The 110,035-nt window shown below is 66.1% G+C and carries 107 protein-coding genes and 6 tRNA genes (2 of these 113 only partly in view); 71 read left to right on the top strand and 42 right to left on the bottom strand.

Annotation, left to right across the window (positions count from 1 at the left end):
• The 4 genes in view from C0V75_RS08380 to C0V75_RS24045 are tightly spaced (at most 53 nt apart) and all read left to right on the top strand, a layout consistent with a single transcriptional unit that may run on beyond the window.
• Positions 1-34 carry the final stretch of a response regulator transcription factor gene (locus tag C0V75_RS08380; RefSeq protein WP_101920426.1) on the top strand. 335 nt of this gene lie to the left of the window's left edge, so only the last 34 of its 369 coding nucleotides appear in the window; its start codon lies beyond the left edge, outside the window; the stop codon is at positions 32-34.
• A complete protein-coding gene (locus C0V75_RS08375; RefSeq protein WP_101920425.1) occupies positions 31-297 on the top strand; it encodes a hypothetical protein in 267 nt (88 codons plus the stop codon). Before C0V75_RS08380 ends, C0V75_RS08375 begins: the two co-directional genes overlap by 4 nt.
• A gap of 3 nt (positions 298-300) precedes the next feature.
• Entirely contained in the window at positions 301-2,988 is a 2,688-nt protein-coding gene (locus C0V75_RS08370; RefSeq protein WP_101920424.1) for an ATP-binding protein, read from the top strand.
• A 53-nt stretch (positions 2,989-3,041) separates the two neighbouring features.
• On the top strand, positions 3,042-3,962 hold the full coding sequence (locus tag C0V75_RS24045) for a FliM/FliN family flagellar motor switch protein (RefSeq protein ID WP_101920423.1): 921 nt from the start codon (positions 3,042-3,044) through the stop codon (positions 3,960-3,962).
• Between the two features lie 159 nt (positions 3,963-4,121).
• Here the strand turns inward: C0V75_RS24045 and C0V75_RS08360 are convergent, their stop codons facing one another.
• Genes C0V75_RS08360 through C0V75_RS08350 form a run of 3 tightly spaced genes read right to left on the bottom strand, consistent with a single transcriptional unit; the run spans position 4,122 to position 5,444 of the window.
• A complete protein-coding gene (locus tag C0V75_RS08360; RefSeq protein WP_101920422.1) occupies positions 4,122-4,547 on the bottom strand; it encodes a TIGR01244 family sulfur transferase in 426 nt (141 codons plus the stop codon).
• A 27-nt stretch (positions 4,548-4,574) separates the two neighbouring features.
• Complete coding sequence (locus C0V75_RS08355) at positions 4,575-5,012, bottom strand: DUF6691 family protein (protein ID WP_101920421.1); 438 nt, start codon at positions 5,010-5,012, stop codon at positions 4,575-4,577.
• Between the two features lie 3 nt (positions 5,013-5,015).
• On the bottom strand, positions 5,016-5,444 hold the full coding sequence (locus C0V75_RS08350) for a YeeE/YedE family protein (protein ID WP_371410676.1): 429 nt from the start codon (positions 5,442-5,444) through the stop codon (positions 5,016-5,018).
• A gap of 235 nt (positions 5,445-5,679) precedes the next feature.
• On the opposite strand from C0V75_RS08350, the gene C0V75_RS08345 reads away from it, so the two are divergent.
• From C0V75_RS08345 to C0V75_RS24040, 3 genes are all read left to right on the top strand, one after another.
• Positions 5,680-5,997 carry a TraR/DksA family transcriptional regulator gene (locus C0V75_RS08345; protein ID WP_101920420.1) on the top strand — a complete coding sequence of 106 codons (318 nt, stop codon included), beginning with the start codon at positions 5,680-5,682 and terminating at the stop codon, positions 5,995-5,997.
• 12 nt (positions 5,998-6,009) lie between these two features.
• Positions 6,010-6,261, top strand: coding sequence for a hypothetical protein (locus C0V75_RS08340; protein WP_101920419.1), 252 nt, complete (start codon positions 6,010-6,012; stop codon positions 6,259-6,261).
• A gap of 135 nt (positions 6,262-6,396) precedes the next feature.
• A complete protein-coding gene (locus C0V75_RS24040; protein WP_158241805.1) occupies positions 6,397-8,187 on the top strand; it encodes an enoyl-CoA hydratase-related protein in 1,791 nt (596 codons plus the stop codon).
• A gap of 9 nt (positions 8,188-8,196) precedes the next feature.
• On the opposite strand, the gene C0V75_RS08330 is transcribed toward C0V75_RS24040, so the two are convergent.
• Positions 8,197-8,415: a hypothetical protein gene (locus tag C0V75_RS08330; RefSeq protein ID WP_101920417.1), complete on the bottom strand. Its 219-nt coding sequence runs from the start codon at positions 8,413-8,415 to the stop codon at positions 8,197-8,199.
• 151 nt (positions 8,416-8,566) lie between these two features.
• Between C0V75_RS08330 and C0V75_RS08325 the strand changes: the two genes are divergently transcribed.
• Complete coding sequence (locus C0V75_RS08325) at positions 8,567-8,821, top strand: DUF2312 domain-containing protein (RefSeq protein ID WP_101920416.1); 255 nt, start codon at positions 8,567-8,569, stop codon at positions 8,819-8,821.
• 16 nt (positions 8,822-8,837) lie between these two features.
• Here C0V75_RS08325 and C0V75_RS08320 read toward each other — a convergent pair whose 3' ends face one another.
• Positions 8,838-9,713, bottom strand: a complete 876-nt coding sequence (locus C0V75_RS08320) for a hypothetical protein (protein ID WP_101920415.1) — start codon at positions 9,711-9,713, stop codon at positions 8,838-8,840.
• Positions 9,714-9,805: 92 nt separating this feature from the next.
• Here C0V75_RS08320 and C0V75_RS08315 point away from each other — a divergent pair, with 92 nt between their 5' ends.
• Together C0V75_RS08315 and C0V75_RS08310 are read left to right on the top strand one after the other, a co-directional pair.
• On the top strand, positions 9,806-11,458 hold the full coding sequence (locus tag C0V75_RS08315; protein WP_101920772.1) for an iron ABC transporter permease: 1,653 nt from the start codon (positions 9,806-9,808) through the stop codon (positions 11,456-11,458).
• Between the two features lie 65 nt (positions 11,459-11,523).
• Positions 11,524-11,599, top strand: a tRNA-Thr gene (locus C0V75_RS08310).
• A 38-nt stretch (positions 11,600-11,637) separates the two neighbouring features.
• Here the strand turns inward: C0V75_RS08310 and C0V75_RS08305 are convergent.
• Both C0V75_RS08305 and C0V75_RS08300 read right to left on the bottom strand, forming a co-directional pair.
• Positions 11,638-12,459: a PEP-CTERM sorting domain-containing protein gene (locus C0V75_RS08305; RefSeq protein ID WP_101920414.1), complete on the bottom strand. Its 822-nt coding sequence runs from the start codon at positions 12,457-12,459 to the stop codon at positions 11,638-11,640.
• Positions 12,460-12,606: 147 nt separating this feature from the next.
• Positions 12,607-13,842, bottom strand: coding sequence for an aminopeptidase P family protein (locus C0V75_RS08300; protein ID WP_101920413.1), 1,236 nt, complete (start codon positions 13,840-13,842; stop codon positions 12,607-12,609).
• Positions 13,843-13,962: 120 nt separating this feature from the next.
• On the opposite strand from C0V75_RS08300, the gene C0V75_RS08295 reads away from it, so the two are divergent.
• Positions 13,963-14,868, top strand: coding sequence for a LysR substrate-binding domain-containing protein (locus C0V75_RS08295; RefSeq protein WP_101920771.1), 906 nt, complete (start codon positions 13,963-13,965; stop codon positions 14,866-14,868).
• A 40-nt stretch (positions 14,869-14,908) separates the two neighbouring features.
• Complete coding sequence (locus C0V75_RS08290) at positions 14,909-15,925, top strand: GlxA family transcriptional regulator (protein ID WP_254216407.1); 1,017 nt, start codon at positions 14,909-14,911, stop codon at positions 15,923-15,925.
• Between the two features lie 36 nt (positions 15,926-15,961).
• Here the strand turns inward: C0V75_RS08290 and C0V75_RS08285 are convergent, their stop codons facing one another.
• Positions 15,962-16,765, bottom strand: coding sequence for a B12-binding domain-containing protein (locus C0V75_RS08285; RefSeq protein ID WP_101920411.1), 804 nt, complete (start codon positions 16,763-16,765; stop codon positions 15,962-15,964).
• A gap of 177 nt (positions 16,766-16,942) precedes the next feature.
• Between C0V75_RS08285 and C0V75_RS08280 the strand changes: the two genes are divergently transcribed.
• Positions 16,943-17,674, top strand: a complete 732-nt coding sequence (locus tag C0V75_RS08280) for a heparan-alpha-glucosaminide N-acetyltransferase (RefSeq protein WP_101920410.1) — start codon at positions 16,943-16,945, stop codon at positions 17,672-17,674.
• 68 nt (positions 17,675-17,742) lie between these two features.
• On the top strand, positions 17,743-18,759 hold the full coding sequence (gene dusA / locus C0V75_RS08275; protein WP_101920409.1) for a tRNA dihydrouridine(20/20a) synthase DusA: 1,017 nt from the start codon (positions 17,743-17,745) through the stop codon (positions 18,757-18,759).
• On the opposite strand, the gene C0V75_RS08270 is transcribed toward dusA, so the two are convergent.
• Positions 18,747-19,958 (bottom strand): multidrug effflux MFS transporter, encoded by a 1,212-nt coding sequence (locus C0V75_RS08270; RefSeq protein WP_101920408.1) that lies wholly within the window; start codon positions 19,956-19,958, stop codon positions 18,747-18,749. The genes dusA and C0V75_RS08270 overlap by 13 nt on opposite strands.
• Before the next feature lie 96 nt (positions 19,959-20,054).
• On the opposite strand from C0V75_RS08270, the gene C0V75_RS08265 reads away from it, so the two are divergent.
• The 13 genes from C0V75_RS08265 (at position 20,055) to C0V75_RS08205 (ending at position 31,802) form a co-directional block, all read left to right on the top strand.
• Complete coding sequence (locus C0V75_RS08265) at positions 20,055-20,813, top strand: hypothetical protein (RefSeq protein ID WP_101920770.1); 759 nt, start codon at positions 20,055-20,057, stop codon at positions 20,811-20,813.
• A 65-nt stretch (positions 20,814-20,878) separates the two neighbouring features.
• Positions 20,879-21,472, top strand: a complete 594-nt coding sequence (locus C0V75_RS08260; protein WP_216821427.1) for a DUF1989 domain-containing protein — start codon at positions 20,879-20,881, stop codon at positions 21,470-21,472.
• A gap of 4 nt (positions 21,473-21,476) precedes the next feature.
• A complete protein-coding gene (locus C0V75_RS08255; RefSeq protein ID WP_101920406.1) occupies positions 21,477-23,099 on the top strand; it encodes an MBL fold metallo-hydrolase in 1,623 nt (540 codons plus the stop codon).
• A 72-nt stretch (positions 23,100-23,171) separates the two neighbouring features.
• Positions 23,172-24,302, top strand: a complete 1,131-nt coding sequence (gene tgt / locus C0V75_RS08250) for a tRNA guanosine(34) transglycosylase Tgt (protein ID WP_101920405.1) — start codon at positions 23,172-23,174, stop codon at positions 24,300-24,302.
• Between the two features lie 301 nt (positions 24,303-24,603).
• Entirely contained in the window at positions 24,604-27,012 is a 2,409-nt protein-coding gene (lon, locus tag C0V75_RS08245) for an endopeptidase La (protein ID WP_101920769.1), read from the top strand.
• A gap of 174 nt (positions 27,013-27,186) precedes the next feature.
• Complete coding sequence (locus C0V75_RS08240) at positions 27,187-27,693, top strand: HU family DNA-binding protein (RefSeq protein WP_101920404.1); 507 nt, start codon at positions 27,187-27,189, stop codon at positions 27,691-27,693.
• A 13-nt stretch (positions 27,694-27,706) separates the two neighbouring features.
• Positions 27,707-27,781: transfer RNA gene (locus tag C0V75_RS08235), tRNA-Val, on the top strand.
• Between the two features lie 112 nt (positions 27,782-27,893).
• A tRNA-Val gene (locus tag C0V75_RS08230) sits at positions 27,894-27,969 on the top strand.
• 63 nt (positions 27,970-28,032) lie between these two features.
• Positions 28,033-29,037, top strand: a complete 1,005-nt coding sequence (locus tag C0V75_RS08225; RefSeq protein WP_158241804.1) for a phosphotransferase — start codon at positions 28,033-28,035, stop codon at positions 29,035-29,037.
• Positions 29,034-30,341 (top strand): aspartate aminotransferase family protein, encoded by a 1,308-nt coding sequence (locus tag C0V75_RS08220; RefSeq protein ID WP_101920402.1) that lies wholly within the window; start codon positions 29,034-29,036, stop codon positions 30,339-30,341. The genes C0V75_RS08225 and C0V75_RS08220 overlap by 4 nt, the downstream gene beginning before the upstream one ends.
• A gap of 95 nt (positions 30,342-30,436) precedes the next feature.
• Positions 30,437-31,369, top strand: coding sequence for a pirin family protein (locus tag C0V75_RS08215; protein ID WP_101920401.1), 933 nt, complete (start codon positions 30,437-30,439; stop codon positions 31,367-31,369).
• 252 nt (positions 31,370-31,621) lie between these two features.
• Positions 31,622-31,698 (top strand) — tRNA-Asp (locus C0V75_RS08210).
• A gap of 27 nt (positions 31,699-31,725) precedes the next feature.
• Positions 31,726-31,802 (top strand) — tRNA-Asp (locus tag C0V75_RS08205).
• Positions 31,803-32,008: 206 nt separating this feature from the next.
• Here the strand turns inward: C0V75_RS08205 and C0V75_RS08200 are convergent.
• Together C0V75_RS08200 and C0V75_RS08195 are read right to left on the bottom strand one after the other, a co-directional pair.
• A complete protein-coding gene (locus tag C0V75_RS08200) occupies positions 32,009-32,452 on the bottom strand; it encodes a GNAT family N-acetyltransferase (RefSeq protein ID WP_101920400.1) in 444 nt (147 codons plus the stop codon).
• Positions 32,449-33,822 (bottom strand): M20/M25/M40 family metallo-hydrolase, encoded by a 1,374-nt coding sequence (locus C0V75_RS08195; RefSeq protein WP_101920399.1) that lies wholly within the window; start codon positions 33,820-33,822, stop codon positions 32,449-32,451. Before C0V75_RS08195 ends, C0V75_RS08200 begins: the two co-directional genes overlap by 4 nt.
• A gap of 105 nt (positions 33,823-33,927) precedes the next feature.
• Here C0V75_RS08195 and C0V75_RS08190 point away from each other — a divergent pair, with 105 nt between their 5' ends.
• From C0V75_RS08190 to ispG, 4 genes are all read left to right on the top strand, one after another.
• A complete protein-coding gene (locus tag C0V75_RS08190; protein WP_254216406.1) occupies positions 33,928-34,503 on the top strand; it encodes a 5-aminolevulic acid synthase in 576 nt (191 codons plus the stop codon).
• 184 nt (positions 34,504-34,687) lie between these two features.
• Positions 34,688-35,911 (top strand): 5-aminolevulinate synthase, encoded by a 1,224-nt coding sequence (gene hemA, locus C0V75_RS08185; RefSeq protein ID WP_101920398.1) that lies wholly within the window; start codon positions 34,688-34,690, stop codon positions 35,909-35,911.
• Positions 35,912-36,025: 114 nt separating this feature from the next.
• Positions 36,026-37,270 (top strand): helix-turn-helix domain-containing protein, encoded by a 1,245-nt coding sequence (locus tag C0V75_RS08180; protein ID WP_101920397.1) that lies wholly within the window; start codon positions 36,026-36,028, stop codon positions 37,268-37,270.
• Positions 37,271-37,382: 112 nt separating this feature from the next.
• A complete protein-coding gene (ispG, locus tag C0V75_RS08175; protein WP_101920396.1) occupies positions 37,383-38,516 on the top strand; it encodes a flavodoxin-dependent (E)-4-hydroxy-3-methylbut-2-enyl-diphosphate synthase in 1,134 nt (377 codons plus the stop codon).
• A 13-nt stretch (positions 38,517-38,529) separates the two neighbouring features.
• Here the strand turns inward: ispG and C0V75_RS08170 are convergent, their stop codons facing one another.
• Positions 38,530-39,285, bottom strand: a complete 756-nt coding sequence (locus C0V75_RS08170) for a DsbA family protein (protein WP_101920395.1) — start codon at positions 39,283-39,285, stop codon at positions 38,530-38,532.
• 89 nt (positions 39,286-39,374) lie between these two features.
• Between C0V75_RS08170 and C0V75_RS08165 the strand changes: the two genes are divergently transcribed.
• From C0V75_RS08165 to C0V75_RS08145, 5 genes are all read left to right on the top strand, one after another.
• Positions 39,375-40,529: a pyridoxal phosphate-dependent aminotransferase gene (locus C0V75_RS08165; protein WP_101920394.1), complete on the top strand. Its 1,155-nt coding sequence runs from the start codon at positions 39,375-39,377 to the stop codon at positions 40,527-40,529.
• A 55-nt stretch (positions 40,530-40,584) separates the two neighbouring features.
• Positions 40,585-41,805 carry an N-acetylmuramoyl-L-alanine amidase gene (locus C0V75_RS08160; protein ID WP_101920393.1) on the top strand — a complete coding sequence of 407 codons (1,221 nt, stop codon included), beginning with the start codon at positions 40,585-40,587 and terminating at the stop codon, positions 41,803-41,805.
• A 125-nt stretch (positions 41,806-41,930) separates the two neighbouring features.
• Positions 41,931-44,480: a penicillin-binding protein 1A gene (locus tag C0V75_RS08155; RefSeq protein ID WP_101920767.1), complete on the top strand. Its 2,550-nt coding sequence runs from the start codon at positions 41,931-41,933 to the stop codon at positions 44,478-44,480.
• Positions 44,481-44,585: 105 nt separating this feature from the next.
• Positions 44,586-45,713 carry a peptide chain release factor 2 gene (prfB, locus tag C0V75_RS08150; protein ID WP_101920392.1) on the top strand — a complete coding sequence of 376 codons (1,128 nt, stop codon included), beginning with the start codon at positions 44,586-44,588 and terminating at the stop codon, positions 45,711-45,713.
• 71 nt (positions 45,714-45,784) lie between these two features.
• On the top strand, positions 45,785-46,567 hold the full coding sequence (locus C0V75_RS08145) for a DUF2189 domain-containing protein (RefSeq protein ID WP_101920391.1): 783 nt from the start codon (positions 45,785-45,787) through the stop codon (positions 46,565-46,567).
• A gap of 51 nt (positions 46,568-46,618) precedes the next feature.
• On the opposite strand, the gene C0V75_RS08140 is transcribed toward C0V75_RS08145, so the two are convergent.
• The 4 genes from C0V75_RS08140 to C0V75_RS08125 form a co-directional block, all read right to left on the bottom strand.
• Positions 46,619-47,140, bottom strand: coding sequence for a polymer-forming cytoskeletal protein (locus C0V75_RS08140; RefSeq protein WP_101920390.1), 522 nt, complete (start codon positions 47,138-47,140; stop codon positions 46,619-46,621).
• Positions 47,130-48,470 (bottom strand): M23 family metallopeptidase, encoded by a 1,341-nt coding sequence (locus tag C0V75_RS08135; protein WP_101920389.1) that lies wholly within the window; start codon positions 48,468-48,470, stop codon positions 47,130-47,132. The genes C0V75_RS08140 and C0V75_RS08135 overlap by 11 nt, the downstream gene beginning before the upstream one ends.
• A gap of 179 nt (positions 48,471-48,649) precedes the next feature.
• Positions 48,650-49,465 (bottom strand): ferritin-like domain-containing protein, encoded by an 816-nt coding sequence (locus tag C0V75_RS08130; protein ID WP_101920388.1) that lies wholly within the window; start codon positions 49,463-49,465, stop codon positions 48,650-48,652.
• On the bottom strand, positions 49,465-49,926 hold the full coding sequence (locus C0V75_RS08125; protein WP_101920387.1) for a peroxiredoxin: 462 nt from the start codon (positions 49,924-49,926) through the stop codon (positions 49,465-49,467). The genes C0V75_RS08130 and C0V75_RS08125 overlap by 1 nt, the downstream gene beginning before the upstream one ends.
• Positions 49,927-50,055: 129 nt before the next feature.
• Here C0V75_RS08125 and C0V75_RS08120 point away from each other — a divergent pair, with 129 nt between their 5' ends.
• The 6 genes from C0V75_RS08120 (at position 50,056) to C0V75_RS08095 (ending at position 59,204) form a co-directional block, all read left to right on the top strand.
• Complete coding sequence (locus C0V75_RS08120; RefSeq protein WP_254216405.1) at positions 50,056-53,406, top strand: DUF3971 domain-containing protein; 3,351 nt, start codon at positions 50,056-50,058, stop codon at positions 53,404-53,406.
• Entirely contained in the window at positions 53,403-54,437 is a 1,035-nt protein-coding gene (gene queA, locus C0V75_RS08115; protein ID WP_101920386.1) for a tRNA preQ1(34) S-adenosylmethionine ribosyltransferase-isomerase QueA, read from the top strand. The genes C0V75_RS08120 and queA overlap by 4 nt, the downstream gene beginning before the upstream one ends.
• An 87-nt stretch (positions 54,438-54,524) precedes the next feature.
• On the top strand, positions 54,525-55,745 hold the full coding sequence (locus C0V75_RS08110; RefSeq protein ID WP_101920385.1) for an MFS transporter: 1,221 nt from the start codon (positions 54,525-54,527) through the stop codon (positions 55,743-55,745).
• Between the two features lie 127 nt (positions 55,746-55,872).
• On the top strand, positions 55,873-56,466 hold the full coding sequence (locus C0V75_RS08105) for a DUF924 family protein (protein ID WP_101920384.1): 594 nt from the start codon (positions 55,873-55,875) through the stop codon (positions 56,464-56,466).
• Between the two features lie 77 nt (positions 56,467-56,543).
• A complete protein-coding gene (gene lpdA, locus C0V75_RS08100) occupies positions 56,544-57,938 on the top strand; it encodes a dihydrolipoyl dehydrogenase (RefSeq protein WP_101920383.1) in 1,395 nt (464 codons plus the stop codon).
• A 102-nt stretch (positions 57,939-58,040) separates the two neighbouring features.
• Positions 58,041-59,204, top strand: coding sequence for an MFS transporter (locus C0V75_RS08095; RefSeq protein ID WP_101920765.1), 1,164 nt, complete (start codon positions 58,041-58,043; stop codon positions 59,202-59,204).
• Here C0V75_RS08095 and C0V75_RS08090 read toward each other — a convergent pair.
• A complete protein-coding gene (locus tag C0V75_RS08090) occupies positions 59,195-59,530 on the bottom strand; it encodes a rhodanese-like domain-containing protein (RefSeq protein WP_101920382.1) in 336 nt (111 codons plus the stop codon). The two genes, C0V75_RS08095 and C0V75_RS08090, sit on opposite strands and share 10 nt — an antisense overlap.
• A gap of 198 nt (positions 59,531-59,728) precedes the next feature.
• Between C0V75_RS08090 and uvrA the strand changes: the two genes are divergently transcribed.
• Positions 59,729-62,587: an excinuclease ABC subunit UvrA gene (gene uvrA, locus C0V75_RS08085; protein WP_101920381.1), complete on the top strand. Its 2,859-nt coding sequence runs from the start codon at positions 59,729-59,731 to the stop codon at positions 62,585-62,587.
• Positions 62,588-62,636: 49 nt separating this feature from the next.
• On the opposite strand, the gene C0V75_RS08080 is transcribed toward uvrA, so the two are convergent.
• The 3 genes from C0V75_RS08080 to C0V75_RS08070 form a co-directional block, all read right to left on the bottom strand.
• Positions 62,637-62,843 carry a DUF2892 domain-containing protein gene (locus tag C0V75_RS08080; RefSeq protein WP_101920380.1) on the bottom strand — a complete coding sequence of 69 codons (207 nt, stop codon included), beginning with the start codon at positions 62,841-62,843 and terminating at the stop codon, positions 62,637-62,639.
• A 131-nt stretch (positions 62,844-62,974) separates the two neighbouring features.
• Positions 62,975-63,613: a Crp/Fnr family transcriptional regulator gene (locus C0V75_RS08075; protein WP_101920379.1), complete on the bottom strand. Its 639-nt coding sequence runs from the start codon at positions 63,611-63,613 to the stop codon at positions 62,975-62,977.
• Positions 63,614-63,724: 111 nt separating this feature from the next.
• The gene (locus C0V75_RS08070; RefSeq protein WP_101920378.1) at positions 63,725-65,224 is read right to left on the bottom strand and encodes a CoA-acylating methylmalonate-semialdehyde dehydrogenase; all 1,500 of its coding nucleotides are present in this window, start codon (positions 65,222-65,224) and stop codon (positions 63,725-63,727) included.
• A 102-nt stretch (positions 65,225-65,326) separates the two neighbouring features.
• On the opposite strand from C0V75_RS08070, the gene C0V75_RS08065 reads away from it, so the two are divergent.
• The 3 genes from C0V75_RS08065 to coaD all read left to right on the top strand — a co-directional run bounded on the left by C0V75_RS08065 (position 65,327) and on the right by coaD (position 67,297).
• Complete coding sequence (locus C0V75_RS08065; protein WP_101920377.1) at positions 65,327-66,229, top strand: LysR family transcriptional regulator; 903 nt, start codon at positions 65,327-65,329, stop codon at positions 66,227-66,229.
• Positions 66,230-66,284: 55 nt separating this feature from the next.
• On the top strand, positions 66,285-66,719 hold the full coding sequence (locus C0V75_RS08060; protein WP_101920376.1) for a CBS domain-containing protein: 435 nt from the start codon (positions 66,285-66,287) through the stop codon (positions 66,717-66,719).
• Positions 66,720-66,805: 86 nt separating this feature from the next.
• Positions 66,806-67,297, top strand: a complete 492-nt coding sequence (coaD, locus tag C0V75_RS08055) for a pantetheine-phosphate adenylyltransferase (protein ID WP_101920375.1) — start codon at positions 66,806-66,808, stop codon at positions 67,295-67,297.
• Positions 67,298-67,351: 54 nt separating this feature from the next.
• Here coaD and C0V75_RS23160 read toward each other — a convergent pair whose 3' ends face one another.
• The 5 genes from C0V75_RS23160 to gap (C0V75_RS08040) all read right to left on the bottom strand — a co-directional run bounded on the left by C0V75_RS23160 (position 67,352) and on the right by gap (C0V75_RS08040) (position 72,547).
• Positions 67,352-67,513 carry a hypothetical protein gene (locus C0V75_RS23160; RefSeq protein WP_173861056.1) on the bottom strand — a complete coding sequence of 54 codons (162 nt, stop codon included), beginning with the start codon at positions 67,511-67,513 and terminating at the stop codon, positions 67,352-67,354.
• A 127-nt stretch (positions 67,514-67,640) separates the two neighbouring features.
• Positions 67,641-70,199 (bottom strand): cation:proton antiporter, encoded by a 2,559-nt coding sequence (locus C0V75_RS08050; protein ID WP_101920374.1) that lies wholly within the window; start codon positions 70,197-70,199, stop codon positions 67,641-67,643.
• A 91-nt stretch (positions 70,200-70,290) separates the two neighbouring features.
• Positions 70,291-71,292 carry a type I glyceraldehyde-3-phosphate dehydrogenase gene (gene gap, locus C0V75_RS08045; RefSeq protein WP_101920373.1) on the bottom strand — a complete coding sequence of 334 codons (1,002 nt, stop codon included), beginning with the start codon at positions 71,290-71,292 and terminating at the stop codon, positions 70,291-70,293.
• A gap of 96 nt (positions 71,293-71,388) precedes the next feature.
• Positions 71,389-71,532, bottom strand: a complete 144-nt coding sequence (locus C0V75_RS23155) for a hypothetical protein (RefSeq protein ID WP_173861055.1) — start codon at positions 71,530-71,532, stop codon at positions 71,389-71,391.
• A gap of 10 nt (positions 71,533-71,542) precedes the next feature.
• The gene (gap, locus tag C0V75_RS08040) at positions 71,543-72,547 is read right to left on the bottom strand and encodes a type I glyceraldehyde-3-phosphate dehydrogenase (RefSeq protein ID WP_101920372.1); all 1,005 of its coding nucleotides are present in this window, start codon (positions 72,545-72,547) and stop codon (positions 71,543-71,545) included.
• A 195-nt stretch (positions 72,548-72,742) separates the two neighbouring features.
• On the opposite strand from gap (C0V75_RS08040), the gene C0V75_RS08035 reads away from it, so the two are divergent.
• Positions 72,743-73,717, top strand: a complete 975-nt coding sequence (locus C0V75_RS08035) for a DUF808 domain-containing protein (protein ID WP_101920371.1) — start codon at positions 72,743-72,745, stop codon at positions 73,715-73,717.
• Positions 73,718-73,770: 53 nt separating this feature from the next.
• Here the strand turns inward: C0V75_RS08035 and tkt are convergent, their stop codons facing one another.
• The gene (gene tkt / locus C0V75_RS08030) at positions 73,771-75,786 is read right to left on the bottom strand and encodes a transketolase (protein ID WP_101920370.1); all 2,016 of its coding nucleotides are present in this window, start codon (positions 75,784-75,786) and stop codon (positions 73,771-73,773) included.
• A 229-nt stretch (positions 75,787-76,015) separates the two neighbouring features.
• On the opposite strand from tkt, the gene C0V75_RS08025 reads away from it, so the two are divergent.
• The 4 genes from C0V75_RS08025 to C0V75_RS08010 all read left to right on the top strand — a co-directional run bounded on the left by C0V75_RS08025 (position 76,016) and on the right by C0V75_RS08010 (position 77,522).
• On the top strand, positions 76,016-76,549 hold the full coding sequence (locus C0V75_RS08025) for a hypothetical protein (RefSeq protein ID WP_101920369.1): 534 nt from the start codon (positions 76,016-76,018) through the stop codon (positions 76,547-76,549).
• Positions 76,542-76,910: a cell division protein ZapA gene (locus C0V75_RS08020; RefSeq protein ID WP_101920368.1), complete on the top strand. Its 369-nt coding sequence runs from the start codon at positions 76,542-76,544 to the stop codon at positions 76,908-76,910. The genes C0V75_RS08025 and C0V75_RS08020 overlap by 8 nt, the downstream gene beginning before the upstream one ends.
• A gap of 85 nt (positions 76,911-76,995) precedes the next feature.
• On the top strand, positions 76,996-77,223 hold the full coding sequence (locus C0V75_RS08015; protein WP_101920367.1) for a type II toxin-antitoxin system CcdA family antitoxin: 228 nt from the start codon (positions 76,996-76,998) through the stop codon (positions 77,221-77,223).
• Positions 77,223-77,522, top strand: a complete 300-nt coding sequence (locus tag C0V75_RS08010) for a CcdB family protein (RefSeq protein WP_101920366.1) — start codon at positions 77,223-77,225, stop codon at positions 77,520-77,522. Before C0V75_RS08015 ends, C0V75_RS08010 begins: the two co-directional genes overlap by 1 nt.
• Positions 77,523-77,575: 53 nt before the next feature.
• Here the strand turns inward: C0V75_RS08010 and grxD are convergent, their stop codons facing one another.
• From grxD to purL, 5 genes are read right to left on the bottom strand one after another with little or no spacing between them, the layout of a single operon-like run.
• The gene (grxD, locus tag C0V75_RS08005; protein WP_101920365.1) at positions 77,576-77,935 is read right to left on the bottom strand and encodes a Grx4 family monothiol glutaredoxin; all 360 of its coding nucleotides are present in this window, start codon (positions 77,933-77,935) and stop codon (positions 77,576-77,578) included.
• Positions 77,936-77,947: 12 nt separating this feature from the next.
• Positions 77,948-78,181, bottom strand: a complete 234-nt coding sequence (locus tag C0V75_RS08000; protein WP_101920364.1) for a BolA/IbaG family iron-sulfur metabolism protein — start codon at positions 78,179-78,181, stop codon at positions 77,948-77,950.
• A gap of 36 nt (positions 78,182-78,217) precedes the next feature.
• Entirely contained in the window at positions 78,218-78,733 is a 516-nt protein-coding gene (locus tag C0V75_RS07995) for a GNAT family N-acetyltransferase (RefSeq protein ID WP_158241803.1), read from the bottom strand.
• The gene (locus C0V75_RS07990; RefSeq protein WP_101920362.1) at positions 78,730-79,191 is read right to left on the bottom strand and encodes a GNAT family N-acetyltransferase; all 462 of its coding nucleotides are present in this window, start codon (positions 79,189-79,191) and stop codon (positions 78,730-78,732) included. Before C0V75_RS07990 ends, C0V75_RS07995 begins: the two co-directional genes overlap by 4 nt.
• Positions 79,191-81,344, bottom strand: a complete 2,154-nt coding sequence (purL, locus tag C0V75_RS07985) for a phosphoribosylformylglycinamidine synthase subunit PurL (protein WP_101920361.1) — start codon at positions 81,342-81,344, stop codon at positions 79,191-79,193. The genes C0V75_RS07990 and purL overlap by 1 nt, the downstream gene beginning before the upstream one ends.
• A gap of 209 nt (positions 81,345-81,553) precedes the next feature.
• Here purL and C0V75_RS07980 point away from each other — a divergent pair, with 209 nt between their 5' ends.
• Together C0V75_RS07980 and C0V75_RS07975 are read left to right on the top strand one after the other, a co-directional pair.
• Complete coding sequence (locus C0V75_RS07980; protein ID WP_101920360.1) at positions 81,554-81,901, top strand: YciI family protein; 348 nt, start codon at positions 81,554-81,556, stop codon at positions 81,899-81,901.
• The gene (locus tag C0V75_RS07975) at positions 81,901-83,115 is read left to right on the top strand and encodes an RNA polymerase sigma factor (protein ID WP_101920359.1); all 1,215 of its coding nucleotides are present in this window, start codon (positions 81,901-81,903) and stop codon (positions 83,113-83,115) included. The genes C0V75_RS07980 and C0V75_RS07975 overlap by 1 nt, the downstream gene beginning before the upstream one ends.
• 250 nt (positions 83,116-83,365) lie before the next feature.
• Here the strand turns inward: C0V75_RS07975 and C0V75_RS07965 are convergent, their stop codons facing one another.
• Positions 83,366-84,259, bottom strand: coding sequence for a LysR family transcriptional regulator (locus tag C0V75_RS07965; protein ID WP_101920764.1), 894 nt, complete (start codon positions 84,257-84,259; stop codon positions 83,366-83,368).
• A 227-nt stretch (positions 84,260-84,486) separates the two neighbouring features.
• On the opposite strand from C0V75_RS07965, the gene C0V75_RS07960 reads away from it, so the two are divergent.
• The 10 genes from C0V75_RS07960 to C0V75_RS07915 all read left to right on the top strand — a co-directional run bounded on the left by C0V75_RS07960 (position 84,487) and on the right by C0V75_RS07915 (position 93,021).
• Entirely contained in the window at positions 84,487-85,299 is an 813-nt protein-coding gene (locus C0V75_RS07960; protein ID WP_101920357.1) for a glutamate racemase, read from the top strand.
• 266 nt (positions 85,300-85,565) lie between these two features.
• Entirely contained in the window at positions 85,566-86,594 is a 1,029-nt protein-coding gene (argC, locus tag C0V75_RS07955) for an N-acetyl-gamma-glutamyl-phosphate reductase (RefSeq protein WP_101920356.1), read from the top strand.
• Between the two features lie 17 nt (positions 86,595-86,611).
• Complete coding sequence (gene ccmE / locus C0V75_RS07950) at positions 86,612-87,064, top strand: cytochrome c maturation protein CcmE (RefSeq protein WP_101920763.1); 453 nt, start codon at positions 86,612-86,614, stop codon at positions 87,062-87,064.
• A 69-nt stretch (positions 87,065-87,133) separates the two neighbouring features.
• Complete coding sequence (locus C0V75_RS07945) at positions 87,134-87,496, top strand: 3TM-type holin (RefSeq protein WP_101920355.1); 363 nt, start codon at positions 87,134-87,136, stop codon at positions 87,494-87,496.
• 68 nt (positions 87,497-87,564) lie between these two features.
• Positions 87,565-89,310: an arginine--tRNA ligase gene (gene argS, locus C0V75_RS07940; RefSeq protein ID WP_101920354.1), complete on the top strand. Its 1,746-nt coding sequence runs from the start codon at positions 87,565-87,567 to the stop codon at positions 89,308-89,310.
• 75 nt (positions 89,311-89,385) lie between these two features.
• The gene (locus C0V75_RS07935) at positions 89,386-90,357 is read left to right on the top strand and encodes an SPOR domain-containing protein (RefSeq protein ID WP_101920353.1); all 972 of its coding nucleotides are present in this window, start codon (positions 89,386-89,388) and stop codon (positions 90,355-90,357) included.
• Positions 90,354-91,367 (top strand): beta-N-acetylhexosaminidase, encoded by a 1,014-nt coding sequence (nagZ, locus tag C0V75_RS07930; RefSeq protein ID WP_101920352.1) that lies wholly within the window; start codon positions 90,354-90,356, stop codon positions 91,365-91,367. Before C0V75_RS07935 ends, nagZ begins: the two co-directional genes overlap by 4 nt.
• Positions 91,360-92,148, top strand: a complete 789-nt coding sequence (locus tag C0V75_RS07925) for a ScpA family protein (protein ID WP_101920351.1) — start codon at positions 91,360-91,362, stop codon at positions 92,146-92,148. The genes nagZ and C0V75_RS07925 overlap by 8 nt, the downstream gene beginning before the upstream one ends.
• Positions 92,145-92,792 (top strand): SMC-Scp complex subunit ScpB, encoded by a 648-nt coding sequence (gene scpB / locus C0V75_RS07920; RefSeq protein WP_101920350.1) that lies wholly within the window; start codon positions 92,145-92,147, stop codon positions 92,790-92,792. Before C0V75_RS07925 ends, scpB begins: the two co-directional genes overlap by 4 nt.
• A 16-nt stretch (positions 92,793-92,808) precedes the next feature.
• Positions 92,809-93,021 carry a hypothetical protein gene (locus C0V75_RS07915; RefSeq protein ID WP_101920349.1) on the top strand — a complete coding sequence of 71 codons (213 nt, stop codon included), beginning with the start codon at positions 92,809-92,811 and terminating at the stop codon, positions 93,019-93,021.
• Between the two features lie 3 nt (positions 93,022-93,024).
• Here the strand turns inward: C0V75_RS07915 and C0V75_RS07910 are convergent, their stop codons facing one another.
• The 8 genes from C0V75_RS07910 to C0V75_RS07875 all read right to left on the bottom strand — a co-directional run bounded on the left by C0V75_RS07910 (position 93,025) and on the right by C0V75_RS07875 (position 98,737).
• Positions 93,025-94,101: a 2'-deoxycytidine 5'-triphosphate deaminase gene (locus tag C0V75_RS07910; RefSeq protein WP_101920348.1), complete on the bottom strand. Its 1,077-nt coding sequence runs from the start codon at positions 94,099-94,101 to the stop codon at positions 93,025-93,027.
• 73 nt (positions 94,102-94,174) lie between these two features.
• Positions 94,175-94,252: transfer RNA gene (locus C0V75_RS07905), tRNA-Pro, on the bottom strand.
• A 62-nt stretch (positions 94,253-94,314) separates the two neighbouring features.
• Positions 94,315-95,259: a MerR family transcriptional regulator gene (locus C0V75_RS23515; protein ID WP_254216404.1), complete on the bottom strand. Its 945-nt coding sequence runs from the start codon at positions 95,257-95,259 to the stop codon at positions 94,315-94,317.
• 13 nt (positions 95,260-95,272) lie between these two features.
• Positions 95,273-95,575, bottom strand: a complete 303-nt coding sequence (gene ihfA, locus C0V75_RS07895; RefSeq protein WP_101920347.1) for an integration host factor subunit alpha — start codon at positions 95,573-95,575, stop codon at positions 95,273-95,275.
• Between the two features lie 98 nt (positions 95,576-95,673).
• A complete protein-coding gene (locus C0V75_RS07890) occupies positions 95,674-96,645 on the bottom strand; it encodes a beta-ketoacyl-ACP synthase III (protein WP_101920346.1) in 972 nt (323 codons plus the stop codon).
• Positions 96,642-97,775 carry a phosphate acyltransferase PlsX gene (plsX, locus tag C0V75_RS07885; RefSeq protein WP_101920345.1) on the bottom strand — a complete coding sequence of 378 codons (1,134 nt, stop codon included), beginning with the start codon at positions 97,773-97,775 and terminating at the stop codon, positions 96,642-96,644. The genes C0V75_RS07890 and plsX overlap by 4 nt, the downstream gene beginning before the upstream one ends.
• A 24-nt stretch (positions 97,776-97,799) precedes the next feature.
• Positions 97,800-98,006 (bottom strand): 50S ribosomal protein L32, encoded by a 207-nt coding sequence (gene rpmF, locus C0V75_RS07880; protein WP_101920344.1) that lies wholly within the window; start codon positions 98,004-98,006, stop codon positions 97,800-97,802.
• Between the two features lie 164 nt (positions 98,007-98,170).
• Complete coding sequence (locus C0V75_RS07875) at positions 98,171-98,737, bottom strand: DUF177 domain-containing protein (protein ID WP_101920343.1); 567 nt, start codon at positions 98,735-98,737, stop codon at positions 98,171-98,173.
• Positions 98,738-98,949: 212 nt separating this feature from the next.
• On the opposite strand from C0V75_RS07875, the gene C0V75_RS07870 reads away from it, so the two are divergent.
• On the top strand, positions 98,950-99,435 hold the full coding sequence (locus C0V75_RS07870; RefSeq protein WP_371410675.1) for an outer membrane protein assembly factor BamE: 486 nt from the start codon (positions 98,950-98,952) through the stop codon (positions 99,433-99,435).
• A gap of 33 nt (positions 99,436-99,468) precedes the next feature.
• Here C0V75_RS07870 and msrB read toward each other — a convergent pair whose 3' ends face one another.
• A complete protein-coding gene (gene msrB / locus C0V75_RS07865) occupies positions 99,469-99,861 on the bottom strand; it encodes a peptide-methionine (R)-S-oxide reductase MsrB (protein ID WP_101920342.1) in 393 nt (130 codons plus the stop codon).
• Positions 99,862-99,968: 107 nt separating this feature from the next.
• Between msrB and C0V75_RS07860 the strand changes: the two genes are divergently transcribed.
• The 3 genes from C0V75_RS07860 to C0V75_RS07850 all read left to right on the top strand — a co-directional run bounded on the left by C0V75_RS07860 (position 99,969) and on the right by C0V75_RS07850 (position 103,383).
• A complete protein-coding gene (locus tag C0V75_RS07860) occupies positions 99,969-100,688 on the top strand; it encodes a GNAT family N-acetyltransferase (RefSeq protein ID WP_101920341.1) in 720 nt (239 codons plus the stop codon).
• A gap of 51 nt (positions 100,689-100,739) precedes the next feature.
• Complete coding sequence (locus C0V75_RS07855) at positions 100,740-102,560, top strand: ABC-F family ATP-binding cassette domain-containing protein (RefSeq protein WP_101920340.1); 1,821 nt, start codon at positions 100,740-100,742, stop codon at positions 102,558-102,560.
• Positions 102,561-102,798: 238 nt separating this feature from the next.
• A complete protein-coding gene (locus tag C0V75_RS07850) occupies positions 102,799-103,383 on the top strand; it encodes an outer membrane protein (protein WP_101920761.1) in 585 nt (194 codons plus the stop codon).
• Positions 103,384-103,437: 54 nt separating this feature from the next.
• Here C0V75_RS07850 and C0V75_RS07845 read toward each other — a convergent pair whose 3' ends face one another.
• Positions 103,438-104,817, bottom strand: coding sequence for a pyridoxal-dependent decarboxylase (locus tag C0V75_RS07845; RefSeq protein ID WP_101920339.1), 1,380 nt, complete (start codon positions 104,815-104,817; stop codon positions 103,438-103,440).
• A gap of 783 nt (positions 104,818-105,600) precedes the next feature.
• On the opposite strand from C0V75_RS07845, the gene cysS reads away from it, so the two are divergent.
• From cysS to C0V75_RS07825, 4 genes are all read left to right on the top strand, one after another.
• Positions 105,601-106,992, top strand: coding sequence for a cysteine--tRNA ligase (gene cysS / locus C0V75_RS07840; RefSeq protein ID WP_101920338.1), 1,392 nt, complete (start codon positions 105,601-105,603; stop codon positions 106,990-106,992).
• Between the two features lie 100 nt (positions 106,993-107,092).
• Complete coding sequence (cimA, locus tag C0V75_RS07835) at positions 107,093-108,727, top strand: citramalate synthase (protein WP_101920337.1); 1,635 nt, start codon at positions 107,093-107,095, stop codon at positions 108,725-108,727.
• The gene (locus C0V75_RS07830; RefSeq protein WP_101920336.1) at positions 108,727-109,449 is read left to right on the top strand and encodes a trans-aconitate 2-methyltransferase; all 723 of its coding nucleotides are present in this window, start codon (positions 108,727-108,729) and stop codon (positions 109,447-109,449) included. Before cimA ends, C0V75_RS07830 begins: the two co-directional genes overlap by 1 nt.
• On the top strand, positions 109,437-110,035 hold the 5' portion of the coding sequence (locus tag C0V75_RS07825) for a squalene/phytoene synthase family protein (RefSeq protein ID WP_254216403.1). The gene runs 193 nt beyond the window's last position; the window shows 599 of its 792 coding nt (coding positions 1-599); the start codon lies at positions 109,437-109,439; the stop codon falls past the right edge of the window. The genes C0V75_RS07830 and C0V75_RS07825 overlap by 13 nt, the downstream gene beginning before the upstream one ends.

Below are 110,035 nucleotides of genomic sequence, written 5' to 3'. Positions count from 1 at the left end.
GCTGGCCTCGGTCCGGGCGCTTGTCGGGAAATGAAGCAGCGGCGGGTGCCCTTGTTCCTGAAACGGCGCAGCTATCGCAAGCGCCGCCTGCGCGATGCGGCACGGATGCTGCCGGTGTTCGGCCTTTTCCTGCTGCTCGTGCCCGTGCTCTGGCGACCAGCCGAGACGGTGCGGGCCGATACGGCGCCGGATGGCATCTATCTGTTCGTCGTCTGGTTCGGGCTGATCCTTGTCGCCGCGCTGATGGCGCCGGGCCTGACCGAGGAGAGCGGCGGCGACGATCCCGAGGAGGGCTGAGCCATGCCCTTCAACCTGCTTGTCCTCGCCTGCCTCGGCTATGTGGCCTTTCTCTTCGCCGTGGCCTTCCTGGCCGAAAGGCGGGCCGCGATGGGGCGGGTGGGATGGCTTCGGTCGCCCCTGATCTATACGCTGTCTCTGTCGATCTACTGCACGGCCTGGACCTTTTACGGCGCGGTGGGCTATGCGGCGCGGTCGGGGCTGGAATTCCTGACCATCTATCTCGGCCCCACGCTCGTCTTCGTGGGCTGGTGGCTCTTGCTGCGCAAGCTGGTGCGGATCGGGCGGCAGCAACGGGTGACGTCGATTGCCGACCTGATTTCATCCCGCTTTGGCAAGTCGAACCTTCTGGGGATCGTGGTCACGCTTTTGGCGGTGGTGGCCGCCACGCCCTATATCGCGCTGCAACTGCAATCCGTGACGCTGTCCTTCGCCGTCTTCGCCAGCGAGACGCCGGAGGGCTGGGCGCTGCCGGACCGGGATGCGACGGCGATCTGGGTTGCGGCCGGGCTGGCGCTGTTCACCATCCTCTTCGGCACCCGCAACCTTGACGCCAATGAACAGCATCACGGCGTGGTGCTGGCCATCGCGGTGGAGGCGGTGGTGAAGCTGCTTGCCCTGCTGGCGGTGGGGGTCTTTGTCGTCTGGGGGCTGGCCGGGGGGCCGGCCGATGTCTTTGCCCGGATCGAGGCATCGGAACTGCGCGACTGGCCATTGGAACCGGGGCGCTGGACCGGGCTGATCTTCGTTTCGGCCGCCGCCGTGATCTGCCTGCCGCGAATGTTCCAGGTCATGGTGGTGGAGGGGGGGGATGAGCGCCACCTTGCCCGCGCAAGCTGGGCCTTCCCGGCTTATCTGCTGCTGATGAGCCTCTTCATCGTGCCGATCGCGGTGGTCGGGCTGGAGCGGATGCCGGACGGGGCCAATCCCGACATGTTCGTCCTGACGCTGCCGCTGGCCGAAGGGCAGGGCACGCTGGCCATGCTGGCCTTCCTTGGCGGTTTTTCCTCTGCCACCTCGATGGTGATCGTGGAAAGCATCGCGCTGGCCACGATGGTATCGAACCATGTGGTCATGCCGATCTGGCTGAAGCTGCGGCCCAAGGCGGCGCTGACGGGGGATGTCCGGCGGACGGTGATCCTGTCGCGGCGGCTGGCCATCGTGGCGGTGCTGTCGCTGGGCTATCTCTACTATCGCATGTCGGGGGGATCGGCGGCGCTGGCGGCCATCGGCCTGATCGCCTTTGTCGGCATGGCGCAGGTGATGCCCGTCCTCGTGGGCGGCCTGTTCTGGCGGGGGGCGACGAAGGTCGGCGCGGTGGCGGGGCTGGTGACCGGCTTCGTCGTCTGGGCCTATACGCTCTATCTGCCTTCCTTCGGGCCGGATGCGGCCCTGTCGGCGGCGGTCTTCGCCGAGGGGCCGGGCGGCATCGGCTGGCTGCGGCCGCAGGCCCTGTTCGGGGTGGAGGGGCTGGACCCGCTGCTGCATGCGCTGGTCTGGTCCATCGCGCTCAATACCTTTGCCTTCTGCCTTTTCTCCGTGCTCACCTTCCCCGGCCCGGTGGAGCGGATGCAGGGCGCGGCCTTCGTCAATGTCTTTGATGCCGAGGCGGCAGGACCCAAAGGCTGGACCCGCGGCTGGGCGGAGCCTGAGGCGCTTTTGATGATGACCCAGCGCATCCTGGGCGAGGAGGCGGCGCTGGCGCTCTTTGCCGCCGAGGCGCGGGCGCAGGGGAAGGACGGCTTCCTGCCCGAACCCACGCCGGATTTCGTCGCGGGGCTGGAGCGGCGGCTGGCCGGTTCGGTGGGCGCCGCCACTGCCCATGCGATGATCAGCCAGCTTGTGGGACGGGCGACCGTGTCGGTCGAGGATCTGATGGCGGTGGCCAACGAGACCGCGCAGATCATGGAATATTCGGCCCAGCTTGAAACCCAGCGCGAGGAACTGACCCGCACCGCCCAGCAATTGCGCGAGGCGAATGAGAAGCTGACCCAGCTTTCGGTGCAGAAGGATGCCTTCCTCAGCCAGATCAGCCATGAATTGCGCACGCCCATGACCTCCATCCGGGCCTTTTCGGAGATTCTGACCGAAGGCGACCTGCCGCCCGAGATGGTGGCCAATTACGGGCGCATCATCCATGAAGAGGCGATCCGCCTGACCCGGCTGCTCGACGATCTTCTGGACCTGTCGGTGCTGGAGAACGGGTCGGTGCAACTGAACATCGGTCTGGCCAATCTTCAGCAACTGATCGACCGGGCGCTGGCGGCGGCGGGCCATACCCGGCCGGAGCGCAGCTTCCTCATCCTGCGCGATCTTCCGGCCGAAAACCTTTTCGTGCGGACCGATGCCGACCGTCTGGTGCAGGTCTTCATCAACCTGATCTCGAATGCGCGGAAATATTGCGATGCCGCCGCGCCGGAACTGCGGATCGTGGTGCGGCAGCGGGCCGGGCGCGTGTCGGTGGATTTCATCGACAACGGATCGGGCATCCCCAAGCAGAGCCAGCGGATCATCTTCGAGAAATTCGCCCGCCTGACCGATCAGACACGGGCGGGCGGCGCGGGGCTGGGCCTGGCCATCTGCCGCGAGGTGATGGCCAATCTGGGCGGCGGGATAGACTATCTGCCGGGGCAGGGCGGCGCGGCCTTCCGGGTGACGCTGCCGCTGCGGCTGGAACAGAAGGCCGCGTAACCCTTTCTTCACCGAATCGCGGCAGTCTTTCAGCCAGGCGGCAGGGTGAAGACATGGCATTGGTTCGGTTGAAACGCGGGGGCGAAGGCACGCCGGATCAGGCGGCGGTAGAGCGGATATGGGCGCTGGCCCTGGCGCGGGCCGGGCAAGAGGAATTGGGGGCCGCGCTGCGGCTGGCCACCCTGCGGCAGGATCGCTGCGCGCTGACCGAGATCGTGGAAACCCTGCCGGAACCGGCGCTGATCCTCGTTCTGGATGACAGCGCGGGCGAAGGGCTGGCGGCGGCGATCATCGACGGCGCGCTGATGGCCGGGATGGTGGAGGCGATGACCACCGGGACGGTCGGGCCGGGCGATGGCGCGGGGCGGCGCCCCACGCGCACCGATGCCGCGCTGCTGGCCCCGGTGATGGATCGCGCGCTTGCGGTTTTCGAGGCGGCGGCGGCCGAGGCGGGCCTTGCCGCCTTCGCCCGCGGCTTCCGCTTTGCCTCGGTTGCGGAAGGGGCGCGGGCGCTGGCGCTGCTGCTGGAGGATGGGCTTTACCGGCTGCTGGCGGCCGAGGTCGATCTGGCCGGCCCGGCGCGGCGCGGGCGGCTCTGGCTGGCGCTGCCGGAACAGCGCCCCGCCGTGATGCCGCAGGTGGAGGACAGCACCAGCCTGCGTTTCCGGACCGACCTTCAGGCCCAGGTGGAAGGGGCGCAGGTCCGGCTTGAGGCGGTGCTGCACCGGCTGACGCTGCCGCTGGGCCAGGTGATGACGCTGGGGGTCGGGCAGGAACTGCCGCTGCTGCGGGCCGATATCGGGCGGATCACGGTCGAAGGGATGGATGGCCGCGCGGTGGCTGTGGCGCGGCTTGGCCGCCACGGCAGCCTGCGCGCCCTGCGCCTTGTGGCCGAGGCCGGCGAGGCCGCGCCGCGCGCCATGGCGGCCGAAATGCTGCCCAGCCTTGGCGCAAGGGCCGGGCCTCTGGGCTAGGGTCGCGGCGGCGGATGCGCCCGGCGCAGGGTCGTCTGGGCGCGACAGGGCGGATGCCGAAGCCCGGTAGTGCCCGGCGGAGCGTGAACCGGATGCGACGGGGCGGGTGCCGAGACGGGGCGGGTGCCGCTGCGCGGCAGTGGCCTCCCCGCCATCGGGTCAGCGCCGGGCGAGGCTTTCCAGAGTGGGGCGCAGATGTTCCAGATTATAGCCGAAGCGGGCGGGAATGCCGATCAGATCATCCGCCGGCATCTCCCCCGCATGTGCCAGCGCCCAGACGACGGAGGACCGGTTGCCCGAGGCGCAATAGGCGAAGACCGGCCCGCTGCTCGCCTCCAGCGCGGCCCGCTGGGCGGTGACATTCTCCATCGTCAGCGCCCCGCCGATCACCGGATTGGCCACGAAGGTCAGACCCAGGGCTTCGGCGGCGGCACGCATCGGTTCGGTGTGAAGATCGGGCGGGATCTCGCCATCGGGGCGGTTGTCGATGATCGTGACATAGCCCGCCGCCTTGATCGCGGGCAGATCGGAAGGGTCGATCTGGGGCGATACGGCATAGTCTGGGGTCAGGGCGCGGATGTCCATCTGCCTCTCCTCGGGTGGTGGGGCGGGTCAGGCCGCCTGGGTGATCCGGTCGATGCGCGCCTTGGCGGCGGGCGCTGCGACCATACCCACCAGCATCGCAAGAAGGAAGAGGAGACCGCCCCACCCGCCCCAGCCAAGCGAGGCCAGCGCCGGACCGGGGCAGAGCCCGGCAAGCCCCCAACCCGCGCCGAACAGGCTGGAGCCGATCACCAGCTTGGCATCCACCACGCGCTCATGCGTCAGGGGCAGGGGATTGCCCAGAACCGCCACCCGCCGCCGCGCCGCCACCCGCCAGGCGATGGCCATGGGGATCAGCGCGCCCCCCATCACGAAGGCCAAGGTCGGGTCCCAATCCCCGAAGACATCCAGCCAGCCCTGCACGCGGGTCGTGTCCGTCATGCCCGAAACCAGCAGCCCCAGGCCGAAGATCGCCCCGGCAAGGGCGGAAAACAAGCTGCGCGCCATCTCTCAGATCCACCCCAGCACATGCCGCGCCAGGACCATCACGATCCCGCCCACGAGGATGTAGAACACCGTCGCCACGATCCCGCGCAGCGACAGCCGCGAGATGCCGCAAACCCCATGGCCCGAGGTGCAGCCATTCGCCATCCGCGTGCCAAGCCCGACCAGCAGCCCGCCCAGGATCAGGACGGCAGGATTGCCCGACAGATGCGTCTCCGCCCCGCCGATGAGCAGCACGGCCAGGGCGGGCACGCCGACCAGCCCGGCCAGAAAGGCCAACCGCTCTGCCCATTGGTCGCGGGCGGAGCCATCGACCAGACCGCCGATGATGCCGGATGCCCCCATCACGCGCCCGTTCACCAGCAGATAGAGCGCCGCCGCGCCCCCGATCATGAGGCCGCCCAGAAGGCCCCAGAGCCAATCCGTCTCAATCATCCGCTTTCCCCTGCGCCGCCGCGCGGCGTCCCTGTTCCCTGTCGCTGCCGCCCCTCCCGCAGGCGGGTGGCGACCGAAGCGGACCGTCCCGCCTTGGCGTCGCTGATATGGGGTAGGGCAAAAGTATTGCAAGTCGTGAATATATCGAAATCCGCCACGGCATTGATCGAGGTCAAGGCCATCCGCCGCGGCCGGGCGGATGCTGGTGGCCGCAGAGCGCAGAGGAGGAACCCGCATGACATCGCTGGCCACACGGAAATCGCAGCTCGAAGGGCGGCTGGCCGACCTGAAGGGACGGCTGGTCGGGATCGAGGCGGAACTCGACTCGCATCACGCCGTCGATTGGGAGGACCTCGCGACCGAGCGGGAGGGGGACGAGGTGCTGGAAGGCATGGGCCTGAGCGGCCAGCAGGAGATTCGCCGGATCGAGGCGGCCTTGCAGCGGCTGGCGGCGGGGGAATACGGATATTGCGTGAAATGCGGGGCAGAGATCGGCGAGGCGCGGCTGGACGCGCTGCCCTATACGCCCTTCTGCCGCAATTGCGCCCAGTAGGGGAGATGGATCATGCCAGAGGAAAAAGGGTCGCAGGACAGCGGGATCACCCGCATGGCCGCGCTGATGGGCGAGGCGGCCGAGGCTGCCGCCGCAGGGCAGGCGCTGACGCTTGCCCTGTTGCAGGCCGAGATGGAGGTCCTCGCCCGGCTGCTGCCCGGCCCTGCCGGGGATGAGGCGGCCCTGACCGAGGCGGAGGCCGAAGCCCTGCGCCGCGCCGAAGAGGCGCGCATCGAGGCGGATTTCGACAACCTGCCCGTCTGACCGCGCCACGGGCCGCCCGATGGGCCTGGCAGGGCGCCAAGGCCCGCGCGGCATTGCCTTTTTGCCCTTGCCCGCGCTTTAATGGCGGATAATGCCGGTCGCCTTCGGGGCGGGCGGAAAGGAAGGGCAGGCAGTATGTCGGGTCTGGGGCCTGAGGGCGAGAAGGTGCGGGTGGCGCGGATCGGCGCGCTTCTGGAAATCGTGATCGCCCATCCCCCGGTGAATGCGCTTGGCGCGGCGCTGCGCGCGGGTCTTGCCGCCGCGCTCGATCAGGCAGAGGCCGGGGATGCCGCTGCCGTGCTGTTGCGGGGGGAGGGTGCGCTTTTTTCTGCCGGGGCGGATATCGCGGAATTCGGACAGGCGACCGCCGCCCCTTCGCTTTCGGCGCTCTGTTCGCGGATCGAGGACCTGCCGATCCCCGTCGTTGTGCTGCTCTCCGGTCCTGCCCTGGGCGGCGGGCTGGAACTGGCGCTGGCATCCCATCTGCGGCTGGCGACAGAGGCGGCGCAGATGTCGCTGCCCGAGGTGCATCTGGGCCTTTTGCCGGGGGCGGGCGGGACGCAGCGCCTGCCGCGCCTGGTGGGAGGGGTCGCGGCACTGGACCTGATGCTGTCGGGGCGGGTGATCGGCGCGGTCGAGGCGCTGGCCATCGGCCTGATCGACCGGGTGATCCCGACCGGGACCGAGGCCGTTCCCGCCGCCCGGGCGGCGGCGCTGGCGCTGGCGCAGGCGGGGACATGGCGGCGCTCGGGCGAATTGCGCGACGGGTTCCGCGACGTGGGGGCCTATCGCGCCGCGCTGGACGCCGCGCGGCAGGCGCGGGCGGGGGCGCGGCTGCCCGCTCCGGGGCGGATCATCGACTGCGTGGAGGCGGCGCTTCTGCTGCCGCTGGAACAGGGGCTGGCCTTCGAGTCGGCGGCTTTCGGCGATCTGCTGGCCGCGCCAGAATCGGCGGGGCTGCGCCATGCCTTCCGGGCCGAACGCGCGGCGCGGCGGCTGCCGCCTGCGGTGGCGCGGATCGAGGCGCCGGTTCCGCAGCGGCTGGCGATCTGGGGGGCGGGCGGGGCGGCCGCCACGCTGGCGCGGCGGGCGCTGCAATCGGGGTTGGCAGTGATGCTGGCCGATCCGCAGCGCGAGGCGCTGGTCGCCGCGCTGGAAGCCATCGCCGCCGCGCAGGAGGCCGAGGTGCAGGCCGGCCGCATGACCCCCGCCGCCCGCGATGCCGATTGGGCGCGGCTGGCCCCGGCCATCGGCCCGGCGCGGCTGGGCGAGGCGGATGTGGTGATCACCACCCGCGACGATCTGGTGCTGCCCGCGCCACGGGCCGTGCTGGCGCTCGGGGTGATGCCGCCGCCGGGGGGCATGGCGCTGTCACTGGTCGAACAGGCGCAGCCGCTGGCCGAACTGGTGCTGGAGGGCGCGCCGCCGGCGCGGGCGGCGCTTGCGGTGGCGCTGGCGCGGCGGCTGGGCTGGCAGGTGATCCCTGTCGGCCCCGGCGGCCCGGTTTCCGCCGCGCTGGCCACGGCGCTGGCCGAGGCGGTGGCGCATATGGAGGCGCGCAAGGTGCCGCGTGCCGTGATCGCACAGGCCCTGTCACTGGCCGGGATCGCGGGGGAGGGGCGGGGCGGCAGGCCTTCGGCGGTGGAAGAGGTGATCGCGCGGCGCTGCTTTGGCGCGATGGCCAATGCGGGCGCGCGGCTGATCGAGGCGGGTGTGGCCCGCGATGCGGCGGTGGTGGATACGGTGGCCATTGCCGCGGGCATCGTGGCCCGCTGGACCGGCGGGCCGATGCATCAGGCCGACCGGCGCGGCCTTCTGGTGCTGCGGCGCGACCTGAAGGTTTGGGCGGCCGAGGCGCCCGCGCTTTACGCGCCCGCGCCGCTTCTGGACCGGCTGATCGGCGAGGGGCGCAGCTTCGCCGCCTGACAGGGCGGGTCAGGCGCTCAGGATCACGCCGAAGATGACCGCCATCAGCCCCAGCGCCGAAATCGCCAGCGCGGCGAGGTTGATCGCCACCACCCGCGCAAGCTGCGCCTTCACCTCGGCATCCGGAAGGCCGGAGCGTTTCGCCCGCACCCCCAGCACGACGCACCACATCAGCCCCGCCACGCCGAGCATCGTCAGCGCCGCGCCGCCCCAGATCACATAGTCCATCCCGCGCCTCCGACGGCCTTGCCTGCGGGCGGGTGGTAGCGCGGGCCGGTCGCTCTGGCAAGGTGCCGGGCCGGTCCGGGGTGGCTTGAACCCGGAGGGCGAGGCGGGTTAGGGAAGGTCTCCCAGGTTCCAGCACAGATACGAGGGCAGGATGAGCGACCCGACCGACGCCTATAACGTCACAGCCGACGAACTGCGCCAGTTCATCGAACGCGCCGAACAGCTTGCCGCCGAAAAGAAGGACATCGCCGAGCAGGAGAAGGAGCTTTTCGCCGAAGCGAAGGGCCGCGGCTATGACACCAAGGTCATGCGCAAGGTGATCGCCCTGCGCAAGCGCAAGCCGGACGAGATCGCCGAGGAAGAGGCGGTGCTGGAAATGTACAAGGCGGCGCTCGGGATGCAGTGACAGGCGCAGCCGGGGGTCAGGCCGACAGGAAGGTCACCCCCGGCGTCGCCCGGATCTTGGCGATGTCGATATGGTAATTCTCGGTCAGGGTGGCCACCATCTCGTCATCCCAGCCGGGCAGGTCAAGCTCCATGTCCACCTGATCGGTCAGGGCGAACTTGTCCAGAAAGGCGGAAACGATCCGCCGCCGCTGCATCACCGATGAGGGCGGGTTGCCCCGCAGATAGGCGCGCATCCTGTCCAGCCCTTCGGCGGACATGATCTCGGCCAGAAGATCCTCCGTCTCGGCCAGTTGCGTACCGGGCGCATGGCCTGACACGGCATCCAGAACCTCGGGCCAAATCAGCGGCGTATCCTCGTCGCACCAGATGGTGAGATTGGCCTCGGGGTTCAGGGTGCGGACCTCCTCGATCAGGCGGAACCAGCTCAGCGTGCGCGGCTCTGCGCCGCCCATCACCTCGTCATAGCTTCTGCCGGGAAGGCGGCTCATCAGGGCGGGCAGGAAGGAGGCGAGGTTGCGGATGGCCAGATGGAATTCGGCCTCTATCTCGGGGAAAATCTGGGTGAAGGCGCGAATCCGCTCCGCCGCTGCCGGATACAGGCGGTTGGACCGGATCACCCATTGCGGATAGCTGAGGAAATTCTCCCAGGACAGGATCAGACGGTCGGCGCGATCCTCGTCCATGATCTGATCCAGCACCACCGCCTGGGTGTCGCGGCTCGCGGCGCGGCCTTTCAGCGTGACGGCGGTATCGCGCAAGAGCGTGCGATAACGGGTGGGCGCGGGGACGATGATGCCCTGGCGCGACAGGCTTTCGCGGTTCTTCCACAGGCAGCGGACAAGTCTTTCGTCATCCGTGCAATGGGCACCGAGGTGGTAAACGATACGCATGGGGACTGAACTGCTCTCTGCCCTGTATTCACGCCGAATATACGGGCTTTTCTGGACAGGGAAACCGGTTTCGGTTACAGCCTGCGCCCATGATGACCAAGCAAAACAGTCGGGTTCCCTTGCGCTGGCCGCGGCTGGACGGATGGTCCGTCGGGGCGGTGCTGATTGCCGCCATCGTGCTGGCGCCGATGCTGTCGGTCCTCTGGATCGCGCTGCACCCGACCGAGAACATCTGGCCGCATCTGCTGTCCACCGTGCTGCCGCGCTATTTCGGCACCACAGTCTATCTGATGCTGGGCGTGGGCGTGCTGACGGCAGCCGTGGGGACGGGGGCGGCCTGGCTGGTGACGATGTACCGCTTCCCCGGCGCGCGCTGGCTGGATCATGCGCTGCTCTTTCCGCTGGCGATTCCGGCCTATGTCGGGGCCTATGCTCTTGTCGATTTCCTGCAATATGCAGGCCCCGTGCAGGGCGCGCTGCGCGCCGCGATGGGGTGGCAGACGGCGCGCGACTACTGGTTCCCCGAGGTGCGGTCGGCCGAGATGGCGATCCTTGTCCTCTCCTTTGCGCTTTATCCTTACGTCTATCTCCTCGCCCGCGCGGCCTTCCGCGAGATGTCGGGCTGCGGTTACGAAGTGGCCCGCGCCCTGGGGGCGGGGCCCTGGGGCCTGTTCTTCCGGGTGGGCCTGCCCCTGGCACGGCCCGCCATCGCGACAGGGGTGGCGCTGGCCCTGATGGAGACGGTCGCCGATTACGGCACGGTCAGCTATTTCGGCATCCAGACCCTGACGACGGGGGTCTTTTCCACCTGGCTCAATGGCAACAACGCAGGCGGGGCGGCGCAGATCGCGGGGGTGATCCTCATGCTGATCTTCCTGCTGGTGGCGCTGGAGCGCACGGGGCGGCGCAATGCGCGATTCTACCGGATGGGGCGGTCGCAGCGCCCGGTGGAGCGCACGCCGCTTTCCGGCGCGCGGGGATGGGTTGCCTTCGCGCTCTGCTTCCTACCCTTCGCGCTGGGGTTCCTGCTGCCGGTGGCGGTGATGCTGGATCATTCGCTGGCCAATCCCGAAGTCTGGATCGCGCCCGGCTTGTTTGACGCGCTGTGGAACACGCTTCTTGTGGGCGGGCTGGCGGCGGTGCTGACGGTGGGGGCGGCGCTCTTCCTCGTCTATGCCGTGCGGATGGCCGGGCGGGGCGTGGCGCGGGTGGTGCTGCCGCTCACGACGCTGGGCTATGCCGCGCCGGGGGCGGTGCTGGCGGTGGGCCTTCTGGTGCCGCTGGCGGCGCTGGATAACCGGGTGGCGGATGCGGTTCTGGCGCTGACGGGCTGGGATCCGGGGCTGATCATGACGGGCACGGCGGGGGCGATCGTACTGGCCTATGGCGTGCGCTTCTTCGGGATCGCGCAAGGCGCGGTGGATGCGGCCTTCGGGCGGGTGTCGCCCAACCTGCCGATGGCGGCACGGTCCCTGGGGCGCAGCGCGGGCGGCACGCTGGGGGCGATCTATCTGCCGCTGATGCGGGGGTCGGTGGCGACGGCGCTGCTGGTCGTCTTTGTCGATTGCGTGAAGGAACTGCCCGCGACGCTGCTTCTGCGCCCCTTCAATTTCAACACGCTGGCGACGCGGGTCTATGAACTGGCGAGCCTTGAGAGGCTCGGCGAAGCCGCGCCCGCCGCGCTGGTGGTGATGGCCGTGGGCCTTGCCGCCGTCGCGGCACTGGCGCGGGCGAACCGCGCCTGACCGCGCCTTGCGCGCCCCCCCGCCTTGCACGCCCCCCGGAAAGCGGCTATTTCCATCCCCGGTGTGCCTCTATAGCTCAGCTGGTAGAGCACCTGATTTGTAATCAGGGGGTCGGGGGTTCGAGCCCCTCTGGGGGCACCACTTTTTCCGTCCGTGTCACTTTGGGGGATGGCCCGCGCTCAGGCGACCGCCTTTCTCTTTCGCATGCCTCCGATCCCTGCAATGGCAAGGCCGACAAGGAGAAGTGATGCGGTGCCGGGCAGAGGCACCGGGTTCAGCGGGGGAGTTTCGCGCTCTGCAAAGGCAAGGGATAGGCGGAGACCGTTGGGTCTTGGAGCGTCAAAGGAATGCGTGACCGCAAGCGCATAGCGCCGGTCCAGCATTCCTGAAACGCCGAACAGGCCCGATGCACTGCCGATTGCGGCCTGAATATCGGCTAAGGCCGTTGAATTCAGGTCAATGCTGAACTCAGAATAACGGGTGATGGGTCCGGCAAAGCTGCTTTCTGTTGGCGTGCTGGCAAGCAAGGCTTCGCCATATTCCGTAACATTTGTCCTGGGATAAAGACTGCGATCAAGCGAGGGAGGTGAGGTCCCGGGCAAAGCCGTCTTGTTGAAATCGCTTAGCGTCCCGATCATTGAGCCGAGGAGCAGTCGTTCATTTTCGTGCGACACCAGACTGCCGCCGGCAATCATCATCCTCGCGGACTGCAATGCGCCAAGCGATGAGGGCAGGCTTGACAGATCAAAGACCGCAAAGAGACGGAATACATCGCCGTAGAAACTGGTGAAACCAGCATTGAAAAAGCTTTGCTGAACTATACCCCCCGCCGATACCCGGCCGCCAAATTGCGGATCAAGCGTGATGACCGTTGCCGAGTGCGCCGGACCGGAAAGGAAAAGAAATGCGGCCGAAATCAGGTTCGCGACTTTTGACATAAGGTACTCGCTCTGGCGTGTGGCTATCTTGCCGGGCTGTAGAAAGAAACTCACACCGAGCATATTAGTCGATTCACCCAAGACAAGTCGCTTTCTATTGGACTGAAGTCTTACGCGAGTTGAGGAAAGTCCGAAATCAAGCTTGAAATCGTGCCGAAAAACCGGGATCGGCGAAAGTGATCCCGGTTTTTCTCGGGACGGATCGAGGCGTCACTCCGCCGCCTTCCTCCCGCGCTGGCCCACGATCAGGTGCTCCGGTCCGTAGGGGAAGCCGGTGATGTTGCGGTTGCCGCTTTCGGTGATGACAAGGATGTCATGCTCACGATAGCCGCCCGCGCCCGGCAGGTGGTTGGGGATGGTGATCATCGGCTCCATGCTGACAACCATGCCGGGTTCCAGCACCGTGTCGCAATCCTCGCGCAACTCCAGCCCCGCTTCGCGGCCATAGTAATGGCAGAGCACGCCGAAGGAATGGCCATAGCCGAAGCTGCGATATTGCAGCAGGTTTTCCGCCGCATACATCTCGTTCAATTCCTTCGCCACGTCGCTGCACCGGTTGCCCGGAACCAGCAATTCCTTGCCGCGGTCATGGACGCGGCAGTTGAAATCCCACAGCCGCAGATGTTCGTCCGTCGCGGTTTCGGCGAAGAGCGTGCGTTCCAGCGCCACGTAATAGCCCGCAACCATCGGGAAGCAGTTCAGCGACAGGATATCCCCCCGCTCGATCCGGCGCGAGGTGACGGGGTTATGCGCGCCATCGGTGTTGATACCCGACTGGAACCAGGTCCAGGTGTCCAGAAGTTCGCCCTCCGGCCAGATGCGGGCGATCTCGCGCACCATCGTGGCGGTGGAATGCAGCGCCACCTCATGTTCCGGCACGCCGACCTGCGTGGCTTCCACGCAGGCCGCGCCGCCGATATCGGCGATGCGGGTCATCTTTTCGATATGGGCGATTTCCTCGGCGGATTTGATCATCCGCAGGCGCATGGCCGGGGCGGCAATGTCCACGAATTCCATCTGCGGGAATTCGGATTTCAGCAGCGCCAGCGTGTCGATGGTGATGTGGTCGTATTCGATCCCCAGCCGCTTCACCCCGCCCGTCAACTGGCGGATGGCGTGGAAATAGTTGTCCTTCTGCCAGTCGGTATAGGTGACATTGCGCCCGCCAAAGGTGCGCCGCCAGGGCTGGCCGCCGTCGATCCCCGCCGAGATGGAGGTGGAGATGGCGTGATCCACCAGCAGGCCGTAGCGCCGCCCGAACTGGCAGAACATGAAATCTGAATAGTAGTTGATATTGTGATAGGAGGTGAAAAGCGCCGCGTCGATCTCCTTGTCGGCCATCACCTTGCGGATCGCGTCCAGCCGCCGCTGCATTTCGGCGTCGGAAAAGGTGGGGGCGGGGCGGTCGCCATTGCCGACGTAGTTTTGCAGTCTTTCGCGTTCCATGTCCGGTCTCCGTCGCGGGATGCTCTGGCCTGGATAACTCCGCCGCGCGGGGGTGATTGTCAAAAGAGGCTTTCTCATGCGATGGATGAGAAAATCTCATTTGTCCTTGGGGCGCCTGTCATGCAGATTCCACTGAACGCCTTGCGATCCTTGGATGCGGTGGTGAAGACAGGATCGTTCAAGGCGGCGGCGGAATTACTTTTCGTCACGCAATCGGCGGTCAGCCACCAGATAAGGCATCTGGAGGATTGGCTGGGCGGCCCGCTCTTCGACCGTGACGGGGGACGGCCGCGCCTGTTGCCGCATGGGGCGGAACTGGCACGGGCCGTGGGCCTGTCGCTGGCCGAGATGGAGGCCGCCTGCGGGCGCGCGAAGGCGGGGATGAAGGCGGGGCCGCTGGTAATCGCGGCCATCCCTTCGGTCGCGGTCTGCTGGCTGATCCCGCGGCTGGCCGGGTTCCGGGCGGCGCATCCGGAGGTGGAGATAAGGGTGGTCTATGCCATGCACGGAAGGGATATTGATTTCCGCGATGTCCATCTCGCCTTCGTCTTCGCGCGGGGGCAGCCCGATCTGGCCGAAGGGCGGGCGGAGCCCTTCCTGTCGGGGGCAAGCGTCCCTGTGTGCAGCCCCGCCATCCTGCCCGCCGGGCGGCGGCCGGAGCGGCCTTCGGAATACCTCTCGTTGGGCCTTCTGCATGACACGGATCATTCCGGCTGGTCGGCCTGGTTCCGCCGGATGGGGGTGCCCCTGCCGATGCAGCCCGCCGCGCCGGTGTTCGAGGATTTCAACCTGCTGCGCGCGGCCACGCTGGCCGGGCAGGGGGTGGCGCTCTGCCCGCTGGCGATGATCCGCGACGATCTGGCGGCCGGGCGTCTGGTGCAATTGTCGGCGGTTTCGGTGCTGGAGGATCACGGCTATCACCTTGTCGCCGGTCCGGGGGCGGAGGGCGTGCAGGCGCGGGCGGCACAGGCCTTCCGCGACTGGGCCTTCGCTTCGCGCGACCTTGGCGCAGGGCAGGGCGCATGACAGGGCGGCTTGAACGGGTGACGGCAGGATGGAGCGCGGCATGACGGCGAATTTCGTTCCCAAGGGCGTGGCGCATGTGGCGGTGCCGCAGGTGGCCGAACCGCTGCACATGACATTCGTCCTGCTGGCCGACTTTTCGCTGATCGCCTTTTCCTCGGCTATCGAACCCCTGCGCATCGCCAACCAGCTTGCGGGCCAGATGCTGTTCGAATGGGAGGTGCTGTCGGAAAGCGGCGCGGCGGTGGCCTGTTCCAACGGGGTGAAACTGCATGTCGATGGCCCGCTGGCCGAGACGAAGCCCAAGGCGATGATCTTTGTCTGCGCGGGGGTGGAGCCAGAGAAATCCGCCAGCCGCAAGGTGGCCGACTGGCTGCGCCAGCAATGGCGGCTGGGCCGCACGGTCGGGGGGCTGTGCACAGGGGCCTATGCTTTGGCCAAGGCGGGCATCCTGGAGGGGCGGCGCTTCACCCTGCATTGGGAGAACCTGCCCCCCTTCGCGGAAACCTTCGGCCATCTGCGCCCGCTGGAACAGCTTTACTGCATCGACGGCCGCATCCTGACCTGTGCCGGGGGCGCCGCCGCGACCGATCTCTTCATCGAGATCGTGGCCAAGAATTACGGCGACCGGCTTGCCGATGCGGTGCTGAAGATGTGCCTGCACGGCCAGCAGCGCCCCGCCGACCTGCGTCAGCGCATGTCGCTCTCCAGCACGCTGGGCATCCGCAACCCGGTGCTTGTCGAGGTGATCCGCAAATTCGAGGAGAATCTGGAACAGGGCGTCGATATCGAATCCGTCGCCGCCGCCATGGGCGTGTCGCGCCGTCAGGTGGAACGGCTGTTCCAGCGCTATATCGGCATGTCGCCGAAGCAATATCTGAACGGCCTGCGCCTTGAACGCGCCCGCGCGCTGTTGACGGAAACCGACCTGCCGGTCGCGGAAGTGGCCTATGGCTGCGGCTTCAACGCGACCAATACCTTCACCAAGGCCTTCCGCCAGCGCTATGGCGTGTCGCCCCGACGGCTGTCCAACCGGCAGGGCGGGGCGGTTCCGAAATAGTGGCGTGATCAGACGGGGGCGTGCGGCAGGCGCCCGTCAGTCCGGGTGGACGGCAACCTGCGCCTCAAGCCAGCGCGCGGCGCCTTCCATGTCGGCATCGCAGAAATCCACCCCCGGCAGGGCCAGAACCGCACCGGGCTCGGTCGCGATCTGCCCGGAGACAAGGACCTGCGCCGCCGGCCGCGCCACCGTCAGCGCCACGACCAGCCGCCCCAGCGCGGCGAGGGAATGGTCGGACCCCGCCGAAAAGCCGAAGAGCAGATCCTGCGAGGCTTCGAACTGGGCGTTCATCTCGTCATGGCTTTGCCCGATGAGCAGGGTGATATCCCAGCCCCGGGCGCGGAACACATCCGTTGCCGCCGAAATGCCCAGCGTATGCATATCGCCCGGCACCAGCGCGAAAGTGGCCGATTTGCGCAGGCCGCGCTCCGACGGCAGGGTCGGGCGGCGGCGATAACGGAGATAGGAATAGATGCGCGCCGCACCCACCGTGGCCTGAAGGAAGGAGATGCGGTCGGTGGTCCACAGATCGCCGATCTCCTTGGCAATCGGGCCAAGACGCTCGGAGATGAATCGGTCCAGCCCGTTCAGCGGATCATCCAGCGACTCCAGCGCCGCCGACGCCTCCTGCTCGCTGCCCGAGGTCAGGGCCATGGCGGCGGCCAGGATGGCGGCCCGGTCCTTGGCCTTGCGGATCTCCACCGCGCGGCGGGCAACCTGCCGCAGCACTTCGGAGGCAAGGGCCGACACATGCTCGCGGCTCACGACACCCCGACGGCCGCCCGTCAGGGTTTCAGAGATGGCATGGATGGCGTTCTGATCGTCGTATTCGGATGACATTTGTATGGCGAGGTTTACGCCTCGTCCCGGTTCCCTGTAACGATGGGCGCACAGCAACGGGGCGAAGTCAATCCGCGAAAGCTGGCGCGGGCCTGCTTGCCGGGCCGGTGTGGCGCTTGTGATCCGCCCGGAAAAAACCCACAAACAGCGGGTGGCCATCCAGCGGGGACGGGAATTTTGAAGGAAAGCAAGGGCCATCGTCTGATCGCCGTCGATCTGGCCCGCAGCCTTGCGCTGCTCGGGATGGTCGTCTTCCATTTCACCTTCGATCTGGAACTGTTCGGCCATCTTGCCCCCGGCACGACTGTCACCGGCGGTTGGGCCGTCTTCGCCCGGCTGGTGGCGGGAAGCTTCCTCTTCCTCGCGGGGGTGAGTCTGGTCCTCGCCCATGGCGAGGGGCGGCGCTGGCCTGCCTTCTGGCGGCGTTTCCTGCGCGTGGCGGGGGCGGCAATCGTCGTCTCGGGGGCGACGCTTGCGGTGCTGCCGCAAGCCTTCATCTTCTTCGGCATCCTGCATTCCATCGCGCTGGCCAGCCTGATCGGCATGGCGCTCATCTTCCTGCCCTGGCCGGTTCTGGCGCTGCTGGCGGGGGGCGTGGTGCTGGCCGACCGCAGCCTCGGCTTCGAGGCGTTGAACCCGCTCTGGGCCGTGTGGACCGGGCTCGGGACAAAGGTGCCGTGGTCGATGGATTTCGTCCCGGTCTTCCCCTGGCTCGCGGCCTTCCTTGCGGGGATGGCGGCGGCGCGGGTGATCGGCGCGCTCGGGCTCTGGGCGCGTCTGGCGCGCTGGCAGCCGGGCGGGATTTTGCGGCGGCTGGCCTGGCCGGGGCGGCATTCGCTGGCCATCTACCTGATCCACCAGCCCATCCTGATGGCGCTGGTCTGGGCCGGCACCCGGCTTGCCGGCTAGCCCCTGGTGGTCTTTCCCGCCCTGCCGTGCTAGGGGCGCGCGAGATGGTGGAATCCAGACAGGACGGCATGACAGGCAGCGCCCCCAGCTTGACAGCGGCAGATCGCGTGGCACAGGCCGCGCGCCTTTCGGTTGCGCCCATGATGGACTGGACGGATCGGCATTGCCGGTTCTTCCACCGGCTGATGACGCGCCGCGCCATGCTCTATACCGAGATGGTCACCGCCCCTGCCGTGGTGCATGGCGACCGTGACCGCTTGCTGGGCTATAGCGACGAGGAACACCCCGTCGCCCTGCAACTGGGCGGCTCGGACCCGGCGGAACTGCGGCAGGCCGTGCGGCTGGCGGCCCCCTACGGCTATGACGAGATCAACCTGAATGTCGGCTGCCCGTCGGACCGCGTGCAATCGGGCTGTTTCGGCGCGGTGCTGATGGAACGCCCCGCGCTGGTGGCCGATTGCGTGGCGGCGATGCTGGAGGCCAGCCCCGTGCCGGTGACGGTGAAATGCCGGATCGGGGTCGATGACCAGCGCCCCGAAGAGGTGCTGCCCGACTTCCTTTCCAAGGTTTCATCCGCCGGGGTCAGGCATTTCGTCATACATGCCCGCAAGGCGTGGTTGCAGGGCCTCTCACCGAAGGAGAACCGGGAAATCCCGCCGCTCGACTATCCTCTCGTGCAGCGCATGAAGGCGGAATTTCCGCATCTGACGATCTGCATCAATGGCGGCATCACCAGCCTCGATCAGGCGCGCGATCTGCTGAAGACGGGGCTTGACGGCGTGATGATCGGCCGCGCCGCCTATCACGAACCGGGGCGGGTGCTGATCGGGGCCGATACGCTCTGGGGCGATGGGCCGGGGATAGACGCGGTGGCGGTGGTCCATGCCATGCTGCCTTACATCGACCGCCATCTCGCGGCGGGCGGCAGACTGCATCAGATCACCCGCCACATGCTGGGCCTCTTCCACGGCCAGCCCGGTGCAAGGGGATGGCGGCGGGTGCTGTCGGAAGGTGCGTCCCGCCCCGGTGCGGGTATCCCGCTCGTGGAACAGGCCTTGGCCGAAGTGGCGGTTCAGGCCGCCTGACGCCCCGCCAGCGCCAGCCGCGACAGCAGCAGCGCCAGCACCCCGCACAGCGCGATGGCCGCCAGCATCGGCACCACCGTCCCGTCGAAGAACGGCCCCGTTGCCGCGATCATCACGCCCCCGGCCAGCATTTGCAGCGTCCCGCCCAGCGAGGAGGCCAGACCGGCGATCTCGCCATGCTCCTCCAGCGCCATCACCATGGTCGTGGGGATGATCAGCCCGAGGCAGGCATTGGCCAGGAACAGCCCGCCGATGCAGACGGCCAGCGTGGCCAGACCCAGCAGCCCCAATGCCAGAAGCAGCGCCGTGAACCCGGCAAAGCCCAGCGTTGCCAGCCCGATCACCCGCCGCGCGCCAAAGCGCAGGCCAAGGCCGCCCGCCGCCTGCGAGGCCGCGAAGAAGCCCAGCGCATTCACCGCGAAGGCCAGCGAAAAACCGGTCGGCGACAGGCCGAAGGCCTGCGTATAGACAAAGCTCGCCGAGGCGATGAAGACGAAAAAGCTCGCCATTCCGAAACCGCCGAGGAAGGTCAGCCCCATGAAGACCCGGTCGCCCAGAAGCCGCGCCGCACCGCGCCGCATCGCTGCAAGGTCAAGGCGCTGGCGCTGCTCCGGGCGCAGGGTCTCGGGCTGGGCGAGGGCCAGCATCAGCAGGCTTGCCACCCCCGCGACCAAAAGGGTGGCGAAGATGCCGCGCCAGCCCGTCACCTGCATCAGCCCCGCCCCGGCCAGCGGTGCCAGCATGGGCGAAACCGAAATGACCAGCATCACCGCCGCCATCAGCCGCGTCGCGGCATGGCCGGTATACATGTCGCGGATGATGGCGCGCGGCACCACCATCAGCGCCGCCCCGCCCAGACCCTGCACGAACCGCCCGGCGATCAGCCATTCGATGCTGGGCGCAAAGGTGCAGAGCACCGACCCCGCAAGAAAGATCGCCAGCCCCGCGTAAAGCGGCGGCTTCCGTCCCGCCTGGTCGGCCCAGGGCCCATAGACAAGCTGCGCCAGGCCGAAGGCGATGAAATAGGCGGTGATCGTCGTCTGCATCGCCGGGATGGAGGTGCCAAGCGCCGCCCCGATCTGCGGCATGGCGGGCAGATACATGTCGATGGCAAAGGGGCCGACGCAGGACAGAAGGCCCAGCACAAGGGCCGGGCGCAGGATGCTGTCACCGGTGGCGGAGGCGGAAGGGGCGGACATGACAATGATCCCGATCGAAAAAGAGCCGCAGCGGATACGCCTTTTCCCTGCCCGGGTCCAGTGTCATTCTGATGACGGATGGGGCAGGGGATGGGCATGGCCGATATGACGGATGCGCAAGGCTGGCGGCGGGTGGCAGGGCCGGGCATCGCTGCCTGGGCCGCGGCGGCACGGCCGGTGGCCGAACAAGCCGTCACCAGCAGTGCCGAGGCCTGGCGCTGCGGCGGGACATGGTTCGTGGGCCTTGACGCGCTGCCCAACGGCCCCGACGGGGCCATCGGCGGCGCGGCCTTTCCCTGGGCGGAGCTGGGCCTTTCTCCCGAACCGCTCCACCCGGCGCAGCTTTCCGTCACCCGTCCCGGCTATCCCCGTCAGGGCGAGGAAGAGACCGAGGCCGCCTTCCGCTTCCGCCTCACCCGCGATGCGGCCCATCTCGACGGGCTGCTGCCCGTCGGGCCGCAGAAACGGCGCATGGTCAAGGAACCGCATGGCTGGATCGTCGGGCTGCCGCTGAACCGCGCCGATGCCGATGCGGCACCTCTGGTGGTCTGGGAGGGCAGCCATCGCCTGATCGGCGCGGCGCTGCGGGCGGCCTTCACCGCCAGCGAGGGCGCCCCCGATACGCATGACATCACCGAGGCCTATCAGGCCGCCCGGCGCGAGGTCTTTGACACCTGCCCCCGGATCGAACTGCCCGGTGACCCCGGAACGGCCGTCATCCTGCACCGCCATCTGATCCATGGCGTGGCCCGCTGGCGCGACGGGGCCGAGGCCGATCCGCCGGGGCGGATGATCGCCTATTTCCGCCCGCTGCTGCCCTCCATCGCCGATTGGCTGCGCGAGGATGCCGCCTGACCCGCCGCCAAGGCTTGTTTCCGCGCCCCATCAGGCCCATCCTGCCCGCAATCAGGCGGAGGGCGATGATGGAAACGGTTCCGGCACGGCAGGGGCGGGCGGTGCGGCTCAGGGCCGGTCAGGCGATCCGCATCGTCAACACCCATGGCAGCCAGGTCGTGGATACCTGGGCCTTCAACGCCGCCGACCCGACAGAGGCGATGTCGATGGAACATCTGCATGCCTTCCTCGGCTCCGTCTTCCCCGGACAGGGCGATGCGCTGGTCACCAACCGGCGCCGCCCGATTCTCATTCTGGAAGAAGATACCTCTCCCGGCCGGCATGATACCGTCATTGCCGCCTGCGACCTGCACCGCTACCAGTCGCTCGGCTGCAAGGGCTATCACGACAATTGCACCGACAATCTGCATGCCGCGCTGTCCATGATCGGCTTTCCCTGCCCGCAGGTGCCCGCACCCCTGAACCTCTGGATGAACATTCCCATCAACCCGGACGGCAGCATCACCTGGGGCGAGCCGCTGTCGCGCCCCGGTGACCATGTCATCCTGCGCGCGGTGCTGGACTGCGTGGTGGTCATGTCCACCTGCCCGCAGGACATGATCCCGATCAATGGCCGCGACTGCACCCCCGTCGAGGTGCAGTTCCAGATCCTGGACTAGACCCATGACCCATCCCATCCTTTCCTTCCACGGCGCGGCGCGCGGGGTGACGGGGTCCTGTTTCCGGCTGCACACGGGGCAGGGGACGATCCTCGTCGATTGCGGCATGTTCCAGGGATCGAAGACGGAAAAGGCCCTGAATTACCGCCCCTTTCCCTTCGAGGCCGAACGGATCGACGCCGTCATCCTCACCCATGCCCATATCGACCATTCCGGTCTCTTGCCGAAACTGGTGAAGGACGGCTTTACCGGCCCCATCCATGCCACGGCCGCCACGGTGGACCTCTGCGGCGTCATGCTCCCCGACAGCGCCCATATCCAGGAGACCGAGGTCGAGATGCTCAACCGCCGCACCCGCCGCCGTGGCGGCGAGGAGGTGGTGCCGATCTATGACAGCCAGGATGCCGCCCGCACGCTGGAGCAATTCCGCAGCCATGATCTGGACGAATGGGTGGAGGTTCTGCCCGGTCTCAGGGCGCGGTTCTGGAATGCGGGCCATCTCCTCGGCTCCGCCTCGGTGGAGGTGGAGATCGCCGATCCGCCCCTGCGCGTGCTCTTTTCGGGCGATATAGGGCCGGATACCAAGCTCCTCCAGCCCGATCCCGAAGGGCCGTCGGGGGTGGATTACGTCATCTGCGAAAGCACCTATGGCGATGTGGACCGGATCGACGCCTCGGCCCCCGCCCGCCGCGCCACCCTGCGTGCCGAGGTGACGGCCGCCTGGCGCGAGGATGGCGTCCTCCTGATCCCGACTTTCGCGGTGGAACGGGCGCAGGAACTGATCGCCGATCTCACCACCATGATGATGGCGGGCGACATTCCCTTCTGCCCCATCCATGTGGACAGCCCTCTTGCCGGCAAGGCCACCGCCATCTTCCGCCGCCACGCGGCCGAGCTGGAGAATGGCCGCGCGCTGGTCGCCGGGTTGCAGGATCACCACCTGCGCTTCACCGAGACGGTCGAGCAATCCCGCGCCCTCGCCTCGGCGCGCGGGTTCCACATCATCCTCGCCGCCTCGGGCATGTGCGAGGCGGGACGCATCCGCCACCATTTGAAGAACTGGCTGTGGAAAGAGGAGGCGACACTCCTCCTTGTGGGCTTCCAGGCCGAAGGCACGCTGGGCCGCCTGCTTCAGGACGGGGTGCATGAGGTGCGGATACAGGGCGAGGCCTTCCCGGTGCGCGCCCGCGTCCGCTCCATCGACCTCTATTCCGGCCATGCCGACGGGCCGGAACTGGCCGCCTGGCTGGGGGAACGCCTGCCGATCCGGGCCGGGCTCTTCCTCACGCATGGCGAGGAAGAGGCGATGGCGGGCCTGGCGGCCCGTGTCTCCGGGCTGGTGCAGGCCGAACGGCTTGTGATACCCGCGCTGGACGAGTCGTTCGACCTGACACCCGACGGGGTCATCCGCCGCGCCAGCGAGGTGCCGCCGCGCCTTGCCCCCGATCAGGTGGCGCGGCTGGACTGGCACAACGATGTCTCGCGCCTGATGCTCGATATCGACGATGCCCTGCGCGCCACCCCCGATGACCGCGCGCGCGGCGTGCTGATCCGCCGCCTGCGCCGCGCGCTGGAGGAAGGCGACGGCCTGCCGCCCCCGCGCCCGCCGGGGCGGAGACGGCACTGATCGCTTTGCCTCTTGCCCCCGTGCCCGCCTTTGCGCCATGAGGGGGCGCTTTCGCGGAAAGGGACCCCGATCATGGCGCAGGGCTTCGGCTTCACGCTTCACGCAACGGACGGCGCGGCGCGCACAGGGATCATCCACACCACGCGGGGCGATATCCGCACCCCCGCCTTCATGCCGGTGGGCACCGCCGCCACCGTCAAGGCCATGCTGCCCGACAGTGTCCGCGCCACCGGGGCCGATATCCTGCTGGGCAATACCTATCACCTGATGCTGCGCCCCAGCGCCGAACGCATCGCCCGCCTTGGCGGGTTGCACAAATTCATGAACTGGGATCGCCCCATCCTGACGGACAGCGGCGGGTTTCAGGTCATGTCGCTGGCCTCCCTGCGCAAGCTGACCGAGGAAGGCGTGCGCTTCTCCTCGCATATCGACGGGTCGCGCCACATGCTGACCCCCGAACGCAGCATGGAGATCCAGAAACTCCTCGGCTCCGATATCGTGATGTGCTTTGACGAATGCCCCGCGCTGCCCGCGACGGAGGAAGAGGTGGCGAAATCCATGCGCCTGTCCATGCGATGGGCGCAGCGGTCGCGCGATGCCTTCGGCGACCGTCCCGGTCACGCCCTCTTCGGCATCATGCAGGGCGGCGTCACCCGCGACCTGCGCGAGGAATCCGCCATCGCCCTGCAACAGATCGGCTTTGACGGCTATGCCGTGGGCGGCCTTGCCGTGGGCGAGGGGCAGGAGGCGATGTTCTCCGTCCTCGACTACGCCCCCGGATTCCTGCCCGTGGACAAGCCCCGCTATCTGATGGGCGTGGGCAAGCCTGACGATATCGTGGGTGCGGTGGAACGCGGGATCGACATGATGGATTGCGTCCTCCCCTCCCGCTCCGGCCGCACGGGGCAGGCCTGGACGCGGCGAGGGCAGGTCAACATCAAGAACGCCCGACATCAGGACGACCCGCGCCCGCTGGACGAGACCTGCACCTGTCCCGCCTGCACCGGCTATTCCCGCGCCTATCTGCACCATGTCTTCAAGGCGGGCGAGATGATTTCGGGCATGCTGCTGACATGGCACAACCTGCATTACTATCAGGAACTGATGCAGGGCCTGCGCGATGCCATTGCGAGCCAGCGCCTCGCTGCCTTCGTGGCCGATTTCCACGCCACCCGCGCAGCGGGCGATATTGATCCGCTCTGACCCCGGCTCTGACCGCTCTCACTCAGCCCCGTCACCGCCGCGCTCCTCCTCCTCTGGCGTCTTCTTCTGCGCCGCCATCGCTGACGGCACGATCCATGCAAGCAGGGGCCGCAGGTCGGCCCCCCGTCCGACCAAAGCCCGCTTGCCCCCGCCAGGGGACGGGCGCATCATGGAGGCAAGATGACGTGAAGGCGTGGTTGACTCGCCCCCGGCGCACCACCAGATATGGATGCCGAACAGGGGAAGGCCGAGCGTTGCCGATGACCGGGGCCAGTGCCTTCCTGCCAGACAAGGAAACATGATGAGCGATACTCTCTCCCTCAGCTATCCGGTGCTTCCGCTCCGCGATATCGTGGTTTTCCCGCACATGATCGTCCCGCTTTTCGTCGGGCGCGAAAAATCCGTGCGGGCGCTGGAAGAGGTGATGGCCGATGACAAGCAGATCCTCTTGTCCTCGCAGATCGACCCTTCCGTCGATGATCCGGGCACCGATGCCATCTACCGCGTCGGCGTCCTCGCCAATGTGCTGCAACTCCTGAAACTGCCCGACGGCACCGTGAAGGTGCTGGTCGAAGGCAAGTCGCGGGTGAAGATCACCGAATTCCTGCCCAATGAGCGCTTCTTCGAGGCGCGCGTCGCGGGCCTGTCGGAAACCCCCGGCGATGCCTCTTCGGTCGAGGCGCTGATCCGCGCCGTGGGCGAGGAATTCGAACGCTACGCCAAGATCAAGAAGAACATCCCCGAAGAGGCGCTTGCCGCCGTGGCCGAAACCCGCGAATCCGCCCGTCTGGCGGATCTCGTCGCCGGTCATCTTGGCGTGGATGTCGGGCAGAAGCAGGAGATTCTCGAAACCCTCGACGTGGCTGAACGACTGGAAAAGGTCTATGGCCACATGCAGGGCGAGATGTCGGTTCTTCAGGTCGAGAAAAAGATCAAGTCCCGCGTCAAGACCCAGATGGAAAAGACGCAGCGCGAATATTACCTCAACGAACAGATGAAGGCGATCCAGCGCGAGCTGGGCGATGGCGAAGACGGCCAGAACGAAATCGCCGAACTTGAGGACCGCATCCGCAAGACCGCCTTCTCCAAGGAGGCCCGCGAAAAGGCCGAGGCAGAGCTGAAAAAGCTCAAATCCATGTCGCCCATGTCGGCCGAGGCGACGGTGGTGCGCAACTACCTCGATTGGCTGCTGGGCGTGCCCTGGGGCGTGAAGTCGCGCGTGAAGAAAGACCTCTTCAAGGCGCAGGCCGTGCTCGACAAGGACCATTACGGTCTGGAAAAGGTCAAGGAACGCATCGTCGAATACCTCGCCGTGCAGGCGCGATCGACCAAGCTGCGCGGGCCCATCCTCTGCCTCGTCGGCCCTCCGGGCGTCGGCAAGACCTCGCTGGGGCGGTCGGTCGCAAAGGCCACGGGGCGGGAATTCATCCGCATCAGCCTTGGCGGCGTGCGGGACGAATCCGAAATCCGGGGCCACCGCCGCACCTATATCGGCTCCATGCCCGGCAAGATCATCCAGGCGCTGAAGAAGGCCAAGACGACCAACCCGCTCATCCTTCTGGATGAGATCGACAAGATGGGTCAGGACTTCCGCGGCGACCCTGCCTCGGCCATGCTCGAAGTGCTGGATCCCGAACAGAACGCGACCTTCGTGGACCACTATCTCGAAGTGGAATACGACCTGTCCAACGTGATGTTCATCACCACGGCGAACTCCTACAACATGCCGGGGCCGCTTCTGGACCGGATGGAGATCATCTCGCTGGCGGGCTATACCGAGGATGAAAAGCGCGAGATTGCCAAGCAGCACCTGATCCCCAAGCAGATCGAAGGCCACGGCCTGCGCAAGGGCGAATTCAAGGTGACCGACACCGCCCTGACCGAGGTGATCCGCACCTATACCCGCGAGGCCGGGGTGCGGAACCTGGAGCGCGAGATTGCCAAGCTCGCCCGGAAGGCGGTGACAGAGATCGTCAAGAAACAGGGCAAGGCCGTCGAGGTGACGCCCGAAAAGCTTGAAGATTATCTGGGCGTGAAACGCTTCCGCTATGGTCTGGCCGAGACGGAAGATCAGGTCGGCGTCGTCACCGGCCTTGCCTGGACGTCGGTCGGCGGCGACCTTTTGTCGATCGAGGCGCTCAAGCTGCCCGGCAAGGGGCGGATGAAGACGACGGGCAAGCTCGGCGACGTGATGAAGGAATCGATCGAGGCGGCGGCCTCCTACGTCCGCTCCATCAGCCCGGAGCTTGGGGTGAAACCCCCGAAATTCGAGGCGATCGACATCCATGTCCACGTCCCCGAAGGCGCCACGCCGAAGGACGGCCCCTCGGCCGGTCTGGCGATGGTGACCTCCATCGTCTCGGTCCTGACGGGAATCCCGGTCAGGAAGGACATCGCCATGACGGGCGAGGTCACGCTGCGCGGCAACGCGCTGGCCATCGGCGGGTTGAAGGAAAAGCTGCTCGCGGCGCTGCGCGGGGGCATCAAGACCGTGCTGATCCCGGAAGAGAACGCCAAGGACCTGCCCGAGATCCCGGAAAACGTGCGCGAAGGCCTGACCATCATCCCGGTCAGCCATGTGAAGGAGGTGCTGCACCACGCCCTCGTCCGCGCGCCGGAACCGGTGGAATGGGACGAAGCGGCGGAAGAGGCGGCCGCCAAGGCCGCCAAGGCCGCTGCCGATGCCGCCCCGTCGCAAGTGGCGCATTGATCCGCAGGATGGGCAGTATTGCCCATCCTACCCACCAAAGCTGTAAAGGGCGGGCCGCAAGGCCCGCCCTTTCTCCATCCGCCCCCATCGTCACGGTGGCATTGCCGCGCCAACCCGGCTAACCTGCCCGCACCGGCCACCCGCGCCGCACACAGCAACAGGGCAGTTCCGTTCATGGCCACCAGTACCGCCAAGAAGACCACCACCCCCAAATCCGCCACCCCCAAAGCCGAGGCGGCGAAGACGGCTGCCAAGGCCGCCCCCAAAGCGGCCCCCAAGTCGGTTGCGAAGGCCGCGATCAGCGCGCCCAAGATCGCCGTCCCGGCGGTTCCCGCCGCCGCCGCCCCGCCCGAGGCCGATATCGCCGTGATCGAGAAGGCCGCCAAGGTCGCCGGTCCGCAGCTCAAGAAGAAAGACCTCGTCGCCCGCGTCGTGGCCGCCCTTGACGGGCGCAAGAAGGGCCAGGTCAAGGACATCGTCGAAGCCACGCTGGCCGCCCTTGGCGAGGCGCTGGCCAAGGGCGAGTCGCTCAACCTCCCGCCCTTCGGCCGCGCCCGGATCGCCCGGCAGAAAGGCGAAGGCAAGACTTCCGCCATGACGGTGAAACTGCGCGGCGCGGGCGAGAAAAATGCCCCCAAGGCCCCGAAACAGGCCCTTGCGGAGGCAGGAGAAGACGACTAAACACCCCGCCATCGGGCGATTAGCTCAGCGGTAGAGCGCTTCGTTCACATCGAAGATGTCAGCGGTTCAAATCCGTTATCGCCCACCATTCTTCCTGAAAAGGCGTCGCTGTTGCGGCGCCTTTTCGCTTTCGGCACCCCGTCCCAGCCCGCCTTTCCCCTTGCCGCCCGCCCGTGCCTTGGGCTAAACGCAGCCCGCGCGGGTGGTTAGCTCAGTTGGTAGAGCGTCTCGCTTACACCGAGAATGTCGGGGGTTCGAGTCCCTCACCACCCACCAGCCGCCTCTTCCCTTTTCCCCTCCGCCCGGATGATACTGCCACCACTCCGCGCAGGCAGATCCATGTCCGACACCCCCCTTGGCCCGCTTCTCGACAGCCGCCCCCCGGCGCTGGCGGTGCAGGCCGTGGCGGGTCTCGTCGCCACCCATTGGGGGCTGACCGGACCGCTCACCCCGCTCACCTCGGAACGCGATCTGAACCACCGGCTTGACGCGCCGGAAGGCCGTTTCGTGGTCAAGATCGCCAACCGCGCCGAACCCCATGCCATGACGCGGATGCAATCCCGCGCCCTGCGCCATGCCGCCGCCGCCGATCCCGGCCTGCCCATCCCCCGCGTCATCGCCACGCGGGACGGGGCGGATGACGTGGTCCTGCCCTCGGGCGAACTCCTCCGCCTGCTGACCTGGGTCGAGGGCGCGCCGCTGGCGGTGCTGCCCGCCCATCGCGCCCGCGCCTCCGCTGTGGCCGGCCTTGGCGCCCGGCTTGCCCGCGCCCTGCGCGGCTTTGCCGATCCCGCCGCCGACCATGACCTGCAATGGGACATCAAGCATGCCCTGCGCCTGCGCCCGCTTCTGCCCCATATCACCGATCCCTGGCTGCACGACCTCGCCAGTGCCACGCTTGATGCCTTCGAGGCGCAGGTGACCCCCGTCCTGCCCGCCCTGCGCTGGCAGGTCATTCATGGCGACCTGAACCCCCACAACCTTCTGGGCGATCCCGCCGCGCCCGACCGCGTCACCGGCATCCTCGATTTCGGCGACATGGTGCGCACGCCGCTCCTCTGCGATCTGGCCATCGCCGCCGCCTATCAGATCGATCCGGAGGATGGCCCCGCCAGCCTCGCCGCCTTTGCCGAGGCCTGGCATGCCGTCGACCCGCTCACCGATCAGGAGGCGAGGCTCCTGCCGGTCATGGTCGCCGCCCGCATGGTGACCACCCTCGCCATCACCAGCTTTCGCGCCGCCCGCTACCCCGAGAACGCCGCCTATATCCTGCGCAACTTCCCCTCCGCCGCTGCGGGGCTGACCGCGCTCGCCTCCCATCCCAAGCTCAAGGCCCGCCCATGACCCGCGATCCCATGCCCAATGCCTTCATCCCCGGTCAGGGCGCGCTCGGCCCGGTCGAGGCCGCGATGGTGGACCGCCGCCAGAGGCTCCTTGGCCCGGCCTACCGGCTCTTCTACGAAACGCCGGTCCATCTGGTGCGGGGGCAGGGGGTCTGGCTCTACGATCCCGAAGGCAATGCCTATCTCGACACCTATAACAACGTGGCAAGCGTCGGCCACGCCCATCCCCGCGTGGTGGCTGCCATGGCCGAACAGGCCGCCACGCTGGCCACCCATACCCGCTATCTGCATGACGGCGTGCTGGCCTATGCCGAACGGCTGCTGGCGCATTTCCCCGCGCCCCTGTCGCATGTCATGTTCACCTGCACCGGGTCCGAGGCGAATGACCTCGCCCTCCGCCTCGCCCGCGCGGCGACGGGCGGGACGGGCGTCATCGTCACCCACAACGCCTATCACGGCGTCACGGCCAGCGTGGCCGAATGTTCCCCCTCCCTCGGCCCCGGCGTGCCGCTCGGCCCCCATGTCCGCGCCATTCCCGCCCCCGATGCGCGGCAGGGCGACCCCGCCGCCCTCTTCGCCGCCCATGTGCAGGCGGCCATCGACGATCTTCTCCGCCATGGCATCCGGCCCGCCCTGCTGATGGTGGATACGGTCTTTTCCTCCGACGGCCTTTTCACCGATCCGCCCGGCTTCCTCGCCCCGGCCGCCGCCGCCATCCGCGCCGCGGGCGGCCTCTTTCTCGCCGATGAGGTGCAGCCCGGCTTCGGCCGCACCGGCGCGGCCATGTGGGGCTTTGCCCGCCACGGCGTGATCCCCGACATGGTGTCGCTGGGCAAGCCGATGGGCAATGGCTACCCCGTCGCCGGTCTGGTGATCCGCCCCGAGGTGATTGCCGAATTCGGCAGCAAGGCGCGCTATTTCAACACTTTCGGCGGCAATGCCGTCGCCGCCGCCACCGCCATGGCCGTGCTGTCGGTGATCGAGGATGAGGGGCTGTTGCAGAACGCCGCCCGCACCGGCGCGATGTTCCGCGCAGGGCTCGAAAGCCTCGCCCGCGACCATGAGGCCCTTGGAGATATCCGCGCCGCCGGCCTGTTCCTCGCCGCCGATATCGTGACCGACGGCCGCCCCGACCGCGACCGTGCCGCCCGCCTTGTGAATGCCCTGCGCGAGGCGCGCATCCTCATTTCCGCCACCGGTCCGCTCGGCCATACGCTCAAGATCCGGCCGCCCCTCGTCTTCACCGAAGACAACGCCGTCCTCTTCCTCGACCGGCTCGCCACGATCCTCAAGCGCGGGCTCTAGCCTGTGCCTCACCGCACAGACCCCGCGCGCCCCCAAGGGATGACGCAGCGGCGCACAGCACCTATCCTTGGGACCAGCAACCTCCGGAGGCCGCCATGAGCTGGAACCCCGCCCTCGACCCCACCATTCCCATCGGCGATGCCGTCGATGCGATCGAGGCCGTCATCGTGCCCCGCGCCCGCGATCTTGGCGGGTTCGAGGTGCGCCGCGCGCTCCCTTCGGCACAGCGGCAGATGGTCGGTCCCTTCATCTTCTTCGATCAGATGGGTCCTGCGGAATTCCTGACAGGGCAGGGGATCGACGTCCGCCCCCACCCGCATATTGGCCTCGCCACCGTCACCTATCTGCTCAAGGGCCGGATGCATCACCGCGACAGCCTCGGCACCGATCAATGGATCGAACCGGGCGCGGTGAACCTGATGCTGGCAGGCCATGGCATCACCCATTCCGAACGCACCGATGGCGAGATGCGGGCACAGCCCCATGCCATGTTCGGCCTGCAAACCTGGCTCGCCCTGCCCAAGAAGAACGAGGATGACCCTGCCGCCTTCCTCCACGCCCCCGCCACGCTCCTGCCGGAACTGGAAGGCGAGGGGAAGCAGGTCCGCCTCATCCTCGGCCATGCCTGGGGCGAGAAGGTGCCGGTAGAGACGCCCTCCGAAGTCTTCTATGCCGATGCCACCCTGGCGGCCGGCGCGGCGATCCCGCTGCCCGACGATCACGAAGATCGTGGCATCTATATCCTGTCGGGCGAGGTGACAGTGGGCGGCCAGACCTTCCCGGCAGGCCAGATGCTGGTCTTCCGCCCCGGCGACCGGGTTTCGGTCAGGGCCGGTGAGAGCGGCGCGCGGATCATGCTTCTGGGCGGGGCCACGATGGATGGCCCGCGCCATATCTGGTGGAACTTCGTCGCCTCCAGCAAGGAACGGATCGAGGCCGCGAAAGAGGCATGGCGCGCGGGCGACTGGGCGCATGGCCGCTTTCGACTGCCGCCGGGGGATGACGCGGAATTCATTCCGGCGCCCTAGGCGGTTTCTGACGCAAAAACCGCGGCGGAATTTGACGCAAATTCCGCCTGTTAGGCGGGGCGCTTCGGCTTTACGGGCTGCATGTCCCTCGCCCCACCTTTCCAACCGATTTTTGCGTGCAAAAATCGCCGCGAAATCTGCGTCAGATTTCGCCCGCCCAACTTCCCCCGGAAATTTCCCCAATCCTCGCTTGACGCCGCCCGCGCCCTTCCGTAATACCCCCACACGTTCGGAAAGCCGGGCGGTGGACACGCGGTTGTAGCTCAGTCGGTTAGAGTACCGGCCTGTCACGCCGGGGGTCGCGGGTTCGAGCCCCGTCAACCGCGCCACCGCCCGCTTCCCCGAATGTGACCAGCGCGGTTGTAGCTCAGTCGGTTAGAGTACCGGCCTGTCACGCCGGGGGTCGCGGGTTCGAGCCCCGTCAACCGCGCCAATTCTCCACGATGCCAGAGAAACGGACCGGGCAGGCCAACAGTCCCGCAGGCCTGAGTCGTGCTGGGGCCGCGGGTTTGGTTAACCCCCAAGACAGCGTGCGCTGCGTGGCCACAGTTTGCGGCACAGAAGACGGCACAGGATCCGGCACAGCCGATTTCGGCCAAATATCCGAAAAGGCGAAGGATTAACCCGCCGCGCGCCGGATCACAGCGTCATGCGATACCGCACATGCCCATCCGCCTTGACGAACCGGTCATAAAGCCGCCGCGCCACCGCGTTTTCCTCATCCGTATGCCAATAGAGCCGCTGCCATCCCTTGGCCTTTGCCAGCTTTATCAGGTCGTTCAACAGCCGCTTGCCGATCTTCTTCCCCCGCGCCTCGGGCGCAAGGAACAGGTCCTCCAGATAGCAGTCCTCGCCCAGAACCCAGGTCGAAGGGTGGTGCAGATGGATGGCAAAGCCCACCATCTGCCCGCCATCGAAGGCCAGCCGCGCCTTCACCGGGCTGGCCGGGTCCATCAGCCGCGCCCAGGTCGCCGCCGTCACCTCGGGGGCCAGAACAACCTCATAGAAATCAAGGTATTGGTCCCAAAGGCCGCGCCAACCCGCCTCATCCGCCGGGCCCGCGTCGCGGATCACGACAGTCATGCCAGCCTCGCCAGAACCCGCGCCCAGGACCGGATTCCCTTGTGGAAACAGTCGAGGTCGTATTTCTCGTTCGGGCTGTGGATCTGATCGTCATCCCGGCCGAACCCGATCAGCATCGCATCCATCCCCAGGACCGTCTTGAAATACCCCGCAATCGGGATCGACCCGCCGGACCCCACAAAGGCCGCCGCGCGCCCCCATTCGTCGGTCAAGGCCTGCCGCGCCGCCTCGAAGGCCGGATCACCGATCTCCATCACGCTGGCGGGTGACCCTTCGATCCCGTCATGCCAGATGATCTCGCAATCCGCGGGGATCTGCGCCTCGGCCCATTTGCGGAAGGATTTCAACACCTTCTCCGGGTCCTGCCGCGACACCAGACGGAAGCTCACCTTCGCATGGGCCTCCGAGGGCAGCACCGTCTTGAACCCCGCGCCGGTATAGCCGCCCCAGATGCCATTCACCTCGGCCGTGGGCCGCGACCAGATCATCTCCAGCGGTGTGCGGTCCACTTCCCCCGCGGGCAGAGACAGCCCCACATCCCCCAGATATTTCGCATGGTCAAAGGCCAGCGCCTGCCATTGCTGCCGCAAGGCATCCGGCAGTTCGGCCACATCGTCATAGAATCCGGGCACTTGCACGCGCCCCTCTGCATCATGCAGCCCGGACAGAAGCCGCGTCAGAACATGGATCGGGTTCCGCGCCAGCCCGCCATACATCCCCGAATGCAGGTCGCGCGATGCCGCCCGCACCGTGAATTCCGCCTTGCACAGCCCCCGCAGCATGGTGGTGATCGCCGGCACCGCATCCTCGAACAGCCCCGTGTCGCAGATCAGCGCAAGGTCCGCCCGCAGCTCCCCGGCATTCTCCTGCATGAAGGGGATCAGCGAGGGCGATCCCGATTCCTCCTCCCCCTCCAGAAAGATCGTCAGCTTGCAGGGCAGGGAGCCATGCACCGCCTTCCAGGCCCGGCAGGCCTCAAGGAAGGTCATCAACTGCCCCTTGTCATCCGACGATCCGCGCGCCCGGATCACCTTGCCCTTCGCCGTCTCCTCGATCGCGGGATCGAACGGATCGCGCGCCCAAAGCTCCAGCGGATCAACGGGTTGCACATCGTAATGCCCGTAGAACAGCAGATGCCGCCCGCCCGCGCCGCCATGCGCCACAACCATCGGATGGCCCGGTGTGGGGCGGCTGGCGGCGTCGAAGCCCAGCGACTTCAGATCCTCCACCAGCCAATCCGCCGCCTTCGCACAATCGCCCCTGTAGGCCGGATCGGTGGAGATGGAGGGGATGCGCAACAGCGCCATCAGCCGGTCCAGCGCTTCGGGCAGATCCTTGTCGATGCGGGCCAGAACGGCGTCCAGGCTCATGCGGCTGTCTCCTCTTTGTGATACGGCGCCGACCCTATCAGCACTTCTGCCCCTGTCCAGACCCGCCCGTCCGCGCTAGAACAACGCCCCGACGAGTGTTCGACCATGATCACGGAGACAGATGCCATGTTTCGCCCGGCCCCTGCCGCCTGCCTTGCCCTTCTCCTTTCCGCCGCGCCCCTTGCCGCGCAGACCGTAACGGCAGAAGACGCGGCGGCCATGCTCTACCCGCCCAAGGTGGCCGAAGTGGTGATCACCGAAGGCGCCTTGCCGAAGGATCAGGCGAAGATGCTCGCCATGGTGGCCAAGGATCAGCCCTATTATGCCGCCATCGCCATCTCCCCCGAAGAGGGGCTGATGTCCGAGGCGACGATGGCGGCGGCCAATCACCACACGATCGAGGCGGCCAGCGCGGTGGCACTCTCGCAATGCAACGCCAAGAAGACCGGCGCGGCGGAATGCGTCATCGTCGCCACGGTCCGCCCCGAAGGCTGGGAGGTGCGGCCGCTTCAGCTTTCTTCCTCCGCGACCGAGGATTTCGTGGCAAATCAAGGCGCTGCCCTGGCCCTTTCGGCCGCGACGGGGGCCTGGGGCATCGGCCCGTCGCCCGATGAGGCCATCGCCGCCTGCGCCGCCAAGCAGGAGGCCGCGACGGATTGTGCGGTTGCCATCGCCGAATGACTGCGGCATCACGCCCGAGGAACGGCCCTTAAACCGGGCGCTAATTGATGCATATCAAGGTCGGCAATCGACTTTCGTCGAAAAACTTGGCGGACCATTGCCTGAACAAGTTCTCGCGGCGATCCGTATAGATTGCCAGAGGACGGCGCACTGAAGACGGCAGGGACGCCGGATAGGAGACGCGATGAATTACGAAGCTGCGCTGGATGCCAGCCTGCAACGCCTGCATGACGAAGGCCGCTATCGGACCTTCATCGACATCGTGCGCAAGCAGGGCCATTTCCCGCAGGCCATCTGGCGCCGTCCCGACGGGACGGAGCGCGACATCACCGTCTGGTGCGGCAACGATTATCTCGGCATGGGCCAGCACCCCGAGGTTCTCGCCGCCATGCATGAGGCGCTGGATGCCACGGGCGCAGGCTCGGGCGGCACGCGCAACATTTCCGGCACCACGATCTATCACAAGCAGCTTGAGGCCGAACTGGCCGATCTGCACGGCAAGGAGGCGGCGCTGGTCTTCTCTTCGGCCTATATCGCCAATGACGCCACGCTTTCCACGCTGCGCCTGCTGTTTCCGGGCCTCATCATCTATTCCGACGCGCTCAACCACGCCTCGATGATCGAAGGCGTCCGTCGCGGCGGCGGGGCCAAGCGCATCTTCCGTCACAACGATGTGGCCCATCTGCGCGAATTGCTGGCCGCCGATGATCCGGCGGCACCCAAGCTGATTGCCTTCGAGTCGATCTATTCGATGGATGGCGATTTTGGCCCGATCAAGGACATCTGCGATCTGGCGGAAGAGTTCAACGCGCTGACCTATATCGACGAGGTCCATGCCGTGGGCATGTATGGCCCGCGCGGGGCTGGGGTGGCGGAACGCGATGGCCAGATGCACCGCATCGACATCATCAACGCCACACTGGCCAAGGCCTATGGCGTCTTCGGCGGCTATATCGCGGCCAGCGCCAAGATGGTGGATGCCATCCGCTCCTATGCGCCCGGCTTCATCTTCACCACCTCGCTGCCACCGGCGGTTGCGGCAGGGGCCGCGGCTTCGGTTCGAATTCTGAAAACCGCGCAACATCTGCGCGACGCCCAGCAGACCCATGCCCGCATCCTGAAGATGCGGCTCAAGGGTCTGGGTCTGCCGATCATCGACCATGGCAGCCACATCGTTCCGGTGCATGTCGGCGACCCGGTGCATTGCAAGATGCTGTCGGACATGCTGCTTGAAAACTATGGGATTTATGTCCAGCCGATCAATTTCCCGACGGTCCCGCGCGGGACGGAACGGCTCCGCTTCACGCCCTCTCCGGTGCATGATGCAAGGCAGATCGACCATCTGGTCAAGGCGATGGATGCACTTTGGAGGCATTGTGCGCTGAATCGTGCCGAGGTGTCCGCTTAACCCTTTCCGCACATGCAGAATCGCTTGCCCCGTGTTAAGTTATCCTCAATAGGAAGAATGATGAGTCGTGTGTTCCGCGACTTTCGAAGCTGGGGCAGTGATGGGGCAGTTTGCATGATCGGGCGGAGGTCGAAACCTTCGACGCCAGAGGTCGACAAGCCCAAGGGTTTTGACGATTTCGAACTGCGCCTCGGGGATCTGATGCGCGGTGAACGCGCGACTCTGGGCAAGTCCCTGCTCGACGTGCAGCGCGAACTCAAGATCAAGGCCACATACATCGCCGCCATCGAGAATGCCGATGTCTCGGCCTTCGAAACCCAGGGCTTCGTCGCGGGCTATGTCCGCTCCTATGCCCGCTATCTGGGGATGGACCCGGACTGGGCCTTCCAGAAGTTCTGCAACGAGGCGAATTTCACCGTCGCCCATGGCATGAGCGCGGCCGCCTCTTCCTCCACCATCACGGCCAAGCGCAGCACGATGGATTTCGGTGACCCGCTCGCCAATCCGAACGCGACCTTCGTGCCGCGCACCGAAAGCCTCTTCTCCCGCATCGAACCCGGCGCCGTCGGTTCCGTGATGGTCCTTGCGGCCTTGATCGGCGCCATCGGCTATGGCGGCTGGTCCGTGCTTCAGGAAGTGCAGCGCGTGCAACTCGCGCCGGTGGATCAGGCCCCCGCCGTGGTGGCCGAGATTGATCCGCTCGCCGGTGTGCAGCCTGTCGCCCCCATCGTGGCGCAGGCCCCCGAAGCTGTGCAGGCGCCCACCGATACCGCGCTGGCCGAGGCAGAGGCATCCGCCCAGCCCGATCTGATGGACCGCCTCTATCGCCCGCAGGCGCTGGATGTGCCGGTGCTCACCTCGCGCGACGGGCCGATTGCGGCCATCGACCCGCGCGAAACCGGCACGCTCGCCGTGCCGGGGGCAGAGCGCGAAATCGCCTCCGCCGTGGATTCCGCCGTGGCCGAGGCGCTGGGAACCGGCGTTCAGGTCGTTGCCGATGCCGCGCCCCAGCTTGAGATTCTGGCCGTCCGCCCGTCCTGGGTGCGGGTGCAGTCGGCCGATGGCACGGTGCTTTTCGAAAAGATTCTCGACGCGGGCGAACGCTATGCCGTGCCGCAGCTTGAAGAACCGCCGGTGCTGCGCGCGGGCAATTCAGGTTCCGTTTACTTTGCCGTGAACGGCCGGACCTATGGCCCCGCCGCGCCCGGTGCTTCGGTCGTCAAGAATGTGGCGCTTTCGGCAGAGTCTCTCTCGCAAACCTTTGCCGAGGCTGATCTTTCCGTCGATGCCGACCTCGCGAAATTCGTGAATGTCGCGCAGGCCACCCCGGCCGCCGCGCCGTCTCAGGCCGTGGACTGACTGTCAGCTTTTCCTTACAATCCGGCATAACAGCGCCGGGCCGTGGTTGCCCCTGCCCGTCCTTGTGTTTATCTCTGTGGCACGGTCGCGCCCAGAAACAGGAACACTCTTCATGTCGCTGAACCATGTCCGCCCCTGGCGCAACATCTATCGCCGCAAGTCGCGCCAGATCAGGGTCGGCAAGGTGCTGGTGGGTGGCGACGCCCCGATCAGCGTGCAGACCATGACCAATACGCTGACCACCGATATCGCCGCGACCATCGAACAGATCCAGCGCGCCGCCATCGCCGGGGCCGATATCGTCCGCGTCTCCACCCCCGATGAAGACAGCACTCGCGCCCTGAAGGAAATCGTTGCCGAAAGCCCGGTCCCCATCGTGGCTGACATCCATTTCCACTACAAACGCGCCATCGAGGCCGCCGAGGCGGGCGCCGCCTGCCTGCGCATCAACCCGGGCAATATCGGCGATGCCCGCCGGGTGAAGGAAGTGGTCAAGGCCGCCAAGGACCATGGCTGTTCCATCCGTATCGGCGTCAATGCCGGGTCTCTGGAACGGCATCTTCTTGAAAAATATGGGGAACCCTGTCCCGATGCGATGGTGGAATCCGGCATGGATCACATCAAGCTCTTGCAGGACAACGACTTCCACGAATTCAAGATCAGCGTGAAGGCCTCTGACGTCTTCCTCGCCGCCGCCGCCTATCAGCAACTCGCCGAGGCGACCGATGCCCCCATCCATCTGGGCATCACCGAGGCCGGGGGCCTGATGTCCGGCACGGTGAAATCCGCCATCGGCCTTGGCAACCTGCTCTGGATGGGAATCGGCGACACGATCCGCGTGTCCCTCTCCGCCGATCCGGTGGAAGAGGTGAAGGTGGGGTTCGAGATCCTGAAATCCCTCGGCCTGCGCCATCGCGGCGTGACCATCATCTCCTGCCCCTCCTGCGCGCGGCAGGGCTTCGACGTGATCAAGACAGTCTCGGCGCTGGAGGATCGGCTGGCCCATGTCACCACCTCGCTCTCGCTGTCGATCATCGGCTGCGTGGTGAATGGCCCGGGCGAGGCGCTGATGACGGATATCGGCTTCACCGGCGGTGGGGCGGGCTCCGGCATGGTCTATCTGGCGGGCAAGCAGAGCCACAAGCTCTCGAACGAACAGATGATCGACCACATCGTCGAACTGGTGGAGAAGAAGGCGGCCGAGATCGAGGCCGCCGAGAAAGCCGCCGCCGAGGCTGCGGAATAGGGCAGGGGGGCGATCAGCCCTCCTTGGCCTGGCGCTGTTCCGCCACGATCTGCTGCATCGCCTCCAGCGGCACATAGCCCCGCACCATCGTCCCGCCCACGACAAAGGTCGGCGTCCCGCTGATCTCCATCGTCTGGGCCAGGCGGTGGTTGTCCTCGATGACCTTCGTCACCTCATCGGAACTCATCCGCTCCAGAATCGGCTGCGACTCCAGACCCATCTCTTCGGCGATCCGCGCCAGCGCCTCGGGCGTCGCGTCAGACCGCATCGACAGAAGGGCGTCATGCGCCGTCTTGTAGGCCTCGCCGCCATGCAGTTGCAGCACCGCAATGGCAAAGCGCGACGACAGGACCGATTCCTCGCCCAGGATCGGGAATTCCTTCAGGACAAAGCGGATATTGCCGTCCGCTGCCACCAGCTCATCCACCTCCTGCCAGGCCTTGCGGCAATAGCCGCAGCGATAGTCGATGAACTCCACCACCGTGATGTCGCCTTCGGGGTTGCCGCCCACCCAGGAGGCCGGATCGTTGAAGATCGCGTCGGATTGTTCGCCCAGCATCTGCCGGTCCCGCTCCGCCGCGGCAACCTGTTCGCGCCTCTCCAGCTCGTTCATCGCCTCAAGCAGCACTTCCGGATTCTCCAGAAGATAGGCCCGCACCTCGGCCTGGAACGCCTCCCGCTCGGCCGCCGTCATTTCGGCAGCGGCTGGCAGGGCGGCCGCACAGCTCAGGGTCGCGGCGAGGGCGGTTCCGGCAAGAAGGCGGCGCATGGAAAGCTCCGTTGATGGCCTGCAAGGCATTGGCTTGACCTCCGTGGCCAGAGGCGACAGAGCATGGGTGACACCATACGGGGGCGGGGATGCGGAATTCAAGGCGCGGACAGGTCGATCCCTTCATCGTGATGGATGTGGTCGAGGCGGCGCGCAGGCTGGAAGCCGCCGGTCGGTCGATCATCCATATGGAGGTGGGCCAGCCCGGCACCCCCGCCCCGGCCCTTGCCCGCAAGGCGCTGGCCCAGGCGATGGAGGGGGACGCGCTCGGCTATACCGTCGCCCTCGGCCTGCCCGCGCTGCGCAAGGGAATCGCCGCGCTCTATCACCGCTGGTATGGCATCGACCTGAATCCCGACCGGGTCATCGTGACCTCCGGCTCCTCCGGGGCCTTCCTTCTGGCCTTCACCGCACTTTTCGATGCGGGCGACCGGGTCGGTCTGGGCGAACCCGGCTATCCCAGCTATCGCCAGATCCTGCGCGCCCTATCGCTGGAACCGGTCGGCCTTCCCACGTCCGAGGCGAACCGCCTGCAACCCGTCCCCGCCGATCTGGAGGGGCACGATCTGCAAGGCCTGATCGTCGCCTCGCCGGGCAATCCATCGGGCACCATGCTGTCGCGCGATCATCTGGCGGCGCTGATGCAGGCTGCGCAGGCGCGGGGCATCGCCTTCATCTCGGACGAGATCTATCACGGCCTGCATTATGGCGATCCTGCCGTCTCTTCACTGGAAGTGTCGGATGAGGCCTATGTCATCAACTCCTTCTCCAAATACTTCTCGATGACCGGCTGGCGCATCGGCTGGATGGTGGTCCCCGAGGCGCATATCCGCACCGTGGAACGTCTGGCGCAGAACCTCTTCATCTGCCCGCCCCATGCCAGCCAGATCGCCGCCCTCGCCGCACTGGAGGCGACCGAGGAACTGGAGGCCAACCGCGCCGTCTATGCCGAAAACCGCCGCCTCATGCTGGAGGGGCTGCCCAAGGCGGGTTTCACCCGCATCGCGCCTCCCGACGGGGCCTTCTACATCTATGCCGATGTCTCGGACCTGACCGATGACAGCCTCGCCTTCGCGGCCGAATTGCTGGAACAGGCCGGGGTGGCGGTGACCCCCGGCCTCGATTTCGATCCGCGGCGCGGCGCTCGCACCTTGCGCTTTTCCTATGCCCGCGCCACGGCGGATATCGTCGAAGGTCTGCGGCGCCTTGCAATCCATATGGCGGCCCGCCCCACCAAAGGGTGAGTTTACAAGCCCCGATCAACCCATGATATTCGGCCCATCGGCAGCAGGAGGGGTGATGCGCGCGTTTCTCGTGGCCTTGGTGATGATCCTCTGCGGCCTGATCGCGCCTGCCCCCGCGCAGGAACTTTCGGCGCTGGCCCGGCTCGATCCCGCCGCCTCTTCCATCCAGGATCGCGGCGAAGAGGTCGAAATCTCTCTCACCCTCAGCCAACCGGTGCCATGGCGCCTGCGGCTTGCCGACAATCCGCGCCGACTGATCCTCGATTTCCGCGAGGTGGACTGGACGGGCATCCGCGACATGCCGGTATCCAGCATCCGCATCGCGGATGTTCGGGCGGGCAGCTTCCGCCCCGGCTGGTCGCGTCTTGTCCTGCCGCTCAAGGCGCCGCTCACCGTGCAAAGCGCCGCGATGGACACGGCTGCCGAGGCCGGCCAATCCGCGACCATCCGCCTCCGGCTGGTTCCCGCGACGCTGGTGGATTTCGCCCAGCAGGCCAATCAGCCCGAACCCCCCGAATGGGCCTTGCCCGAACCTGCCGACCTGCCGCCGCCGACAGGGCGGGGCGAAGGGCCGATCATCGTCGTCCTTGATCCGGGCCATGGCGGCATCGACCCGGGCGCCGAACGCGATGGCCATACCGAGGCCGAACTGATGCTGACCTTCGCCCGCGAATTGAAGGAACTGCTGGTCCGCGACGGCGGGTTCCGCGTGGTCATGACGCGCGAGGAGGATGTTTTCGTCCCTCTCGAAACGCGCATTTCCATCGCCCGCGCCGCCGGGGCGCATGTCTTCCTGTCGCTCCATGCCGATGCCCTGGCCGAGGGAGAGGCGGTCGGCGCCACGATCTACACCCTCGCCGATGAAGCCAGCGACGAGGCCGCCCGCGCCCTGGCCGAACGGCATGACCGCGACGATCTGCTCGCGGGCATCGACCTGACGGAACAGGATGATCTGGTGGCCACCGTCCTGATGGACATGGCGCGCACCGAAACCCAGCCGCGCACCGATCGGCTGGCTTTGAAACTGCGCGAATCCATCTCGGGCTCGGGGTTGAAGATGCATCGCCATCCGATCCAGCAGGCGGGGTTCTCGGTCCTTAAATCGCCCGATATCCCCTCGATCCTGCTGGAACTCGGCTTTCTCTCCTCTGCCTCCGATCTCGAACGCCTGATCGACGGGGAATGGCGCGCCAAGATGGCGCTGGCCATCCGCGATGCCCTTCACGCCTGGGCGGCCGAGGATGCGGCCATCGCCGATCTGCGCAAGGCCAACTGATCCGCATTCGACGCCGCCGCAACCGGCAAGGGCGCGCTGATCCCCCCGCCGCTCACGCCATCGTTTTGACCTTGCCCCCCGGGCGCGTGTATAAGGCCGGATATTCCATCGGGCAGGGCAGGCGCGTGCTTCGTTTCATCGGCAGCTTCTTCGGGGCGATCTTCACGGCGGTCACGCTGGGTGTGCTCTTCGGCGCGCTCAGCATCGGCGCGATTTTCTACATGTATTCCCGCGACTTGCCGAGCCATGAGAGCCTTGCGCAATACACGCCCCCGACGATCAGCCGCATCTATTCCGGCGAAGGCAGGATCATCGACGAATTCGCGCAGGAACGCCGCCTCTTCGTGCCGATCGAGGATATTCCCGACATCGTGAAGCACGCGTTCATCGCCGCCGAGGACAAGAATTTCTACGCCCATCACGGCTATGACGTCACCGGGATGGCCGCCGCCTTCCGCGATGCCGTTCTGACCCGCGGTCAGGAATTGCGCGGCGCCTCCACCATCACCCAGCAGGTGATGAAGAACTTCCTCCTGTCGGGCGACCGGACGGGGGAGCGCAAGATCAAGGAGATCATCCTCGCCACCCGTCTGGAAGAGACGCTGTCGAAGGACAAGATCCTCGAACTCTACCTCAACGAGATTTTCCTCGGCCAGAACAGCTATGGCGTGGCCGCTGCCGCCCAGACCTATTTCAACAAGCCGCTCTCCGCGCTGACGGCGGGTGAGGCGGCCTATCTGGCGACCCTGCCCAAGGCCCCGTCGGAAATGCATCCCGTCCGCAACAAGGATCGCGCGCTGGAACGCCGCGCCTATGTGCTGAACCGCATGGCCGAAGACGGCTACATCACCCGCGACGAGGCCGAGGCCGAGGCGGCAAAGCCGCTCCTCACCGTCCAGAACGGCGATTTCCCCGCCTTCCGCGAGGCGCTGCCCCCGCGCAGCTATTTCACCGACGAGATCCGCCGCCAGCTTTCCTCCACCTTCGGCGAGGCAGAGTTTTTCGGCGGCGGTCTGTCGATCCGCGCCACCGTCGATCCCGAACTGCAATCCGTCGCCGCCAAGGCGCTCCGCGACGGGCTGGAACGCTATGACCGTGGCCAGGGCGTCTGGCGCGGTACGGGCAAGACGATCCCGGCTGAAAAACTGTCCGACTGGCGCGCCGCCCTGACCGAGGTGGAGGTGCCGCGCGACGTCGAAACCTGGTCGCCCGCCGTGGTTCTGGAAGTGGGCGAGAACGACGCCCGCATCGGCATCGAAGGCGTCGATGATGACGCCGACGGCCACTGGATCCCCGCCGAAGACGTGACTTGGGCGCGCAAGCGCAACGAGGACGGCTCGCTCGGCCCAAAGGCCAACAGCGCGGGCGATCTGGTCGCCGTGGGTGATGTGGTGCTGGTGCGGCCCGTCACATCGGACGAGGATGGCAGCTTCATCCGCTGGTCGCTGCGTCAGGTGCCCGAGGTGCAGGGCGGCTTCATGGCGATGGACGTCTTTACAGGCCGCGTCATCGCGATGCAGGGCGGCTTCTCCTATCAGGACTCGGTCTTCAACCGCGCCACACAGGCAACCCGCCAGCCGGGATCGAGCTTCAAAGCCTTTGTCTATGCCGCCGCGCTCGACAACGGCTTCACCCCCGGCACCATCGTCGTTGACGCGCCGATCGAGGTGGAAACGGCCGAAGGGCTCTGGACGCCCAAGAACGCCTCGAACAAGTTCTACGGCCCAACCCCGGTGCGGACGGGGATCGAACAGTCGCGGAACCTGATGACGGTGCGGATCGCGCAGGAAATCGGGATGGAGACGGTCGCCCGCTATGCCGAACGTTTCGGCGTCTATGATCCGATGCGCCCCTTCCTTGCCAATTCCCTTGGTGCGCAGGAAACGACGCTGTTCAAGATGGTGGCGGCCTATGCCATGTTCGCCAATGGCGGCGAAAGGGTGGAACCCACACTGGTTGACCGCGTGCAGGATCGGTTCGGCCGCACCATCTATCGCCATGACCAGCGCGACTGCGTCGATTGCCGCCTGGCCAGCCTGGACCCCGGCGCGGGCCTGACCATCCGGTCGGAACGCGAACGGGTGATGGATGCGGTCACCGCCTATCAGCTCACCTCGATGATGGAGGGTGTGGTCACCCGCGGCACCGCCGCCCGCGCGGTGAACCTGCCTGTCCCCGTGGCCGGCAAGACCGGCACCACCAATGATGCCAAGGATGTCTGGTTCATCGGCTATACCTCCAACATCGTGGCCGGCTGCTATATCGGCTTTGACCAGCCGCGGAGCCTCGGGTCCGGCGCCTCGGGCGGTGGCATGTGCGCGCCCGTCTTCCAGGAGTTCATGGAAGAGGCCGTGGCGAAATATGGCGGGACGGAATTCCGCGTTCCCGAAGGCGGGCGCTGGGTCAAGATCGACCGCTTCACCGGCACGCTGCTGCCGGACGATGCCTCCGGCCCCAATGTGCAAGTGGAGTATTTCCGCGAAGGCGTGGATGGCATCATCGGTCTGGACATGATGGTTGATGGCGGTTTTGCCATGGGCTCCAACCTGCCGCTCTTCGCCTATGGCGAAACCGATGGCGGGGGGGAAACCACCGTCACGACCGCCACAGGCGAAACCGCCGTCATCCCGGAGAAGGCCGATTTCGGCACGCTCAGTTCCGGCGGCCTCTATTAACGCGAAAACCCTTGTGCGGGCGGGCAGGGCGCAGGCCTTGCCCTTGCCCGCGCCCCCTGCTCAGGCTATCACCCCGGCCCGGAACCACCACAGGAACGACCGCAGATGCGCGCCGAAACGCAGAACAATGTCGATGCGATCACCAAATCGCTGAAACTGCTTGCGCAACGGATGGATTGGGAAACGGCCCCCCATCGGTTGGAAGAATTCGACGCCATGATCGAGGCGCCGGATCTGTGGAACGATCCCGCCAAGGCGCAGAAACTGATGCGCGAACGGCAGGCCCTTCTGGATGCCGTCTCCACCTTCCGGATGATCGAGACCGGCCTGAAGGACAATGTCGAACTGATCGAACTGGGCGAGGCCGAGGGGGATCAGGAAATCGTCACAGAAGCCGAGGCCGCGCTGCGCGCCCTGGTCGAGGTGGCGGCGGCGAAAGAGCTTGAGGCGCTGCTGGATGGCGAAGCCGACGGCAACGACACCTTCCTTGAAATCAACGCGGGCGCGGGCGGGACGGAAAGCTGCGACTGGGCCTCGATGCTGGCCCGGATGTATGTCCGCTGGGCGGAGAAGAAGGGTTACAAGGTCGAGTTGCAGGCGGAAACCGCTGGGGAAGAGGCAGGCATTCGCTCTGCCTCCTACAAGATTTCCGGCCAGAACGCCTATGGCTGGCTGAAGTCGGAATCGGGCGTCCATCGCCTTGTCCGCATCTCGCCCTATGACTCTGCCGCGCGGCGGCACACGTCCTTCTGTTCGGTCTGGGTCTATCCGGTCGTGGATGAGAATATCGAGATCGTCGTCCCGGACAGCGAGATCCGCATCGACACCTACCGTTCCTCCGGCGCGGGCGGCCAGCACGTCAACACCACCGACTCCGCCGTCCGGATCACCCACCTGCCCACGGGCATCGTGGTGACCTCCTCGATGAAGTCGCAGCACCAGAACCGCGAAATCGCGATGAATGCGCTGAAGTCGCGGCTCTATCAGATGGAACTCGATCGCCGGAACGCCGAAATCAACGCCCAGCACGCCGCCAAGGGCGAGGCGGGCTGGGGCAACCAGATCCGCTCCTACGTCCTGCAACCCTATCAGATGGTGAAGGATCTGCGGACCGGTGTGGAAACCTCTGACACGCAGGGTGTTCTGGATGGCGACCTCGACCGCTTCATGGCAGCGACGCTGGCGATGGATGTCGCGGGCAAATCGCGCGCCGAGGCGAATATCGACGACTGATCCGGTGCCGAAAATACATCTTTGACCCATCCCGCCCCCGGGCATAGCCTTGGGAAAAACGGGAGGGAAACATGACCGATCAGACTGGCACGCCGCCGGCGGCGCTGCCCGAACTTCTGGTTCCGGATGGCAGCGATCTGCGCTTCGCCCTGCGTGAAGGCTGGCGCGACTTCCTAGCGCAGCCCTTCTACGGTGCCTTCTTCGCCACGGTCTATGTGGCGGGCGGCTGGCTGCTTGTCCTTGCCTTCACCATCAAGGGTCAGGTCTGGTGGACCTTGCCCGCCGCTGCCGGTTTTCCCATCCTCGGCCCCTTCATCGCCTGCGGCTTCTACGAGATCAGCCGCCGCCGCGAAGCGGGGGAAGGAATGGAGTTCACCGCGATCCTCGGCGCGGTGCTGCGCCAGAAGGACCGGCAGATTCCGTCGATGGCTGCCGTGATCGTGGTCTTCTTCCTGTTCTGGAACTTCCTGTCGCACATGATCTTTGCGCTTTTCCTCGGCAAGACGACGATGACGAATGTCAGTTCTTCCCTGGCGATCTTTCTCACGCCCGAAGGTCTGGCCATGTTGGCCTTCGGAACAGCGGTTGGCGCGGTTTTCGCCATCGTCCTCTATGCCCTGACCGTGGTCAGCCTGCCGATGCTGCTGGACCGGGAAGTGGACTTCATGACCGCCATGCTCACCTCTTTCGCACTGGTGCGCGACAATCCGGTGGTCATGCTGGGCTGGGGGGCCTTCATCGGGGCGATGCTGTTTCTTGCCATGCTGCCGTGCTTTCTGGGCCTGTTCATCGCGCTGCCCGTTCTGGGGCATGCGACATGGCACCTCTATCGCCGCACGGTGGCCTGGGCCTGAACGGAAAAGGGCGCCCCTCGGGGCGCCCTGACCGATCCGGAGAACAGCGGATCAAAGTTCGTCGGGCTTCGGCGTCGGAGCCGCTGCTGCCGGGGCAGGGGAGGGTGCCGCAGAGCTGCGGCCCTGGGCAAGCGGGTCTTCCTGCCGCTGCACCGACCCTTCGAAATGTGCGCCGCTTTCGATGGCGATGGTCTTGTGGATGATGTCGCCTTCCACCCGCGCGGTCGAGGTCAGCCGCACCTTCAGGCCGCGCACACGCCCGATCACCCGGCCATTGACCACGATGTCATCGGCCACGATCTCGCCCCGGATGGTGGCGCTTTCGCCCACGGTCAGAAGATGGGCGCGGATATCGCCTTCCACGGTGCCTTCCACCTGGATGTCGCCCGTGGTGCGCAGATTGCCGACCACCGTCAGGTCAGAGGACAGGACCGAAGCCGAAGCCTTGCCCTTGGGGGCGGCCGGAACGTAGTCGGTGCTGGGTTTCGTCACGCTGCTGGCCTCCGGTGCCTTGGGCTTTTCCGCCTCGGCCTGCTTCGGGCCCGGCTCATTGATTCGGCTCTTAGAAAACATCTCGCGCTGCCTTTATGAAGGTCATCGGGTTGATTGCTTCGCCGCCGATCCGGATCTCATAATGAAGATGCGTCCCGGTCGAACGTCCTGAATTGCCCATATCACCGATCCGGTCCCCGCGCGATACCCGATCGCCCACGTTGACGCGGATTTGCGAGAGATGCGCATAGCGGGTTTCGATCCCGAATTCATGCCGGATCTTGACCAGACGGCCATAGCCGGATTCCCATCCGGCAAAGGTCACGACGCCCTCCGCAGTGGCAAGGATCGGGCTGCCATAGGCCCCGGCCAGATCCTGCCCCTCATGGCGGCGCCAGCCGCGGCCGAAGGGATCGTTGCGCCCGCCAAAGCCGCTGGTGAACCGGACGGGCGTGTTGACCGGCATGGCGAAGGGGGTCTTGAAGGCCGCGATCCGGTACATGTTCATCCGGTCCAGCCCCTGAAGGATGGCGTTGGCGCGGGCCGTCTCGGGCGTGATCCGCGCGCCGGAGGTGGACATCGAAATGGGCGAAAGCGGCCCGCCCGTGCCGGAATAGCCCTTGCGCACCGCGCTCAGCAGATCATCCGGAGACAGGCCCGCATCGCGGAACATGTTGTCCAGCGGTTCCATCGACACGGTCACCGCCTCTTCCAGCTTGGCAAAGATCTCGTCGTTCTGGCGTTCGATGGCGCGTTTCTCGGCCATCACGCTTTCCACCCGTTCGGCGGATTTCTCGGCGGCGGCCTCCATCAGGTCGCGCTCCTGCGCGGCTGATCCCAGCGCCTCGGTCAGGATGGCGAGCGTATCTGCCACGTCCTGTTCCCGCCCTTCCTCCGTGCGGGCCGATCCGGTGCTGGCGGCCAGTGCCATGGTCGCCTCTTCGGCCCGCATCCGCGCCTCGTCACGCTCGACGATGGTGCGCCGCAGGGTGGACTGGATCACGTCGATCCCCGTCTCCAACTCCCGCCGACGGTCTTCCGATGCCAGCAGCCGCGACTGCATCTGTGCCACCTGCGCCAGGGCCAGGTTGAACCGCTCCTGCGCCCGCGCCGCCTCTTCCGCCCGCAGGTCGCGGTCGGCGGAGAGGGCGTTCAGTCGCTCTTCATACATCGCCTGCTGCCGCTGGGATTGTTCGCGCGACGATCCTGCCCCGATCGAATCCATCATCAGGACAGCGGTCGCGACAATCGTCCAGGCCACGAACATGGCCCCGCCCGTCATCGCGATGAGCTGCGTCGTCGGCCTGAGGCGGATGAACCGCGTATCGGTATCGGATTTCAGGAACAGGCGTTGTTCTGGGATGTAACGCTCAAGCGTTGCATTGATCCGGTAGGCGACACGCGTCAGCACTTGGCAGGGTTCCGTACGTTGCTGAAAGGGACGGGCGAAAGGCTCCCAAGCGGAGGTGCACCGTTGTTAGCCACCCGGAAACAGCCCCGCAACCGATATGACCACAGGGCCGCCGCGACTGCCGTTTTTCTGCGCATCGTCGGCAGAATCCTGCCGATAAAGGGCGCAACAGCGCCCGATCAGGCAGGTTGCCCCTCTGTCAGGGGCCAATAGAAATCGGGCGGCAATCCGGCCTCTGCCCGTTTCTCCTCGTTGAAGGGGGGCTTCAGGCTGCCGTGGAAATATCTCCGCACGAGGTCATGGAACACATCCTTGGGGTCCAGCCCCTGACGCCCGCACAACCAGTTGAACCATTTCGACCCATAGGCGACATGGCCCACCTCTTCGGCATAGATCGTTTCCAGCGCGGCGATAGGGCCTGTCTCGCCCGCCTTGCGGAAGATGTCGATCATGCCCGGCGTCACATCCAGCCCCCGCGCCTCCAGCACCATCGGCACCACGGCCAGACGGCCAAGCAGGTCCTCCGCCGTGTCTTCTGCTGCGCGCCACATGCCGGCATGGGCGGGCAGGGCACCGTAATGGCTGCCCATCGCCTCCAGGCAGTCGCAGATCAGGTTGAAGTGCTTGGCTTCCTCATCCGCGGCCTTCACCCAGTCGTCATAGAACCCGAGGGGCATCGGATGATCGGTGAACCGGGCGATGATGTCCCAATGCAGGTCCACCGCGTTCAATTCGATATGCCCAACCGCATGCAGCAGGGCAATGCGTCCGGCGGGCGTGCCGGGCCTGCGGCGCGGCACGTCGCGGGGGTCCAGCAGATCGGGCTTCGCGGGCCGGGCCGGGCGCAGCGGAGGTTCCGCCCGCCCGATCGGAAGGGGCGTCCCTGCCGCCCGTGCGGCGAACCAGGCGGCCGCATGCTGTCGGCTCAACGCCGTCTTCGCGCGCCCGTCGGCGGTGGTCAGCACCTCCACCGCCATCCCGGCCAGCGTCTGCATCACAGGGCTTTCGCCGCTGCCAGAACCTCGTCGGCATGGCCCTTGACGGACACCTTGTTCCAGACCCGCGCCACCTTGCCCGCGCCGTCGATCAGGACGGTCGTCCGTTCCACGCCCATATAGGTCTTGCCATACATGCTCTTTTCGACCCAGACGCCATAATCCTCGCAGGTATGGCCCGCCTCGTCCGAGGCGAGGATCACGCCCAGCCCGTGCTTCTTGCAGAACTTGTCATGCGCCTTCACGCTGTCCTTGCTGACGCCGATCACCGTTGTGTTCGCTGCGCTGAACTCGGCGAGACGGGCCGTGAAATCCTGCGCCTCAAGCGTGCAGCCGGGCGTGTCATCCTTGGGATAGAAATACAGCACCACCTTGCCGGGCCGGAAGGAGGACAAGGTGACATCCGTCCCGCCATCGCGCGGCAGGGTGAAATCGGGGGCGTTTGCGCCTTCGGCGATCATGTGCGGCTCCTTGCCTTGTGAGGATCAACCCTTTGCGTTCTAGTTGCCTTCGGGGGAAGATAAAGGCAATCCCGGCGACAACAGGGGCGCGGGCCAGCAGGGCCGGGGCAGGGCTGGGATAGGGCTGTCGTGACGGAGACCGGCGTGCAAGGGCAAGAGGATGGCGCGGCGCGCATCCCGCAGGCGCGGCCGCCGCGTCGCGCCCGCCTGCGTTCGGGTCTTCTGGGCCTTCTGGCGCTGGTGCTTTTCGGCATCGCCGGGCTGGGGGCCACGCTCTATGCGACGGGCGGCAAGCTGCGCCTGCCCGTCTGGCTGGTGGCCGAGGCCGAGGCACGGCTGAATGCGGGTCTGACGGATGCCTTGCCAGAGATGGCCCTGGCCCTCGGCGGGGTGCAGGTCGGGCTGGATCAGGATGGCATCCCGCAACTGTCGATCGAGGATGCCCGCCTCCTGCATCGCAATGGCGCCCCGCTCCTGATCCTTCCCGAGGCGCGGCTGCGGCTGGACGGCGCGGCACTGCTGCGGGGGGAGGTTCGCCCCTTGCGCCTGACGGTCGTCGGCGCCAGTCTCTCCCTCACCCGACGGGCCGATGGCTCGCTCGACCTGTCCCTTGGCGGCGGCGAGACGACGCCGCAATTCGCCGGGCTGGCCGAGGCCTTTGCCGCCCTTGACGTCTTCCTGTCCGATCCCGCCCTGCGTGACCTGCGCGGGATAGAGGCGGATGCCCTCACGCTCACCTTCAACGATGTGCCGACGGGCCATGTCTGGAACCTGGGCGATGGCCGCCTTCGGATCGACAACCGCCCCGAAGAGCTGCGCGGCGAAATCGCGGTGACCCTGCTGGGCCAGGATGGCAATCCCGCCCAGGCACAGGTGACGGCCATCGCGCGCAAGGGCGCGGCAGAGGCGCGTCTGACCGCCACCGTCGATCGCGTGCCGTCGGGGGACCTTGCCGCCCTTGTCGCGCCCCTTGCGCCGCTCGGCGTGATCGAGGCGGCCATCTCCGGCAGCCTCTCGGCCAGTCTCACTGCCGAAGGTGTCACGGCGCTGGAGGCGACGCTCGACATCGGCGCCGGCGCGCTGCGCCCGACCGAGGCCTCTGTCCCCATCGCCTTCGACCGTGCCGGAATGCAGATCGCCTATGATCCCGCCCGCGGCCGAGTGAACCTCAAACGCTTCGACGTGGAAAGCACCACGCTCCGCCTCGGCGCCACGGGCCACAGCTACCTGACCGATGCTTCGGGCACGATCCTGACCGGCCCGCTCGGCACCCGTCTGCCGGACAGTTTCCTGACCCAGATTCATATCGACGGGATGCAGGTCGATCCGGCCGGGCTGTTCAAGCAGCCTGTCCGTTTCACCGAAGGCGCGCTCGACCTGCGGCTCAGGCTGGACCCGTTCCGCATCGACATCGGGCAGGTCGCACTGGTCGAGGCGGACCGTCGCCTGTCGGCCAAGGGCATGATCGGGGCCGATGCGCAGGGTTGGACGGCCGCCGTCGATCTGGCGCTGGATCGCATCGGCCATGCCGATCTTCTTGCGCTCTGGCCTGTGAAACTGGTCGCCAATACCCGAAACTGGCTGGAACAGAACGTTCTGGAAGGCACGCTGACGGATGTCGAGGCGGCGCTGCGCATCGCACCCGGCAAGGAACCTGTCCTGTCGCTGGGCTATGACTTCCGCGCCGCCGATGTGCGCTTCATCCGCACCCTTCCCCCCATCCGCGACGCCGACGGCTATGCCACGGTCGAAGGCCAGACCTATACGATGGTGGTCAGCCGCGGGTCGGTTACGCCGCCCCTCGGCGGGGTGATCGACATGGCGGGGTCGGTCTTTTCCGTCCTCGACATCACCCGCCGCCCGGCCCAGGCCGAAGTCATCCTGCGCACCTCCTCCTCCCTCACTGCCGCGCTGTCGCTGCTCGACGAACCGCCCTTCGGCTTTCTCGCCAAGGCGGGGCGGCCTGTCGATCTGGGGCAGGGGCAGGCGGTGCTGGACGCGACCCTGCGCTTCCCCCTGAAACCGCGGATCCTCGCGGGCGACGTGTCCTTCCGGGTGAACGGCACGGTGCGCGACTTCTCCAGCGACCGCCTCATTCCGCAGAAGACGATCACCGCCCCCTTCCTGTCGCTGACCGCCGATCCGCGCGGCCTGCGCGTCTCCGGCCCGGGGCAGGTGGGACAGGTTCCCTTCGACGTGACCTTCCTGCAACCTTTCGGCAAGGATGCCCCCGCCGCCTCGATCGAAGGCACGGTGGAACTGTCGCGCGCAACCATCGAGGAGTTCAACCTCGGCCTTCCCGAAACCCTGGCCTCCGGCACGGGGCAGGGGATGGTGACCATCTCCCTTCCCAAGGGCGCGCCCGCGCGCCTGACGCTCGTCTCCGATCTGGCGCGCCTGACCATGGCCCTGCCGGGGACCGGCTGGCGCAAAACGCCCGCCCAGACCGGCCGGCTGGAGGTGGAGGCCACCTTGTCCCGGCCCGCCCGCATCGACCGCCTCTCCCTGACTGCACCGGGGCTCGTGGCGGAAGGCGAGGTGACACTCACCCCGGAAGGCGGGCTTTCTGTCGCCCGCTTCTCCCGCGTGGAACTGGGCGACTGGATGCAAGGGGTGGTCGAGGTCACGGGGCGCGGCGCCGGGCGCGCCGTTGCCGTCACCGTGACCGAAGGCACGGCCGATCTGCGCCGCAAACCCGAAGAGGACGGGGCCGGGGGCGATGGCGGGGCAGACCTGCCGTTGCTCTTCAACCTGGCGCGGCTTCAGGTCACCGATTCCATCGCCCTCACGCGGTTCCGCGGCGAATTCTCGCCCCGCGGCGGCTTCAACGGCCGCTTCTCGGCCCTGGTGAATGACGGGGCCGCCGTCACCGGAACGGTGGTTCCCAGCGCGAATGGCAGCGCCGTCCGTATCCGGTCGGACAATGCCGGTGGGGTTCTGGGCTCGGCCGGGGTCTTTGCCTCGGCGCGGGGCGGGCAGCTTGACCTGACCCTGCGCCCGCGCGCCGAAAAGGGCCGCTATGACGGGCGGGCCGAGATCGCCAATATCCGCGTCGTCGATGCCCCGATCCTGGCCGAACTGCTGAACGCCGTCTCGGTCGTCGGGATGCTGGAGCAGTTGAACGGTGACGGCCTTCTCTTCTCGCAGGCACAGGCTGACTTCATCCTGACCCCGGCCGCGGTCGAAATCCAGCGCGGCTCGGCGGTCGGCGCCTCGCTTGGCGTGTCGATGGCCGGGATCTATGGCACGGAAACGAAGGAACTGGCCTTGCAAGGGGTGGTCTCCCCTATCTACATGCTCAACGGCATCGGATCGGTGCTGACCCGGCGCGGCGAGGGGCTGTTCGGCTTCAACTATCAGGTGCGCGGCACCGCCGAGCGGGCGTTGGTTTCGGTCAATCCGCTGTCGATCTTCACACCGGGCATGTTCCGCGATCTCTTCCGCGGCGACCCGCCGACCCTTGGAAACCCTGACGGATGAAGCTTTCCGATTTCGACTTTGACCTGCCGGAGGACCTTATCGCCACCCGGCCCGCGCGCCCGCGCACCCATGCGCGGCTGCTGCTGGCCGAAGGTGGCCGCATCTCTGATCGTCACGTCTATGACCTGATCGACATTTTCCAGCCCGGCGACCGGCTGATCCTGAACAACACCAAGGTCATCCCCGCCCGCCTGACCGGCCAGCGCCAGCGCGGCGCGGCCGTGGCGAAGGTCGAGATCACGCTTCTGGAACCCGCAACAGAGGGCTGGCGCGCGCTGGCAAAGCCTCTGCGCAAGGTCGAGCCGGGGGAAGTCATCACCTTTTCCGAGCGCCTGTCGGCCACCGTGGCCGAAAAAGGCGAAGCCGATCTGCGCCTGACCTTCAACCTGACGGGCGACGATTTCGACACCGCTTTAGCCGAGGCGGGGGCCATGCCCCTGCCGCCCTATATCGCCGCCAAACGCGCCCCCGACGCGCAGGACGCGACCGATTACCAGACGGTCTTTGCCCGCCATGCCGGGGCCGTCGCCGCCCCCACCGCCTCGCTCCATTTCGACGAGGCGCTTCTGCGCGCATTGGCCGCCAAGGGCGTGGCCTTCACCGAAGTCACCCTGCATGTCGGCGCGGGCACCTTCCTGCCGGTCAAGGTGGAGGATGTCACCACCCACCGGATGCATGCCGAATGGGGCCAGGTCACACCCGGCGCGGCGGCCGAGATCAACGCCACGAAACAGGCCGGGGGCCGCATCATCCCCGTGGGCACCACGGCGCTGCGCCTGATCGAATCCGCCGCAGATGACCGGGGGATGATGCAGCCCTGGACCGGACCCACCGACATCTTCATCTATCCCGGCTACCGGTTCCGCATCACCGATGCGCTGATGACGAATTTCCACCTGCCCAAATCCACGCTGATGATGCTGGTTTCGGCCCTCATGGGGCAGGATCGCATCCGGCGAATCTATGCCCATGCGGTGGAAAACCGCTACCGCTTCTTCAGCTACGGCGATTCCTCGCTTCTCATCCCCTGACGGGCGCGATACAGCCCGCGTCGCATTCCTTCCCCGCTTCTGCGCCGGGGGTGCTATGATTTTTTCATCCGCTTCCCCTGGTGCCCCATGATCCGCGTCATCTCCACCTCCTGGCCGCTGCTTCTGGGCGTCATGCTGCTGATGGTCGGGAATGGCATCCAGGGCACGCTTCTGGGCATCCGAGGCGCGATCGAGGGCTTCTCGACTTACGAGATTTCCATCGTCATGTCGGCCTATTTCGCGGGCTTTCTCTTCGGGTCCAAGATGGCTCCGGCCATGATCCGCAAGGTCGGGCATGTGCGCGTTTTCGCGGCGCTCGGCTCGCTCATCTCTGCCGTGCTGGTGGTCTATCCCGTCGCCGCCGACTGGATGGTCTGGACCGCGCTGCGCGTGCTGATCGGCTTCTGCTTTTCTGGCATCTACATCACCGCCGAAAGCTGGCTGAACAACGCCGCCACGAACGAGACGCGGGGGCAGGCGCTTTCGGCCTATATGATCGTGCAGATGCTGGGCATCATCGCCAGTCAGGCCATCCTGAACGTGGGCGATCCGTCGGGCTTCGTGCTCTTCGTGATCCCCTCGGTCCTCGTCTCGCTCGCCTTCATGCCCATCCTTCTGGCGCCGACACCCGCGCCCACCTTCGAGACGACCAAGCCGCTCTCCTTCCGCGCGCTGTTCCGCATCTCGCCCCTCGGCTGCGCGGGCATGTTGCTGACGGGCGGGGTCTTTTCGGCGATGTTCGGCATGGCCTCGGTCTGGGGCGCGATGGAGGGGCTGTCGGTGCGCGACATCTCCATCTTCGTGGGCGCGCTCTATGTGGGTGGCCTCGTGCTGCAATATCCCGTCGGCTGGCTGTCCGACCGCATGGATCGCCGCCTGCTCATCACCTCGCTTTCTGCCGTCGCGGCACTCTCCATGCTGGCGGCCGGCCTCTTCGCTCTGCCCTTCTGGGCCTATCTCGTCGCAGCACTGCTCTTGGGCGGCATCACCAATCCGGTCTATGCCCTGCTCATCGCCTATACCAACGACTTCCTGTCGAAGGATGACATGGCCGCAGCCAGCGCCGGGATGATATTCCTCAATGGCTTCGGCGCGATCTTCGGCCCGCTCATCACCGGCTGGCTCATGCAGCAGGTGGGGCCGGGCGGGTTCTTCCTCTTCATCTCGGCGCTCTATGTCGCGCTCACGGCCTATGCGATCTGGCGGATGACCCGCCGCGCCGCACCGGCAGGCACCGCACCTTCGCCCTTCATCGTGCCGACAGCCTCGTCGGTTGCCGCAACGGCGGTGATCGACAAGGACCGCTGATCGGCGCCTTCGCCATTGCGGCGGACAGGCGTCGCCGGGCGCAGAGGTATCAACCGCGAGTGGATCGCAGGTTGCGCCCAGTCTCGTTACCTGCGAACGTCGCCGCTTGAGCAGGGAAGGAAACCCCATGGCGGACCCGGTCGAACTCCTTGATTTCTGGCTGACCGAGATCGGACCCGACGGCTGGTATGCCGGGGGCGAGGCGATCGACAGCACCTGCCGCGACCGGTTCGAGGATCTCTGGACCGCCGCCCGCGACGGCCATCTCGATCACTGGATCGACGGCACCGTCGGCACGCTGGCCTATCTGATCCTGACCGATCAGCTTCCCCGCAACATGTTCCGCGGCACCGCCAAAAGCTTTGCCACCGATGCCCGCGCCCTCGCCGCCGCCCGCCGGGCGCTGGAGATGGGCTGGGACAAAGGCGCGCCGGAACCTGACCGGCAATTTTTCTACATGCCTTTCGAGCATTCCGAAGACCCTGCCGACCAATCCCTTGCGGTCACGCTGATGGAGGAACGCATGTCCTCCGATCCGGAAATGGCCCTGCATGCCCGCGCGCATCAATATGTCATAGCCCGCTTCGGCCGCTTTCCCGGCCGGAACGTGGCGCTTGGCCGCTTCAGTACGCCGGAAGAACAGGATTGGCTGGATGCCGGTGGCTATGCCGCCGAACTGCGCCGGATGCAGGAGGGCGCCAGCCATGCGCCCCATGCATAGGCCCCCGGCGCGGCCTTCGTTGCTTGGGCTTGGAAAATAGTTTAAGGCCAAACCAATTTCTTTGAGGGAGGAAAGCGATGGCCGCAGCCTATGATGTGATCGTGATCGGTGCCGGTCCGGGCGGCTATGTCGCCGCGATCCGCGCCGCGCAACTGGGCCGGAAGGTCGTGATCGTCGAACGCGAACATCTGGGCGGCATCTGCCTGAACTGGGGCTGCATCCCGACCAAGGCGCTGCTGCGCTCGGCGGAGGTGTTCCACCTGATGCACCGCGCCAAGGAGTTCGGACTGAAGGCGGATGGCATCGGCTATGATCTTCCCGCCGTCGTCGCCCGGTCCCGCGGGGTGGCCAAGCAGCTTTCTTCCGGCATCGGCCATCTGATGAAGAAGAACAAGATCACGGTCGTGATGGGGCAGGCCGCTGTCACCGCCAAGGGCAAGGTCAGCGTCAAGACTGACAAAGGGGTCGAGGAACTGACCGCGCCGAACATCATCCTCGCCACCGGCGCCCGCGCCCGCGAATTGCCGGGGCTGGAGGCGGATGGCGATCTGGTCTGGACCTACAGGCATGCCCTGCAACCCAAGCGGATGCCGAAAAAGCTTCTGGTGATCGGGTCCGGGGCCATCGGCATCGAATTCGCCTCCTTTTTCAACACGCTGGGCGCCGATACCACGGTGGTAGAGGTGATGGACCGCATCCTTCCCGTCGAAGATGCCGAGATTTCCGCCTTCGCGAAAAAGCAATTTGTGAAACAGGGGATGAAGATCCTCGAAAAGGCCGGGGTCAAGAAACTTGACCGCAAACCCGGCGTCGGCGTCACCGCCCATATCGAGGTGGGCGGCAAGATCGAAACCCATGACTTCGACACGGTCATTTCCGCCGTGGGCATCGTCGGCAATGTCGAAAACCTGGGGCTCGAGGCGCTGGGGGTGAAGATCGACCGCACCCATGTCATCACTGACGAATACTGCCGCACCGGCGTTGAAGGCCTCTACGCCATCGGCGACATCGCCGGGGCGCCCTGGCTTGCCCACAAGGCCAGCCATGAAGGCGTGATGGTCGCCGAACTCATCGCGGGCGGCCATCCCCATCCCATCAAGCCCAATTCCATCGCAGGCTGCACCTATTGCCATCCGCAGGTTGCCTCTGTCGGCCTGACCGAAGCCAAGGCGAAAGAGGCGGGATATGACATCAAGGTCGGCCGCTTCCCCTTCATCGGCAATGGCAAGGCCATCGCCCTTGGGGAATCCGAGGGCATGATCAAGACGATCTTCGACGCGAAGACAGGCGAGCTTCTGGGCGCGCATATGGTGGGCGCCGAGGTGACGGAGCTGATCCAGGGCTATGTCGTGGGGCGGTCGCTGGAAACCACCGAGGAAGATCTGATGAACACCGTCTTCCCGCATCCGACCCTGTCCGAGATGATGCATGAAGCGGTGCTTGACGCCTACGGCCGCGCGCTGCACTTCTGACGGCGCACCCGGACCGGGCGGGGCAGGGGGCTGTCTGCCCCCCACGGGCCGCTGCGCGACCCTCCCCCCGAGGATATTTGAGAACAGATGAAGGGGCAGGGGATGCGGGCTGTGGTGACGGTGTTCGCCCTCTGGCTGGCGGGGCTGGGCTCCGCCGCGCAATTCGGCAAGCTGTCGGTGGCCTTCGATCTGATGGCCGCCCGCTATCCCGAACAAGGGGCGGCGGGGATCGGGTTGATCGTTTCCATCGTGGGCATCGTCGGGTTGATCTTCGGCACGACTGCGGGGCTTCTGGTGGCGCGGATCGGCCCGCGCCGTGCCATCGTGGCGGCCCTCGCCCTCGGTGCGGCCGTCTCGGTCTTGCAGACGCTGCCCCTGCCTTACGCGGCCCTGATCCTGACGCGTGTTCTGGAAGGCGTGTCGCATCTGGCCATCGTCGTGGTTGGCCCCACGATGATCGCAGGCATCGCGTCACAGCGCCATCAGGGCCTTGCCATGACGCTGTGGAGCAGCTTCTTCGGTGTCACCTACGCGCTTCTCGCCGTGATCGGCCCGCCTCTGCTGGCCGAAGGCAGCATCGCGCCGCTCTTCCTTGCCCATGCCGGGTGGATGGCGGCGCTGGCTCTCATCCTGCGCGGCTTGCTGCCCTCCGATCCGCCCGCGCCCAGCCTGACCCTCGGCAGCGGCCTGATCGCGCAGCATCTGGCCATCTATGCCTCGCCACGCATCGCGGCCCCGGCGCTTGGCTTCGTCTTCTACACCGCGCTTTACGTGGCCGTGCTGACCCTGCTGCCGCCGCTTCTGCCTGAAGGGCAACGCGCCCTGGCGGCGGCGGGGATGCCGCTTTTCTCCATTGCCATCTCCCTGACGCTCGGGGTCTGGGGGCTGCGCTATCTGACGGCGGTGCAAATGGTTCAGGCAGGCTATGCGGCCGGGGCGCTTGCTACCCTGCTGCTCTGGGCGGGTTGGGGGCAGGGGAACCTTGCGCTCATCGCCGCCTTTCTGCTGGCCGGCGCGATGGGCATCGTGCAAGGGGCCAGCTTCGCCTCCATCCCGCAACTGAACCCTGCCCCCGAAGACCGCGCCCGCGCCTCGGGCGCCGTAGCGCAACTGGGGAATGTCGGCACGACCACCGGCACGCCGCTTCTGGCGCTGATGATAGGTGCGATGGGGCCTTCCGGCCTGATCGCCTTCTGCCTGCCACTCTGCCTTGCGGGGATCGCGGTCCACGCTTTGCAGGCCCGCCGCCGCGCCCGTCAGGCGTGACGCTGCACCTCTCCACCGCAGCCGCACCAATCGCCGAAGCCGCCGATATTCACCGCCTCATGCCCGAACTGCTCCAGCAGCGCCACTGCCCGCCCGGCCCGCGCCCCGGCAGCGCAGAAGACGGCCACCGGCTTTCCCGCCAGCCGCCTGTCGTAATCGGGCGAACGCGGATCGGCCTTCAGCGGCAGAAGACCCAGCGGAATATGCACCGCCCCCTTCGCCGTGCCGGAGGCGGCCACCTCTCCCGCCTCGCGCACATCCAGCAGCGTCAGCCGCCCCTGCCGCGCAAGCTCGACGGCCTCGGGAACCGAAGTGATCGTAATCATCGCCTTGCCCTTTCTATGCAAACTCTGGCGGATTACATATAGTAAAAATTGAATATGTAAAGGGGGCAGGGCGGGGCCGCTCAAAACCCGGGCAAAAGCCGCGCGCCAGGGTAGAATGTTCACCCATTGTTCACATTTTAAGATTGGAGACTCGCCCGCGATGCCCTATCTCTGCCCCATCCGTGCGGGAGACTGGCCATGGCCGAACAGAAGTTCATCGAAGTGCGCGGCGCGCGCGAACATAATCTGAAGGGCGTCGATCTCGACATCCCGCGCGATCAGCTTGTGGTCATCACCGGCCTCTCCGGCTCTGGCAAATCCTCGCTGGCCTTCGATACGATCTATGCCGAAGGGCAGCGCCGCTATGTCGAATCCCTCTCGGCCTATGCGCGGCAGTTCCTCGACATGATGGGGAAACCGGATGTGGATCACATCTCCGGCCTCTCGCCCGCCATCTCCATCGAACAGAAGACCACGTCGAAGAACCCGCGGTCCACCGTCGGCACGGTGACGGAGATTTATGACTACCTCCGCCTTCTCTTTGCCCGCGTCGGCACGCCCTACAGCCCCGCCACCGGCCTGCCCATCACGGCGATGCAGGTGCAGGACATGGTCGATGCCGTCATGGCCATGCCGGAAGGCACACGCGCCTATCTGCTGGCCCCGATCGTCCGGGACAGGAAGGGGGAGTACAAGAAGGAATTCCTCGACCTGCGCAAGCAGGGCTTTCAGCGGGTCAAGGTGGATGGCCAGTTCTACGAGCTTGAGGAGCCGCCCACCCTCGACAAGAAATTCCGCCACGACATCGACGTCGTGGTGGATCGGATCGTCGTGCGCGAAGGGCTGGAAACACGCCTTGCCGACAGTTTCCGCACTGCGCTGGACCTTGCCGATGGCATCGCCATCCTTGAAACCGCGCCCGCCGAGGGCGACCCCGAACGCATCACCTATTCGGAAAACTTCGCCTGCCCGGTCTCTGGCTTCACCATCCCCGAAATCGAAACGCGGCTTTTCTCCTTCAACGCGCCCTTCGGGGCCTGCCCGGCCTGTGACGGCCTCGGCGTCGAACTGTTCTTCGACGACCGCCTCGTCGTGCCCGATCAGGGCCTGACCCTGATGCAGGGCGCACTCGCGCCTTGGGCCAAATCGAAAAGCCCCTACTTCACGCAAACCATCCAGGCCCTTGCGAAACATTACGAATTCGACGCGAAGAAGAAATGGAAAGACCTGCCCGCCCATGTGCAGCAGCTCTTCCTTTATGGCTCGGGCGAAGAGGAGATCCGCTTCCGCTATGACGAAGGCGGCCGCATCTACGAAGTGTCCCGCGTCTTCGAAGGCGTCATCCCCAATATGGAACGCCGCTACCGCGAGACGGACTCTGCCTGGGTGCGCGAGGAATTCGAACGCTACCAGAACAACCGCAACTGCGGCACCTGCCACGGCTACCGGCTGAAGCCCGAGGCGCTGGCGGTCAAGATCGCGGGGCTTCATATCGGCGAAGTGGTCCGCATGTCGATCAAGGAAGCCTTTGCCTGGATCGGCACGGTGCCGGATAGCCTGACCAACCAGAAGAACGAAATCGCCCGCGCGATCCTCAAGGAAATCCGCGAACGCCTTGGATTCCTTGTCAATGTCGGCCTCGACTATCTGACCCTGTCGCGCAATGCCGGCACGCTGTCGGGCGGAGAGTCGCAGCGTATCCGTCTTGCATCGCAGATCGGATCGGGCCTGACGGGCGTGCTCTATGTCCTTGATGAACCCTCCATCGGCCTGCACCAGCGTGACAATGACCGGCTTCTGACCACGCTCAAGAACCTGCGCGATCAGGGCAACACGGTGCTGGTGGTGGAACATGACGAGGATGCCATCCGCGAGGCGGATTATGTCTTCGACATCGGCCCCGGCGCGGGGGTGCATGGCGGCCGCGTCGTCAGCCACGGCACGCCCGAACAGGTGGCCGCCGACCCGGTCAGCTTGACGGGCCAATACCTTTCCGGCCAGCGCGAGATTGCGGTGCCAAAGACCCGGCGCAGCGGCAGCGGCAAGAAGCTGACCGTGGTCGGGGCCACGGGCAACAACCTCAAGAACGTCACGGTGGACTTTCCCTTGGGCAAGTTCGTCTGCGTGACCGGCGTGTCGGGCGGCGGCAAGTCAACCCTCACCATCGAGACGCTGTTCAAGACCGCCGCCATGCGCCTGAACGGCGCGCGAGAGACGCCCGCACCGTGCGAGACGATCAAGGGTTTCGAACATCTCGACAAGGTCATCGACATCGACCAGCGGCCCATCGGGCGGACTCCGCGTTCGAATCCGGCCACTTACACGGGGGCCTTCACCCCTATCCGCGACTGGTTCGCCGGCCTGCCGGAATCCAAGGCGCGCGGCTATCAACCCGGCCGCTTCTCCTTCAACGTGAAGGGCGGGCGCTGCGAGGCCTGCCAAGGTGACGGCGTCATCAAGATCGAGATGCATTTCCTGCCCGATGTCTATGTCACCTGCGAAACCTGCAAGGGCCATCGCTACAATCGGGAAACGCTGGAAATAAAGTTCAAGAACAAAAGCATATCGGATGTTCTTGATATGACATGCGAAGATGCCCAAGGCTTCTTCCAGGCCGTTCCGGCGATCCGCGAGAAGATGGATGCGCTCTGTCAGGTGGGGCTTGGCTATATCAAGGTCGGCCAGCAGGCCACGACCCTGTCGGGGGGCGAGGCACAGCGCGTGAAACTCTCGAAGGAATTGTCGCGCCGGGCCACGGGGCGAACGCTCTACATCCTCGACGAACCCACAACCGGCCTGCATTTCGAGGATGTGCGCAAACTTCTTGAAGTGCTGCACGAGCTTGTCGATCAGGGCAACACGGTTGTCGTGATCGAGCACAATCTCGACGTCATCAAGACCGCCGACTGGATCATCGACATCGGTCCCGAAGGTGGCGATGGCGGGGGCGAGATCGTGGCGACCGGCACGCCGGAAGAGGTGGCCAAGGTCGAACGCAGCCATACCGGGCGCTATCTGCGCGACATGCTCAAACCCCGCCGCGTGGCCGCTGAATGAGAGAGGCGCCGCCCTCGGAGCGGCGCCTCTTCCACATCGCAGAGAAGGCTCAGGCCTTCTTCATCGGGCAGGTCGAAAGCCCGAGGATCGAATAGAGCGGGCAGGACGACATCAACCCCGTCGCCAGCGGCACGATCCCGATCAGATAGGCCCAGCGATAGGCCGCATCGGCATTCAGGAAGAACCCGGCCAGCAGGGCAAGGCCGACGACGATCCGCAGCACACGGTCAATTCCACCGACATTTTTCTTGAACATGATGGTTCCCTTTCTGTCCTTGGCCCGGTTCCTCCGGGTCATGGGAGAAACATAGCGAATCGCGCATATCTTGTCTGTGATATTGTCACGTCGGGCCGCGCCAACCGGTCCAGACGGGGCTTATGCCCCGCTTACCGCCCCGCTGCGCGGCGCAGGGCCAGCAGGTCGCGCAGATGCACCTCGCCCCTGTCGGTCTCCACCCAGCCCGATTTCGCAAAGGCATCCAGCTTGCGCGACACCACCTCGCGCGCCGATCCGATCCGCGCCGCGATTTCGGATTGCGTGGCGCGCACCACCCCCGCCTCGGCCAGGTCCAGCAATATGCCCGCCAGCCGCGCCTCGACCCGCCCGAAGGCCACCGATTCCAGAAGCCGCGTCAGATCGGCCATCCGCTGCCCGAAGGACCGCAGGACAAAGCCGCGAAAAGCCGGGTCGCGATCCATCAGCTTCAGGAAAAGCGGTTTCGGGATCGTCACCACTTCGGCATCGCTCACCGTGGCGGCAGTGCCGGAATAAGGCTCGTCCCCCAGAAGACCCAGCGTTGTCTGGATGCAGCTTTGCCCGCGCTCCACCGCGTAAAGCAGGATCTCGCGCCCCGAGGGGCCGGTCAGAAACACTTCCACCCTGCCGGACAGAACAAGCGGAAAGCCCTGCGCCCGATCCCCCGGCGCAAAGAGATCAAGCCCGCGCGGCAATCCCCGCCGCTGCAACAGGGAGAGGTCGGCCCGTGACTCCGGCAGGATCGGTCCGATGTCCGATATCCAGTCCATGGCACCTCCTTGCCTTCAGATTGATGAAAGCAGCCCGCAGCATCGGCAATCAAGGGCAAAACGCAAAAGGGCCGCCCGAGGGGGCGGCCCTTCCAGAGGCTGACAGGCAGATCAATCCATCTGTTTGAAATTGAAGGCCGCGCCCTCCTTGATCCCCGAAGGCCAGCGCGAGGTGATGGTCTTGGTCCGCGTATAGAAGCGGAACGCATCCGGGCCGTGCTGGTTCAGATCGCCGAAGGCCGATTTCTTCCAGCCGCCAAAGGTGTGATAGGCCAGCGGCACCGGGATCGGCACGTTGATCCCGATCATGCCCACGTTGACGCGGGCGGCAAAGTCGCGCGCCGTGTCGCCATCGCGGGTGAAGATCGCGGTCCCGTTGCCATATTCATGGTCCATCGCATAGGCCAAGGCTTCCTCATAGGTCTTGGCGCGGACGGTCGAAAGAACCGGCCCGAAGATTTCCTTGCGATAGATGTCCATGTCGCGGGTGACATGGTCAAAGAGGTGCGGGCCGACAAAGAACCCGTCCTCATAGCCCTGCAGCTTGAAGTTCCGGCCATCGACGACCAGCTTCGCCCCCTGCGCCACGCCGCTTTCGACCAGGCGCAGGATGTTCGCCTTCGCCGCGGCCGTCACCACGGGGCCGTAATCCACATCGTTTCCAGCGGTATAGGGGCCGACCTTCAACTTCTCGATCCGCGGGATCAGCTTTTCGATCAGCGCATCCGCCGTCGCATCGCCCACCGGCACCGCGACCGAGATCGCCATGCAGCGTTCGCCCGCCGCACCATAGCCCGCCCCGACCAGCGCATCCGCCGCCTGATCCATATCGGCATCCGGCATGATGATCATGTGGTTCTTGGCACCGCCAAAGCACTGCACGCGCTTGCCGTTGGAACAGCCACGGCCATAGATGTATTCCGCGATGGGGGTGGACCCGACGAAACCGATCCCGGCGATGATCGGGCTGTCCAGGATCGCATCCACCGCTTCCTTGTCACCGTTGATCACCTGAAGCACGCCATCGGGCAGCCCCGCCTCCTGCATCAGCTCGGCCAGCATCAGCGGCACCGACGGGTCACGCTCCGACGGTTTCAGGATGAAGGCATTCCCGCAGGCCAGCGCAGGCCCCATCTTCCACATCGGGATCATGGCCGGAAAGTTGAAGGGCGTGATCCCCGCCGCCACGCCGATGGGCTGGCGCATCGAATACATGTCGATCCCCGGACCCGCGCTATCGGTGAATTCGCCCTTCAAGAGATGCGGCGCGCCGATGCAGAACTCCATCACCTCCAGCCCGCGCTGGATATCGCCCTTCGCATCCGGAATGGTCTTGCCATGTTCCGAAGACAGCGCCTCGGCCAGCTTGTCCATGTCGCGGTTCAGAAGGCGGACGAATTCCATCATTACCCGCGCGCGGCGCTGCGGGTTGGTTGCGCCCCATTTCACCTGCGCCTTGGCGGCATCCGCCGTGGCCGCATCCAGCTCTGCCTTCGTTGCAAGCGCCACCTTGGCCTGCACCTCACCCGTCGCCGGGTTGAAGACATCGGCAAAGCGGCCCGATTTGCCCGCCACATGCTTGCCGTTGATCCAGTGACCGATCTCTTTCATGGGACCCTCCCTCATTTGCTGCTGGCACAATAGCCTTGCGGAAATGCCGTAAACAGCGGAAAGAACTCAAAGAGGCTTTGCAGAATTGCAGGATGGCAAGGCATGGACTGGGACGACCTCCGCATCTTCCTCGCTGTCGCCCGCAGCGAAAGCCTGTCGGGCGCGGGCAAGCGGCTGAAGATCGACGCCGCCACCGTCGGGCGCCGCATTGCCCGGCTGGAAGAGGCGATGGGCGCGCGCCTTTTCGCCAAATCCCCGCAGGGCTATGCCCTGACGGAAGAGGGCACCCGCCTTCTGCCCCATGCCGAACGCGCCGAAACCGCGCTGGACGGCGCGAGGGAAGCCCTCTCCGGTCCCGAAGGCCTGTCGGGCCAGATCCGCATCGGCGCGCCGGATGGCTGCGCCAACTATCTGCTGCCGCAGGTTCTGGCGGCCATCTGCGATGCCAATCCGGGGCTGGAGGTGCAGATCGTGGCGCTGCCCCGTGTCTTCAATCTCTCGAAACGCGAGGCCGATCTCGCCATCGCCGTCAGCCGCCCCACCGCAGGCCGCCTGACAGTGCAGAAGCTGACCGATTACCACCTCCACCTCGCCGCGCATCCCGACTACCTCGCCCAGGCGGCGCCCCTGACCGCCCCGCAGGACCTGCGGCATCATCGCCTGGTCGGCTACATCCCCGACATGATCCACGACAAGGAACTCGATTACCTCGCCGAACTCGGCGCGGGCACCGTGGCGCTGGCCTCCAATTCCGTTTCGGTGCAACTCAACTGGCTGCGCGCCGGGGCAGGGGTTGGCGTGGTGCATGACTTCGCCCTTCCCGCCGCGCCGGAACTCGTGCAGGTCATCCCCGATCGGGTCGCGCTTACCCGCAGTTTCTGGCTGATCCGCCATGCCGATGACGGCCGCGTGGCGCGGCTGAACCGCTTTGCCGATCTTCTGGCCCAGGGGTTGCGGCGCGAGGTGGCACGGCTGGAGGGGCAGGCGGCCGCAGGCCGCCGTTGACAGAAGGGTCAACCGCGCGCACCATCAAACTGACAACGAGGGAAGGGAGGAGCCCATGCTTGTCAGCCAGATCCTGAAGACCAAGGCCGATGACGGCGTCGTCACCGTGCCGCCGGGAACATCCGTCGCGCAGGTCGCCGAAATCCTGTCCACCCGCCGCATCGGGGCGATCATCGTCTCGCCCGATGGCAAACGCGTCTCGGGCATCGTCTCGGAACGCGACATCGTGCGCGAACTTGGCCGCCGCGGCCCCGCCTGCATGGCCGAAACCGTGGACAGCATCATGACCGCCAACACCGTCGGTTGCCGTCGCGAGGACCGGGCCGATGACGTGCTGCAAAAGATGACCGATGGACGCTTTCGCCATATGCCCGTGATGGATGGCAACCAGATGATCGGCCTCATTTCCATCGGCGACGTGGTCAAGGCGCGCCTGACCGAACTCGCCATGGAAAAGGACGCGCTGGAAGGGATGATCAAGGGCTTCTGACATCCCGCCTCGCGGCGCTTTGGGTCTTGCACTCATCCGCGCAATAATGTTGCGTGCATCCACCGCGACTGAGGGGGAGTGGACCCATGCGCATCGGCCTGTATCCGGGCACCTTCGACCCCATCACCCTGGGCCATGTCGATATCATCCAGCGCGCGATGGCGCTGGTGGATCGTCTGGTGATCGGCGTGGCGATCAACCGCGACAAGGGGCCGCTCTTCTCGCTCGAGGAACGGGTGGCGATGGTGCAGGCCGAATGCGCCGCCATCCAGGCCAAGACGGGGGGCGAGATCGTCGTCCATCCCTTTGAAAACCTGCTGATCGACTGCGCCCGCGATGTGGGGGCCAGCGTCATCGTGCGCGGCCTGCGCGCCGTGGCGGATTTCGAATATGAATTCCAGATGGTGGGGATGAACCGTGCCCTGGATGCCAGCATCGAGACGGTCTTCATGATGGCCGATGCCCGCCGACAGGCCATCGCGTCCAAGCTCGTCAAGGAAATCGCCCGCCTCGGCGGTGATGTGTCCAAATTCGTGACACCTCCGGTCGAGGCGGCCTTGAAGGCGCGCTTTGCCTGACATGCGAAAGGGGGCCGCAAGGCCCCCTCCCTCCGCGCCGGTCTGGCGTCGAACTTACTTGCCGTAAACGGCAGCCCAGGCGATGCGATCCGCATCCTCCGGATAGATCCCAAGGTCCAGCGCCACATCGCGCGGCAGCCGGGCGATCTCGTCGCGGGTCCGCTTGAACAGCGCCCGGTTGGCGGCAGCGGCCTTCAGCGTTTCGATCAGTTTCATCTCATGTTCCTTTCACGAACCTGCCAAGGGCTTCTCGGTTATCCCTTCGACATGCCGTGAAGATGGCCCTCATTGTTACCGCCAACAACGCCCAAGCGCAGGATGCCGTCATGCATTCAGCGCATGGCTACTCCGCGGGACGCATGCCAGCGCGCAGCTTCGCCATCAGATGCCGCGCCGCCTTCGGCCCCGATGGCACCGGCAGATCGACGATCACCCCGCGTTTCTCGGCGCTCTTCTGCACCGCCGCAGCCAGATCGGGAACCTGTGCCATCAGCGCGACGAACTCCGCCTCCTGCAAGGTCAGCAGCATCGTATGGCTCAGCGCGCGCACCGTGGCCCGCCTTGGCCGCTTCTGCAAGACGGACAGATGCCCGAACATCTCGCCATGGCCCAGGAGATGCCGCCCCCCGGCTATCTCTGCCTCCACCGCGCCACGCGCCACGAACCAGACGCGGTCGGGCAGGTCCTCCTTCTTCACCAGCACATCGCCCGGCGCGGCATAGACCGCCTTCATGCGGCGGGCGAGTTGCTTCAGCGACGCCTCATCAAGCCCGGCGAAAAGGGCAAAACCCCGCAGGATGTCGATCCGCTGGGTCCGCAGGTCCAGCTTGGGCCGCGTGGCCAGCTTTGCCCGCTCCGCCGTCAGGCGCTGTTGCAGCGAAAGGCGCAGTTCCGGGCCGATCAGCCCATCCTGCGTGTACTGGTCATACTCCACCTCCTCCTGCCGCAGGGCGAGGCGACGGATCAACTGCCGCTCCACCTCTTCGGCATAGCCCGGAAACTGGATGCGCAGCCCCTCCAGCTCGCGCCCCGCCTCTTCCATGCGCCATCCCACAAGGTCCTGAAGCAGGGCGGCCACGCGCCGCCCGTGTATCCGCAGGATGCGCTTTTCCACAAAGCTCCGCAGAAAGCGCAGCATCTGCTGATCCGCCACCAGAAACTCGAACCGGTCCGCGATCAGGTTCTGCAACCCGGCCTGCCAGCGGAACCGGCTATGCGCCCATTCCGCCAGCCCCAGCATCCGCCCCCGCCGCAACGCGCGCCGCGCCTGCGCGCGATACCCGGCCCGCCCCGCCGTCCGCGTCGCCTCGATCAGGCGGTCCGCATCGGCCAGCATCCGTTCCGCCGTGCGGGCCGAGATGAACCCGTCCCGGAAGGCATAAAGCACAAGGTCGCGCTCATGCCCTGCCAGCGCGACAAGGCCCAGCGTGACCCGGTCCTTGTCCAGGATGTCGCGCGCCTCATCCGCCTGCTCCACCGCCTTGTTCAGCCTCTCGCCAAAGCGCACCGCCTCTTCGCGGATGATGGCGGGCGTCAGATCGAAGCCCCGCACCGTCTCCGCCACCGTCTCGCGCACATCCTGCAAGGCCACCGCCACCACCTGCTCCGACAGCGCCCGGTCCAGCGGCGACAGCCGGTCCAGCCCCAGCCAGCCGATCATCAGCCGCAGCGTCGTGCCCTGCACCAGCAGCGTGAACAGCGCGAAACCCGTCGCCACGATGCCGACCTGCCGCTTGATCTCGAAGGGAATCGCCGGGTTCTCCGTCACTGCCAGCGCCAGCGCCAGCGTGACCGCCCCGCGCAAGCCGCCCCAGAGGATGGCAATGCGATAGGGCCCTTCCACCTTCGGCGACAGCCGCGCCAGCGACAGCAGTGGCAAAAGCCCCCAGAGGATCACCGCCCGCGCCGCAAAGGCCGCCACCACCACCACGCCGACCAGCAGGAAATCCTGCGCCACGGCCTGTTCCAGCGCCGAAGGCACCAGCAGCGCCGCCAGCACGAAGATCAACCCGCCCGCCCAATAGGCCAGCAGGTTCCAGGCCTCACGCAGGAAGGCCAGCGCCGGCGGGGCCAGCCGTCCTGGTGCGAGGAAATTCACCGTCATCCCCGCCACCACCGCCGCGACCACGCCCGACGCTGCCAGAACCTGATCGACGATCAGGAAGGTGGCGAAGGGCAGGGCGAAGCTCACCGACAGTTGCGCCAGCGGCCAGGGGTTCATCGCCGCCATCACCCACATCGCCACCCGCGCAAGGAACCAGCCGACCACCGCGCCAGCAAAGATCACCCAGGGCAGTTGCGCCATCACGCTCAGCGCCGAAGGTTCCGTCTCCCGCATCGCCAGCGCAGACAGGAACACCGAAAACAGCGCGATGGCCGCCGCGTCGTTCAGCAGGCTCTCCCCCTCCACGATCCGCGCCAGACGCTGCGGGGCAGGGGTCGCCCGGAAGATGCTGACCACCGCCGATGGATCGGTCGTCGAAACGATGGACCCCAGCAGCAGGCAGGCCAGCAAGGGCAGGCTCGAAAACGGCATCAGCGCCGCCGCAATCACCACCGTTGCCACGATCACCGCGATCACCGCCAGCGACAGGACCGGAACCCAGTCATCCATCAGCCGCCGCAGGTTCAGTGTCAGCGACACCTGAAACAGCAGGATCGGCAGCAGCACATAGATGAAGACCTCCGAAGAAATCGGCAGGCTCAGGATCGCCAGCGCCACGGGGTTCAGCGCATCGGTCATTTCGGTGCGCCAGAACCACGCCGCCCCGGCCCCGATGGCCATGCCAAGGCCCACAAGGATCACCGGCACAGGCAGCCGCAGCCGCGCGGCAAGCGGCTCCGCCAGAGCGATGGCCAGAAACAGCCCGCTCAGAATCGCGATGACGACAATCAGCTCCATGAAACCAAGATAGCCCGCCCCGGCGGTAACAAAAGCGAAGGCCGGTCACAGAGCATGACCGGCCTGCAACAATCCTGAAACCTGTCTGAAATCAGATCAGCTTGCCCATGGCGACGGCGGTATCCGCCATCCGGTTCGAGAATCCCCATTCATTGTCATACCAGGACAGGATGGAAACGAAGGTCCCATCCATCACCTTGGTCTGATCCATGTGGAAGACCGACGAATGCGGATCATGGTTGAAGTCGGAAGAAACATTCTTGAACTCGGTATAGCCGAGGATGCCTTTCATCGGCCCATCCGCCGCGGCCTTGATCGCGGCATTGATCTCTTCCACGGTCGTCGCACGCTTGGCGATGAACTTCAGGTCCACGACCGAAACATTCGGCGTCGGCACGCGGATCGCGAAGCCATCCATCTTGCCCTTCAGTTCCGGCAGCACCAGCCCCACCGCCTTTGCCGCCCCGGTCGACGTCGGGATCATCGACAGGGCCGCCGCACGGGCGCGATACAGGTCCTTGTGCATCGTATCCAGCGTCGGCTGATCGCCGGTATAGGAATGGATGGTGGTCATCATCCCCTTCTCGATCCCCACCACCTCATTCAGGACCTTCGCCACCGGCGACAGGCAGTTGGTGGTGCAAGAGGCGTTGGAAACGACCACATCCTCCTTGGTCAGCGTGTGGTGGTTCACGCCATAGACGATGGTCTTGTCTGCCCCGTCGCCGGGGGCGGAAATCAGCACCCGCTTCGATCCGTTCTCCAGATGGGCCAGGCACTTCTCCTTGCTGGTGAAGATGCCGGTGCATTCCATCACGATGTCCACATGGCCCCAGGGCAGATCGGCCGGGTTCTTGATCGCGGTCACCTTCATCGGCCCGCGCCCGACGTCGATCCAGTCCTCGCCCGTCGTTACTTGCGCCGGAAATCGGCCATGGACGGAATCAAAGCGCAGCAGATGGGCATTGGTTTCCACCGGTCCCAGATCGTTGATCGCCACGACCTCGATATCGGTGCGGCCCGACTCGATGATCCCGCGCAGCACGTTGCGCCCGATCCGGCCGAATCCGTTGATGGCAACTTTGACGGTCATGGCAATTCCTCCAATTGGATGGACGCGGCGAATCCGCCGCTCCGATAGCGCTAACATCCGCAGAACGGGCGGAAATTCAACCCGACTCGCGCGCGCTCAGCGCCAGAATGCCAAGAATTCGATGAAGACGAAGATTTTTCTCAGCACGAACAGTATCTCGTCCCCGCCCGTGACAGCAAGGTCCAGCACGATCAGCCCGACAAGGGCCAGGCCGAGGTAAAGCGCGATACGGTCGGTCACGACCCCTCCATCAGTGGAGGAGCCGCCCCATCACCCCGGCCACATCGGCCATCCGGCAGGAGAAGCCCCACTCGTTGTCATACCAGGCCAGCACGCGCACCGTGCGCCCGCCGACGACCTTGGTCTGGTCCGGGGCGAAGATAGACGATTGTGGCGTATGGTTGAAGTCGATGGAAACCTTGGGTTCCGGATCATAGGCCAGCACCATGCCCATATACCCCGCCGCCGCCTCGCGCACGATGTCGTTCACATCCTGCGCGGTCACCGTCTTGCCCGCGACAAAGGTCAGGTCCACCGCACTGACATTCGGGGTCGGCACGCGGATCGCACTGCCATCCAGCCGCCCCGCAAGTTCCGGCAGCACCTCGCCAAGGGCCTTGGCCGCGCCCGTGCTCGTGGGGATCATCGCCATCGCGGCGGCGCGGGCGCGATAGAGGTCCTTGTGCCGCCGGTCCAGCGTCGGCTGATCGCCGGTATAGGAATGGATCGTCGTCATGATGCCCGACTCGATCCCGATCGCGTCATTCAGAACCTTGGCCAGCGGGGCAAGGCAATTCGTCGTGCAGGACCCGTTCGACACGACCAGATGCTCTGCCGTCAGCGCGCGGTGGTTGACGCCGTAAACCACCGTCTTGTCCGCCCGCTTGGCCGGGGCCGACACCAGCACCCGCTTTGCCCCGCGCCCCAGATGCACTGCCGCCTTGTCACGGTCATTGAACTTGCCGGTGCATTCCAGGACGACATCCACCCCCTCCCAATCCAGCTCCTCCGGGTTGTAGCTGCTCATCACCCGGATCGGCCCGCGGCCCAGGTCCAGCATGTTGTCCTTCACCTTCACCGTGCCCGGAAACCGCCCGTGGACCGAGTCGTATTTCAGAAGATGCGCATTGGTCTCGATCGGTCCGGTGGCATTGATCGCCACCACCTGCACGTCGTTGCGGTTGCTTTCCGCGATATGGGCCAGCGTGCAGCGCCCGATCCGCCCGAACCCGTTGATCCCGATGGTGATGGTCATGTCTGCCGCTCCCTGCCAAAGACTCCCTGCCGATACCCCGGCCATAGCGAAGCGCGGGGCGGGGGGAAAGCCCGTTTCCGACATGATTTCAATGTGTTAACGCAAACATCGAAGGTTTGCGCTAACATCCCTCAGGCTTTGCCAAATCCCGCCCGCCGCGTTAGGTAGATCCCATGGGAACAAGGGAAGATTTGCATGAGTGGTCTGCTCGCCTTGCTTGACGACGTGGCCGCCATCGCCAAGGTCGCCGCCGCCTCCGTCGATGACATCGCCGCAGCCGCCGCCAAGGCGGGGACCAAGGCCGCAGGCGTGGTGATCGACGATGCCGCCGTCACACCCAAATATGTTCACGGCTTTTCGGCCGACCGCGAATTGCCCATCATCTGGCGCATCGCGGTGGGGTCGATGCGGAACAAGCTGATCTTCCTTCTGCCCGCGCTCCTCGCGCTTGACCATTTCCTTCCCGTCGCCATCACCCCGCTTCTGATGCTGGGCGGTGCCTATCTCTGCTTCGAAGGCGCGGAAAAGGTGCTCCACGCCTTCGCCCCCCATGCCGATGCCGAAGTGGCCGAGGATTTCGACACCGCCGATCCCGCCCATCTGGAAGAGGAAAAGGTCGCCGGTGCCATCAAGACCGACTTCATCCTGTCGGCCGAAATCATGACCATCGCGCTCGCCACCATCGAAAGCCCAAGCTTCGCGATGCAGGCCATTACGCTGGCCGTGGTCGGCATCCTCATCACCGTGGCCGTCTATGGCGCGGTCGCGCTGATCGTGAAGATGGATGATGTGGGTCTCCACATGGCCGCCACGGGCCGGACCGGGGCAGGGCGCGCGCTCGGGCGCGGGCTGGTGCGGGGGATGCCAAAGCTGATGGCCGCGCTGTCGCTCATTGGCACCGCCGCGATGCTCTGGGTCGGCGGCAATATCGTGACCCATGGGCTGGAGGTGACGCATCTCTGGCCCTGGCCCTATGAGACGATCCATCACCTCGCCGATGCCGCGGCCACGGCGCTTGCTACGGCGCAGGGCTTCGTTTCCTGGCTCGTCACCGCCTTCTTCGACGGCATCTTCGGCCTGATCCTCGGCGTGGCGCTGATCCCGGTTGCGACCCGCCTCATCGGCCCCGCCATCGCCGCCGTTACCGGAAAGAAGAAGGCCGCGCACTAGGCGCGGCCCAAATTTCTTCGAAGAAACTTGCAAAAATCTTCGAAGATTTTTGATCAGAGCAGGGACTTCGCCACCGCCACGGCATTTTCCGCCGTGATGCCGAATTCCTTGTAAAGCCGCTCCATCGGGGCGGATGCGCCGAAGGACGACATGCCCACGAACCCGGCCTTCGTCTCTTTCCCGCGCTCGCCCAAGAGCCAGCGGTCCCAACCCTGACGCACGCCCGCCTCGATCGCCACGCGCACCGGGCCACCCGGCAGCACGCGCTTGCGATAGGCTTCGTCCTGTGCGGCAAACAGTTCCATCGACGGCATGGAAACGACCCGCGTGCCGATCCCCTCGGCCTCCAGCGCGGCCCGCGCCTTCAGCGCGATCTCCACCTCCGACCCGGTGGCGATCAGGATCACCTGCCGCTTGCCCGTCGCCTCTTCCAGAACATAGGCGCCCTTGGCGACAAGGTTCTGGTTCACATGGGCCTTCCGCACCGCAGGCAGGTTCTGACGGCTCAAGGCCAGAACCGAAGGCCGGCAGGTCTGCGTCAGCGCCACTTCCCAGGCTTCCGCCGTCTCGACCATATCCGCCGGACGGATGACCAGCGTGTTGGGCGTCGCCCGGCTGATCGCCAGATGTTCGACCGGCTGGTGGGTCGGCCCGTCTTCGCCCAGTCCGATGCTGTCATGCGTCATCACATAGACGACCGGCAGCCCCATCAGCGCCGACAGGCGCATCGAGGGGCGGGCATAGTCGGTAAAGCACATGAACGTCCCGCCATAGGGCCGCACGCCGCCATGCAGCGCCATGCCGTTCATCGCCGCCGCCATGCCATGTTCGCGGATGCCGTAATAGACGTAACGGCCCTTGCGGTCCTCGGGCGTGAACACGCCCAGATCGGCGGTCTTGGTGTTGTTCGATCCCGTAAGGTCCGCCGACCCCCCGATGGTTTCCGTCATCACTGGATTGACCGCCGCCAGCACCTTTTCGGATGCCGCCCGCGTCGCCAGTTTCGGCATCGTCTCGACCGCCGCCTTCTTCACGCCACGGATGACCGAGGCCAGCTTCGCCGGGGCCTCGCCCGCGAAGATGCGCGCAAATTCCGCCTGCTTGGCCGCCGAAAGGGCCGCAAGCCGTGCCTTCCATTCCGCATGGGCCTTCGCCCCACGCGCGCCCTTGGCTTCCCAGGCCTTCTTGATATCGGCCGGAATCTCGAAGGGCCCGTGCTCCCAGCCGTAGCCCGCCTTCGCCGCCGCCATCTGCGCCGCATCCGTCAGCGCGCCATGGCCCTTGGAGGTGTCCTGCGCCGCATGGCCCAGCGCGATATGCGTCTTGCAGGCGATCATCGTGGGCTTGTCCGATGCCTTGGCGGCCGTCAGCGCGCGGTCGATATCCTCCGGGTCGTGCCCGTCGCAGGACAGCACGTTCCACCCCGAGGCCGCAAAGCGCGCCTTCTGATCCGTCACATCGGCAATCGACACCTTGCCGTCGATGGTGATGCCATTGTCATCCCACAGCACGATCAGGCGGCTCAATTGCTGCTTGCCCGCCAGGGCGATGGCCTCCTGGCTCACGCCTTCCATCAGACAGCCGTCGCCCGCGATCACATAGGTATGGTGATCGACGATCTTCGTCCCCCAGCGGGCGCGCAGGTTCTCTTCGGCGATGGCAAAGCCCACGGCATTGGCGATGCCCTGACCCAGAGGCCCGGTCGTCGTCTCCACCCCCGCGACATGGCCGAATTCCGGGTGCCCTGCGGTGATCGCGCCCCATTGACGGAAATTCTTGATCTGATCCAGCGTCATGTCGGCATAGCCGGTCAGGTAGAGCAGCGAATAGATCAGCATCGACCCATGGCCCGCCGACAGGATGAACCGGTCGCGGTTCGGCCAGCGCGGCGCGGCGGGATCGAAATTCAGATGCTTCTCGAAGAGGACGGTCGCCACATCGGCCATGCCCATCGGCATCCCCGAATGGCCCGAATTCGCGGCCGCCACCGCATCGAGCGTCAGGGTGCGGATCGCGCAGGCGCGTTTCCAGTGATCCGGGTGGCGGGCGCGGAGCGTCTGAATGTCCAAGGCCAGGGTCCTGTCGTAAGTTGCGGTTTTCGGCCCCGCTCTAGGGCGCATCTCGGGCAAGATCAAGCAATCCCCGCAAGCCCTTGGGTGCAAAGGCGTGAGTTGCGCCTTATTCTTGCGCTAAACTGGCGCTTAGGTCGGGACGGGGCGATTCGTGCCTGCCGCTCCCGCACCGGGCCGACAGGACGCAGAACCAGAAGAAACGTATCGCAGGACAGAAAGGCACCCCATGCAGGATTTGGCCGAGCTGGAACGCCGCATCGCCGCCGCGCTGCAACGCATCGGTGACGGGGTAGAGGCATTGTCGATGCGCCCCGCCGCCGCACCCGCGACAGAGGACGGCACCGATTCCGAAACCGAAACCCGCATTGCCGCGCTCGAGGCCGATCTCGCCGCGGAACGTGCGCTTTCCGCCAGCCTGCGCCAGCGCATCTCGGAGCTTGAAGATGCGCCGCCCACCATCGCTGACCTGCCCACGGATGTCGCCGCGCTTTACGCCCGGATCGACAAGATGACCGCCCAGCTCGACGTGCAGGGGCTCGAGATGCAGCGCATGCGCAAGACCGTGGTCCAGTTGCGCGAAAATCTGCGCGGCCTGCGCCGCGCCCAGGTGGCCAACCTCGCCGATCCCGAACAGATCAACCGCGCCATGATGGCCGAGATCGAGGCGATGCGCGTCTCCCGCCTGTCCGAAGTCGCCGAGATGGATGAAATCCTCTCCGAACTGACCCCCCTCATCACCGAAGAGCGTGCCGATGCCTGAACTCCATGTCACCATCGGCGGCCGGTCCTTCCCCGTCGCCTGTCAGGACGGCGAAGAACATTTCCTGCGCGCCGCCGCCGCCATGCTGGATGCCGAAGCCCAGCCCCTCGTCGCCCAGATGGGCCGCCTGCCCGAGGCGAAGATGCTGCTGATGGCGGGTCTCATGCTCGCCGACAAGACCGCCGCCGTCGAGGATGAGATACGCGCCCTCAAGGCCCGGATTGCCGATCTCGAATCCCGGCCCGAGAACCGGGTCGAAGTGCCGGTCATCCCGCCGCAGGTCACCGAAACCCTGGCCGAGATCGCCGCCCAGGCCGAGGCGCTGGCCCAGCGGGTGGACGAGGCGCGCGGCACCGCCTGACAACTGCAAGCTCTCGATGACGGTTCATACCGCTTCATCTGCGGTATGTTTTGCGGTATACTCTCGCCAACCGCAGGAGTCCGCCATGCCCGCCACCCGCCGCGCCACGTCCATGACCCTCGACGCCGCCCTTCTGGATGAGGCGCGCGCCTTGGGCATCAACATCTCCCGCGCCGCCGAGGAAGGCATCCTCGCACAGGTCCGCGCCGAACGCGGCCGCCGCTGGAAAGAGGACAACGCCGCCGACATCGCGGCCTATAACAAGTGGATTGAAGAGAACGGCGTGCCTCTCGCGCGCTATCGTAAGTTCTGATGGCAGATCAGTTCGACCTCTATCGAATGGCGGAAGGGGATTACGTCATCGTCCTGCAATCTGACCTGCTTGATGATCTGAACACCCGCGCCGTTTGCTTGGCCATTCCCGAAGGGGCAGCGGTCCCGGCGCTTTCGGCTTTATCCCCTGTCCTTACAGCTGGCGATATCCGACTACGCCTCGCCCCGCATGTCCTTGCCACCTTAACTGTGGCCGAACTCGGTAGTTTTGTTGCCAGTTTTTCGCACGAACGTGACAGGATCATTCGTGCATTTGACCTGATGCTCACGGGTTCCTGAAACAGCAAAAGGCCCGCCATTGGCGGGCCTTTCCTTGCGCGCATCACGCCCTCTCAGGCATTCGCCTCGCGGATCTTGTTCGCGGCATCCTTGTCGAAGGCCACACCTTTCGCCTCAAACAGCGCGTCCAGCTCGCCCGACAGCGTCATCTCCGTCACGATATCGCAGCCGCCCACGAATTCGCCCTTCACGTAAAGCTGCGGGATCGTCGGCCAGTCGCTGAAATCCTTGATGCCCTGACGGATATCCGGATCGGCCAGCACGTTCACATCGGCGAAACTCACGCCCATGTAGTTCAACACGCCTGCCACGCGGGAGGAAAACCCGCATTGCGGCATCATCTTGGTGCCCTTCATGAACAGCACCACGTCATTCTTCTCGATCGTCTCGCGGATCTGTGCCTCAGCGCTCATTCCCTTATCCTCTCACTCCGGCGCCTTCGTCGTCAGCGCCAGCGCATGGAGTTCCCCATGCGCGCCATCCATCTTTCCCTTCAGCGCGGCATAGACCGCCCGCTGCTGCTGCACCCGGTTCATGCCCTTGAAGCTCGCGTCGATCACTTCCGCCGCGAAATGCTGCCCGTCATCGCCCTGCACCGTGATCGTCGCATGGGGAAAGCTTTCCCGGATCAGATTCTCGATGTCGCGTGCGGTGATCATGCTGGCTCCCCGGTATTCCTGACCGAAGATGTATGCCTAAGGGGCAGGGGCCGCAAGTGGGGCAGGGGGCGGCAAGGCCTCCCATTCCGCGCGCAGCATCCCGTAAAGCATAAGGTCCACAGTCCGCCCCAGCATCGGCCGCCACCAATGCTCGCGCAGCCGTCCCTCAAGCCGGTAACCCGCCCGCTCATAGATCTTCTGCGCCCGCAGATTCTCGCTGCTCGCATCCAGCCAGACCCGCTTTGCCCCCAGCACGGAAAATCCGTAATCCGTCAGCGCCCGCACGAAAGCGAGGCCCATCCCGCCACCTGCCAGATCCAGCGCCAGCCGCCGCAACTCCACCGCCCCCGATGGCTCCCCCACTTCCGCAAACAAGGCGAACCCTGCCCGCACCCCGTCCACATCCCAGATCAGCAGCCGAAAGGCAGGATCGCTGGCATAGACCGCCAGCCGCGCCTCATCCTCATCCGTGATGTAGATGCCATAGTCGGGCCGCTGCGCCAGCGACCGGATGAAGGCGAAATCCGCGGGCAGGGCAGGGCGCAGGCTCATCCGCGCGCCCGCCATTCCCGCGCCAGCATCCCGAAGGCATGGCAATCCACCCAGGTTTCCCCCCGCTTCCAGCATTCGCGCATCGTTCCCTCCTGCGTGAATCCCGCCTTGCGGAAGGCCGACAGGGCCGCCCCATTGTCAAAAGCGATGTCACAGAACATCCGATGCGCCCCAAGCCCGCCGAAGACGTGATCCTGCACCGCTGCGATCAGGGCCTTCCCCTCGCCGCGCCCCGGCACCGCCAGGCCGAGGTTGATCAGATAGACCACCCCCGGATAGGCCCATTCCAGCACCGCCACCCCGTCGATGCCACCCCGATCCCAGATCAGCACACCCTTCGCCTCGGCGGCCGCAACCTCGCGCAGCCAGTCTTCGGATTGCCGCAAAAGCGACAGGGGATGCGCCGCGATAAGCGCGGTGACCGCCGGGATTTCCCCATCGGTCGCCTGCCGAAGCATCAGGCAACCGCCTTGGCAAAGGCGGACCGATACAGAACCGACAATTCCGCCACCGGCGCCGCATCGCCCCCGAAGGCGACCTTGTCCCCGCCGAAACGACCCACAACAGCCACGGGAACCCCCGCCGCCTTGCCCGCCGCGATCAGCGCCTCGGCCTTGTCGGTGGCCACCAGATAGCGCGCCTGATCCTCGCCGAACAGGAACCCGGCCTCGCCGCTGTCCAGCGTCACGCCAAGGCAGGCCCCTTCCGCCATCTCAAAGGCCGCCAGCGCCAGCCCGCCATCGCCAAGGTCGGTGCAAGCCCGGATCAGCGCGCGGTTGGCCCGTACGAATTCCCCATGCCGCTTTTCCGCTGCCAGATCGACGGCAGGCGCATCCCCCGCCTCGATCCCGAACATCTCGGCCAGCACCGCCGATTGCCCCAGATGCGCGCCCGGCGCCCCGATCAGCACCGCCGCATCGCCCGCCACCGGCTTGCCGTGGATCACCTCGTCGAGCGAGGACAGAATTCCCACGGCCCCGATCGTCGGCGTAGGCAGGATCGCCCGCCCGTCCGTCTCGTTGTAAAGCGACACGTTGCCCGACACGATGGGCATGTCCAGCGCCGCCACCGCCGCGCCGATCCCTTTGATCGCGCCCACGAACTGCCCCATGATCTCGGGCTTTTCCGGGTTGCCGAAGTTCAGGTTATCCGTCGTGGCAAGGGGCCGCGCCCCCACCGCCGTCAGGTTGCGGTACGCCTCGGCAACCGCCTGCTTGCCGCCCTCCACCGGGTTGGCCTTCACATAGCGCGGCGTCACGTCCGACGTGAAGGCCAGCGCCTTGCCCGTCCCATGCACCCGCACCACGCCCGCAGGCAGGCCCGGCGTCACCACCGTATCGGCGCCCACCTGGCTGTCATACTGTTCCCAGACCCACGCCTTGTGGGCATAGGTCGGGCTGCCGATCAGCGCCCGCAGCCCCGCCAGCGGCGCAATCACAGGAATGTCACCCAGAGGCGCAGCCTTGGGCGTCTCCACCCAGGGCCGGTCATATTCCGGCGCGCTGGAGGACAGTTTCGACAAGGGCAGGTCCGCCTTGATCTCGTTCCCATGCAGGATCAGGAACCGATCCTCGGGGATCGTCTCGCCCACGATGGCGAAATCGAGGTCCCATTTCACGAAGATCGCCCGCGCCTCGGCCTCTTTCTCGGGCTTCAGCACCATCAGCATCCGTTCCTGGGATTCCGACAGCATCATCTCATAGGCCGTCATGCCCGTCTCGCGCTGGGGCACATTGTCCAGTTGCAGCCGGATGCCAAGGCCGCCCTTGTCGCCCATCTCCACCGCCGAACAGGTCAGGCCCGCCGCCCCCATATCCTGAATGGAAATCACCGCACCCGAAGCCATCAGCTCCAGACAGGCCTCCAGCAGACGCTTCTCGGTGAAGGGGTCGCCCACCTGCACCGTGGGCCGCTTCTCCTCGATCGTTTCGTCGAATTCGGCGCTGGCCATGGTCGCCCCGCCCACGCCATCGCGCCCGGTTTTCGCGCCGAGATAGACCACCGGCATTCCTACGCCCGAGGCGGCGGAGTAGAAAATCTTGTCCGCATCCGCCAAGCCTGCGGCAAAGGCATTCACCAGACAGTTGCCGTTATAGGCGCGGTGGAACCGGACCTCGCCGCCCACCGTCGGCACGCCAAAGGCATTGCCATAGGCCCCGATCCCCTCGACCACCCCCTTCACAAGGTGGCTGGTCTTCGGATGTGACGGCTCCCCGAAAGACAGCGCATTCATCGCCGCGATGGGCCGCGCGCCCATGGTAAAGACGTCGCGCAGGATGCCCCCCACGCCCGTCGCCGCGCCCTGATGGGGTTCGATATAGGACGGGTGGTTGTGGCTCTCCATCTTGAAGATCACGGCCTGCCCGTCGCCGATATCCACCACCCCCGCATTTTCCCCCGGACCGCAGATCACCTGCGGCCCTGTGGTCGGCAGCGTGCGCAGCCATTTCTTCGACGACTTGTAGGAACAATGCTCGTTCCACATCGCGCTGAAGATGCCCAGTTCCGTAAAGGTCGGCTCCCGCCCGATGATCTCCAATATCCGCTGATACTCGTCCGGCTTCAGCCCGTGGCTGGCGATCAGGTCGGGCGTCAGGGCGGGTTCAGTCATGGCGGCATCCTTCGGGTCTGGTGCTTGCCCGCGCGTCTAGGCGAAACGGGCGCAAAGGGGAAGGGGGAAGGGCAGGGCAAGCCACCCTCCGCAGGAAATTTGCAGGCCGCGCGAAACCACATGTCGAAATCTGCGCCACGCCCGCGTCCTTGGCTTAGGATGGTCCGGCAATCCCGCCCGCCACCTGACAGACAGGAAAGCGACACGCCATGAAATACATGCTCCTCCTTTACGCGGACCCCGCCAAGGAACCCACCCCCGGCACGCCGGAATTCGACGCCTACATCCAGGAATTCTTCACCGTGGGAGAACGCACCAAGGGCATCGCCACCTTCCTCGCCGGCGACGGCTTGCAACCCGTCGAAACCGCCACCTCCCTGCGCCTGCGCAACGGCAAGCGCGAAACGATGGACGGCCCCTTCGCCGAAACCCGCGAACATCTGGGCGGCTTCTATCTGATCGACGCGCCCGACCTCGACGCGGCGCTCGCCTATGCCGCCGAAATACCGGTCGCCCGTCTCGGCACAGTCGAGGTGCGCCCCGTGATGGAGTATTGATGACCTCCGAACAGGCGCTCGACCTGTGCCTGCGCACCGACAGGGGCCGCCTCGTCGCGGCCCTTGCCAGCCGCCTGGGCGATGTCCAGCGCGCCGAAGACGCGCTGCAAGAGGCCGCCGCCTCCGCCCTGATCCACTGGTCGCGCGGCATCCCCGCGCGCCCGGATGCATGGCTCCTGCGCGCTGCCTACCGCAAGGCGATCGACGGCATCCGCCGCGATGGCACCTCCCGCCGCCACGCGCAGGCCATGGCCATCCTCGCCACTGACGAAGCCGCACTGGACGACCGCCCCGACATCCCCGACGACCGCCTCCGCCTGATCTTCGCCTGCTGCCACCCGGCGCTCGACCCGAAATCCCGCACTGCCCTCACCCTGCGCGTGGTCTGCGGTCTGACCACGCCCGAAATCGCCCGCGCCTTCCTCGACACCGAACCGACGATGGGCCAGCGCCTTTCCCGTGCCAAGGCCAAGATCGGCGCCGCCCGCATCCCCTTTTCCATCCCCGGCCCAGAGGACTGGCCCGCCCGGCTCGATACCGTGCTGGCCACCCTCTACCTCATCTTCACCACCGGCTATGCCGCAGGCCCGAGCGAACCCCGCGACCTCTGCGCCGAGGCGATCTTCCTCGCCCGGCTCCTCGCCGCCCTCCGCCCCGACGAGGCGGAAATCGAAGGCGCTCTCGCGCTCATGCTCTTCACCGATGCCCGCCGGGCCGCGCGCATCGGCCCCGATGGCGCAAGCCTTCCCCCCGCCGCGCAGGACCGCCGCCTCTGGAACCCGGACAGCATCGCCGAGGGGCACCGCCTTCTCGACATGGCACTGTCCCGCCGCGCCCCCGGCCCCTATCAGATCAAGGCCGCCATCGCCGCCTGCCAGATGGCAGACCCCGCGCCCGACTGGCCGCAGATCGCCGCCCTCTACACCCGCCTGATGGATTTCGAACCGACCCCGGTCATCCGTCTGAACCGCGCCGTTGCCCTAGCCGAAACTGGCCATCTCCCCTCGGCGCTTGCCGAACTGTCCGACCTTGCCGCCCTGCTTCAGGACTATCAGCCCTTCCACGCCGCCCATGGCGCCCTGCTCGCCCGGGCGGGGCGTATCCGCGACTCACATGCGGCCTATGACCGCGCGCTCGCGCTCACCACCTCTCCAGCAGATGCTGCATTCCTCGGCAAAGCCCGTGCTGCACTGCCGCATCCGCAGGCAGACTGATCCTGTTTGCGCGAAAACCAAAAAAAAGGCCGAGCAGAAGCTCGGCCCAAGTCCAACAGGGAGGTATGAAGCGGCAAGAGAAACTCTCGATCACCGCCTCGCCACTGGATTTAGGGTGGTGTTCTGTCATGCGCAAGGGCAGGGATGCCGCGACTGCATCATGGCCGCTATGCAGGCCGTGCATGGCTTTCTGCGCAAGGCATGGAAACGTTTCCTTCCCGGCCCCCGCCGCCCGCGTCGCCGCTCCGCCTCAGCCCTGTTCGCGCTTGCGGTACTTGAAGATTTCCTCGCTCACGAATTCGCGGAAGGCCGCCACCCGCTTGGAATGGCGCAACTCTTCGGGATAGGCGAGGAAGACGGGAACCTCGGCGCTTTCCGTATCCGGCAGCACGCGGACGAGGAAGGGGAAATCCTCGGTGATGTAATCCGGCAGAACCCCGATTCCGATATGGTTCAGCACCCCCTGCAACACCCCGAAGTAATTGTTCACCGTCAGGGTGGAAGGAATGTCGTTGCTCATCAACTGCTGCACCAGCACGGCCCCGGCCGCCACCTGCGCCGTGCCGGGATGCTGGCAGATCAGGCGATGGGAATGGAAATCCGCCATGCTTTCCGGCGTGCCGTTCTGCGCCAGATACTCCGGCGTCGCATAAAGCCGCATCCGGATCTGCATCAGACGCTTGCGGATCAGATCGGCCTGCGACGGCTCCTTCATCCGGATCGCCACATCCGCCTCGCGCATCGGCAGATCAAGCACCCGCTCTTCCAGCATCAGGTCGATCTTCAGCACCGGATATTTCTGATACAGCGCCGTCAGTCGCGGGGCCAGCCACAGCGTGCCGAAACCCACCGTCGTCGTCACCCGCAACTCGCCAAAGACCTCATCCTCGCTGTCGCGGATCCGCGCCGCCGTCGCCTCCAGCCGCTTCACCATCTGCGTGGTGGCGTCATAAAGAAGTTCGCCCTGTTCCGTCAGGATCAGGCCCCGCGCATGGCGGTGGAACAGCGTCACATTCAGGCTTTCCTCCAGCGCGCGGATTTGCCGGCTCACCGCCGATTGGCTCAGATGCAGCACATCCCCTGCATGGGTCAGGCTGCCGCGATCGGCCACCGCATGGAAAATCCGCAGCTTGTCCCAGTCCATCATGTCAATCACCGTAAACTTCCGGGCACGCTACCACGGGAGCCCCCACATAAGAAGTATAACTGCCATGTAAAGGATGCATGGCTGCGATTCTCGGCCTCCACGCAACAACCTGCCGCACAGGCCCGGATCGGCGGCAGGCAATGGCCTTTCCCCCCCCGACCAACCCGCCTATGCTGCCGCAAGACAGGGCAGGACCCGGCAGCAGGCCGGGGAAGGAGGCGGTGATGGCAGTCGGCATCTTCGATTCGGGTCTCGGCGGCCTCACAGTGCTCGATGCCGTCGCGCGCCGCCTGCCCGAGGTGCCCTTCGTCTATCTGGGCGACAATGCCCACGCCCCCTATGGCGTGCGCACCGCCGATGACATCTTCAACCTCACCTGCGCCGCCACCGAACGGCTCTGGGCCGAAGGCTGCGACCTCGTCATCCTCGCCTGCAACACCGCCTCTGCCGCCGCGCTGAAACGGATGCAGGAAACCTGGGTCCCCGCCGACAAGCGCGTGCTGGGCGTCTTCGTCCCCCTGATCGAGGCGCTGACCGAACGCCAATGGGGCGACAATTCCCCGCCGCGCGAAGTGGCGGTGAAGCATGTCGCCCTCTTCGCCACCCCCGCCACCGTCGCCTCCCGCGCCTTCCAGCGCGAACTGGCCTTCCGCGCCATCGGCGTTGATGTCGAGGCGCAGCCCTGCGGCGGCGTTGTCGATGCCATCGAACAGGGCGACGAGATCTTGGCCGAGGCGCTGGTCCGCTCCCATGTCGAGGCACTCAAGCGCCGCATGCCTGCGCCCGAAGCCGCGATCCTCGGCTGCACCCATTACCCGCTGATGGAAAAAGTGTTCCAGGAGGCGCTGGGGCAGGGGGTCAAGGTCTATTCCCAGGCCAATCTCGTGGCCGAGTCCCTGGCCGACTACCTCACCCGGCGGCCGGAGTTTCTGGGAACGGGGACGGAGTCGAAGTTCCTGACGACGGGCGACCCGAAGGCGGTGTCGAACAAGGCCACGCAGTTCCTGCGCCGGAAGATCGAATTCGAGGCCGCGTAGGGTGCGTGCTCGCACGCACCGACCCCCACCCCGACCCGTACACAAACCGCCCCAACACCGCCCACAGCTCGGCCTGTAGGGCGGGGGTCTCCCCGCCGCTCCGGCCCTCCAGACGCTTTCGGAACTTCCCCACCCCCGTTCGCTGTGTGGCCACAGTTTGCTGCACAGAAAGCGGCACAACATGCGGCACAACCGTTGCAGCCAAAAACCCCTTGCCACCGGCCCCGGCCTGCCGCATCAACGCGGCATCTGGAAAGGGGGTCGCCATGGCCGCGAAAGTCGCAATTCTCGGGGCATCGGGCTATACGGGCGCGGAACTCGTCCGCCTGATCGCCACGCATGAAGGCCTTGAAATCGCGGCGCTTTCTGCCGACCGCAAGGCCGGCATGGCGATGGCGGACGTGTTCCCCTTCCTGCGCCACCTGACCCTTCCCAGGCTGCAAAAGATCGACGAGATCGACTTTTCCGGCGTCGACCTTTGCTTCTGCGCCTTGCCCCATGCCACCACCCAACAGGTTGTGGCCGCACTCCCCCGCACCCTCAGGATCGTGGACCTCTCCGCCGATTTCCGCCTGCGCGACCCTGCGGAATATGAAAAATGGTACGGCCAGCCCCACACCGCCCTCGACCTACAAAAGGAAGCTGTTTACGGCCTCACCGAATTCTACCGCGAAGCCATCGCCAAGGCCCGTCTCGTCGCCGGAACCGGCTGCAATGCCGCCACCGGGCAATATGCCCTTCGGCCCCTGATTTCAAAGGGTTGCATCGACCTTGACGATATCCTGATCGACCTGAAGGCAGGGGTCAGCGGGGCAGGGCGGTCCTTGAAGGAAAACCTCCTCCATGCCGAGCTCTCGGGCGGCACCCACAGCTATTCGGCGGGCGGCAAGCACCGGCACCTTGGCGAATTCGATCAGGAATTCAGCGCCTTGGCGGGCCGCCCCGTCCATGTCCAGTTCACTCCGCACCTGCTGCCGATGAACCGGGGCATCCTCGCCACCGTCTATGTCAAGGGCGATCCGAAACTGGTTCACCAAACCCTCGCAAGCGCCTATGACTCCGAACCTTTCCTGAAAGTGCTACCCTTTGGCGCACTCCCCTCGACACGCGATATCGTAGGTTCCAACTTCTGCCATATCGGCGTGACCGGCGACCGCATCCCCGGTCGGACAATGGTCATCGCCGTGCTGGACAACCTGACCAAGGGCTCTTCCGGTCAGGCCATCCAGAACGCAAACATCATGCTGGGCCTGCCCGAAACCCAAGGGCTGATGCTCGCCCCCGTCTTCCCGTAGGAGGGATCATGGCCGGTCTGAAAGGGCTAAAGAAACAACGGCGTATCCAGATCATCGCGCTTGCGACGGTCGCCCTGATCGGTGCGACGGCGCTGGTCGGCTATGCCATGCGCGACGGCATCAACTTCTTCCGCTCCCCGACCCAGGTCGTCGAAGAACCCCCCGCACAGGGAGAGGTGTTCCGCATCGGCGGGCTGGTCGAGGAAGGCTCCATCATCCGCGGGCAGGGCGAAACCGTCACCTTCCGCGTGACCGACATGAACCAGTCCATTCCCGTGGCCTATACCGGCATCCTGCCCGACCTCTTTGCCGAAGGGCAGGGGATGGTCGGCACCGGCAGCATGGTGGACGGCACTTTCCAGGCCACGGAAATCCTTGCCAAACACGATGAAACCTACATGCCGGCCGAGGTGGTGGATGCCCTGAAGGAACAGGGCGTCTATGTCGATCCGAACCAGCCGGACAGTTGACCGCGCGCTCCTTACCGCGCCCGTTAACCCTTTCGCGCGAGGCTGGTCCCCATCATCACGGGGACCCTCATGCCGGACACCATCCTTTCGAAAACCGCCACCTTCGCACGCCGCCTGCGGCGTCTTCTGGCGCAGCCTGCACCGTCTCTGGCGCAGGGCCGCTATGACCGGCTGATCGACGCGGCCAACCGCCTGCCGCGCCGGGTTCTTGTCTCTGGCACCGTGGCGCTCCTGTTCCTTGCGCTGATCCGGCCCGACCTCTTCGATCGCGGCATGGCCAGTCTCGACCGGATGCCGGATGAACTCTGGTGGCTGGTCGGCGCGATCCTCGCTGGCCATTTCGGCGCGCGCGAGGCGCATCACATGCGGCACCGCACGCCGCCCTCCGCGCCCGCTGCACCGGAAAAGCCGGGCTCCGACAGCCCCGCCTGATCCGGCCGCCTTGACCTGTCTGGTCGCCTCTGGCATTGCCGAAGGCAACCAGACAGGAATGTGATCAAATGAACCTCTTCTCGGATATCCGGGACCTCGTCATCGCGTCCCTTGCCGATCTTGCCGCCGAAGGCGTGCTGCCGCAGGGACTGGACTACACCGCCGTCGCGGTGGAACCGCCGCGCGACGCGGCGCATGGCGACATGGCCACCAATGCCGCAATGGTGCTGGCCAAGCCCGCCAACATGCAGCCCCGCGCGATCGCCGAGGCGCTGGCCGCCCGCCTGATGGCCGATCCCCGCATCGCGGGCGCAGATGTGGCCGGCCCGGGCTTTCTGAACCTCCGTCTTGATCCCGCGCTCTGGCACGGCCTCATCCGCGCCACGCTGGGGCAGGGGATCGACTATGGCCGCTCCACCCTCGGGCAGGGGCTGAAGGTCAATGTCGAATTCGTCTCCGCCAACCCGACCGGCCCGATGCATGTGGGCCATACCCGCGGCGCGGTCTTCGGCGATGCGCTCGCGCGCCTTCTGTCCTTCGCTGGCTGGGATGTGACGCGGGAATATTACATCAACGACGGCGGCGCGCAGGTCGATGTGCTGGCCCGTTCCGCCTATGAACGCTACCGCGAGGCGCATGGTCTTGAACCCGCCATCGCCGAAGGCCTTTACCCCGGCGACTATCTCATCCCGGTGGGTGAGGCACTCAAGGCCAAATACGGCGCGACCCTGCTGGACCAGCCGGAATCCGTCTGGCTGAAAGACGTCCGCGATTTCGCCACCGAAATGATGATGGCCGAGATTCGCAACGATCTCAAGGTCTTGGGCGTCGAGATGGATGTCTATTCCTCGGAAAAGGCGCTCTACGGCACGGGCGAGATCGAGGCGGCGATTGACACCCTCCGCAGCATGGGCCTGATCTACGAAGGCACGCTGGAACCCCCGAAGGGCAAGGAGCCCGAGGATTGGGAACCCCGCGTCCAGACCCTGTTCCGCTCCACCGCCCATGGCGACGATGTGGACCGCCCGGTGCAGAAGTCGGACGGGTCATGGACCTATTTCGCCCCCGACATCGCCTATCATTACAACAAGGTCCGTCGCGGCTTTGACCAGTTGATCGACATTTTCGGCGCCGATCACAGCGGCTATGTCAAACGCATGAAGGCCGCTGTCTCCGCCCTGTCGAACGGCCGCGTGCCGCTGGATATCAAGCTGATCCAGCTCGTGAAGCTCTACAAGAACGGCGAACCCTTCAAGATGTCGAAACGGGCAGGGACTTTCGTCACCCTGCGCGACGTGGTCGAACAGGCCGGGGCCGACGTGACCCGCTTCGTCATGCTGACCCGCAAGAACGACGCGGCGCTCGACTTCGATTTCGACAAGGTGCTGGAACAGTCCAAGGACAACCCTGTCTTCTACGTACAATACGCCAATGCCCGCGTGAACTCCGTCCTGCGCAAGGCGCGCGAGGCGGGGCTGGACGTGTCCGACGCCACGCTTCAGGCCGCCGACCTGTCGATCCTGACGCATGAGGCGGAACTCGCCATGGCCAAGAAGATCGCCGAATGGCCGCGACTGGTGGAGATTGCGGCGCGCAACAACGAACCGCATCGCGTGGCCTTCTACCTCTATGAACTGGCCTCCGAATTCCACGGGTTGTGGAACCGGGGCAATGACGACACTTCCCTTCGCTTCCTCCAGGACGGCAATCCCGCCGTCTCGCAGGCGAAAATCGCCCTTGCCCGCAGCGTTTCCGTTGTCATTTGCAGCGGTCTTGCTATCTTGGGCGTCACTCCGGTCGAGGAAATGCGCTGATCAACAGCGTCCCGCCGGTTCGAGCAGGCAAAGAACGCGGATGCGGCATGTATCGCATCCGGCACGAGGCACCAGATGGCGGACGTTGATTACGACGATTACGATGCCGGCAACGATCAAGGCTGGGCGGACCCTGTCGCCCGGTCGGGCCGCATGGCGCGCTATGTCCATATCGCGGGGGCGGTCTGTTCGGTGGCTCTGGTCATTGGCATGGCCTATTGGGGGTACCGCCTTGCCGTGCGCGACGTGAACGGCGTTCCTGTCGTGCGTGCGATGGAAGGGCCGATGCGCATCGCGCCGGAAGATCCGGGTGGCGAAGTTGCCGATCATCAGGGACTTTCGGTAAACACCGTTGCCGCTCTCGGCACCGCCGCGCCGCCGCCGGATCGGCTCGTGCTGGCCCCGCGCCCCGTCGAACTCAGCCAGGAGGATGCACCGGGCATGGCCCTTGCCGGGGCGATGCCGCAGGCGGACGAGACGTCGGTCCTTCCCGTTTCCGCCGCGGCTGTGGCGCCCAATCCGGCCTTGGCCCCCGTCGCGTCGGCCATGCCCGAAGACGAGGCCAATCTTGGCCCCGATCCCGATGCCGTGGCGCAGGCCCTGGCCGAGGCGCTGGCCGAACCCGTGCCCGAACAAGTTTCCGCCACGCCAGAAACCACCGCCTCGGGCCAGCTCCGCCCCCGTCCTCGCCCGGCCGTTCCGGGACAGGAGGCGACGATTGAACCCGTTTCGCTGGCCGGCGCGGCCAGCTCTGGAGCACCTTCGGCAGAGATCGACCCCGCCGCCATTCCCGAGGGAACGCGGCTCGTGCAGCTTGGCGCCTTTGACACGGCAGACGAGGCGCGGGCCGAATGGGTGAAGCTGGGCAACCAGTTCGGGCCGCTGTTCCTGGGCAAGGCGCTTGTCGTGCAGGCGGCCGAAAGCGGTGGACGCACCTTCTTCCGCTTGCGGGCCCATGGTTTCGCGGATGAAACGGAGGCGCGCGGTTTCTGCACCGAAATGCTGGCACAGAACGCCTCTTGCATCCCGGTCGAGCAGCGCGGATGAGTTTCGGTCAGGGGGCCGCCATCTTCGGCTGTTCCGGTCCGGTCCTGACACGGGACGAGGCGGCCTTCTTCCGCGAGGCCGATCCCTTCGGTTTCATCCTTTTCGCCCGCAACGTCGAAACACCCGATCAGGTTCGTCGCCTGACCGATGATCTGCGTGCCGCCACCGGCCATGACGCGCCGATCCTTGTCGATCAGGAAGGCGGGCGCGTGCAGCGTCTGCGCGCCCCGCATTGGCGCGAATGGTTGCCCCCGCTGGATCAGGTGGCGCAAAGCGCCGCTCAGGCTGCGCGCGGCATGGCGATCCGGTCGCGGATCATCGCCCACGAACTGCGCGCCGTGGGAATTGACGCGAACTGCGCCCCCTGCTGCGATCTGGCCTCCGAGAACACCCATCCCTTCCTGCGCAATCGCTGCTATGGCAGTGATCCGGCTGAGGTCGCCGCCATCGCCCGCGCCGTTGCCGAGGCGCATCTTGCGGGCGGCGTCCTGCCGGTGATGAAGCACATGCCAGGCCATGGTCGCTCCACCGCCGACACCCATCACGACTTGCCCACTGTGACGGCCTCTGCCGAAACCCTCGACCGCACCGATTTCGCACCCTTCCGCGCCTTGCGCGACATGCCGCTTGCCATGACGGCCCATGTCGTCTTCGCCGCCTTCGACCCCGATCGGCCGGCAACCCAGTCTCCCGCGATGATCGACGTAATCCGCAATCGCATCGGTTTTGGCGGGCTCCTGATGACAGATGATCTCAACATGCAGGCCCTGTCCGGCACGCTGGCCAGCCGGGCCGCCGCCGCCCGGGCGGCCGGCTGCGACATCGCCCTTCATTGCAAGGGCGATCTGGCCGAGATGGAGGCTGTCGCCGCGGTTGCCGGAACCCTGGATACCGCCAGCCGGGGCAGGGCGGCCGCCGCCCTCGCCTTGCGCCGATCCCCCGATCCCGTTGACATCGCTGCGCTGGAAGATGACCTTGCTGCGATCCTTCGGGGAAGCACGCATGTCTGATGATGACTGGACCTCCGTGGAACGTCTGCCCACCGCCGAACGTCTGGCGGCCGAGGCGCTGATCGTCGATGTCGATGGCTATGAAGGCCCGCTGGACCTGCTCCTGACCTTGTCGCGCACCCAGAAGGTGGATCTGCGCCGCATCTCCATCCTGCAACTCGCAGACCAGTATCTTGGCTTCATCAACAAGGCGCATTCGCTGCGGATCGAACTCGCGGCAGACTATCTGGTCATGGCGGCCTGGCTCGCCTTCCTGAAATCCCGTCTTCTCCTTCCCCCCGAACCGGGGGAGGATGGCCCGACTGCCGAAGAACTCGCCGCGCATCTGGCCTTTCAACTGGAACGGCTTGAGGCGATGCGCGATGTCGCTGCCCGCCTCATGGCGCGTGACCAACTGGGTCGCGACTTCTTTGCACGCGGCCTGCCTGAAGATGTCTCGCTGAACCGCAAGGTGACCTATTCGGCGACGCTGCTCGATCTGATGCGCGCCTATGCCCGCATCCGCACCAAGGATGAATTCCGCCCCTTCGTGATGGACCGCGACCACGTCTTCACCATGGAACAGGCCTTGGATCGGATGCGCGGCCTGATCGGCTATGCCGGGGATTGGGCCGAATTGACCTCCTTCCTGCCGGAAGGCTGGGACGGCAACCCGATGCGTCGCCGCTCCTCCACCGCCGCCCATTTCGCGGCTGTGCTCGAATTGGCGAAACGCGGGCAAGTCGAGTTGCGGCAGGGCGAAACCTTCGCCCCCATCCAGCTTCGGCGGAAAGAGCCATGAACGATCCTTTGGAACCCGTGGAGCGCAGCCTTTTCGAAGCGCCGCCCATGGCGGAACAGGAACGGATGGTCGAAGCCATTCTCTTCGCCTCGGCCGAACCGGTCACCGTTGCCGAACTGGAGAAACGTCTGCCCCATGGCTGCGATCCGGCCGAGGCGCTGGTCTATCTGCGGAAACGCTATGAGGGCAGGGGGGTGCAACTGGTCCGGGTGGGCGATGCCCATGCCTTCCGCACTGCGCCCGACCTTGGCCATCTGATGCAGAAGGAGACGGTCGAGCAGCGAAAACTGTCGCGCGCCGCGATCGAAACCCTCGCCATCATCGCCTATCACCAGCCCGTCACCCGGGCCGAGATCGAGGAAATCCGGGGGGTCGCCGTGTCGCGCGGGACGGTGGACCAGCTTCTGGAACTCGAATGGATACGTCTGGGCCGCAGAAGGATGACCCCGGGCCGTCCGGTCACTTTTGTTGTGACCGAACAGTTCCTAGATCACTTCGGTCTGGAGTCGGCGCGCGATCTGCCGGGGCTCAAGGAGTTGCGGGCGGCCGGTCTTCTGGACAACCGCCCGCTTCCCGGCAGTCTGGCACGTAGCGATGACGAGGAAGAGGCGACTGTCGGACAGAGCGAACTGTTCGAGGATTAGTGGAAGGACGATTGCGATGGACTGGAACAGACTTCTTCAAGGTATGGGCGGCAGGCTGCTGCGGCAGGCGCTTGGCATGGCCATGAAACACGGGTTGGACCGGATCGGCGGCGCCCCGAAAGCCAAGGGCCAGATGACCGATGCCGAACGCCGCCACCACGCCAAATCCGCGGAAACGCAGAAACGTCTGAAGGAAATCATGCGTGTCGGACGGCGCTTCTGGCGCTAGCGCCTACCGGAACTGCTTGGCCAGTTTCAGCCCCTGCCCCTGATAGTTGGACTTGATCGCCTGACCGTAGAGCGTGTCAGGCCGTTCCGTCATGCGTTCATAGACCAGCCGACCGACCACCTGCCCATGTTCCAGAACGAAGGGCGCCTCGTGGCAGCGCACTTCCAGCACCCCGCGCGATCCGGTTCCTCCTGCAAGGGCATGGCCAAAGCCGGGATCGAAGAAGCCGGCGTAATGGACTCTGAACTCGCCCACCATCGCCAGATAGGGGGCCATTTCAGCCGCGTAATCCGGCGGAATCGTCACGGCCTCCTGGCTGACCAGGATGTAGAAGGCCCCGGGATCAAGAATGATACGGCCGTCGGAACTCCGTACCTCTTCCCAGAAATCGCGGGCCGGGTAGTAACCGATGCGGTCAAGGTCGATCACCCCGGTATGCGGCTTGGCACGATAGCCCAGCAGATCGCCGGTCTCCGGTTTGAGATCCACGGAAAAGCCAAGGCCACCCGCAATCACCGCCTCGCCCGAAACGAGTGGTTCCGCCATGTGCAGCGCCGCCAACGCTTCATCGTCCAGCACGGCCTGACCGTGCCGGAACCGGATCTGGTTCAGCCGCATGCCGGGACGCACCAGCACGGAAAAGCTGCGGGGGCAGACTTCAGCATAGAGCGGCCCGTGATACCCCGGCGCGATACGATCGAACTCCGTTCCGCCATCGGTGATCGTTCTGGTCAGAAGATCCAGCCGCCCGGTGGAGCTTTTTGCATTCGCCACCGCCGTCAGGTCGCCCGGCAGGTTCAGGGACTCCATAAGGGGGATGACATAGACACAGCCCTTTTCCAGCACCGCCCCCTGCGACAGGTCAACCCGGTGCATCTCGAACTCGGCCAGGCGTGAGGCCACGCTCCGGCCTTGTCCGGCAAGGAAGGAGGCGCGCACGCGATAGGCTATGGTGCCCAGCCGCAGGTCTAGGCTGGCCGGTTGCACCTGCGCCTCGGTGATCGGGGCGGTGGCGGTGATTTGACCCTTGGCTATGAGCTGGCGCAGCGTCTGCGAGGGAAGCACACCGATGGCAGTCATCCTAGACCCTCGTTCACGAAGCTGGAAACGAAACCGCCCGCGCTGCCTTGCGGCAGGCGGGCGGTTTCGGTTTTGGTCGGGCCGGCGAGATTCGAACTCGCGACCTTCCGCCCCCCAGACGGACGCGCTAACCAGGCTGCGCCACGGCCCGACAGGCGGGATACATACCGATATTCCGGGCAGGGGCAAGCAGGAAAGCGCATCCCGTGACGATCACCGGATGCGGCGGCGAGAGGCCTCTGCGACGCGATCCCGCAGGTCGGCAAGGCGGTCGCGCAGGCGTTCAAGCTCGGCGCGATGTGGAGCGAGGCGCCTGGCCCTGCTGCGGCGCAACAGGCTGGCCACCGTGGGAAATTCCGCTTCCGCAGCCTCGGCCGCGTTGGCGGTGTCTTCCGCAGAAGTCACCGGTTCAGGCGGTTCGACGGCACTGTCGTCGCCAGAAACAGGCGGCAGCGATTCGATGGCCGCCTTGCCATCTGACGGCTCGCCTTGCGGGGGACTTGCCGTATCGGCGGCCGTCTCTTCCCCCGAAACGCCATCTGGCCCGCCCTGGGAAAAACCGAAAAGAGGCAAGGGATCGTTGTCCTCTGCTTCCTCTTCGGCTTCGATGAAGGGCGCCTCCGGCGCGGTCTCGGTCATTTCCAATTCTTGCAGGCCGTCCTCGGCCCCGTCCGATCCCGCTATGCCGGCACCGTCACCATCGGTGGCACTGGCAACCAGCCCACGTTGCGCCTCCTGCCGTGCATAGGCCTGATCGAGCGGGATGATCTGCGCCGTTTCCTTGGGACCGTCAGGGGGCATAAGCGCCGAAAGCAGGAACTGCTCCGCCTCGCCTGGATCTGCATCCGAAACCGCCAGGTCAATGGCGCCGGGGACCGGATCGGGAAACGGCGCTGTCAGGCTCGACACATGCCGGATACCCTGTTCCCTAAGGATTTTCTGCACCCCGCGGATGGTCAGCCCATCGTCATGGAGCAGTTTCTTGATCCCGGCCAGCAAGGCCACATCCCCCGGGCGGTAATAGCGTCGTCCGCCCGCACGCTTGACCGGGCGGATCTGCGGAAACCGGCTTTCCCAGAACCGCAGGACATGGGCCGGTGTATCCAGCAGGTCGGCCACTTCGCTGATGGTTCTGAACGCCTCTGGCGATTTCTCCATCGGCGATGGCCCCTTACCGCTTCGATCCGGCGGCCACGCGGTCTTTCATGAGATGCGAGGGGCGGAAGGTCAGCACACGGCGCGGGCTGATCGGAACCTCGTCGCCGGTCTTGGGATTGCGGCCGACACGGGCCGATTTGCTGCGCACCGAGAACGTGCCGAAGGACGATATCTTGACCGTCTCCCCCTCGACCAGCGCGTCGGACATGTGCTGGAGTACGCTTTCCACCAGCAATGCGCTTTCGTTGCGGGACAGACCCACCTCGCGGAACACCGCTTCGGACAGATCCATGCGCGTCAAGGTCTTCTCACTCATGTCAAGGCCCCCCCGGGATTTCACGCGAGAGTGAGCCGTTTGGAGAAACGAGTCAATATCAACCACTTGCGGCGTGCATTTGATGCACGGCTGCGGCGTCACCAGCGCAACACCACCGCACCCCAGGCCAGCCCGCCGCCGATTGCCTCTGTCACCACAAGGTCACCGGTCTTGATCTGGCCCCGCTGCTTGCCCACCGACAGGGCGAGGGGGATGGAGGCCGCGGAGGTATTGCCATGATCCTGCACCGTCACGACGACACGATCCATCGGCACCTGCATCCGCTTGGCGGTCGCCTCGATGATACGGATATTGGCCTGATGGGGCACGATCCAATCGACATCGCCGCCGGTCAGGCCGATCTTCTCGAGGGCGGCATGGGCGGTTTCTGCAAGTTTTTCAACGGCATGGCGAAACACTTCCTTGCCTTCCATCCGCAGATGGCCGGTCGTTCCCGTCGATACCCCGCCATCGACATAAAGGATGTCCTTGAAGCGTCCGTCCGAATTCAGGTCGGTAGAGAGAATGCCGCGATCCTGCGAGGTGCCGTCGCCTTCCTGCGCCTCCAGCACAAGCGCCCCGGCGCCATCCCCGAAAAGGACGCAGGTGGACCGGTCCGTCCAATCCATCAGCCGCGAGAATGTTTCGGCCCCGATCACCAGAACCCGCCGCGCCTGACCGGCAAGGATCAGCGCATTGGCCGTGGTCAGGGCATAGACGAAGCCCGCGCAGACAGCCTGCACGTCAAAGGCGAAACCGCCCGTCCGTCCGAGACCGGCCTGAATCATCGTGGCCACAGACGGAAAGGTCAGATCGGCCGTTGATGTGGCAACGATGATGGCGTCGATCTCTTCCGCCGTGACCCCTGCATCGTCAAGCGCCGCCCGTGCCGCCCGAAGGCCGAGGTCGGACGTGGTTTGCCCTTCCGCGGCGACATGGCGCCGCTCAATCCCGGAACGGGTGCGAATCCATTCATCGCTGGTTTCGATGATCGACTCGAATTCTGCATTGGGGACAACCCTTTCGGGGAGATAGTGCCCAACGCCCCTTACGACGGCGCGTATCGTCATTCCTTGGTCCCGCCTCCCGTCCCCACGGCCGTCTCGGACGGGGTCGCTCCATCGGTGCCATCCTGCCTCGGACGCATGGCAGAGGCAACCCGTGCCGCCAGCCGCTCCTGAAAGCCTGCGGCCGCCAGTTGATGCGCCAGCCGGATCGCCGCCGCCACACCTGTTGCATCCGCCGAGCCATGGGACTTGATGACGGTTCCATTCAGGCCGAGGAACACGCCGCCATTCGCCCGGCGCGGGTCCATCCGCTTCTGGAGGCGCCGCAGTGTGGACAGCGCGAAGAGCGCGGCAAGGCGCGAAAAGACCGAGGCATTGAATTCCTCGCGCAGGAAATCCGAGATCAGCTTGGCCGTGCCTTCGCCCGTCTTGAGCGCGACATTGCCGGTGAAGCCATCGGTCACGATGACATCCACGCGATCGGAGGGAATATCACTGCCTTCGACGAAACCGACATAGTCAAACCCGCCTGCTTCGGCCGATTGGGCGACGAGTTCATGCGCCTCTTTCAGTTCGGCGCGCCCCTTGTGCTCTTCGGTGCCGACATTCAGCAGGCCGACCCGCGGTCTGGCAAGGCGCAGGCCGTTGCGGGCATAGGAGGCGCCCATCATCGCAAATTGCAGCAGATCATTCGCCTCGGCCTTCACGTCTGCGCCCATGTCGAGCATGACGTTGAAGCCGCCGGGATTGCGCGACGGCCAGAGGCTGGCGATGGCAGGTCGGTTGATGCCGGGCAGGCGGCGCAGGCGGATCATCGACAGCGCCATCAGCGCCCCGGTATTGCCGCAAGAAACGGCCGCAGTTGCAGCGCCTTGCTTCACGCTTTCGATGCAGGACCACATGGATGTGCCCTCACCATGGCGCATCACCTGGCTGGGCTTGTCCTGCATGGTCACGACACGATCCGCATGACAGAGCGTCACGCGACCGGCAAGTCCCGCTTCCTGAGCAACCAGGCGGGCCAGCTCTTCCTCATTGCCGTGCAGCAGGAAATCGGCATCAGGCAATTCCCGTATCGACAAGGCAAGACCGGCAACCACGGCTGCCGGTCCCCTGTCTCCGCCCATGGCGTCAACGGAAATGACGATACGCTTCGCGCCGTCGGTTGCCGGATCTTGTGCTCCGTTGGCCATCGGGCAGGGCGTCTTGGATGCGGCTTACGCCGCGTCCTCGTCCAGGTCGATCTCTTTCGCCGTCGCCACGACTTCGCGCGCGTCATAGTGACCGCAGGCGCTGCACACGTGATGCGGACGCTTCAGCTCGCCACAGTTGGAGCATTCCTGCGGATTGCCAGCGACGAGAGCGTCATGGGCGCGACGCATGTTGCGGCGCGAACGGGTGACTCGGTTCTGAGGGACAGCCATGTCTCAACCTCGGGTAGCGGGGACAGGCCCCTGATTTTCCTATTGCGGACAGCGGTTTGCCCACATTCCGCGCGAGCCGGTACCTGCCATCTGATGAGGCGCGGAACATAGCCGGAATTCCTGCGCGCGCAAGCCCCTTTGTTGCAGTGCGGTGCAGAGCGGTTTCAACCGTCCTGCGAACCGTCGAGCCGCGCTTTCAGGGCGGCAAGTCCGGCGAAGGGGCGCAGGTCGTCATCGCGCAGCGGGGCTGTCCCGGGGGCGGCGAAGACCGCCTCGCCCAGTTCCGCACCTTCGGCGCGCGGGTAGAGCGGCAGGGCAAGTTCCAGGGCCTCCATCGCAACAAGCGCGAGGTCGATCACCTCGGGCAGCGCCTCCTGAGTGTCGTCTTCCGGCATCTCCACCTCGTCGCCTTCCGGTTCCTGCCAGTCGGCAAGATAGCGGCGCCGGACGGCCTCGGCGATCCGGGACAGGACCGGAGCAAGGGTCACGGCGCAGGGCTGAACGGCTTCGGCGGTCAGGTTGCCTTCGAGGAGGAAATCATGCCGGCCTTCGGGCCGGATCTCGCCGGTGAATCGGAAGGCCGGAAGGTCCAGCAGGCCAAGCTGTTCGGCCATCGCGCGCCGCGTGCTCTGATCGGGGCGCAGGTCGAAACGGGTGGGTTTGCGCGACGAAAGCGTGGCGCTGCGCAAGGGATGGCTGAACTGCGGTTGGTCAGTGGGAGCGGCGGTCATGATGGGTCATCCGGGGCAGGGGCAGGGATCGGGGCTGGCGGATTCGGCTGTGCGGTCGCGGTTGCGATCCCGGCTCGGCTGTTTGCATTCTTGAAGTGCGGCCGATCCTTCTGTAAGCCGAAGGAAAGCAGCCGCGCAGGATATGGTGTATGCCATATGTGCTGCGCCCGTGCGAGACAAGACGGGCAGGGCAGAGGCAGGGTGGGAACGGAATGGGGTTCTACGGCAAGATGACGGCCCTTTCGGGTGCCGCCCGCATCCTGCGGGCCGGGATGGTGGGTCTGGTCCTTGTTGCGGTGGCCGCCTGCTCCACGCTCTATCGCAACCACGGCTATGTTCCGACCGATGCCGATCTGGCACTGGTGGAGGTCGGCGTGGATACGCGCGAGACGGTGACCGAGAAGGTGGGACGTCCGTCGGCCTCGGGCCTCTTGAACGATGTCGGCTGGTTCTATGTGCAAAGCCGGTGGGAATATCGCGGCGCCTTCGAGCCGCGTGAGATCGACCGTCAGGTCGTTTCGATCACCTTCAGCGAGAACGGCACCGTCCAGAACATCGAACGATTCGGGCTGGAGCGTGGGAAAGTCGTGCCCCTGTCGCGCCGCGTGACGGAATCGAGCGTGAAGGGGCTTAGCCTGATCCAGCAGCTTCTGGGCAGCTTTGGCCGCATTGCGCCGGGCGTGATCACCGGAGATTGATACGGGCCGCCTGCGCGGCCCGGTATCAGAAGCTTACTCCTCGGGATCGAAGGTCAGCGCCACGCCGTTGATGCAGTAGCGCAGTCCGGTCGGTGGGGGGCCGTCCGGGAAGACATGGCCGAGATGGGCGTCGCAGCGGTTGCAATGAACCTCTGTCCGCCGCATCCAGAGGGTCCGATCCTCTTGTTCCCCGACCATTTCAGGGTCGATGGGCTGCCAGAAGCTGGGCCAGCCCGTGCCGCTGTCGAATTTGTTGCGCGCCGAGAACAGAGGGGCATCGCAGCAGATGCAGCGATAGGTGCCGGGCGCCTTGGGGAAATTGTCATGCGTGAAGGCGCGTTCCGTGGCGTGTTTGCGCGTTACGCGATAGGCGAGGTCCGAAAGCTGCGACCGCCATTCGGCATCGGATTTCACCACCTTGTCCATCAGACTGATCCTTCCTTGCGGCTGTTGCGGGGCCTTGCCCCGGCTCTTGTCCCCGCTTCATATCTAGGCTTTGCGCTTCGGTCAGCCAAGCGGCAAGCGGTGTGGGCATGGAATTCAGCAAGGGGCGCTATCGCGTCCGATGGGCGGAAGGGACGGCGGATCTGCGGGCGGCGCAACGTCTGCGGCATCATGCCTTTCGCGGGACGGCGGGGCTGGATGCCGATGCGTTCGACGCGCAATGCGACCACCTGCTGATCGAGACGGCGGCAGGCGGTGATCTGGTTGGCACCTGCCGCCTTCAGCTTTTGTCGGACGGGGCGGAACTGGGCCGGACCTATACCGGACAATTCTACGATCTTTCCGCATTTCGCGAAATTTCCGGCCCGTTTCTGGAGGTTGGCCGGTTCTGCATGGCGGCGGGGGGGCGTGATCCGGATGCGCTCCGCCTTGCTTGGGCGGCGTTGACGCGCCGGGTGGATGCCGAGCGGGTGGCGCTGCTCTTCGGTTGTTCGTCCTTTCCGGGGACGGACCCTGCGCCCTATGCCGATGCTTTTGCAGCCCTTGCAGCCCGGCATCTGGCGCCGGAGCGGTTGCGGCCCGGGCGGAAGGCGTTCGAGACGATCAACCTTTCGCCAGCACCCCATGAGGCACGGCGGGCCATGGTGCAGATGCCGCCCTTGCTGCGCAGCTATCTGGCGATGGGGGGCTGGGTCAGTGATCACGCGGTGGTGGACCGCGATCTGGGGACGCTGCATGTCTGTACCGGCGTGGAAATCGCCGCGGTTCCGCCGGCGCGGGCGCGCCTTTTGCGGGGGGATGCACGCTAGCGGGAGCAAGAGGCGTTGACCTTGCAGCCTGCCCCGCATACCTGAGCCGCCATGGCACGCGCACCTCTTCTTCAGCTTTCCGGTATCACCCTGACCTTTGGCGGCAATCCCGTTTTCGACGGGCTGGACCTTGTGGTGCAGCCGGGCGACAGGGTGGCCCTTGTGGGGCGGAACGGGTCGGGGAAATCCACCCTGATGAAGGTGATGGCGGGGCTGGTGGAACCCGATCAGGGCAGCCGCGTGGTGCCGCCCGGCGTGGTGGTCGGCTATATGGAGCAGGACCCCGATCTTTCCGGCTTTGCCACCTTGGGGGATTATGCGGCCAGCCAGCTTCCCGAAGGCGAGGCCTATCGGGTGGAGATGGTGGCCGAAGGGTTGAAGTTCCGGCCCGAGACGCCGGTCGCCACTGCCTCGGGCGGGGAGAGGCGGCGGGCGGCGCTGGCCAAGCTGCTGGCCGAGGCGCCGGAGCTGATGCTGCTGGACGAGCCGACGAACCATCTGGACATCCAGGCCATCGAATGGCTGGAGGCGCAGCTTTCCGAGACGCGCACCGCCTTTGTCCTGATCAGCCATGACCGCGCCTTTCTGAAGGCGCTGACCAAGGCCACGCTCTGGATCGACCGGGGCGAGGTGCGGCGGCGGGAAGCGGGATTCGACGGGTTCGAGGAATGGCGCGAAACCGTCTGGGCTGAAGAGGATGAGGCGCGCCACAAGCTGGAGCGCAAGATCAAGGCTGAGGCGAAATGGGCCGTCGAGGGCATCAGCGCGCGGCGCAAGCGGAACATGGGCCGGGTCCGGGCGCTGGCCGCGCTGCGCGACGAGCGGGCGTCGATGATCCGCCGTCAGGGGACGGCGGCATTGGAACTGGAAGCCGGGACCACCAGCGGCAAGCGGGTGATCGAGGCGAAGGGGCTGGAAAAACGTTTTGCCGACAAGGTGATCGTCAAGGGGTTTGACCTGCGGGTGCTGCGCGGGGACAGGGTGGCCTTTGTCGGCCCCAACGGGGTGGGCAAGACGACGCTGTTGAAGATGCTGGTGGGCGAGGTCGCACCCGATGCGGGGGCGGTGAGCCTTGGCACAAATCTGGAGATCGCGGTCTTTGACCAGACCCGCGCGCAACTGGATGCCGAGGCGAGCCTGTGGGAGAACCTGACGGGCGATCCGATGATGCGGGTATCGGGCAATTCCGATCAGGTCATGGTGCGGGGCAATCCGCGCCATGTGGTGGCCTATCTGAAGGATTTTCTCTTTGACGAGCGGCAGGCGCGGGCGCCGGTCAAGAGCCTTTCGGGCGGCGAAAAGGCGCGGCTTCTGCTGGCCAAGCTGATGGCGAAACCGTCCAACCTGTTGATTCTGGACGAACCGACGAATGATCTGGATGTGGAAACGCTGGATCTGTTGCAGGATGTGCTGGGGGAATATGACGGCACGGTCCTGCTGGTGAGCCATGACCGCGATTTCATCGACCGTGTGGCAACTGCCACGGTCGCGCTGGAAGGCGAAGGGCGAGCGACGGTCTATCCCGGGGGCTGGTCGGACTATGCGGCGCAGCGGCCCGCCGTGGCGGAAGAGGCGGGACGGACGGGGCGGGGCGAGGCCGCGCGGGCGGAGGTCAGGGCCGAGGCGGCCGGGGCAGAGGCGGCCCGGGCGGAGGGTTTGAGCTTTACCGAGCGCAAGCGGCTGGAGGCCCTGCCGGCGGTGATCGAGAGGCTGGAGGCCGAGATTGCCAAGCTTGGCGACTTTCTGTCGGACCCGGAGCTGTTCACGAAGGAGCCGGCGAAGTTCCGCAAGGCATCGGAGGCGATAGCGGAACGGCAGCAGGCGCTGGCGGCGGCGGAAGAGGAATGGCTGGCCCTGGCCGAGCGGGCGTAGCCGTTTCAGTCACGCGAATGCGAGAAATTCCCACGTGATTTTGAGGGGATAGGCGAATTCTGGCCGGGACCGGGCGGAAGGCTGCGCCAGTTCCTGCGCAAGACCCTCACGGGCCATCACCAAGCTGCGACCCAGCCTTGCCGCACAGGGGAAAGGGGCGCAGGTCTGGGGCACGAGACGGCCTGTCGCCCGCAGCCTGCGGGTGGGAGGGCCGCGCAGCAGGCACAGGAGACAGATGATGAAACGCAGCATGGCGATGGCGGCAGCGGCCGTGACTTTGGGCGCGATGCCCGCTTTGGCGGGTGGCCCGGTGCAGGTGGCCGAAGAGCCGATGGTCGCCCCGGCGCCGGTTCCGGTGGCGGCCCCTTCGGCGGATTGGAGCGGGCTCTATGTCGGGGGTCAGCTTGGCTATGGCGATGTCGGATCGACGGGCGCGCTGGCGGGCGATGGCGAGACGGCGGGCCTCTTTGCAGGGTATCGCGCCGATTTCGGACAGTTCGTGACCGGGGTCGAGGGGAATTTCGACTGGGCGAACATAGACTTGGGCGGCGGCACCTCGCTGGACAGCATCTCGCGGCTGAAGCTGATCGGGGGCTATGACATGGGTCCGGCGCTGGTCTATGGCACGGTGGCGGCGGTGCGGGCCGACACGACGCTGGGGGCCGACAATGGCTATGGCCTCGGGGTTGGGGTGGATTATGCCGTGAGCGACCAGATGACGCTGGGCGCGGAGCTGATGGAGCACCGGTTCGACAATTTCGTCGGCAGCGGGACGGATATCGACGCGACCACGCTGAACGCGCGGGTGGGGTTCCGGTTCTGACGCCCGCAAAGGGTTAACGAAGTGTTAAGGGCGGCCTGTCACGGGCCGCCTTTTTCACATGAGTTCCGCCACGACCTGCGGGATAAGGGCAACATCTTCGGCCGTGCAATCGAATTGGCCCACCTGCACGCGGATGACATAGCGGCCCGCGTGACGGGTCTGGGTCAGGTAGATGCGGCCATCATCGTTGATGCGGGTGAGCAAGCGTTCCGTTTCCTGATCCGTCGCGAGGGCGAAGGTGAAGAGCGAGAGCGAGGGTTCCGTGGTGATCGTCACGCCGGAGAGCCGCGCCAGCGCATCGCGGGCCTGCCGCGCCCAATCCACATGGTTGCGAATCCGGGTGCGCAGACCGGACAGACCATAGGCGCGAAGGGTGAACCAGAGCTTAAGGGCGCGGAAGCGCCGCCCCAGTGGCACCGTCCATTCGTTGAAATTGGTGACCTCTTCCCGGCCTGCGGTTTCCAGATAGGTCGGGCGGAGGCCGAGGGTGCGGACCTGCGGCCCCGGATCGGCGAGGAACTGGACGGCGCAATCGAATTGCGCGCCGAGCCATTTATGGGGGTTGAAGACGATGCTGTCGGCCCCCTCCACCCCTGCCCAGAGGGTGCGGAATTCCGGGCAGATCATGGCGTTGCCGGCCCAGGCGGCATCGACATGGACGGGGAGGCCCGCGGCCTTGGCCACCGCGATGCAATCGGCGATGCGGTCGAAGGCCCCGACCGAGGTGCCGCCTGCACAGAGGATGACGCCGGCGGGGAGGAAGCCCGCCGCGCGGTCGGCGGCGATGGCCCCGGCCAATGCGCCCGGTTTCATGGACAGCGTCGCATCTGTCGGAATCTTCACGAGATTTTCCTGACCGATCCCGGCGATGCGGGCGCCCTTGACCACCGAGGAATGGGTTTCGGCGCTGGCATAGAGGCGCAGGCGGGGCTGGCCGGAGAGGCCCTGTTGCAGGCCCGCCCAGCCCAGCGCCTGTTCGCGCATGGTCAGGATGGCCGAGAGCGTGGCGGTGGTGGCGCTGTCATGGATCGTGCCGGTGAAGGTGGCGGGAAGGCCGAGGGACTGGGCGAGCCAGCGGATCATGACCTGTTCCACCTCGGTCACGGCCGGGGAGGTTTGCCAGAGCATGCCCTGCGCGGCGATGGCATTGGCGAGCTGTTCGGCCAGCATGGAGGCGGGGGAGGCATTGGCGGGGAAATAGGCGAAGAAGCGGGGATGCTGCCAATGGGTCAGACCCGGCGGGATGATGCGGGCGAAATCGGCGAAGATCGCCTCGGGCGGTTCGGGATCTTCCGGTGGCGCATCAGGCAGTTGCGCGGCGATGCTGCCGGGGGTCAGGGGGGCGCGGACGGGGCGGTTGCGCAGGCCTGCGTGGTAGTCATGCGCCCAGTCGGCGGCGATTTTCGACCAGTGGCGGAGGTCGTCGTGATCCATGGTGATGATTGTCCTTCTCCCGCTGCGAGATGAGCCGGGATTGCGGGGGGCTGCAAGGGGGAGAAAATCCCTGCGGGAAATCAGGGATTTGGGTGGAATCGGCTGTGCCGTTTCCTGTGCCGTGAACTGTGCCGCAAACTGTGGCCACGATGCGGGCGGTGGCGTGGGAAAGTGTTGAAAAAGTGCAAGTGGCGCCGGTCCGGGCTGGGCGCGGTGGCGGTGTCATGGCCTGTGCCGTGCGCTGTGCCGCGTTCTGTGCCGCAAACTGTGGTCACGCGGCGCGCGGCGTGGCCCGGAGGTGTCAAGGTTAACGGGGTGCGCCGGGATGGGCCAGGTGGGGGGGCGATGGGCCGGATGGCCCATCCTACGCGGGGGCGTGCGGGGGAAGGTGGGAAGGCGCGCGTGAGGGTCTGGTGGAAGGCGCGGAACGGCGGGGGCGATGGGCCGGATGGCCCATCCTACGGGTGGGCGTGCGGGGGCAGGTGGCGTGGGGCGGGAGGGGGCGTGGGTTCGGGCATGTCCGACCGTCCCGTCGCATGGCGCGGTGGATGGGGCGGATGGGGGCCGCGACGGTGGACGGCTGCCGGGGGGCTTGGCAGGCGGGGCGAATGGCTGTAGCCATGGGGCATGAACAGGACGGGCATCCTCTGCATCTGCTGCATTACGCGCTGACCTTCGGTCGCGCGGGCCTTCTTGTCATTCCCAGGGAAAGACGAAGTTGCTAGACCCGCGCCGGAGGGGCGATTGGCTGCGGTGACGGCGGGCCGGGAAGGGGTTTGGGACATGGTGACGATCCGGCTGCACAATTCGAGGACGCGGGCGAAGGAGGTCTTCGCCCCGATCGACGCAGGCAATGTGCGGGTCTATGTCTGCGGGCCGACCGTCTATGACCGCGCGCATCTGGGCAATGCCCGGCCGGTGGTGGTGTTCGACACGTTGTTCCGGCTGCTGCGCCATGTCTATGGGCCGGAGCATGTGACCTATGTGCGCAACTTCACCGACGTGGATGACAAGATCAACGCCACGGCGCTTGCGCGGAAGGAGGCGGGGGCGGCGGGGACGCTGGAGCAGTTGATCGCGGAGCGGACGGAAGAGACGATCCGCTGGTATCATGACGATATGGATGCCCTCGGCGCGCTGCGGCCCACGCATGAGCCGCGGGCCACGGCGTATGTGGGCCAGATGATCGCGATGATCGTGGACCTGATCGCGCGGGGCCATGCCTATGCGAAGGAGGGGCATGTCCTGTTCCGGGTGCGGTCTTTCGCGGAATACGGGCGGCTGTCGGGGCGGTCGGTCGATGACATGATCGCGGGGGCACGGGTGGAAGTGGCGCCCTTCAAGGAAGACCCGATGGATTTCGTCTTGTGGAAGCCGTCGGATGCGTCGCTTCCGGGTTGGGAGAGCCCCTGGGGCCGGGGGAGGCCGGGGTGGCATATCGAATGCTCGGCCATGAGCCTTGCGCTGCTGGGGGCGAGTTTCGACATTCATGGCGGCGGGATCGACCTGCAATTCCCGCATCACGAGAATGAGGTGGCGCAAAGCTGCTGTGCCCATCCGGAGGCGGATTTTGCCCGCGTCTGGATGCATAACGAGATGTTGCAGGTGGAAGGGAAGAAGATGTCCAAGTCATTGGGCAATTTCTTCACGGTGCGGGATCTCTTGGATCAGGGGATACCGGGAGAGGTGATCCGGATGGTGTTCCTTGGGACGCATTACGGCAAGCCGATGGATTGGACGGCGGAGAAGGCAGCGCAGGCGGAGGCTACCTTGCGGAAATGGCGGGGGATGGTGGCGGGCGTCGCGCCGTCGGTGCCGTCGGAGGCGGTGGTGGCGGCGCTGGCGGACGACCTGAACACGGCGGGGGCGATTGCGGAACTGCATGCGCTGGCGGCCACCGGGGATGCGGCGGGGTTGAAGGCATCGGCTGGGCTTATGGGTCTCTTGGAGGATCATATGGGCGGCTGGGCCGAGGCGGGGGTGGACCTTGCGCCCTTTGCCGCGCGGCTGGCGGCGCTGCGGGCGGCGGCGATGGAGACGAAGGACTTTGCCCCGGTCGATGCGATGAAGGCGGCGCTGCTGGCGGCGGGGGTGGAGGTGCGGATGTCGAAGGCGGGGGTGGAATTGCTGCCCGGGCCGGGATTCGATGTCGCGAAGCTGGAGGGGTTGCTGTGAGGGGGCTGGCGTCGCAGAAGGGGGGCTGTCTGCCCCCCTCGGCCTTCGGCCTCACCCCCCGAGGATATTTTTCGACAGAAAGTGAAGGCGAGGGGCGCGCATGACCCGCGAGCGGCTGTATCTGTTCGACACCACGCTGCGGGACGGGCAGCAGACGCAGGGGGTGCAGTTCTCCACCCCCGAGAAGCGGGTGATTGCGGCGGCGCTGGATGCCTTGGGCGTGGATTACATCGAGGGTGGCTGGCCGGGGGCGAACCCGACCGACAGCGAGTTCTTTGCCGATGCGCCGCGCACGCGGGCGCGGATGACGGCCTTTGGGATGACCAAGCGGGTGGGGCGGTCGGCGGAGAATGATGATGTGCTGGCGGCCGTTCTGGATGCGGGGACGCCTGCCGTCTGTCTGGTGGGGAAGACGCATGAGTTTCATGTGAGCACCGCGCTGGGATGCACGCTGGAGGAGAACCGCGAGGCGATCCGGGCGAGCGTGGCGCATTCTGTGGCCAAGGGGCGCGAGGCGCTGCTGGATGCGGAGCATTTCTTCGACGGCTATCGGGCCAATCCGGCCTATGCGCTGGACTGTCTGCGCGCGGCGCTGGAGGCGGGGGCGCGCTGGGTGGTGCTTTGCGACACGAATGGCGGCACGCTGCCCGCCGAGGTGGGGCGCGTGGTGGCCGAGGTGATCGCGGCAGGCGTGCCGGGGGATCGGCTGGGCATCCATTGCCATGACGATACCGGGAATGCGGTGGCAAATTCGCTGGCGGCCGTGGATGCGGGCTGTCGGCAGATCCAAGGAACCTTGAACGGGTTGGGGGAGCGCTGCGGGAATGCGAATCTGACGACGATCATCCCGACGCTGCTGTTGAAGGAACCCTATGCGAGCCGGTTCGAGGTGGGGGTAAGCCGCGAGGCGCTGGCGGGGCTGGTGCAGGTGAGCCGTCAACTGGACGATATCCTGAACCGCGTGCCGCTGCGGTCTGCGCCTTATGTGGGGGCGTCGGCCTTTGCCCATAAGGCGGGGTTGCATGCGAGCGCGATCCTGAAGGACCCTTCGACCTATGAGCATGTCGATCCGGGCGTGGTGGGGAATGAGCGCGTCATCCCGATGAGCAATCAGGCCGGGCAGTCGAACCTGCGGGCGCGGCTGGCGGCGGCGGGGATCGAGGTCGATCCGAAGGATGCCCGGCTGGGGCGGATTCTGGAGGTGGTGAAGGCGCGCGAGGATCAGGGCTATGCCTATGACGGCGCGCAGGCGAGTTTCGAACTGGTGGCGCGGGCGGAATTGGGGCTGCTGCCGGAGTTCTTTGAGGTGAAGCGCTATCGCGTGACGGTGGAGCGGCGGAAGAACAAGTATAACGAGATGGTCAGCCTGTCCGAGGCCGTGGTCGTGGTGAAGATCGGCGAGCGGAAGATGCTGTCGGTCAGCGAGTCGATGGATGAGACGGGGACGGACCGGGGGCCGGTGAACGCGCTGGCCAAGGCCCTGGGCAAGGACCTTGGCCCCTATCAGGCGGTGATCGACGACATGAAGCTGGTGGATTTCAAGGTCCGGATCACGCAGGGCGGCACCGAGGCGGTGACGCGGGTCATCATCGACAGCGAGGATGCGCGGGGGCGGCGCTGGTCCACCGTGGGGGTGAGCGCGAATATCGTGGATGCCAGTTTCGAGGCGCTGCTGGATGCGATCAACTGGAAGCTGATCCGCGATGTGGGGCAGCCGGTGGGCATTGGCGCGTGATGGATTGGGAGAGCTTTTTCGCCGTTCATAGCGACCTGCCGCGCGAGGGGCCGGGGGAGGCGGGCGACGTGGCCTGGGCCTTGGCTTTGGCCGGGGTGCCGGAGGGGGCGGCGATCTGCGATGCGGGGGCCGGGGCCGGGGGCGATGTGGCGGCGCTGCTGGCTGTGCCGGGGGCGCGGGTTCTGGCCATCGACAGCCATCCGGGTTTCGTGGCGCAGATGCGGGCGCGCTTTGCCGGTGAGGGGCGGGTGGTGGTGGAAGAGGCCGATATGGCGGCTTTGGCCAGCCATACGGCGGGGCCTTTCGACCTGATCTGGTGTGCCGGGGCGCTGTATTTCCTGGGGCTGGAGGCGGGGTTGGCGCGGATGGCGGGGGCGTTGAGGCCGGGCGGGGTGCTGGCCTTTTCGGAACCCTGCTTCTTTGCGGATGCGCCGTCGGCGGCGGCGATGGGGTTTTGGGAGGGGTATCCGACGCGGGATGCGGCCGGGATCGCGGCGGCCGTGGCGGATGCGGGGTATGAGAGCCTTGGGGTGCGGGCCCTGGGCGATGCGGCCTGGGAGGCGTATTACGGGCCGATGGAGGCGCGGATTGCTGCGCTGCGGGCCGGTGCGGATGCGCGGCTGTCGGCGATGCTGGATATCTGCGCGGAGGAGGCGGCGCTGTGGCGGCGGGTGCGGGCGGAAACCGGGTATCTCTTGACGGTGGCGCGGTGGAAGGGCTGAGCCCGGCGGCGATCGGGGCCTGTGCGGCGCTGGTGGAGCGGGGCGATGCCGACCGCTTTGCCGCCGTGATGGCGGCGCCTGTTGCGGCGCGGGGGCGGCTATTTGTCCTTTATGCCTTCAATCTGGAAGTGGCGCGCGCGCCCTGGGTGACGCAGGAGCCGATGATTGCCGAAATGCGGCTGCAATGGTGGCGGGATGTGGTGGCCGAGGCGGCAGAGGGGCGGCCTGCCCGGGCGCATGAGGTGGCAGGGCCTTTGGCGGCGCTGATCGCGGAGGCTGGGCTGCCGCTGCCGGCGCTGGATGCGCTGGTGGAGGCGCGTCGCTGGGACGTCTATCGCGCGCCGTTCGAGGATGGGGCGGCGCTGGCGGCCTATCTGGAGGACACGGGCGGCGGGGTGATGTGGCTGGCGGGGCGGGCGCTGGGGGCAAGCGGAGCGGATGAGGCGGCGCTGCGCGCGGCGGGCTGGGCGGCGGGCCTGGCGGGATTCCTACGGGCGGTGCCGGAGCTGGAGGCGCGGGGGCGGGTGCCGCTGGTCGATGGCCGGCCGGAGGCGGTGGCGGCGCTGGCGCGGCAGGGGCTGGCCCG

This window comes from Tabrizicola sp. TH137 (genome assembly GCF_002855575.1).
Lineage (GTDB): Bacteria > Pseudomonadota > Alphaproteobacteria > Rhodobacterales > Rhodobacteraceae > Paragemmobacter.
This window is presented reverse-complemented; position numbering and strand designations above follow the sequence as displayed.

What these genes read in the sequence shown, in the direction of transcription:
- C0V75_RS07855 (WP_101920340.1), top strand. Translation starts at nt 100,740, where the DNA reads ATGGCACGCGCACCTCTTCTTCAGCTTTCCGGTATCACCCTGACCTTT.
- C0V75_RS07960 (WP_101920357.1), top strand. Translation starts at nt 84,487, where the DNA reads ATGGCAGTCGGCATCTTCGATTCGGGTCTCGGCGGCCTCACAGTGCTC.
- C0V75_RS08165 (WP_101920394.1), top strand. Translation starts at nt 39,375, where the DNA reads ATGCGGAATTCAAGGCGCGGACAGGTCGATCCCTTCATCGTGATGGAT.
- C0V75_RS07935 (WP_101920353.1), top strand. Translation starts at nt 89,386, where the DNA reads ATGGCGGACGTTGATTACGACGATTACGATGCCGGCAACGATCAAGGC.
- C0V75_RS08160 (WP_101920393.1), top strand. Translation starts at nt 40,585, where the DNA reads ATGCGCGCGTTTCTCGTGGCCTTGGTGATGATCCTCTGCGGCCTGATC.
- C0V75_RS08050 (WP_101920374.1), bottom strand. Translation starts at nt 70,199, where the DNA reads ATGGAGCTGATTGTCGTCATCGCGATTCTGAGCGGGCTGTTTCTGGCC.
- gap (WP_101920372.1), bottom strand. Translation starts at nt 72,547, where the DNA reads ATGACCATCACCATCGGGATCAACGGGTTCGGGCGGATCGGGCGCTGC.
- C0V75_RS08090 (WP_101920382.1), bottom strand. Translation starts at nt 59,530, where the DNA reads ATGATTACGATCACTTCGGTTCCCGAGGCCGTCGAGCTTGCGCGGCAG.
- C0V75_RS08325 (WP_101920416.1), top strand. Translation starts at nt 8,567, where the DNA reads ATGAGCGACCCGACCGACGCCTATAACGTCACAGCCGACGAACTGCGC.
- C0V75_RS08130 (WP_101920388.1), bottom strand. Translation starts at nt 49,465, where the DNA reads ATGCAGACGCTGGCCGGGATGGCGGTGGAGGTGCTGACCACCGCCGAC.
- queA (WP_101920386.1), top strand. Translation starts at nt 53,403, where the DNA reads ATGAAGCTTTCCGATTTCGACTTTGACCTGCCGGAGGACCTTATCGCC.
- C0V75_RS08080 (WP_101920380.1), bottom strand. Translation starts at nt 62,843, where the DNA reads ATGTTCAAGAAAAATGTCGGTGGAATTGACCGTGTGCTGCGGATCGTC.
- C0V75_RS08260 (WP_216821427.1), top strand. Translation starts at nt 20,879, where the DNA reads ATGATGGAAACGGTTCCGGCACGGCAGGGGCGGGCGGTGCGGCTCAGG.
- C0V75_RS08255 (WP_101920406.1), top strand. Translation starts at nt 21,477, where the DNA reads ATGACCCATCCCATCCTTTCCTTCCACGGCGCGGCGCGCGGGGTGACG.
- uvrA (WP_101920381.1), top strand. Translation starts at nt 59,729, where the DNA reads ATGGCCGAACAGAAGTTCATCGAAGTGCGCGGCGCGCGCGAACATAAT.
- dusA (WP_101920409.1), top strand. Translation starts at nt 17,743, where the DNA reads ATGACAGGCAGCGCCCCCAGCTTGACAGCGGCAGATCGCGTGGCACAG.
- purL (WP_101920361.1), bottom strand. Translation starts at nt 81,344, where the DNA reads ATGACTGAACCCGCCCTGACGCCCGACCTGATCGCCAGCCACGGGCTG.
- lon (WP_101920769.1), top strand. Translation starts at nt 24,604, where the DNA reads ATGAGCGATACTCTCTCCCTCAGCTATCCGGTGCTTCCGCTCCGCGAT.
- C0V75_RS07995 (WP_158241803.1), bottom strand. Translation starts at nt 78,733, where the DNA reads ATGAGCCTGCGCCCTGCCCTGCCCGCGGATTTCGCCTTCATCCGGTCG.
- C0V75_RS08305 (WP_101920414.1), bottom strand. Translation starts at nt 12,459, where the DNA reads ATGCTCGGTGTGAGTTTCTTTCTACAGCCCGGCAAGATAGCCACACGC.
- scpB (WP_101920350.1), top strand. Translation starts at nt 92,145, where the DNA reads ATGAACGATCCTTTGGAACCCGTGGAGCGCAGCCTTTTCGAAGCGCCG.
- C0V75_RS08360 (WP_101920422.1), bottom strand. Translation starts at nt 4,547, where the DNA reads ATGGACATCCGCGCCCTGACCCCAGACTATGCCGTATCGCCCCAGATC.
- cimA (WP_101920337.1), top strand. Translation starts at nt 107,093, where the DNA reads ATGACCCGCGAGCGGCTGTATCTGTTCGACACCACGCTGCGGGACGGG.
- C0V75_RS08105 (WP_101920384.1), top strand. Translation starts at nt 55,873, where the DNA reads ATGGCGGACCCGGTCGAACTCCTTGATTTCTGGCTGACCGAGATCGGA.
- C0V75_RS24040 (WP_158241805.1), top strand. Translation starts at nt 6,397, where the DNA reads ATGTCGGGTCTGGGGCCTGAGGGCGAGAAGGTGCGGGTGGCGCGGATC.
- C0V75_RS08350 (WP_371410676.1), bottom strand. Translation starts at nt 5,444, where the DNA reads ATGATTGAGACGGATTGGCTCTGGGGCCTTCTGGGCGGCCTCATGATC.
- C0V75_RS08265 (WP_101920770.1), top strand. Translation starts at nt 20,055, where the DNA reads ATGGCCGATATGACGGATGCGCAAGGCTGGCGGCGGGTGGCAGGGCCG.
- msrB (WP_101920342.1), bottom strand. Translation starts at nt 99,861, where the DNA reads ATGGACAAGGTGGTGAAATCCGATGCCGAATGGCGGTCGCAGCTTTCG.
- C0V75_RS08060 (WP_101920376.1), top strand. Translation starts at nt 66,285, where the DNA reads ATGCTTGTCAGCCAGATCCTGAAGACCAAGGCCGATGACGGCGTCGTC.
- C0V75_RS08345 (WP_101920420.1), top strand. Translation starts at nt 5,680, where the DNA reads ATGACATCGCTGGCCACACGGAAATCGCAGCTCGAAGGGCGGCTGGCC.
- C0V75_RS07830 (WP_101920336.1), top strand. Translation starts at nt 108,727, where the DNA reads ATGGATTGGGAGAGCTTTTTCGCCGTTCATAGCGACCTGCCGCGCGAG.
- C0V75_RS08215 (WP_101920401.1), top strand. Translation starts at nt 30,437, where the DNA reads ATGAGCTGGAACCCCGCCCTCGACCCCACCATTCCCATCGGCGATGCC.
- gap (WP_101920373.1), bottom strand. Translation starts at nt 71,292, where the DNA reads ATGACCGTCAAAGTTGCCATCAACGGATTCGGCCGGATCGGGCGCAAC.
- argS (WP_101920354.1), top strand. Translation starts at nt 87,565, where the DNA reads ATGAACCTCTTCTCGGATATCCGGGACCTCGTCATCGCGTCCCTTGCC.
- C0V75_RS07980 (WP_101920360.1), top strand. Translation starts at nt 81,554, where the DNA reads ATGAAATACATGCTCCTCCTTTACGCGGACCCCGCCAAGGAACCCACC.
- ihfA (WP_101920347.1), bottom strand. Translation starts at nt 95,575, where the DNA reads ATGAGTGAGAAGACCTTGACGCGCATGGATCTGTCCGAAGCGGTGTTC.
- grxD (WP_101920365.1), bottom strand. Translation starts at nt 77,935, where the DNA reads ATGAGCGCTGAGGCACAGATCCGCGAGACGATCGAGAAGAATGACGTG.
- prfB (WP_101920392.1), top strand. Translation starts at nt 44,586, where the DNA reads ATGCGCGCCGAAACGCAGAACAATGTCGATGCGATCACCAAATCGCTG.
- C0V75_RS08025 (WP_101920369.1), top strand. Translation starts at nt 76,016, where the DNA reads ATGCAGGATTTGGCCGAGCTGGAACGCCGCATCGCCGCCGCGCTGCAA.
- C0V75_RS08220 (WP_101920402.1), top strand. Translation starts at nt 29,034, where the DNA reads ATGACCCGCGATCCCATGCCCAATGCCTTCATCCCCGGTCAGGGCGCG.
- C0V75_RS23515 (WP_254216404.1), bottom strand. Translation starts at nt 95,259, where the DNA reads ATGGAGAAATCGCCAGAGGCGTTCAGAACCATCAGCGAAGTGGCCGAC.
- C0V75_RS08330 (WP_101920417.1), bottom strand. Translation starts at nt 8,415, where the DNA reads ATGGACTATGTGATCTGGGGCGGCGCGGCGCTGACGATGCTCGGCGTG.
- C0V75_RS08095 (WP_101920765.1), top strand. Translation starts at nt 58,041, where the DNA reads ATGCGGGCTGTGGTGACGGTGTTCGCCCTCTGGCTGGCGGGGCTGGGC.
- C0V75_RS08190 (WP_254216406.1), top strand. Translation starts at nt 33,928, where the DNA reads ATGATCACGGAGACAGATGCCATGTTTCGCCCGGCCCCTGCCGCCTGC.
- C0V75_RS08375 (WP_101920425.1), top strand. Translation starts at nt 31, where the DNA reads ATGAAGCAGCGGCGGGTGCCCTTGTTCCTGAAACGGCGCAGCTATCGC.
- C0V75_RS08170 (WP_101920395.1), bottom strand. Translation starts at nt 39,285, where the DNA reads ATGCGCCGCCTTCTTGCCGGAACCGCCCTCGCCGCGACCCTGAGCTGT.
- C0V75_RS08320 (WP_101920415.1), bottom strand. Translation starts at nt 9,713, where the DNA reads ATGCGTATCGTTTACCACCTCGGTGCCCATTGCACGGATGACGAAAGA.
- C0V75_RS08110 (WP_101920385.1), top strand. Translation starts at nt 54,525, where the DNA reads ATGATCCGCGTCATCTCCACCTCCTGGCCGCTGCTTCTGGGCGTCATG.
- C0V75_RS23160 (WP_173861056.1), bottom strand. Translation starts at nt 67,513, where the DNA reads ATGAAACTGATCGAAACGCTGAAGGCCGCTGCCGCCAACCGGGCGCTG.
- C0V75_RS07945 (WP_101920355.1), top strand. Translation starts at nt 87,134, where the DNA reads ATGCCGGACACCATCCTTTCGAAAACCGCCACCTTCGCACGCCGCCTG.
- C0V75_RS07870 (WP_371410675.1), top strand. Translation starts at nt 98,950, where the DNA reads ATGGGGTTCTACGGCAAGATGACGGCCCTTTCGGGTGCCGCCCGCATC.
- nagZ (WP_101920352.1), top strand. Translation starts at nt 90,354, where the DNA reads ATGAGTTTCGGTCAGGGGGCCGCCATCTTCGGCTGTTCCGGTCCGGTC.
- C0V75_RS08295 (WP_101920771.1), top strand. Translation starts at nt 13,963, where the DNA reads ATGCAGATTCCACTGAACGCCTTGCGATCCTTGGATGCGGTGGTGAAG.
- C0V75_RS08355 (WP_101920421.1), bottom strand. Translation starts at nt 5,012, where the DNA reads ATGGCGCGCAGCTTGTTTTCCGCCCTTGCCGGGGCGATCTTCGGCCTG.
- C0V75_RS08285 (WP_101920411.1), bottom strand. Translation starts at nt 16,765, where the DNA reads ATGTCATCCGAATACGACGATCAGAACGCCATCCATGCCATCTCTGAA.
- C0V75_RS07860 (WP_101920341.1), top strand. Translation starts at nt 99,969, where the DNA reads ATGGAATTCAGCAAGGGGCGCTATCGCGTCCGATGGGCGGAAGGGACG.
- lpdA (WP_101920383.1), top strand. Translation starts at nt 56,544, where the DNA reads ATGGCCGCAGCCTATGATGTGATCGTGATCGGTGCCGGTCCGGGCGGC.
- C0V75_RS07975 (WP_101920359.1), top strand. Translation starts at nt 81,901, where the DNA reads ATGACCTCCGAACAGGCGCTCGACCTGTGCCTGCGCACCGACAGGGGC.
- C0V75_RS07925 (WP_101920351.1), top strand. Translation starts at nt 91,360, where the DNA reads ATGTCTGATGATGACTGGACCTCCGTGGAACGTCTGCCCACCGCCGAA.
- C0V75_RS08000 (WP_101920364.1), bottom strand. Translation starts at nt 78,181, where the DNA reads ATGATCACCGCACGCGACATCGAGAATCTGATCCGGGAAAGCTTTCCC.
- plsX (WP_101920345.1), bottom strand. Translation starts at nt 97,775, where the DNA reads ATGGCCAACGGAGCACAAGATCCGGCAACCGACGGCGCGAAGCGTATC.
- C0V75_RS08035 (WP_101920371.1), top strand. Translation starts at nt 72,743, where the DNA reads ATGAGTGGTCTGCTCGCCTTGCTTGACGACGTGGCCGCCATCGCCAAG.
- C0V75_RS08010 (WP_101920366.1), top strand. Translation starts at nt 77,223, where the DNA reads ATGGCAGATCAGTTCGACCTCTATCGAATGGCGGAAGGGGATTACGTC.
- C0V75_RS24045 (WP_101920423.1), top strand. Translation starts at nt 3,042, where the DNA reads ATGGCATTGGTTCGGTTGAAACGCGGGGGCGAAGGCACGCCGGATCAG.
- argC (WP_101920356.1), top strand. Translation starts at nt 85,566, where the DNA reads ATGGCCGCGAAAGTCGCAATTCTCGGGGCATCGGGCTATACGGGCGCG.
- C0V75_RS08125 (WP_101920387.1), bottom strand. Translation starts at nt 49,926, where the DNA reads ATGATCGCCGAAGGCGCAAACGCCCCCGATTTCACCCTGCCGCGCGAT.
- C0V75_RS07875 (WP_101920343.1), bottom strand. Translation starts at nt 98,737, where the DNA reads ATGACCGCCGCTCCCACTGACCAACCGCAGTTCAGCCATCCCTTGCGC.
- C0V75_RS08070 (WP_101920378.1), bottom strand. Translation starts at nt 65,224, where the DNA reads ATGAAAGAGATCGGTCACTGGATCAACGGCAAGCATGTGGCGGGCAAA.
- C0V75_RS08140 (WP_101920390.1), bottom strand. Translation starts at nt 47,140, where the DNA reads ATGTTTTCTAAGAGCCGAATCAATGAGCCGGGCCCGAAGCAGGCCGAG.
- C0V75_RS08145 (WP_101920391.1), top strand. Translation starts at nt 45,785, where the DNA reads ATGACCGATCAGACTGGCACGCCGCCGGCGGCGCTGCCCGAACTTCTG.
- C0V75_RS07845 (WP_101920339.1), bottom strand. Translation starts at nt 104,817, where the DNA reads ATGGATCACGACGACCTCCGCCACTGGTCGAAAATCGCCGCCGACTGG.
- cysS (WP_101920338.1), top strand. Translation starts at nt 105,601, where the DNA reads ATGGTGACGATCCGGCTGCACAATTCGAGGACGCGGGCGAAGGAGGTC.
- C0V75_RS08290 (WP_254216407.1), top strand. Translation starts at nt 14,909, where the DNA reads ATGACGGCGAATTTCGTTCCCAAGGGCGTGGCGCATGTGGCGGTGCCG.
- C0V75_RS08370 (WP_101920424.1), top strand. Translation starts at nt 301, where the DNA reads ATGCCCTTCAACCTGCTTGTCCTCGCCTGCCTCGGCTATGTGGCCTTT.
- C0V75_RS07915 (WP_101920349.1), top strand. Translation starts at nt 92,809, where the DNA reads ATGGACTGGAACAGACTTCTTCAAGGTATGGGCGGCAGGCTGCTGCGG.
- tgt (WP_101920405.1), top strand. Translation starts at nt 23,172, where the DNA reads ATGGCGCAGGGCTTCGGCTTCACGCTTCACGCAACGGACGGCGCGGCG.
- C0V75_RS08195 (WP_101920399.1), bottom strand. Translation starts at nt 33,822, where the DNA reads ATGAGCCTGGACGCCGTTCTGGCCCGCATCGACAAGGATCTGCCCGAA.
- C0V75_RS08075 (WP_101920379.1), bottom strand. Translation starts at nt 63,613, where the DNA reads ATGGACTGGATATCGGACATCGGACCGATCCTGCCGGAGTCACGGGCC.
- C0V75_RS08300 (WP_101920413.1), bottom strand. Translation starts at nt 13,842, where the DNA reads ATGGAACGCGAAAGACTGCAAAACTACGTCGGCAATGGCGACCGCCCC.
- coaD (WP_101920375.1), top strand. Translation starts at nt 66,806, where the DNA reads ATGCGCATCGGCCTGTATCCGGGCACCTTCGACCCCATCACCCTGGGC.
- C0V75_RS08225 (WP_158241804.1), top strand. Translation starts at nt 28,033, where the DNA reads ATGTCCGACACCCCCCTTGGCCCGCTTCTCGACAGCCGCCCCCCGGCG.
- C0V75_RS08240 (WP_101920404.1), top strand. Translation starts at nt 27,187, where the DNA reads ATGGCCACCAGTACCGCCAAGAAGACCACCACCCCCAAATCCGCCACC.
- C0V75_RS08270 (WP_101920408.1), bottom strand. Translation starts at nt 19,958, where the DNA reads ATGTCCGCCCCTTCCGCCTCCGCCACCGGTGACAGCATCCTGCGCCCG.
- C0V75_RS07990 (WP_101920362.1), bottom strand. Translation starts at nt 79,191, where the DNA reads ATGCTTCGGCAGGCGACCGATGGGGAAATCCCGGCGGTCACCGCGCTT.
- ispG (WP_101920396.1), top strand. Translation starts at nt 37,383, where the DNA reads ATGTCGCTGAACCATGTCCGCCCCTGGCGCAACATCTATCGCCGCAAG.
- C0V75_RS08065 (WP_101920377.1), top strand. Translation starts at nt 65,327, where the DNA reads ATGGACTGGGACGACCTCCGCATCTTCCTCGCTGTCGCCCGCAGCGAA.
- C0V75_RS07890 (WP_101920346.1), bottom strand. Translation starts at nt 96,645, where the DNA reads ATGACGATACGCGCCGTCGTAAGGGGCGTTGGGCACTATCTCCCCGAA.
- C0V75_RS08340 (WP_101920419.1), top strand. Translation starts at nt 6,010, where the DNA reads ATGCCAGAGGAAAAAGGGTCGCAGGACAGCGGGATCACCCGCATGGCC.
- C0V75_RS07910 (WP_101920348.1), bottom strand. Translation starts at nt 94,101, where the DNA reads ATGACTGCCATCGGTGTGCTTCCCTCGCAGACGCTGCGCCAGCTCATA.
- rpmF (WP_101920344.1), bottom strand. Translation starts at nt 98,006, where the DNA reads ATGGCTGTCCCTCAGAACCGAGTCACCCGTTCGCGCCGCAACATGCGT.
- C0V75_RS08015 (WP_101920367.1), top strand. Translation starts at nt 76,996, where the DNA reads ATGCCCGCCACCCGCCGCGCCACGTCCATGACCCTCGACGCCGCCCTT.
- C0V75_RS08180 (WP_101920397.1), top strand. Translation starts at nt 36,026, where the DNA reads ATGATCGGGCGGAGGTCGAAACCTTCGACGCCAGAGGTCGACAAGCCC.
- C0V75_RS07850 (WP_101920761.1), top strand. Translation starts at nt 102,799, where the DNA reads ATGAAACGCAGCATGGCGATGGCGGCAGCGGCCGTGACTTTGGGCGCG.
- C0V75_RS08315 (WP_101920772.1), top strand. Translation starts at nt 9,806, where the DNA reads ATGACCAAGCAAAACAGTCGGGTTCCCTTGCGCTGGCCGCGGCTGGAC.
- C0V75_RS07965 (WP_101920764.1), bottom strand. Translation starts at nt 84,259, where the DNA reads ATGGACTGGGACAAGCTGCGGATTTTCCATGCGGTGGCCGATCGCGGC.
- C0V75_RS08200 (WP_101920400.1), bottom strand. Translation starts at nt 32,452, where the DNA reads ATGACTGTCGTGATCCGCGACGCGGGCCCGGCGGATGAGGCGGGTTGG.
- hemA (WP_101920398.1), top strand. Translation starts at nt 34,688, where the DNA reads ATGAATTACGAAGCTGCGCTGGATGCCAGCCTGCAACGCCTGCATGAC.
- C0V75_RS08020 (WP_101920368.1), top strand. Translation starts at nt 76,542, where the DNA reads ATGCCTGAACTCCATGTCACCATCGGCGGCCGGTCCTTCCCCGTCGCC.